Source organism: Flavonifractor sp. An82 (genome assembly GCF_002159265.1).
GTDB lineage: Bacteria > Bacillota > Clostridia > Oscillospirales > Oscillospiraceae > Flavonifractor.
In genome coordinates this window covers 1-106594 of record NZ_NFHG01000011.1, presented here as the reverse complement: position 1 = coordinate 106594, position 106594 = coordinate 1, and the positions used below count along the sequence as shown (strand labels likewise).

Here is a 106594-nt window from a genome sequence, read left to right as displayed (position 1 = left end):
TCAGGCCAAGACACTCTCATTCTAACAGCTTAGGCAACGATACGGAAAAGACACGGCTGGCTGCCGTGCCTTAAACCGTAAATATATTGTAATAGGAGGTTTTTAGGTGGCTGACGATAAAAAGAATATTCCCGACGCCGGGAAGGTAGACGAGCCCCCCAAGCCCGGAAAGGTCGAGCCTGTCAAAGCCGATTCCCCGGTGCAGGATCAGCCCGTCCCGGCCAAGGCGGAGGCTCCCGTGACAGAAGATGCGTCCAAGGTGGTAACGCCCCCCACGGCGGAAAAACCCGTTGAGGGAAAGACAGCTCCCGACCCTGCGGCGGAGCAACCGGCTCCGGGGGATAAGGAGGCTCCCAAAGACAAGGACGCTCCTGCTCCGTCTAAGGAGGGTGCGCCGCAGCCGGGCAAGGACGAGAAGCAGACCACGATCCCCGGCATGGGTGATCCTACTCCCGCTGGAAAGGTGGTGGATTTTACCGCTGCCCGGGATGGGGCGACGAAGGGCAAGCCCCCGGAAAAAGCTGTTGCCCCGGATAAGGGCAAGCAGGCGGATAAAGCGAAGGATGCGGCCAAGCCCCGCAGGGGCCGCCCGGCCAGGGCTGACAAGGCGGCCCCCGACAAGGCCAAGCCGCAACCTCGGGACAAAATGTCCCAAAGTAAACCGCCTGCCGGGAAAGGCGCTCCCGTTACGGCGGAGGCCCCGGCTGCAACCGAGCAGCCGTCCGCCCCTCGGGATGCCACCCGTGGCGTGAAAGAGGAGATTGTCTATCTCAATCTTTCCGATCTGCACCCGTTCAAAAATCACCCCTTTGGCGTCCGGGACGATGCGGAAATGCAAGGACTGGTGGAGTCGGTCAAAGCCGCTGGTGTCAATCAGCCTGCGCTGGTGCGGCCCCGTGAGGGGGGCGGATATGAGATCATAGCCGGACACCGCCGCCAGCGGGCCAGCGAACTGGCCGGGTTTGCCAATATGCCCTGTATCGTCCGCAACATGACCGATGACGAGGCTAGACCCGATGGGAGAATATGCCCCGCTGGTGCAGCGGCTGGGCGGGCAGGTCATTGAGATCGCCCCGGACAGCCCCCACCACATTTCGCCTATGGATTTGCAGATGAACGCCAACGACGATGAAAGTCCGCTTTCTATGAAGGCGGATTTTTTGTTGTCCCTGTGTGAGCTGATCGTGGGCGGACGGGAGGGCTTGCAGCCCATTGAGAAAACCGTCATTGACCGCTGTGTGCGGCTGGTGTACCGGGAAATGGCGCTGGGGCTGGAAACGGCCAAAACGCCGCTGTTGCAGGATTTATACGAGGAGCTTTTGAAGCAGCCGGAGCCGGAAGCCCGCCGTGTGGCAACGGCGCTGGAACTCTACTGCACCGGCTCCCTCAACCTGTTCAACCACCCCACCAATGTCAACCTCAATTCCCGGGTGGTGTGCATCGTCCTCAAAGGGCTGGGCGAAAACCTCCGCAAGATCGCCATGCACACCACCAATGAGTTTGTCACGGCGGCGGTGAACGCCAACCACAAGGCCGGGATCGCTACATGGTGCTACCCCGCCGTGGGACGAGGAGGACGAGGACGAAACGGAGGGCGACAAATGAAATTCACCAATAGTCCCTATGAAACGATGATGCAGCAGGTTCCCCGGTATGAGCGGCCCGAGCCTGTCAAGGCCCCGGAAGGCTCCCGCTGCCACGGCTGCCCCTACTGGCGGGGGATCGGGTGTGTGACCTGCTAGCCAGACGCCTCCACCTGGATACTGGCGGTGTCCAGCGTGAGAACGCCGGTATAGCCGTCCTCTGTGGCGGCCTCGCAGGTAACAGCCAGCAAAGGCATAATCTCCTCCATATCCTTGCTCTTGCTGTTCAGCGTCACAGTCTCGGTATGATACTTGCTGTCCGTCTCTGTCTGTTCCTCTCTGACCACATCAAGCAGCGTATAAACGCGGCCGGACCGTTCAAAATCCTGGGTCGGGATGAGGTCCGGGTCATCTGTGGGAGACAGCTCATAAGTCTTGCTGATGCGCGGTTCGTTCAGGTCCTCCGTCCTATACTCCTGCACCTCCACGGGGTAAAGGGCGGCGGGCGCTGCCTCGGCGGCCCAGGCCGAACAGGTCATGGCACAGGCAGTCAGCACCGCCAGGAACAGGGGCGCGGCTCGTTTCTTCATACGGGTCAACTCCTTTAATCAAAATGATCCGAAAACTCCCCTCAAATTGAGGGGACTTACCGATTATCGCTCCGGGGCGTCGTTTCTGCGCTCCGGGAGCTTGATGCGGAACATCCGGCAGTAGTCCTTCTGAGCCTCTAGTTCACACTCACAAATGAGCTTGACAAAGGCAACGTCGCTGGGCCGGGTATGCCGCTGGGCCTGCTGGAGCTCCGTGATATAGTCGTGGCGCAGGACGGGTGGGATGGAGGCCCTTGTTCACCAGGATGAGGTTCATCAACAGCCGTGCTGTGCGACCGTTCCCATCCTGGAAGGGGTGGATATCCACCAGCCGCCGGTGGGCGTAGGCGGCCAGGACCACCGGATGGAGCGTGTCCTTCTTCTGGTTCAGTTTCTCCACCAGCTCGGCCATCTGGCCGGGCACCTCTTCCGCTGTGGGCGGGACATACTCCGTGCCGGTGATGAACACCTGTCCCTCCCGGTAGTGTCCGGCGTGCTCTGGGTCAATGCCGCCGTAAAACAGCGCGTGCAGGCGGAGGATATCTTCCTCCCGGAATTGCAGCGGCCCACCTCTGGCGGTCTCCAGCATATAGTCATAGGCCCTGGCGTGGCCGGTGGCCTCATAGCAGTCCCGGATGGGCTTGCCGCCCACAGTGATACCATCCTCTAGCAGCACTTTGGTCTCAGATAAGGTGAGGGAATTGCCTTCCAGAGCGTTGGAGGTATAGGTCATATCGATGCGGAAATAGGCGTCCAGCTCCTTCACCTCGTCCGGGGTGAGGGGGCGGCGCTCTCGGATGGCCTGGGCGTATGCGTCAATACGGTCTAATAAATCGTTGCCGCTCATGCGGTCACTCGCCTTTCAGAGAAATTTCTTGAGAATGCTATATCATGGAGCGTAAAAACAGGCAACGGGAAACCAGGGGGACGAAATGCCCCTCAACTTGAGGGACATTTTACTCCGACGCCCGGATGGGCGGCGGTCAGGGCGTCGTGCCGTCCTCCCGGTCTTGCGGAGAGGTCCCGGCGTTCCGCACGTCTCCCTAGTCTGGCAAAAGCCGCCGTCAGGCGGCTTTTGGGGTGTCCCTCCCCTTGGAAACCAACCAATCTGTCAGACGGCCCCGGTCAAGGCCCGCCCAGTCCGCAGACTGGGCGGCTCGCGGGCGATTGTGCAAACAATCGCCCGGCCTTGACAGGGGACGGCGGACGGATTAGCCTCTGTCAAGGGGCGACACCCCCGGCGGCAGTTTATCGCGCGGGGCGGCGCTCGGCGGTGCGGTTCTTTCGCTTTTCCGCCTCAATATTCAAATCTATGGAGCGCCCGATCTGTCTGCTCATGTCCTGTACTTTGTCCAGCACACCCTTGCACTCATCCGAGGACATCCCCTCGAATCGCTCTGCCAGCCGTTCCAGATTGGGCTGCTTCGGCTCGATGCCGTACCGGCGGCAGAGGATGTAGGAGACGCTTTGTGCGTCCAGCTCATACCGGGCCCAGCTGTAATCCGGGTTGTAGCCCTTGTCGTGAAAGCGGGTCAGGGCTACTTCCGCGGCGATGGCGGCAAACGCCTCTGGATCGGAGTAGTCGGGGTTGACGGCAAGCTCCCGCTTGTCCTCGTCGAAAAAAGCGGGGGTGTCCAGGTCATGGTCCACGACCGGCTCCGCCTTGGAGTAATTCAGCAGGGTCTTGAGGGCGCTGGACATCTCTGCGCTGTCCTCCCGCAGGGTCCGCTGTTTCAGGTCCTTGCCCTGGGTCTGGCTCACATCGTAGGCGTCGGTCAGAGCGTATGACTTGGTACGGGCGTCACGGGCGAAGATCTTCACCCCGACTTCACCTTCTATAACGCTCCGGCCCAATGTCTGCCAGCGGTCACGGGTGCCGAACACGGTAGCCCCATCCATCCCCGCCAGGACGATGGCCACATTTCCGGCGCTGTATGCCGGGTTGTCCCCCTGCAAGGTCAGGTAGTGAAGGTACTGGGCCGGGTCGTTCACGATCAGTTCAATGCCGCAGTCCTGCATCTCTGTGGTGTTCTGACGGTCTGCCTGTTGCTGGTTTTTCCACTGGGAGTCGCTTTCCACTTTGGTTGCAATAATCTCTTCCAGATTTGCCATAAAAATTATCCTCCTTGTGATAAATTATCGGGCCTGGGTCTTGACGGGCCGGGTGCGCTGCGGTGCGGGACGGCTCCGTTTCTGTTCTGCTTTATCCCGGCAGATCTCCAGCTTTTCCTTCACGCTGGGGCGGCTTTCAGGCCCCTCAGTAGTCTCCGTACTCCTCGTCTGCCTGGCTGTCGAGCCACTCCCGCGCTGTGGTGAGGAGCGTTCTGGCCGAGCGCGGGGGGCGGCTTTTTTTGGCACCTCCGCCTCCTGTTCCACTCCAGGAGCTGGATAGCCGCGCTGTTCCAGATAGCGGTTGACCAGGGGAACATAGTCCTCATTGGTCACAAGGTCTACGATACCGTTGTTGGAACGGGTGTCCTTAATAACGGCAAACAGGATCTTTTTCTGAGCATAGACCCGAAAATCATCCAGGTCACTCTCTTTGATGTAAAAGTTTTTCAGCCCCCGGCCCGCCTGGAGCAGCTTCTTCATGTTGGTCTTGCCGTAGAGCTTTTTGTTGTCCCGTGCCAGCGCCAGCAGAAACGCCGTCATATTCTTTCCTCCTGCCGCCAGCAGTTTGATCGTGGCCTCTGTGATTTGGATACTCTCTTTTACCATCAGGTCAGCCACTTCGCCGCTGTTGTCCATCTTCTTCACCTCCCGGTTTTCAGATATTGGATGACTTCTAAAATAGAGCAATGCTGGACCTTTTGCAGATACCGCCTGACCAGCAGCTTCCAGTGCCGCTCACGCTGGAGGACAGGCAGTTGGGAATATTGCTCCACATCACGGGCCGTTTCCAAATAGTCCAGCAATGTCACAGTTCCCCATGGCCGCCCGTCCACAAACTTTTCCACGTGGAGAAACAGGGCAAGCACCGGCCATCCGGCCCGGTCCTGATAGGCCAGCCAGCACAGGTTCTCATAGCTGCCCGGCTCATAGACGCGGGGCGGGTCAAAGAGCCAGCATTTTTCCCGCCGGGCAAGGAATAGATAGTTGGCCTGTCCGCCTCTCTTGAGCTTTATCAGGTCCAGTTCCAGGTCACTTGCTTCAACGGGCTGATAGGCCGGGAGCAGGGACAGGATGGCGCTCAGGTCTGCCCGAATCAGCTTTCTCACAAAAATCCCCCCTTTCCTGGTCTGGACTTGGTTTGTCCACCGCTGCCCGGACCGTCTGGATATCGCCTTCGATACGGACACACAGCTTCCTTTCTCGCCGCAGCGTCCGCAGGTGCGCGGTGATCTGCCCGATCTCCGCCTGGACTTCCTCGTTCCCCTCGCCCCGCCGTCTCTGCCGGTACAGCTCCCCGCGCCGCTCTGTGAGGGCGTCTATCTCCGCCTGGATGGCGTCATACTGCATGGACAGCTGGGCCGCCGTCTCGATGCGGTTTTTACGGAGATACCGGAATTGCTCCTGATAGCGGTCCAGCTTCCGCAGCTCCTCCCGCATGGAAAACGCCGCCCGGTTTCCCGGACGGCGCTTGTGCCTGCTTCCCAGCAGATAGAGATATTTGAAATAGAGGGCCTGAAAGCCGGTGAGCTTTCGGGGGCGGTTTGGCATCCTGCCCCGCACCCGATACCGGCGGCCCGGCTCCAACAGGTGGAAACGCACCGCCGGGGGGCTGTCCGGCTGTGTCGGGGCCTCGCCGGAGCGGACGGCGATAAGCCGGGCCTGTATGTCCGCCTCCGTGTATCCCTGGCCCAGGCTGTCCAAACGGAGATAGCCATTTCCGCCTGGGGGCAGAACGGCGGTATGCTTGACCCTGGGGCCGATTTTTACCTGATACCCCATCCGTTTCAGTCGGTCGAGAAAGGAGTGATAGGTATAGGCTTGCCGGATGGCCTCGTCCACGTCCTGACGGACCAGGCCCCTCACGGTGGGTCTCCCGCGCCGGTCCGCCTCCCACTCGGCCCGGCTCACCGGGGCCCCTTTCAGCGGGGCGGCGGGCTCGATGATGGACAGGCCGTGCGCCCGGCAGATGGCGTCCGAGGTCCCCCGGATGCCCGTGCCGTCCCCGCCGTAGTAGTCCTTCAGCTGGTCCCGGTACATGGCCCCGTCTACAAAGGAGACGGAATTGAACACGATATGCGAATGGAGATGAGCCTTGTTCAGATGGGTGGAAACGATGGCCTCATAGCGGTCTCCTAAAAGGCGCTGGGCAAATTCCACACCCACGGCATGGGCTTGATCCGGCGTCACCTCGCCGGGGACAAAGGACTGGATGATATGGTAGCCTTTCCGCTTGCGCTCCTCCTTGCCCCAGCGCCGCTTGGTGTCCAGCATATCCTGATACACCCGGTCACGGGAACAGTTGATGGCGGTCTCATAACAGGTGCGCTCCGTTTTGGCCCGGTCCAGGGCGTAGTCGATGGCGGCCTCCAGGGAGGTCTTTTCCGGGTCCTGGGTATAGCCCACACACTTGTCCAGCCGGTTATGGATGACTAAGATCTTGGTGTAGGCCATTACAGGGTGTCCCGGACCAGCTGGACCGCCTGCCGGACCAGCCGCGCCGCCTCCCATATCTCGTCCTGGGTAGCCTCGCCTCTGGCATTGGCCTGATAAGCCAGCTGATTCACATTATTGCCGATGGCGTTCAGCTCCCGGAGCAGAGCGGCGTAGGTGTCGGGGGGCCGGGGACGAAGCTGAACACCCATAATGAGGTGACGAAGGAATGGATCTATACCAAGTCCGGATATATGTGATTGACCTTTTAAGTATTCATATTCCTCATCTGTCAGCCACACACTGACATGGCGGTTACGCATACGCACTTTTATCACCACATTTAGAATTAGAAATTGTGTATTGAATAAGATTTACGACACTTTTATTCTCATAAGTTCAATATGTCAATTTTGGTTGAAAAAACTAGAAGTGACTACTATAATTAAAATATATATTTAAATATATTGCACCTTGATATTAAAAAGGGGGCAACTTATATGAAGTATGGCGATGGAAATGATAAACTTTTTATTGCACCACTTATATCAGGACTATTAGCAATTTTATCAGTCTTGCAGCCTATGCTCGACCTTAAATTACCTATTGCTGAACCATATAGGTGGCCAATAACTATAGCATTGCTTTTAATCACAATTTTGCTTTCTATAATAATATTTTTTAGCAGACATAGAAAACTTCAAAAAGATACACTACCAAAGCCTTCCATACTACCAGCAGACTGCAATATCTCAAGTTATCTGCTTAAACGCCCATCAAAAAGATATAATCAAGGTCTTTATATACATGAAGGAAAATTCGTGCTCTCCCTTAAAGAATCTAATGAAAGATCCATCCTTAATAGACCCCTAGTAGATCAATCTATCCATTGGGTATTTGAAGGGCGAAACACTAATCAAGATTCCATAAAGAGTTTTACCATGGGTATTACTTTGAGCGCATTTACCTCGTGGAAAGATGGGTCAATACAGCTTGATGCAAAATTGAAGAAGGGGGATACAGAGTACTTTAATATTGAAAATATTCTAGAGGAGTCCTATGAAGATTTTCCAGATTTTCGTTGTATCCATTTCATCTTTCCCCAAAGTATTATGTATGCGCAATCTTTTACTTTGGAAGTTTCGATGATTTGGACTCGCGGATGTCATTTCCAAGATTTGGAGCGTTATTTCTCCGATCCAAGAAATTACGGTATGAGAATTGATAAATTAGCTATCGAGGTTCAAAGTGACATGAACGATATAATGGATCGAATGATTAGTCTGTATTCAGTTCAAAATCAGAACATGGATGGTTCTTTTCTTCTTATACCGCCCCCCAATTCGAAAAAAACATCTTCACCCGGAAAAATACAATGGAGTGTAAAGCCTTCTATAAATTCTGTATATGTTATTGAAATAAAGAATACTTGAGCTGACAAACACACGGTAGTAATATATTCAAAGAAATGTCCCTCATATTGAGGGGCATTTCTCTTAGGTGGGGTTTCAGGGGTTTTACCCCTGACCAGCGGCATTTGTACTACCAAATGCCATGCTGGCGCGGACAGCGGCGCAAGCGCCGCTGTCACCGTACCGGGGCCGTTTTGCGGTGAGGTGGTCTCTTGGGTCCTTTACGGGCAGTCTGTGGCGGCTCCTTCCTGGGGACGGCCGGCCCCTCTGCTGGAAATGGGTCCTCCTCCAGGAAGGAGAGCAGCTCGTCCACCCGTTCCTCCACCGGGGGCTCCACAGTGTAGCCTGGGAGCAGGACCCCGTTGACGCAAAAGCGGTCCTTCTGATCCTTGGGGATCGGAGGGGACAGTTCAGTAAACAGGTGGGCATAGGCATTGATCCGGCCTTGCAGGTAACGCTCCATCTCCTCTTTTGTTGCAAACCGCTTGTCGCTCTGCCCGGCGATCCGCCAGCCTTCTCCGGTGAAGTCTGGGTTCGGGTTGTGGATGGTATTGTAATGGAGATACCAGGACAGGCACCAGGCGTCAGTCACGGATTCCTGTCTGGCACGGTCATAATGGGTACGCTCGGAGACGCGGTAGGTCATCTTGTAGACCATGTTGCTGCGCTCATAGTTGTCATATCGGTCCTTTTTCCATTGGTTGGACGTATGATCGACGGGCAAGACCATCAGATATTGTTTGGCCTTGCGGATGGCCGCCGTCTCCGCCGCCTGCTTCAGCCACTCTTTTTCCAGCTCGGAGAATTTGGCAAAGATCTCTTTCTCGCGGGCCACACTGGCCTCTTCCAGTTCCGCCAGTTCCGTGCGCGGCAGCTTGACCAGCTCTGCCACATGGTCCTGGTCTTTGCTGGAATAGATGCGGGTGGAGACCTCAATCTCCCGTCCGGGGTCGATATGTGTGTATGCCATAGCCGCCCCCTATCGCACCACAGCCATGCTCCGCTTGCGGTGCCGGGCTTTCTTGGTCATGGGGCGTGTGGCTCTGGCCGGAGGCGGCTTTTGCTCCTGCCTGGTCTCCGGCTGGGTAGGAGCGGAGACAGGCTCTGGGGCCTGTTCGGTGGACATTTTTTCTTCCAGTGCCGCCTCCGGCCCGGCGGGACGCTCCTTTTTGGGCGGCTCCTTCATAAGATCGCTGTCCTCCAGGCAGTCCAGCAGGGCCTCCAGCGTGACCGGTTCTCTTTGTGGGGACGGCGGCATGAGGGAGTATCCTTGCAGCAGCTGACCGTTGACGCAGAACAATTCCTTTGCTTCCGTCGGGATGGGTGGGGACAGGCTCTCAAAACGGTCCGCATACAGGTCGAATCTGCTCTGGACATACTTCTGCGCCCCTTCTAGGGTCTTGTACTTTTTGCTGCCCTCATATTCGATACGCTCTCTGGGAGACCGGGTATAACTCCAGTACCCTTGTGCCAGGCCGGGAGCTGCGTAGGACAGCTCCCAGCTCAGTTTCCACTCGTTCCCGGCCTTTACGATTTGGAACGTCATTTTGTAGACCAGGTTGCTGATCTCCCAGGAGCCGTCCTTATGACGCTTCCACTCATTTCCGGTGTGCATCACCTCCGGCGTCCGCAGGTACTCTATCGCTTTTTGCAGGAGAAGAGTCTGAGCTCCATGCTGGTCCCAGGTGGTGATCGCCTTTTTCATTTCCTCAAAAACCTTTTTCTCTTCCGCCTGGCTGGCCTTCAACTGCTTTTCCAGGTCCTTCATGGGGACATTCAGAAATGGCCTGAAGTCGGCTCTTTCGCCGCGGTAGTTAATCTGCCGCCTGACCTCCAGATAGGACCCCTCCCGCAGATAGCCTTCACTTGGGCTGATTTCATAAAATAACTTCTTTCCCATGGGATAGGTTCAGCTCCTTTTATCTGGCCGGACTGCCTGGGGGCTGCCGGTTTCGGTTGGGCTGCCATCCTTTCTGATACCGATGCTCCATCAGAATGGTACGATTCAGCTCCGCTTCATTTTTCGGGAGATAGCGCAGCCGCCGCACCGTCCCATACTCGGTAAAAAACCGCTCCCTGTTCCGGTGGTATTCCTCCACCGGCAGTACGAGGCACTCTCCAGAACGAAAGGTCAGTTCCAATGCGGAGATATCCAGCACGGCCTTTGGCAAGCGGTGGAGCTGGGCCGCGTAATCGAAGGTCCGTACTGACCCAATCGGGTTCCTCGGGCGCCCACCAGTCAGTGTGATGTGATATGCCCGTTGCTGTGTGGCTCCCTGCTCCAGCGTGGTCCAGATCCGGTAGTCGTCGGAACCCCGCAGGAATACGTTGCGCTCCTTGACACATACGCCGCCGCAGGGCCTGGGCATCCAATAAAAGATCCGGTCCTCCATATTGGGCTCCGTCACAGCCGCTTTTATGATTTCCAGGTCCAGACGGAATCCGTACAGGGGCGGCCCCTCATCTTGGGATTGGGTGTGTTTCATCAAAAAGGGCAGCAGTTCGATCCTAGTATCCTTCATCGTTCTTTACCGCACCATAGCCACGGGGCGCTTGCTCTTGTGGCACATCCGGTCGCGAGTCCTGCGCGGCTGGTAGTTTGGGTCAAGATACTTGGCCTCAAACTCCGCCGCCGTCAGCCGTTCCATGCCCTGGCGCTGGTCAAAGTCGCTGGGTGCCAGGTCCACATAGCCGCTGGGCGGCAGGGGGAGGGGGCTGGCCGTGAGGACTGTCCCAAAATGCTCCACCGTGATATGCCGCCCCAGCAGACAGGGGCGGCTCCAGTCCTCCGGGTCTGTCTGCATCTCATAGAGGTACATCCACTTGGGAAGGGTGGACCGATCCACCCGCAGGGTAGTGAACAGGCCGGGGACTGTCAGTATTTCGACCGCTTCAAATGTTTCTGTGCTGGCATTGGTTGGGTACATAATGCTCCTCCTATCTCCCCTCGATTTGAGGGGACTTTTTGGGCCGGGGTCCCCGGCGGGAAACAAAGGGAATATCCTCAGCTAGCCGATACCGTTTGGCCAGTTCCTCCGGCGTCACACGGTCTCCGCAGATATACGTGCCGATACCGACACACCGGGTCAGCCTCCGGTCCGTGTGGATGCCGTTTCGGTCCTCCCACCGACCGACTACCTGAGCCTGCTCCCGCATGGTCTGACGTACATCCGGGTTGTCCCGCGATGGCCGCAGTTCATATTGGTACAGCTCGTCCGGGGTCAGCGGGGCGCGATACATCACCTCGCCCCAGGCCCGGAACGCGCCATGCTCCACCGCGATGCGTTCATCGTAGTTCAGAAAGCCCACCAGAGGATTGTCCGGCTCCCTGGGGTAAGTTCCCACGTCTACAGGTCGCTGTGTGGAGTAGTAGCGGTAAAGCTCCTGTTGTTCTATGGCAGTTCCCTCCTTTTACTTATCATAGTCCCGCATATCTCCCCTCAAATTGAGGGGACTTTTGCGGTACGGGTCTGTTTCTTCCGGTTGGGAGCACGCTTCTTCTGCCGCTGCGGCACGGGTTTCGGTGGCGGGCGGTCCAGGCAGCGGCTCTCGATGCCGTCGATCAGCTCGACGGCGGTATCCCGGATGCACTCCAGGGAGGATCGCAATTCCTTTTGCTCTTTGCCGCTGCTCCATCCGGTAATGTAGCTGAAGGAGTATTCTCCGGTATCCAGGCCCAGGTACTGGCAGACGGTGTAGGCTACGCTTTCCGCCTCTACCTCGCGGGTGCGCCGGTTCTTTTCGTGGGTCCCCAGAACGATCCCGCCTTCCGCCGGAAGTGCGTGCAGCTTGGCATGGGCCATCTCATGAATCAGCGTCTTGATGGTCTGGGCCTCGCTCATGCCAGAGCGGAGGGTAATCTTCTTTTCCGCGTGGTGGTAGGCGCCATGCACGCCTGGGGGCAGGTCCCCCTCGACAACAGGGACAGGGGATAGGGACTTTAGGGCGGACAGCAGCTTTTCATAGCCCTCCACGGTGCCCGTCAGGGACTCCACACCCAGTTTTGGGATCTCCCGCCCCTCCGTCTGACTGACATCGAACACAGTAGCCGTGGTGAAGCCGGTTTTTTTCATCCACTTTTGCTCCCTGGTAGTCTGTCCGTCCGGGCCGGTCTCCTCCACCTCCTCCCGCGCCCAGTAGGGACAGGGGGCCAGGATGGTGATGCCGGTCTCACCCTTTTTGACATGACGGCCAAATTTTCGTTTCCAGTCTCCATACCCCGCCACCATGGAGGCGTGCGGACACTGGAGCTTGATAAGACAAACATTGCCGCAGCTGTATTGGTGCAGCTTGGAGAGGGAACGAAGATAGGCAGAATATTGGTCGCTCTGGAACAGGTCTGTGATACCAGCCTCCAATTTGTCCGTGAGCTCCCGCACACGCTCCATGCGCTCTTGATACTCGATTTTTTACACCTCCCGGAAAGTAACCTCAAATTAAGGGCACTTTTGAATATGAAAAAAGCCCTGGACATGGTACATCATCGTTCCATGCCAGGGTCTTTTTTGTGACGCCGGGGCCTCCAGTCCGGGTGGCCGGGCGGAAGGTCCTTCCGTAGGTCCGCTACCCGCTGTTTCATATTCTTCCGGGCGGCCTGCTCGTCTCCAAAATAGCGGCCAAAGTTATACCCCTGGAAATTGTCGTGGGCGTAGCACTTCCAGGTGACATAGGGGGATACCTCCGTGGGGCTGTATCCCAGGACCACCTCCGTATCGCCCACCCGGCAGCTGTCAATGATCTCATAGCTCTGGCACATCCGCTTCTCCGGCATCCTGTCACCTCGTTGGAGCGTCCGTCTTTTTGACGCCCTTATCAGCCTCGGCCTTTGCCTTTTGGCGCTCAATGGCCCGCTTCCGAAGGTCCAGCGCCTCAAAGACGCCCCGCTTTACATCTGGGATAGTCGTGCGTTTATCCGGGAAGTAGGGCCGCAGGTCCTCTTCCGTCAGCGTGATTTTCAGCAGCGGAGGCTCCTCCCGCTTCTGAGGGGCAACAGCCTGCTCGATCTTCTCCGCAGTCAGTCTCCCGGCCTTACTCTCTTCCTTCAGTTCTTTGGCCTTGGTACCGGAGGGCACTTTATCCTCTTTCTGGATCGCATCTACCAACAACTTCTGTTCAGCAGGCTTCATTTGCGCTATATCCGCGCCGGTGTTGACGGGCATCTTTCCTTCGTCTACCATATCTTGAAGTTCTGGAACCAGTTTGTTCAGGGTCTTATACCGCTGAATCGTGGCTGCACTTTCGCCCATCTGTTTCGCCAGCTCTTCATCTGCCGTCATGGGCTTCTGACCGCTGGCTTCCATCTGGGCCTTTTCTTCCTTGGTGCGGCGGCCCATCTTCCGCTTCATGGCGTCGGTTTTCATCTGATAGGCGCGGGCCTTCTCCATGGGGCTGATCTCCTCCCGCTTGAGGTTGGAGTCCACCATGGAAATGATGGCCTCGTCCCGGTCCAGATTACGGACAATAACAGGAATATCCTCAATTTCGGCCAACTGACAGGCACGCATACGGCGGTGGCCGGAGACCATTTCGTAGCCGCCGTCTTTATGGGGGATGACCATGACCGGCTCCAGCACACCGAATTTCTTGATGCTGTCCACCAGGTCCCACATATCCTTGTTATCACGGACCGCGAAGGGGTGCCCCTCAAAAGGCCGGATATTCGCCACTTTCATGGTTGTGACCGTCTCCGGCTGGCCCTCCTTGGTCAGGGGAATTTTCAGGTTTTTGGGCAGTTCCTCATCCTCCGGCTCCTCCATAATGGGAGCCTCTGGGGCCTTCTCCGCATCAGTAGGTTTGGCAGGGGCATCTGCGGGAGTGCTGGAGTCCTCCGGCCCTTTCTTCCCGTCAGCGAGCTTGGCAGTAGTGCCTGTGGGGGTCTTGGGGTTCTCCGGTTTCTTCTCATCAGTGGGCTTGGCAGGGGTGTCCGCAGGGGCCTTGGCGGTCTCTGGCTTCTTCCCATCAGCGGACTTGGCAGGGGTGTCCGCAGGGACCTTGGGGGCCTCCGGCTCTTTCTTCCCATCGGCGGGCTTGGCAGGGGTGTCCGCAGGGGCCTTGGGGGCCTCCGGCTCTTTCTTCCCATCGGCGGGCTTGGCAGGGGTGTCCGCGGGGGTCTTGAGGGCCTCCGGCCCCTTCTTTCCATCAGCGGGCTTGGCAGAGGTGTCCGCGGAGGCCTTGGTGACCTCCCGTTCTTTCTTCTTATCGATAGGTGTGGCAGCTCCAGCGGCAGGCGGCTTTCCCGCCTTGGGAGGTGCGGGTGTGTCCGGCGGCGTGCCGGGGAGCGGGGTGCGGAACGCTCCGATCAAAGGGTTTTTCTTGGGGTCTGCCATAGGTATTTTCCTCCTTCATGTTGTGGCATTTGATTGCTAACTGCCCTCAAATTGGGGGAAGTTTTCTCATTGAGGACTGCTCGGAAAAAGGCATCCTCCGGGAGTCGGCAGTCAGATCAGCCAATGCAGTCGGCAGGCCGTCAAAATCCTGGTCAGTCCCCAGGATTGAAGCCAGCAACACCACATCGACCCTGTCCACGCCGTACCTCTCCGCCAGCCAGTCCAGGTATTCCCGGCGGTTGGAGTAGTCTTTTGTTTCATAACGGCTCATAGGGAACGCTCCTCCTGTTCATTCCCGCTGGGGGTAGGAAAAATCGTGCTGTACCGCCGCCTGGTAGTAATTGTTGATGGTGACAGGGGCGTTATAAAGGGCCGTCAGCAGATAGGCCCGGATGTTGCGAACTTGGGTGGTATTGCGCTGGAGGCAGTCAAAGACATACTCCATGTGGCCGCAGTCCAGCCGCTGGAAACGGTCCCTGGCCTGCTCCGTGGGAATGTCCTCACCCCCGATGCGGACGGTCGGCCGGGTGGTGCAGAGCACATCTGTGATGAGCTCCACCATCTCGTCCACATCCTCCCGGTTGAACTGGGTGCAGAGGTGGTCGTATTCAATGCACTCTCTCACCTCTCTCTCGCAATTCCATCTATCCATCAATCCAGCCCTCTCCGGCGGGGTGGAAACCGATGGATGGATAGATGGATTAAGCTGACTGAGATCAGTCTGATTAGATTCAATATAACTTGCGTCCGATTTTCGGAAGTCTGCACTTCCGATAACCGGAAGTCTTGACTTCTGTTTTTCGGAACTCTTGACTTCTGATTTTCCGAAGTCTTGACTTCCGAAAATCGGAAGTCTGGGAATGTCTTGCGGCACAGCGGGTTGAGGCGGTATGGCGCGGGTAGTGAAGCGTTTGACATAGATTTTGGTGGGGCGGCCCTGTCCCTGCTTGACACGCTCAATGAGGCCGAAACCTTTCTTGCTAGTGTCCAGTTCCGCCAAGAGCCGGACCGCTTTCTCATGGCCGCAGTTCAGGTCCTCCTGTATCTCGTCCAGAGTGTAGTAGATGAACACGCGCCCCATATCGTCATACCAGCCGTTTTTGGCGGACAGGCCCATGCGGTCCAGCAAGAGGCCGTACAATAATTTGGCGTCTGTGGATAACTTTTTGAAATCCTCCCCGGTAATGAGCTGCCGGGGAATACGGTAGAAAGCAAATTGATTGCTCTCATCGCCGTAATAATAATCGAAGTTCATGTTCTGCCTCCTGTCGTTTGGGCATAAAAAAAGGGCGTTCCTTTCGGAACGCCCATAGGGGTAGGGGAGTGCTGAATGGCAGTTAGCGGACATATCAATCTGCGGAAAGAAAACGAAAAAGCTCGTCTTAACTTTCGTTAAAACGAGCTTTTTCCGTTTCCTTTTGGTGGAGATAAGCGGGATCGAACCGCTGACCTCTTGAATGCCATTCAAGCGCTCTCCCAGCTGAGCTATACCCCCGTATAACTCTCCCCAAAATTTCTTTCGGGGAGAAAATTGTTCTTGTCGAACAAACAAGGAAACGATGTTAAGTTGTCAGTTTGGGTCTTGTGCTGTCGCTCATTTGGGGGTAGGCGCTTGCGCGTTTACGGCTCCCAGCTGAGCTATACCCCCAGATGTGGGAAAGAACATTTATTTAGTTTTGTTGAGGGGTGTGTAACCGCTTCAACCGGGCTCCCAGCTGAGCTATACCCCCATATTAAGAGGGTGCGCTGGATATTTCTTATTCAATTTTTAGAGGGGTGCGTAACCGCTTCAACTGGGCTCCCAGCTGAGCTATACCCCCAAATGCGTTCTGTTCTCTTGACCGAACGCATTTCATTTTATCAGATGTTTTTATAGTTGTCAAGGACTTTTTTCAAAATCCTCAGGATTTTTCTGAAAACACATCAGGCACAGTGCCATGAGGAGGGGCACGCATCCCACAGCGGCCGTATACAGGCCCAGCAGCCCGCTGCACCAGGCGCCCAGTGCCGCTCCGGCAATGAAGAACAGGATGATACCGCCGTACCGCGCCGCCCGCACAAGATGCTCCCGCCGGGCGGTACGAAGGAATTGATAAAACTGCTCCGTGCCGCTGCGCAGATTGCCCGTACACATGGTGGTGGCAAAGGCACTGCCCCGCACCTTCCGAAAGCTCTCCACCTGCACCGCACACACAAAAGAGACTGCCACATTGGCCACACCGTTCAGCGCCTGGGGCAGAAAGGAGACCAGAACCAGCACCGCCAGCTCCAGCCCCACGGTCACCTGACGCCAGTGTACCTCATGGAGACGCCGACAGCGCTCCCTGATGAACTCCGCCGCAATCACCCCCGCCACAAAGGCCACAATGGGAAGAAAACTGTGGGCCATACCGCTCCAGTCCCCCTCCATCATCCGCACACCCAGCAGCACGATATTACCGGTCTGGGCATTGGCAAAAACGCCGCCCCGCATCACATACGTATAGGCGTCCAGCAGTCCACCGGTCAGCGCCAGCAGAGCGCCGATCCGGAACCGCTCGGACATCTGAATGAATTCTTCCGTCTCCATTCTCTCACCCTTTCCGATTCTCCCCATACCGCAGCACAGGGACTGGCCGCATATGCTGCCAGTCCCTGTCAGTTACTTGCTCAGAAGGGCAGGTTCAGCCCGCCGGTCAGCTGCTGCATGGAGGAGGCGGAGTCACTCTCCGCGGCACGCAGAGCCTCGTTCACAGCCGCCACGATCATATCCTGCAGCATCTCCACGTCCTCGGGGTCCACAGCGTCGGGGTCGATGGTGACGCTCTCCAGTACCCGCTTGCCGGTGACGGTGGCGCTCACCGCACCGCCGCCGGCGGCAGCAGTATAGGTCTTGTTCTCCAGCTCCTGCTGCATCTTCATCATGTCCTGCTGCATCTTCTGGACCTGCTTCATCATATTCATGTTCATGCCGCCGCCCATGCCGCCAAATCCGCGGCTGTTGAATCCTTTTGCCATAGGTCGCAACTCCTTTTATTCCTGAATAATAATGTTGTCAAACTGCTGACCCATGGCCAGCAGATCGTCTAAATTGTCGTGCTCGGCAGGGACCTTTGTACCCTTCGCCGCCTTGGGCGGAGCCCCCACCTTGACCACGCAGCGCACCGGGCTGCCTGTCTGAGCGGCAGCCATCTGCTCCAAAGCCGACAGCAGCGCCGCCGTGCCCACCATGCTCTTGGTGAACTCCGTGTCCACCCACAGGGTCAGCGTACTCTCATCCAGCACGCCCTGCACTGCCGCGGGGTTGCTGAGGAAGGGGTACACCGCCGGGAACCGGCTGCGCAGTCCCGCCACCAGGCCGGGCCACAGATCGGCCGCCGGGGCTGCGGCAGGCGCGGGGGCAGGCGCTTCCCGTGCCGGAGACTTCCGCTCGGGCGCAGGCTCCATTTCATAGCCCACCGGCTCTCCCGGCTCCTCCGGTAACGGAGGCCGTTCCTCCTCCCAGGGCGGCGTGTCCGCCGTCTGCTGCTTCTGCTGCGCCGGTACCGGCTCCTGGGCCCGCTTCTGGGGCACGGGCGGTACGGCACAGGCGGTGGGGATACCGCCGGCCAGCAATTCCTCCACCCGGGCCAGTCTGGCATTGAGCCCGGCCAGACTCTCATCCAGCACCGGGTCGCACAGCCGGATCAGGCAGAGCTCCGCGTCGGTACGGCGGTTGCCGCTGCGGGAGAGATCCGCAATGGTGGTCTGAAGCACACCCAGCATCTGGGCCAGCCGGGGTGTCTGGAACAGATTGGACAGCTTGCGCATGGTGTTCTCGTCATAGCCGCCGGTCAGCAGGGCCGCACCACCCTTGGGCGCGGTCTTCCTCACCAGCAGGTCCCGGGCCAGGGCGGACAGCTCGCCCAGCAGACTGCCCACTTCCTTGCCCGCGCTGTACAGACGGGCCAGGGTCTCCAGAGCGGCGGCGGTATCCCCCGCCCCGATCTGCTCCATCAGCCGGGCGGTCTCCAGGTTGCCCGCCAAGCCCAGGGCGTCCAGCACCTCCTGGGCGCCGATGGGGCCGTCCGGAATGGCGCACTGATCCAGCAGGGACAGGGCATCCCGCAGGCCGCCGTCGGCCAGCCGGGCCAGCAGCTCGGCCCCCTCCCCTCTCAGCTCCAGGCCCTCCTGGCGGGCCACATAGGCCAGCCGGGCGGCAATATCCCCCGGCAGAATCCGCTTGAAGGCAAACTGCTGGCACCGGGACTTGATGGTGGCCGGCACCTTGTGGAGCTCGGTGGTGGCCAGAATGAACATCAGATGAGCGGGAGGCTCCTCCAAAATCTTCAGCAGGGCGTTGAAGGCCGCCGTGGAGAGCATGTGGACCTCGTCCACGATGTATACCCGCTTGCGCACCGCCGCCGGAGTATAGACCGCCTCATCCCGCAGAGCGCGGACCTGGTCCACACCGTTGTTGGAGGCGGCGTCCAGCTCCAGCACATCCAGAATGGAGCCGTTTTCGATCCCCAGACAGGAGGGGCATTGATTGCAGGGGTTGCCGTTCACCGGGTGCTCGCAGTTGACCGCCCGGGACAGGATCTTGGCGCAGGTGGTCTTGCCGGTCCCCCGGGTACCAGTAAATAAATACGCATGGGAGAGCCGTCCGGTCTCCACCTGCCGCTTCAATGTATCGGTGATATGGGCCTGCCCCACCACGTCATCAAAGGTACGGGGCCGCCATTTTCGGTACAGTGCCTGATACACACCGGTCACCTCGCCATAAAAATGAAAAAGGAGGGGCGGAGGATGCGGAAAGCCGCGTCGCTTCACCCCTCCCTTAATTGTCCGGCTCATGGCAAGACCGCACACCGGCCTTTGGAATCAGCGCTATGTCCGTTACCCCGGCAGCCGGCTCAGGAGCGGGACCCCCGCGGCACAGATCACGGTCCGCTTAGTGCTGCTCGGTTCCCCGCCTGACACGGTTCACGGTGCAACCTTGCGCGGGACCGATCCATCATCACTACTTACCAGGGTCAGACGACACAACGCAGATCCGGGGGCCGGGATTCATCCCTGCTGTAGCGGGTTGCAGGTACAGGGCACCGCTAACTCCCCGACTAGTGCGGCCTTGCCTCGGACCGGACGCGTCAGCGCCGTCCGCTGGAAGGCTGTATTTGATATCATACATCATTTCCGGCGATTTATCAATATCACTTTTCACTTTTTTTGAAAAACCTCTTTACAACCGTCCGAATTATGCTATAATACTTGAGTGTTGGGCGTTGCGCCTGCAAAATTTTTATATACGGGCCTATAGCTCAGCTGGGAGCGCAAAGGGTTCGGTTTTCTGCCACATCTACAATTTCATATTGCTTTATTCTTCTGTTCCGCTTTTGGAACTGTTGATTTGGGCCTATAGCTCAGCTGGGAGAGCCAGCGCAACATAACACGGGCCCGGTTAGAACAGCAAACTGCACAAACAAATCAAGCTAAAATATACAAAATAACTAAATATGGGCCTGTAGCGCAGTTGGGAGCGCACGCGGGCCAGTTATATGCCCCCTCTTTTGGGCCGGTGGCTCACATGGCTCCCATTCGGTTCGCATCCCCTTTTATTAAAACTTCATACCATCATATATTTGATCCGGTAGCTCGCTTGACAGTCAACCGTGGCAGATATATGGGCCCATAGCTCAGTTGGGAGAGCGTTCGGTTCGCATCCGAGAGGTCGAGGGTTCGAATCCCTTTGGGTCCACCAAAGACAGGCTTGTTCGTGCAAGCCTGTCTTTTTTATGCCGTGATATATACCAAAGGCTGCTCACTTGTTCCCTGATCCTGGCACTCTGTTGCCATTGTGCGGAACTCCTCAAAGGAGACATTAAATTCAATCTCCAGTGTGTAATCTCGATAGACATAAACAGATTTGATAAACTGGGAAATAATCATCTTCTTGGCAGCAAAGTTACAGTTGTCATAGAGGTCAGCCCAGGTCTTTATCTTCTCATACTCTTTCCGCTCTACATCAGCGTTCGCAAGATGAATGTCCAGTTCTTCCCTCGCTGCCTCCACCGCGGCCTCAAGCTCTGTTACCTCGGCCTTCGCCTTGCTGACAAGTTCGTTCAGAAACTCCATATCAAACTTGCTCTGCCCGCGAATGACCTTGATTCCTTCGTTTTGGTAATCAACCAGTTCTCTTTGCTTTTCTGCTAACTGCACCGTTGCCAGATGGTGTCTTGCTTTTGCCAATTCGATGGCTTTCTGGTTCTGTTTCGCAACAATATCTTCCCCGGACGCGGCACTGATTTTAGAAAGCTGATAGCGCACGATCCGGTCTATAATCCCATCCAATTTCTTTACTCCATAGCCTGACTGTCCATCACATTCTCCCGGATGACGGACATTATAGTGACACTGATACCTGGCGCGAACATCATGGTAAATACTTCCGTCCTTTCGCACCCGGTTTCTGCCTCCAGTGGTTAAAGTCAGCCGATTTTTACAATGGCCGCAAAAAATATTCCCTACCAGGAGAGATTGTCCTTTCAGGTTCAATGGGGTTTCTGCATGGTGTGTCGTTCTGTCAGACATGATTTTCTGTGCCCGGTCAAAGGTCTCCTGGTCTATAATCTGTAATTCTGGAATAAATGCCGACTGTGCATCCCCATTCCGTATTACTCCCGTATAGATAGGGTTCTTAATGATACGGTTGATGGAGGTATTCGGAAAGTTCTTTCCGTTAGGCTTGCGGATTTTCTTTTCTTCCAGATATCGGGAAAGACGCTGGGCACCATATCCCTCGTTCACATACTTGTGAAAAATCAGTTGAATGATTTTCGCGGCATCTTCGTCTACCGCCAAATCAAAGACTTCTTTGTTCCGCTTATTGGTACGGCCTCGCTTATCCAGGCGATAGCCATACGCAATAGAGCCGCCAGTATAAAAGCCGCTCTCTGTAAGCTGCTCCAGCCGGGTCTTGGTGCGTACAGAAGTCTTGATACTCTCACCCGACGCTTGCCAGTAGCGTATGTAGTTCAACAGCTTATCTACATGATTGTCAAACCGCTGCTGTCCCTCTGTTGCACTCCAAACTTCAATTCCATTTCGCACAAACCACTCAACAATGAACGGAGTTTCATCATCCTTGCGGCCCAGGCGGTCAAACATATAGACCAAAAGAATATCAAACTTTCCCTCTACCGCGTCACGCTGAAGCTCCTGGATGGCGTCTCTTTCTTTTGCAGATTTCTTAAAGCCGGAAACGCCTTTCTCGTATACTTCCTTTTCAAGTTTCCAATTAGGGTGTTCTGCAATAAAAGCCCGGCAAAACTCTCTCTGCATAGGAATGTCGTTTTTCTCAACCTGTCCTACCGTAGATACACGATAAAGGCAATCGACTCGCACTACATTTTCCATAACATACACCTCATTCGCTATGGGAACAGTGTATGTATCCTTGTTTTCTCTATTTCTCTATCTATTTGTCAAGGTACACTTCACACTATTATTATAGCATTTTTTAGTCGTTTTTGCAAGAAATAGAGTATTTTTTGTCAAGAAAGTTCTGATTTACAAGGGTGCCTTTCACCTTGTCCATTACACCGGGGACAGGCTTTTCTGCATACCGCATAATTACAGTGCAGCCATCAATCGTGATTACTTCACTCGGAAATTGTTTTGTCTCCAAAGGTTTCATATTCTTCTCCCATCTTTTGCGTCTCACGGTGAGACGCAAAAAGCCATATCATTCGGAGTGTCCATTGATAGGTGCAAGTAAGGATAGACAAGCCAGCGGCGGGTGGCAACCGCTCCATAGGCAATAAACCTCCCCCCATTCCCGTGGGCGGGGCGTCCTACGCTGTGACGCATAGCCGACGCAAGTAGCATGATCCCGTATTTGTGTCATGGCCTGCGGCTTTGCCAAACCGTGTTACGCTGCTGGTGTGGATCGCTCCTTTCTGCCGGAGCTGTCACCTCCTTTCCCGGCAGAAGATCCCGGCGCACCCAGCGTTTGGCTCAACAGAATACGGCAAGTAACTGGCTCGTCCTATTCAGTTGTCAGAAAGATCGAAGGAATAAAACTCGTCCTTCACTTACCGCCGTTTTTGGTTCCGTTCTGCACCCACCTTTCCAAAAATTTTTTTAGAATTTTTTTGGCTGCCAATATTCTCTTGGATATATTCTGGTGTTTGACCTTCTCTTGCGCCGCAATTTCCTTTATGGTCAGGCCCTCCACACAGTAGAGCCAAAGACGGCGGCGTTGAGGCGCAGTCAGGCAGGCATCCAGGCCCTCGGCCAACAGGCGGCATAGGCGGGCCCGCTCCTCCTGGTCGTATTGATCCATGACTTCCGTTTCGGCAGAGAGCACCGCAAAGGATAGTTCAGCCAGTCCTTCCAGTGAAATTGTCCGGTTACTGTGCCGGTGATCCGCTTTCTCAATCGCGTGGTAGTTTTCATCAGACCAGCGTTTCCATTTTTCAAACTCCTCCGCACTGGAGAAGTCGGCACGGGTCAGGCGGATATGTATTCCGGTGGCGCTTTTGCATACGATGGCGTCCGGGTCCTTCTTATTCAGAGCATAGTCACTATTGCGGTCAAACATATTGGCTCCTCCTTTAATTTTCGTTGATTCGTGGATGGTCAACGAAAATCGGGAGGAGAGCGGCAGGAATATCTTTTTCCGCCAAAATGCAAAAATTTTTCTAAGTTTTCAATGGTTTTTCCGGGCCGGGATAGGTCAGTGTAAAAATCATATCCATACCTCGACACTCCATCCCAATATCTTCCAGAATTTTCCGGGGGATACTCGGATAACTTGTCGAGAAATAAATGAGGCGCAGACAACCGGTTGGTTGTCTGCGCCTTTGTTACGGCATATATGTAATTAGGCGGCGATTTGCCTGTGTGATGAATTAGGTTAAAAGGGATTGCACTTCATTTCTATCCCTCAATTCCTTAGTTATCTAATATCCCTCTTTGCCAATTTGGCAGCAGTAGCAATTACACCAAAAAGGAAAAAGTACACGAACATTACCCGAGGATAGAACCATATATATTCCAGCATACCAATTCCTGAAATAGCGCAGAGCGCGCCTACACCAGCAGCCAAAATATTCCTAGCTTCTTTATTGGTGCTAGAGTAGAACGTCTTTACACCTATTTTGAGCTGATATATCACCGATGCAAGAAAAGTAATTACTCCCCCAAAACCTAGCTCAACCCATATTTGAAGATAATGATTATGAGTATGGATAGGGTAATTCCCATCAAACATAGGCGGATAATGTTGGAATACCTCCGTCATAACGTCAGTGCCAAGCCCTATACCTCGCATACCATAGTCGCGGATAAGATAGACAGTTTCTTCATAAATGCTAAAACGGTACTGAAGTGAGCTATCTTCAAAATTTCCAATCGTAAGAATACGATTCATTATACTTTCAGGCAGTAAAGGTAGCGCAAGCAATCCCACCAAAAAGAAAATAGGCAGAAATCTCCAATTCATCATTGCCAGAAATATCATTACCGCCATGCCAAGTCCAACCCAACCAGTACGAAAGTAAGTAAGGCCAATAGCGATAAAACAAATTGCCATAGAAATAAACACTAGAGTTCTGCCTATCCATGTCTTGGAATTAAGTAGCAATGCCAATGTAAAGGGCATAAGCATAACCAGTATTTCTCCAAAGGCATTTGGGTTATCAAAAAAGGAATATACTCGTCCAGGCATCCCAGGGTTGAGTGCCATATCTTGTTGTGAAGGATTGACCTCAACTCCCTGCCAGCCCTGATAACAACCATAAAGGGAGGCGATCACTAGCCCAATCAAAACGATAATTAGCATAAGCTGAAGCTGTTTTGTACTTTGGATTGTATTAACTAACATGATAGTAACAAGAAAAGCTATCACATAGAAAACTAAGAATCGTAATGAAAGGCTGTTTTTGAGCCCCTGCATAAAACCGTTAGTAAAATCTGTTCCTAAACTACTAAAAAAACCATATAAAACTAATCCCATAAATAACAAAAAATAGGGACCTAATGTAGCGAGTTCTAACCGACAATCTGGCCTTGCCATCGAACCTACAAGAAACAGTAGCAGAATTAAAATCATGATACATAGGGCATAGAGGTTATTCCAGTTTCTATGAGGAACAATGAGCATAACAAGCATGAAAATGCCCAGCAAAAGATAACTTGAGGCTCCTATTGCTGAAACCACACGGAAGGTAATACTATTGCGAAAATAATTGCTTCCAATCTTGTAAATTCTTTGAACAAACGTTATTGGCAAATTAACAATCAATATAAGGACATGATAGGTAATGCTGCTAGACAAGCGTTTTGGAAGAATCCCTTCACGCCATACTAATTGACAAAACCAGCTTCCAGTTATGTTACGGCTCAACGCAAGGCCAAATTGTACAAATATTTTCCTCAATACACTACCTTTCCAAATGCTACACAATAAACTCCAACAGGTAATAAAGAAGCAACCTATGACACTATTTTGTATGATTTTCATAATGAGACTCCACTTGGATCAGATCTTTAGACACAATCAAAATCAATTTTGGAGAAAAACCTTCCTGGCCGGAAATGACCACACTAATACTAGCCTTGTTGTTCTAAATCAGGCAAAGCATCCGCTTTTGCAATTATAATATTATTCTTTGTATCAGATTGAGCTGTTCAAAATATGCACGATGATAGCTTCGCCTTGGCTTCCTCATACCGCATTATCCTTTTTTTTGCGAACAATTCTAAATATTCCAATGAACATAAACAGCATACTACAAGCCCAGCAGACTCCAGCAAGTCCAACCCGTAAAGAACATTCTTCCGTCAACATTGGATGATTATCTGGAACAGTAATAAGCCCAAATAAATACTTAAATGTCAGGATTAAAAATATCAGTTGTACAACAAAAAATAATAGGTTCAGGTTATGAGAACGAATAAAGAGCACTAATAACGCAATAAAAGATAGTATTGCTACGACAGTAAAACCGACGAGGAGGAATAGTGGCACCTCGGCTTCAAATGCAATCATAAAAATACTCCTTTCGTTTTTTACCAAATCATATAATATTCATGCAGAATAAGTAATCTATTGTATATTTACTGCTTGTACCACTTTATCAAATAAATTAGGTTAACGAGCAGAAAAACAGACCAATGAGTAACTACAAGAAACGATATCGTCTCAACTGCGTAGTTTGCATCGTTCAGAACCATGAAAAAGGCTGTGGGAAACAACAGCAAAAGTACGATACCTGTTGCGATAAAACTCGTTGCTAAAATGCCGGTTTGATATTCATCATACTTCTTTTTCCGAATCAGCGACAACACAAGTATGCAGAGTGTGATAAGCAGATAAATATAGCCGATATACTTGAGATTGCCTTGTTTCAAAAATACAGTCCAGCCATTCCAAAATGCACTGCTCAATGTCTGTCCGTGATCAAGCATGCCTAGAAATTCAACGTGGCCGCTTGTAATGATGAATATTGCTGCATAGAAAACAGATATGATAGTGATGACGGCAGCGTTGATATACGGATTTTGCAGTAGCTTCATTTTCTTTTCCCCCCTTCAAAATCAAATAATTCTTCTATACTTAAATCAAAGAGTTTCGCAAGATCATACGCCAACCAAATAGAAGGATCAAATTTTCCTGTTTCAATGGCGTTGATTGCTTGTCGAGAAACCCCTACCTTTTCCCCTACTTCTTTTTGTGTCAGCCTTTTGGTCTCACGCATTTCTTTCAGTCTGTTTTTCAAAAAAGTGCCTCCTCGTATGTCAAGCCAACCTGACACAATAGTTATACAGTAAATTGTATGTCGTGTCAAGTAAACCTTACTTCAACCACATATAAATAGGTAAGTCTTGGTTATTTGCTACAAAGATTGAAATCCCCACACAGGCTTTCGGCGCATCCATGGAAACTATGTTTAAGATTGTGAAAGTGCTGGAATTCCGGTATTCAAATTATATGAAGATTAAAAAAACTCACGGTGAGACCTCATTCCGACAGGAATTGCGTCTCACCGTGAGATTTATTTTATTCCCCGTAATACAAGGGGCGCCCAATGGAGGTAAAGCCCTCCAGGCCGGTGATAACCACATTGTTGGCTCCACTTGCGCAGTGGACAATCAGCAGATTGCCGTTTTCGTCCCTGCCGCCCACAATACCGACATGAGTATCTTCTGGATAGAATACCAGATCGCCGGGCTGGGCCTCCTCCCAGGAGATAGAGGTACAGTAGGTGTGCTGCATACGAGCACCACCGCCATGGCCGATAACATATTCGCCGTTGCTGACATTATAGAAAGTCCAGTCCACAAAACCGGAACAGTCCAGCCCATAGGGCCGATAGGTACCGGTGGTGGAGTTGCCGTCCGCCCACACCTTGGAGAGCTGCCCCCAGCGGGAGTCCCAGCCGAGAACCAGGGATTTTCCGCCCCAAAAGTAGTTAACCTTGCCCACCAGCTTGCAGGCGGTCTCCACCACCGCACGGCGTTCCGGGGAAAGATCCTCCGGGAGATTTTGCAGAAGTTCCACTGCGTCGGCCTGGGTGATAGCAAGATCCCCCAGCAGTCCATTCAGGCTGTCCAGCTCCTCCAGCAGTTCGGTCAAAGTTTTGTTTTGGAACTCCGAGAAGGAATAGACTGTCCGCATATCATCGGCGGTTTTGGGAGTAATGGTGATATGAAGGATCGTTTCTGTGGAGTCCTCCCCTTCCACCGTCTCCGTCTCTGCGGTGATTTGACACATATCCCAAAAGACAGCACGCAGGCGCTCTATCCGATCTGGGGTCAGCGCGGCTACATCCACACCATCGTCCCCTCCGGCGGTTTTGACAGCAAAGACAGCCACCACCTCTTTCCAGGCCGGGGGTTGTCCCTGTATGTCAATGCTGTCATAGTCTCCCGTTTGCAGTGTTTCCAGCTCGTCCGCAAGTTCAACATTGATTTGCGCAATCCCTGCATTTAATGGAATGGCGTCTCTGGATGGCTCATTGGAAAAGAAGATCCCAAACGGAGAGGCCAGAAGTGCCGCAATCAAGGCCATGACTGCCAGCGCCGCTACCAAAACCACGCCGCCTACCAAAGATACCAACGCACTGACAAGTGCTGCCACCGCTTTTGTCACTGCAACAGCGGCCTTTCTGGAAAGTTCCGCGGCAGCCTTAGCCGTCTGCTTGGATTTTTGCAGCATACTCCGCTGGGCGGCGGTCTGTGCCTTCCGGCGAGCACGCTCCATTACTTGCTTGGCTGCGGGCGTCCCTGCGGTCTTTCGGGCAGTTGTTTTGACCGCATTCGTTGATACCTGGGCGGATTTGTCCATAGCTTTTCGTGTCTTGGGTGTAAACGCCCCACCGGGCGGCTTTTCTTTTGGCCCGGAGGAGCGCCGGGGGCGCTCCTTGATGGATGGATTGATGGATTGATTTCCGGGAGAGCGTTCCTTTTTTGTGGTGTATGTATTTTGGGGAGTACCGCCATAATGAGGGACTTCCCGGAATTGGCCGTTCTTTGGATGATCGGTTCTGACGGAGCGTTCCAACTTCTCCATGGTCTGTTGTTTCATCTGGGTCTCCGGGGTAAGCTGTGATCCATTGTGTAAGCTGTCCGGGGTATTGGGATGAATGGTTTTCCCATCTCTCAATGTATCATTGGCAGATGGGACCATATCTGTTCTCTCCTTGGGATGGCGGCCGCTTTCTTTGATTTGTTCCTTCCGGACCTTGGGACGGTGCGCCGGGTACAGCAGTCGATCAACTGCCTTTTCGGCTCGGTATCCCACTTCTTCCACAGCGTCCATCCCCGCCTGAACACTCTGTTCAGCCGCCTGGGTGTCAGGTGTTGCGGTGCTGCTATTGTCCCGTTGACGCTCCACCAGCCTACGGCGAAATTTGGCGGTTATTTGCCGCAGGGGGCCTTTTGGTTTCCACTCTTTGCCAGTGCGCTTGATTTTATTATCAGAACTACGTTCTTTTAACTTAGGCATGATCCACCCCTTTCTTTTGGACTATTCAATGTTGCTAGACGATATCTCGGATATTTTTCATTTTTGTTATGGTTGGTTGCTCCCTTTGAATAAAGAAAAGAGTGATTGTGGAAGTCACTCTTTTCCTGTTAGTTTATCTTGCCCTATCGCCTACAATTCTGGTCAAGTATTAAATGCTTTTGTATTATCCTTTGCATCATTTAACTGGATATGTTATAATTTGTAACCTAATAGTTAATCATTCAAAACCTAATCTACTGTATAGAAAGGATTATATTTAATGAAATTCGAGATGATAAATTCATTTGGTCACCCAGTTCAGTTTATGGATTATTTTCTTTTTTTTACATTTGTTTTAATGCTCTATAACTGCATCTGTATGCTTATGGTGTTTGGGAAACGACAAACAAAAACTGGTTGTCCAGTTCGTCTATTTGTGAATTCAACCATTGTTTTTTTACTTCATTTGCTTATTTGTGGTTATGCTTGGCAGTATTCCATGTGGATAGAGGCAGAACCATGTACTGATATTATTGCACAGATTGGAGTTATGACTTGGCTGTTTGTAACGCCAATTCTATACTTCATTATCATAGTCGCTTTTGCCGTTTTGTGTATTTATTTATTTATCGAATGGAGAAAACTCGATAAATTATAAATAAGTACATATTATTCCATATTAACTCGCAGTCAACAGGACGAGGTTCTTTTAGTCCTTTATTTCGTCTCACGATGATATCTGGCTTTATCTTTGTCCAGCACCTCCGCAATACCCGCCATGAGATAATCGGCACAGGGTAGCGCAATAGAGTTGCCTAGGGCACGATACCGTTGAGTGGAGCTGATGGGCTTGCCGTCTGCGCCGTACTCCGTCCAACCCTCCGGCAATCCCATCATGCGCTCGGTCTCCCGTTCCGTAGGGAAACGGATGCACCCCCCAAAAGGATCATCCTCAAACCAGAAGGCAAAGGGCGTGACCACCCCAGCTAAAACAGTGGGAAAAGGGTCAGTTGGAAACCCAAAGCTGTCTCGGAATTGGACGTGTTCCTGCTTTTTGGATGCCCCCCGCATACGGAACAGTTGAAAGGGTCGGAGGATGGGTACGCGCCCCCCTGTTTCAAGAAAAGGGCCTCGATTTCCGGCGGAGGCGGACAACCCGCCCGCTGGGCCAGTTTCAGAAAGTAGGAACATTGGGCGGGGCTTAAACAGTATTTCGTGAGCACGCTGCCCTCCAAAATCTGCCACGAGAAAGATACGCTGCCGTCGTGCCAGGCGGGGGCTTGCCCAATATTGGGCGTCCATAAGCCGCCAGGCCAGATCGGGACATCTCCCTCGCACCATTCCGGCATTTGCCCATCGACCAGAGGGAGGAACTGAAAACGGGGCGTCTTGGAAGGATCGGAGCACGGCCAGAAAATCCAGCCGGTCATTTGATGAAAGAGCTCCCATGACGTTTTCCCAAAGAGCGATAATTGGAAATTGACCTCCAGTGGCACACCTCATTTCTTTGATAATTCGGATTGCATGATGAAACAGACTTGATTTGGCTCCAGCCAAACCGGAACGGTCTCCGATTTGAGACAAGTTTTGGCACGGGGAGCCAAAGGTAAGAATGTGGACGGCGGGGATCTGCCCGCCGTCCATCTTTGTTATATCCCCCAGGTGCTCCATCTCCGGGAAATGCCGCCGGGTGATGGAGATGGGGGCTTTTTCAATTTCGCTGGCCCAGAGCGGCACGATCCCGTGACGGCTGGCCGCCAGTGGAAATACTCCAATCCCGTCAAACAAACTGCCCAGGGTCAGCGGCGGCTCGTTTTGCGTCTCACGGTGAGACGTGATTTCCAGCGCCATATCAGTTTTCTCCCGGTGTGGTGGACATGAGCCGATAGAGCTCGGTATCCTTGGGAATGGAGTTGTTGAATGGGACCAGGGAGCCGCCCATCTTCAAAAGGCCGTGTCCGGGCTCCGCATTGGTGATGTAGCCCATCTGTGTATCGGAGATATGAAGGAGCTTGCCCAGCTCCGCCCGGTCGGTGGCCGCCTGATTGAATAGCAGGAGAAATTCAGAGTTTGCCAGCATGAGCCGGGCCGTTTCGGACTTTAAGCACTCCTCCACATTCTGGGTCGCCGCCGTCATAATGCCTGCGTACTTTCTGAACCGTTTCCAGGCGCGGTACAGAAACTCGCCGGAATAATGGTACTTGAAATACAGATACACTTCGTCCAGGAACACCCAGGTGTACTTGCCGCGTTTTCGGTTTTCCATGACACGGTTCTGGATGGCCTCTAGCGTAACCACCAGGGCGGTAGGACGGAGCTGTTCTCCCATTTCATAGAGGTCCAGTGTGATGATCCGGCTATTCATATCAACATTTCCGGGATGGGCAAAGACATTCAAGCTGCCCTCGGTAATAAGCTCGGCGGCCAGCGCGATTTCGCGGGCCTCCGGGTCCACCTGTTTCAATACCTCGTTGCGCCAGTCGGTCAAGAGAGGCATAGGGGCCTTGCCCCGGCTATCGTCCAGCAGATAGCCCGGCTTGGCTCGGGTTTCCTTGATGACCAGCGTGGTCCCAGGTTCTACCCCTTCCACCAGGAAAGTGCCGGTGCTGTCTGTCACGAACTTGCCGTTGGCGTCGCCCACCACAGAGCCGTCCGATTTTGTCACCAGGAACTCCACATCGGAGAGCGGCGTGTTATCTGCCGCCGATACCTTCTTGACCAGAACAGCTCCCTTGGGGGCGTTAGAAAAGTAGAGAGTCACGATATCCTGGTCTTTCCCGGAAATGTAGAAGGACTGGGGCGCGGCGTCGATTACATGGCCGCTGTCGCTCTCCAGCTCCTCGCAGATGTAATAACCAGCCTTGAGCCCGGTAACGGTGAAGGACCCGTTTGCCGAGGTGGTGTAAGTGCCGATCACGGTGCCGCCGCTGCCGCTGGTCTCACCGCCTAAATAGCTCAACTGAAAACGGCAGCCGCTCAAGCCTTCCCCACTTACGCTGTCCTGCTTGTAAACGATCAGGGCGGACAAGGGGGTGTTCTCAAACAAGAAGGTATGCCCCTTTCCGGCAGGGATGAAAGCCTCCTGGGTATCGCTGTCCTTGATAGAGAACCCTGTGGGCGGCTCCAGCTCTTTCACCCGGAACCAGCCGTCGCGCAGGCCGTTGGCCGGGCCGGTCAGCTCAATGCGCCCGTTCTCGTCCGTGGTGAATACGCCCAGGTCGTTGTATTCGCCGGTCTCCGTATCGTTGCTGGCATACCACACCTGAAAGCGCACATTTGCCAGTCGTTCATGGGTGATGGAATTTTCCTTGATGATTTCGATAGTCGGGGCCTTGTGGTTTTCAAAATATACATCCCGGTCCCGGTTGGGGTAGAGGGTCACAAGCTGGGGGTCTGCGTCCAGCAGATAAGGTGACGGAACGGACTTCTCGATTACCTCATAGACCATGGGCAGGAGATTGGGGACCTTAGCAGAACCGTCCGGACCGGTGGTCACCTCCGCCACACTATGCCCGTCTGCACCTTTCACCAGAAAAATCGCACCCTCCACGGGGGCGCCGCTGTCTGCGTCTCGTTTCCAAATGGTAAGATTTGGGCGTCTGTTGTTTTCCAAAACAATGGTGCTGTCCTTACCGGGGAACAATTCCACATGATATTCCTTGGGGTCCAGAATATGGTCCGATACTGTATCGGTTTCCTTCAGGGAATATACTCCGGGCTGCAAGCCCTCCCAAATGATGGTGCCTGTGCTGGAAGTGGTCTGATCCATGTATCGGCTGCCATCTCCAATCCGGGTCAGGCTGTATGTCACTCCAGCCAGGGCGGAGCCATCCGAACTGATTTTCGTGAGATGGAGAGAAGGCAGTTTGCTGTTGGTAAAGACGAACTGGGCCGTCTCATTTCCGTCCAGATGGATGATCCGCTGGGGTTCATCGATCACAAAACCTGGGCACTCCAATTCAGTCACCACATAAGCGCCCACGGGGAGTTTGGAGAGGTCGATGGTCCCATCCTCCGAAGTCGTATACTCCTCCGGTCCCCAGGAGCCGTCCACCGCCTCAATGCGGAATTTGACATTGGCAATCGGTTTGCTGAGGTTCGCACTGTCTACCTTGATAAGATGGATACCGGGCAGGCGATCATTGTAAAATACCCGTTCCACAATGCCCATACCCGTGGTCAGCTCCACATATTGGGGGGTGGGGTCTACAATGTGTTCATCGTCTCCAGGGTTTCGTTCCTCGATCCGATAGCTGCCCTCGGGCTGGTTCACCAGGAGAATTTCGCCCTGTTCATTGGTACGGAAGATGCCCAGGGAAACATTATCCCGGAAGATCTCAAAGGCCACATCCGGCATAAGTTCCATCGTTTTTCGGTCATACTTGATGATCCGCAAGCCTGGGAGTTCTTCATTGATGATAGTCGCGGTAGATTCCTCGCCCGATACCACATTGACCGTCTGAACGGTATCGGTCACAGCCTTCCAGCCCTCGATTCCTGCCAGCTCACGCACTTCCCATGCGCCCGGCTCCAGCTGGTCGAAGGTGATGGACCCTCCGGTGGTGGTTTGTCCGCTCCGGGTCTGGCCGCTCTCCAGGTGCTTGATCTGGATGGTTACACCGGAAAGCAAATCGCCGGTATTACTCTTTTTTTCCACGCGCAAGGAGCCATAGGGTGCGTTCCAGAAGGTCAGGGTCGCTACTTTGTTGTACTCCACATCCGCGTGCTGGGTACGCTCGTCCGGGAGAAGATGATACCGGGGCGGAATCTCCTCTGTCACCGTATAGTGGCCCTCAAGAGTCAGGGGGATCACCACGGTCCCGTCCGGCCCAGTGGAGAAAGAACCAACCTTGCGGCCCTCGGGGTCATAGACGGAGAACACAGCCCCCTCCAGGGGGATTTCTGTGCCTTCCTCCAGCTTTACGATTTTCAGCGCGGTCTCGTCCGGGTCGGGGTCCTGGCCGTCGTAATAATTGCTGATAGCCGCCACATCCAGTTGCACATTGTTGTCCAAATCACAGATATAATTTTGCAGTTCACCATACTTGTCTTTCTCCTGGCAGACGGCATACATAGCAGCATATTGTGCCACCGATGCAGACAGTGCGAGCTGGACGCTGCCGCTTTGGTTCTGAATGGATTCCGCAGGGTACAACACCTTGAATTGAGCGCCATACCCATCACCAGTCCATTCTGCCGCAACAGCAGTCACATCCTTGTTGTCCATATTGACGATCCGGGTTCCGTTTGGAACGGAGGCGGGGTCCTGGAAGGAAACAGAAATGTCGTAATCGTAGACCCATGTCTCACTCCAAGCCGTAAATACCTGCTGATAGTAGTCCTTACCCTCGACGCTGACAGGATAGGCCACAGAATGGTCCGGGGTAGCTGTCATTTTGGGTGTGAGCATATAGTTGTAGGTGGTGCCGCGCTTATAAATGTCCTTGGCGGCGGCCAGGATGCGATTTCCTCTATCCAGCTCCTCTCCGGTGAGGCCGGGGGCGACCTTCAAATTATTGATGTTCCAGCTGGAGATCAGATAACACCACAAAGCCATCTTAGTGGCATAATACGCCTGATACTTGTTATCCAAATTCAGTTCGCCCAGGCTGCGGTGGGGGTAGCCGTTAGAGATGATGCCCACCACCTTGGGATCACTGGATTTTTCCTCGGCCAGATATTTTACGCTTTGGCCAGGCTCAACAACTTTAGGAACTCCAGTTGTCGTTGGGTTGACACAATATGCCGGAACTTCTCTCATTGTTCCGTCATTTCCCTGGTACTTAAAATAGGTGTAAGTCTGTTTTCTTATTGCACCGTTGATGGATAGATACCCCAACTCATATCCGCCGTTGTAAATGTCTACCTCGCCTAGGGCAGCTTCAACGGAATCAGATGCAGCGGCCAAGCCGGTACAAATGTTTAATAAAGTGACAATGCACAGCATAAGTGCAAGCAGTCTCCGTGTCATGGTATAACCTCCTTTTGGATACAGAAAGAGGGAGTACACAGAATGCGTACTCCCTCTAGTGTTTATTGTATATAGTATCAGTATTTGCGATGTTTCCACACCATAATGCCATTTAAGATAATGCTCACTGCCAAAAATAGTGCAACTACAAGCAACAGTGCAGAAATTGTATCCTCTATTGCGGACCAGTCATGTGCTTGGACATTACAATAGATATCAAAAAACTGTGTTCCAACCGACATGGCAGCCAAACCCATGCTAATCCAGACATAAACTGCTGCTCGGACTTCTCTTTTGCAGATTATCAGTCTGACGGGAATGAACCACGCTGCCAATCCCAGTAAAATGCTAGTAACGGAGATTAATACAATTCTTCCGTATTGCAGTAGCACCAGCAGTACAAATATGGCCGCACACAGAATAATTGCCAGGAAAATTCTCCCCACTACTTGCTCTATGTGATTGCTGGACGTACGAATTGTGATTGTATCAGCAATCATCTTTTCAGCCACCTGTGTACTGATGAACTCGCCTGTATTACGTTCTCCCTGTATTAATTCGACCAAGGATACGTCTAGTGCCTTTGCAAGCGGTTCAATATTTTTAATATCTGGAAATCCAGCTCCTCGTTCCCACTTGCTAATGGTTTTATCCGATACAAACAGTTTTGCAGCAAGCTCTGACTGTGTCATCCCCCTTTCTTTCCGAATGGATGCTATAAATAATCCTAATTTCTGTGCATCCATCGTATCACCTCCTCGTTGTTTATAAGTATAACAACCTCCAAATAAATTTCAATCAACGTATCGTGTATCTCACAAAAAACAGGCTCTACGTTTCGTCTACCTTATAGAGTGCCAATGGGCAGCATCCCTAGAGTGAGCATCAGGGCCAGGAGCAGGCAAAGTAGTTGCTTCATACATATTCTTTCTCTCAAATTTCCACAGCTTGAACCATCCAACGGTAGGCACGCTGATCCCGGACACAGGTATAAAGGGTGATCCGGTTGTCACTGGTAGCCGCCGTATCACTGGTATCCGTTTCCAATACCTTCTCAACGCTGACAACCTCATAAGTCCGCATGCCCAGCTTGGTAGTCCAGGTAACAGTATCGCCCGGCTCCAGGGTATGCAGGTCACCGAAGTCGTCCCGGACACCCCGGTTGTGACCAGCAATGCAAACATTTCCATCCCAAATGCTGGTGTCGGAGAAATGTCCCGCGCCTTTTGCAAGAGTGCTGCTGCCGGTTCCCTGGTAGACCTTAACGGTCAGGCCAATAGCAGGGATCTTCAGCGTACCCAAATGACCGCCGGAATAATAGAGGTCGTCCGTAACCTCCGTGTAGCCCGTAGAAATGCTGCCCCCGATGCTGGAACCGCCGGTATTGGGACTGAAATTAGGCGGCATGACGGTTACGCCGCCACCAGCCACCGTCCCGGTCGTGCTGTTCTGATTGACCAGATTGGGCGTCAACAGTTCACCGGCGTTCAATGTGTATGAAGTAGGGCTGCCAAAAGCAGGCGGGATACGCGCCGCGGATTTGCTGCGGTCCGTGTTTGCCGGTTCATCCGTGGTGACATAGATCGTATCATCAGAGGTGGGCCGTCCAAACAGGTAATCATCCGGCGCTCCGACTGTGTATTGCAGCGCGGATGCCGGTATAGTGAGAACTGCCGCCAAACAGAAGGCAGCACACATGGAATATAGCGTTTTCTTCATTTTACATACCCCCGTTTCTTGTCGCGCAGGTATTTCATCAGCCGCCAGCCGCCATATCCGGCCCCGCCCAGGAACACAGCACCCAGCGGGATCAGGACCAGCCGCGCGTCAAAACTGGCCTTGGATTCTGCCTCGGTTCCTGCCTCCGTGAGCTCTGTATTTTGCGTCTCACCGTGAGACGCAAATACGGCAGTGTAGATTACCGTATCACAGTTCGTCCGGGTGATCTCTCCTTTGTAGTCGGCGGTTACGGTGTAGCCGGTGGCATATTTGCTGGTAGCAGTGCCGGTATAAGTAGCAGTAGCATTATAACGGATTGCCAGGTCGTAACCATCCATCTGGTCGGTTGCCGCCTCCTGCCACTGCACGTCGGCCAGCGTTAATGTCCGTCCGCCGTCCTCCACCGTTTTGGGGATCAGCGATACATCGGCGTTGGATAAATTGGGATAGGTACGGGTGGCGGAGACGGTGCGGCTGCTGGTCTTGTACCCTGCCGCCTCCACCTGGATGCTGGTATAATCCGGGACCAGAACGCCGGTATAGCCGTCCTCGGTGGTGATTTCCAGCTCTGGCTCCAGAAGTTGGATAATCTCGGCCATATCCTTGGTGTCCATGTCCCGCGTGATAACCTCGATATGCTCCTTTGTATCTGTCTCCGTCTGATCGTTTTTCAGAATATCCAGAAGGGTATATGTCCGCCCTTCCCTGTCAAAGTCTCCGGTTGGAATGGTGGAAGGATCATCTTCTCTGGAAAGGTAATATACCTTTTCCAGATAGTAGGCTCCGTTTTCCTCATAGGCATTGACTTCCGCCGGATAGACCGCAGATGGGGCGGGGGGAACTGTTTCCACCACCGGCGGCGTCTGGGCCGGTTCTGTGCCTTCTTCCGGTTCAGCGGCCAGAGCGGCGGTGGGACAGGCGGCCAGCGTCAAGATCAAGATGGCAGATAAAAAGAGGCCCTGTTTCCGTTTCTTCATTGGCTTAAACCTCCAGTTTTGTATTGGGTAGTGGAATTGCGTCTCACGGTGAGACGCAATTCCACGGATGGGAGCGCACCAGCCCCCAGAATAGCAAAAGCCGTCCTTGGACGGCTTTTGGGGTGTGGTCCCCTTGGTAACTGAAAACGGCGCCGGGCGCCGTCTGTCAAGGCCCGTCCAGTTCGCAAACTGGGCGGCTCGCGGCGATTGCGCCAGCAATCGCCGGCCTTGACGGACGGGGAACGGCGGCGTACTCTCCCCCAGGGGGACACGCCCCCTTATCGTGCGCCCAAATGTCTGCGGCTCCGTTCCTGCTGTCTGGGCTGAATGGCCCGGTCAATGCCATCGCCCATATTGCGGGTCGTTTTGCGGAGCTGTTCCAGGGCCTCGCCCCGGTCAGACGGTTCATAGCCCTCATAGAGCTGGGCCAGCTCCGCGGCCTGGGGCGGCTTGCAGTCAACCCCAAAACGACGGCAAAGCATATAGCTGACGCTCTCGGCGTCTACCCGGTAGGTCTCCCGGTCGAAGTCGATGTTGCGGCCTTTGTCGTGGGCCTGGGCATAACCGATTTCGGTAGCCAGGGCCGAAAATACCTCCAGCTCCCCGTAGCTGGGATCAATGGCAAGGCAGAGATGTGTTTCATCATATCGGGCAGGCGTCGGCATACCTCCCTGCTCCACAATGGGAACCGGGGAATAATTCATCAGGGCCCCCAGGGCCGTCTCCATTCTGGCAGTGTTCTCTATCAAAGGGACCGGTTCCTTGATGGGTCTGCCGATAGTCTGGCTCACATCGTAGTAGTCTCCCATAAGATAGCCCCGGCGCTGCCCGTTCCGGGAAGGAACGAATACCTTGGCCCCGCTTTTCATGGCCTCGTCCTGGACATAGCGCCCCTGTTCGTGCCAAAAGCTGATGGTCCCGATTTTGGTGGCCCCTTTTAGCTGGAACAGGGTCAGCGCCACATTTCCGGCGCTGCAACTGATATTGTTTGCCTGCAAGTCCAGGTATTTCTGGTACATCTCCGGGTTGGTGGTGATTTCCTCAAGTGCCACATCTCGCATTTCTGACAGGTTGCCGCGTTCAGCCCGGCGTTCCTCCAGCCACGCCTGGTCACGGACGGATTTGTTTTTGATAAGGTCGCTGATATTCATTGGTGATTCCTCCTGTTATCTTGTTCTTTCCCGAACCTTTTCCGGCCCGGTGCGTGTCTGCTCCGATAGGGCTTTCAGCCGTTCCAGCCGCTTTTTGACGGAAGGTTTTTGCTGCTCAACATCCTCCGTCGGAGATGGTGTCGAGCCAATCCCGCGCTCTCTCAAGGACTTCTCTTGTGGAGCGCGGGGGTTCGCTTTTTTTGGCGTTTCCTCCTGGGTCCTTGCGGGAATGGGATAACCCAGAGCCTCCAGCGCGGCGTTCAGCTGGGCGGCGTAGTTCTGTGTGGACACCACATTTACATATTCCCCTTGGCTGCCCTTCTTCCTGGCAAAGAAGTAGAGGATACCCAGCTCCCTGGCAAGTTTCTGAAATTTCCCCATATCTTCTTGTTTGACCCGAACCACCTCGGCCGGAGATGGGTCCCTGGCAAGCCGCCGGGAGCTGGTTTTACCCACCACCTTGTAGTCCTCTTTGGAGAGGGCCAGCAGCAGAGCCGCTACATTCTTCAACCCTGTTCCGGCCAGCTTGACGGCGCTTTCGGTTGCCTGGATACTTTCTTTTACCACCAGATCAGCGGTTTCTCCGCTCACATCCATGTTGTTCACCTGCCTTTCTCAAATTTTCTATAAAGTCCAATGTACTGCCGATGGTCGTGTGAGTGTGGTAGTGCTTTGCGATCCGCCGGATATGGGCAGCTGCGTCCCCTGGGGTGCCTGCGGCAAACTGCTCCACATCCTGGGCTGAGGTGTTATAGTCCAGCACTGTGACGATACCAAAGGGGCGTCCTTTGATTACATGGGAAATATGAAGATACAGCGCGTCTACCTTGGGTTCAGAAAACAATCTGTATGCAGTCCAGCAGAGGTATGCGTAGCTTTCCGCCAGATAGACTTCCGATATAGGGAACAAGTAGCTTTTCTCCCGGCGGGCAAGAAATAAATAATCCCTGTCCTCCATCCGTCCCAATTTCCGAATATCCAGCGCAAGGCTGTCAGCGTCAAGTTGTGGACGGTAATCAGCGAACAGGGTCAAAATGCCGATCAGGTCGGCCCTTATCAGTTGCAGCATGGCTTTTTCTTTGATGGCGCTCCTCCTGTTCCCGCCGGATGTTGGTCTGGTATTCCTCCATTTGCGTTTGGATATGAGACATATCCACTTTGATTTGCTCACAAAGTTTGAGTTTGGACCTGACCCGGCGCAGTTCTTGATTGATGGACTGAATTTCTGCCGTGACCTCTCGCCCTTCCCGTTTCTCCTGGTATCGTTCTTTTCGTTGTTCGGTCAGACCGTCGATTTGGGCTTGCAGGGCGTCCGTCAGCATGGAAAACTGTGCGCTGTTATCAATGCGATATTCCTGCAACAATCTGAATTGCCGCTGATAACGCCGTAGTTTGGAAACCTCCGCCCGTATGGAAAAGGGGATTTGTTTCCTCTTAGGTCGTCGTATGTTCAAAAGATAGAGATAGGAAACATACAAGGCCCGGAACCCCCGCACTTTTTTTCGGGGCATTTGAGTAAGGTAGCCCCGGCGGATGGTATAGCGTTTCGGTGGCTCGATGATTTGCACAGGAAGATCCTCTCGGTCTCCGCGGCGAATGGCTGCCAGTCGTTCCCGGATAGCTGCCTCTGTATATCGTTCTCCCATGCCGGACAGCCGGAAAAATCTCTGGCCTCCTGGTGGACAAATGGCAGTATGCTTGACATTGGGGCCATATTTGATGGAATAGCCTTGCCTCCGTAAAGCAGCCAAAAAACTCTCAAAGGTAAAGCTCTCACGAATAGCAGCGTCGATGTCCCGGCGGATCAGCCCGCGGACCGTCTCCTTGCCGGTCCGCTCCGCCTCCCACTCCGCATAGTGCTTGCCCTGTCCTGTCGTTACCTCGATCACGGATAGTCCACGGTCCCGGCTGACGGCGTTGGAAGTTTCCCGCAGGGTCCCAAAATAACTCTGAAAATCGCTGCGGTATTTTCTGCCGTCCACAAAAGAGACGGAGTTGAATACGATGTGACAGTGCAGATGTTCCCGGTCAAGGTGGGTGGAGATCACCGCCTCATAGCTATTTCCCAACAGGCGGCGGGCAAATTCCACACCAGCGGCGTGGGCCTCCTCCGGTGTGACTTCGCCCGGAGCATAGGAGTGGATGATGTGATATCCCAGAATACCTCCCGTTTTGTCCCACCGGCGTTTAGTTACCTGCATTTCTGAATAAGCAGTGGCAGCCTGACAGTTAATGCCGGTCACAAGCTGGTGGGCCTTATCGGGGTTCTCCGCATAGGTTAGGGCATGGTCGAGACTATTCTTTTCTTCATTGAGCACATAGCCCAGGCAGTTGTCCATGCGCTGCCGTATGGGGATGATTTTGTCATAGGCCATTCAAAAATTCTCCTTCACCAAACGGGCTGCCTCATAGGCGAGTGCTGCCGCCCGGCGCAGGTCCTCCTCCTGGGTGCTCTTTTGCGCGTTGGCCCAATAAGCAATTTGATTGATATTGTTGCCGATGGCGTGGAGCTCCCGGATCAATGCGGCAATATTGTCAGGCGGACGAGGGCGGAGCTGGACACCGGATACCAGGAGCCGGATAAAGGGATCTATACCCAGTCCCGCTTTTTTAGCCTCCGCCTTCAAATGCAGGTATTCCGCCTCATTCATCCACACGCTCACATGGCGGTTTCGCTTTCGCATAATCACCTCCTTGAGATTTGCGTCTCACGGTGAGACGCGATTTCGTATGGGGTTTTAGGGGGTATCCCCCTAACAAGGGTCATTTGTGCTACCAAATGACATACTTGCTAATGCAGCGCCGCCACGGGCGGCGCTGTTGGGGGCGGGGCCTGCTATCTGACCGGATGGGAGCGGCCTGGATTGGGAGCTTTTTTGATTTTCCCCGTCTGGTGGCGGTGTTCCACCATAATAATGCGGGTAAGCTCTGCCTCATTATCCGGCTCATATTGTACCGTGCGGATTGTGCCGTGGCCGGGGCGGACCGTGTTGAGTGACGCTTGGTGTCCGTCATAGGGAACCACGATGGTAGCGGTTGATGAAGGTGACTTTCTTGTGATCCACGCGGTCGCTCTTGGGAAAGGTCTTGTCCCACTCCTGCGTTAAATTAAGTTCTGCTGGTCTCAACATGGATGAATTCCTCCTAATTGATTGACGAAACATTTGGCTTGTCACAATGGTTTGACGAGCAGTATTTTTTCTGGTATGATCCTATCATAAGACCTAAACCTGACTTTAGGTCAAGTATTTTTTGGGAGGATTTAGAATGTTTACGATCGGTCAGGTTTCTGAGATGTTCCATATCCCTATTTCCACCCTCCGCTATTACGATAAGGAGGGGCTGTTCCCCGGCCTGGAACGTACCTCCGGCATCCGCCGGTTCGGTGAAGCGGAACTGGAAGCCCTCCGGGTGATCGAGTGTCTGAAGCAGTCCGGTTTGGAGATCAAGGACATCAAGCGGTTCATGCAGTGGTGCTGTGAGGGCAGCAAAACCTACCCCCAGCGGAGGGCGCTGTTCCAACAGCAGCGCCAGGTGGTGGAAAATCAAATCCGCCAGCTGGAGAAAACGCTGGCCATGATCGACTTCAAGTGCTGGTACTATGAGCAGGCCATCCAAGATGGGAATGAGGGACGGATTCGCGCCATGATGCCGGATCATCTGCCACCTGAGATCCAGAAACTTTACGACGATGCCAGAAATCCCGGCCGGGAGCCGGACTCCCAGCCGACAAAGGCTGTTGAACCGGAGGACTGCCGCTGAGCGCAGGGATATGCATCGCTCAGCCTCCCAAAGAGAACGTGACCGACACATCACCGCTGCCCAGGGCCTCTGTCCAGCTGGTGAGGTCGTCGATCGTTCCAAGGCGGGTGTAGCTCCAGGAGTTGGAGCCGTAGAACATGACGATCTGGTTGCCCTGGTAGAGCACGATGTCCCCCGCCTGGGTGGTGGTCTGGCTGTTGCTGGTGGGCAGGCTGGTTCCCAGGGCACCCACCTTTTCAAAGCCGGCATAGTCGCTCATCTGGATCGTCACCGGCCCATGTTCCATCATCTCCACCAGCGCGTCCACAGCGGCGTTGTCCTCCAGGGTGGCGGTAAAGGTGCTCTCGCCGACCTGCACGGTCATCTTCATCTCTGTGCTCTCCTCCTCACTCCCGGTATTGTCCACTGCCGTATTTCCAGGCGCCGGTTCCGGCGGCTCTGAAGTCCCTCCGGGTGTTTCCGGTACCGGCAATTCCACATCTGGAGTTGTTGCCTCGCCTTCCGGCTGGACAGGTTCATCCGTTTGCACCGTAGAAGTGCCGGGCGACTGCGGCGCCGTTGGAACGGCACCTTCTCCGCCATCATCATCCGTTTCTGAATTGGGAACTTCCGGCTGTGCCAGATCTTCCTCTGGATGGACTTCTTCCACAGACTGTTCAGGGGAACTGAACTCTGAACCGTCGGTAGATTGTCCAGCAGCCTGCTGGCCACTGCCGCACCCGGACAGCATTGTCAGGGTCAACAGGTAGCACAGCAGAAGAAAGAATGGCGTTTTATGCAACTTCATTTCCGCCTCCCGCTCACGCGCAGACCGCCCTGTCTCCGGCTCTCACGATGACCTCCCCGCCAGCCTCTGGGATGTCCCGGATGATCTCTCCCATGGCGGGGACGGTGATGTGACTGCCGACCAGGGGGTTCTTGACGCTCACCACCGGGGTGGTAACAGTGGCCTGCACCTCGCTGCGCTCAAAGGCCAGGTCGCAGTCTACCATCTCGCAGTCGATGAGCTTTAGGCCCTTGCAGTAGCACAGGGGCTGAGTTCCGATGATCTTGCACCGCTCGAAGGTCACATTCTCGCAGTACCAGGCCAGATACTCCCCCTTCACCACACAGTCCCGTACCACAACATTCTTGGCGTGCCAGAAGGCGTCCTTGGTGTCAAAGGAACAGTTTTCAAAGACGGAGTTCTCGATGTACTGAAAAGAGTACTTGCCCTTAAAGCTCGCATTGCGGAAGTGCAGATCCGTCCCCCGCATCATAAAATACTCGCTCTGGGCAGTGCAGTCCTCCATAGTCACCTGGCGGGAGTTCCAACCAAATTCCGGGGAGAGAATATCACAGTTTTTCACCACCGCGTCGGCGCACTCCCGCAGGGCCTTGATGCCGTGGAGTTTGGTGTTCTCGATAGTGATATGTTCGGAGTACCACAGGGCCGCCCGGCACTTGTCCGTCAGCTCACAGTCCTTGATGGAAAGGCCGTGGTCGTGCCAGAAGGGGTAACGCAGGTTGAAAAAGCTGTGCTCCACCTGGATACCGCTGCACTCCTTAAAGGCGCTCTCCCCGTCGGCGGGGCCGTCAAAGGAACAGTCCCGCACCAGCAGTTCCTTCATGCCATACAGGGCCCGCTCCTGGTCAAAGGTCTGATTCTGAATGATCGTCATAGCAACTCCTCCAATATCTATGGGGTTCAGGATTCTCCGGCGCGGCGGCTTCTCCAACTGATAGACCAGATAGTCCAGGCAGTCAATCCTCCGCTCCTCCCGGTGTAGGCGGTCCAAGAGTTTCCGCCGATGGCCGGACAGCAGGCGCAGCTGCTCCCGGTATTGGCCGGACCGCTCCAGCGCCAGGAAACGCTCCGTAACTTCCGGACCGCAACCCGCGTCCTCTAAATTCTCCAGCAGGGCCTGGGCCGTCAGGGGCGTTGCTGATCTCTCCGGTTGTTTCATGGCCATTTTTACAGGAATGCGCCGTTGCACACCTGGATGACCTGGCCCCGGACGGCTCTCCCCATCTTGCTTGCCAGATACAGGCAGGCGTAGGCTTGGTCCATGGGGTCACACTCCGGGCCGGGGAAGTAGACGAAGTGGCCGCTGTATTTCAGCATCTCCGCGCCGCCAGGCTGTTCTCCTGCCTTGTTCGCCAGGTGAGCGGGGGTAACGGTAGCGCCGGGGGCCACGGCGTTACAGCGGATATTGGTGTCGATGAGCCGCATGGCCACATTCTTGGTCAGGGTATTCAGCGCCCCCTTTGTGGAGGTGTAGGTGGCCCCGCAGAAGGGCCGGGTGCCGTTCACAGAGGAGATGTTGATGATCACGCCGTCGTTCTTAGGCAGGAAGATCTTCAGCGCCTCCCGAATATAGCGCATGGGGCCGCCCAGGTTGGTGTTCATCACATACATCATCCAGTCGTCATCTGTCTCGTCGATCATCTTCTGCTCCCCGATGCCGGCGTTGTTGATGAGGATGTCCACGTCCCCGAACTCCTTCAGGGCGGTGTCAAAAACCTTCTTTGTGTCCTCGGTGGAGCACACGTCGGCCACCACGCCGACCGCTTTACCACCCTTGGCCCGGATACCGTCCACCACCTCGTCCAGCTTCTCCTGGTGCCGGGCGGTGATGACCACTGCGGCTCCCTCGTCGGCGAATAGTTCCGCCATCGTGCGGCCCATGCCGTAACTGGCCCCGGTGATAACGGCGACTTTATCCTTAAGCAACTGCTGTTCCATATTTCTGACCTCACTTCTGTATGTTTTTCCTTGTTCCTTCTGCTCATAGTTTAGGTTGGAGAGTCAGAAATGGCAAATACTTATATGCGATACAATTCCATAATTGACGGTTATGGAATGATGGGGTATACTGGCACCAAGGAGGGATGGCCTGTGGAACTGCGTACCCTGCACTACTTTTTGACTGTGGCCCGAGAACAGAGCATCTCCGCGGCGGCGGAGTCCCTGCATATCTCCCAGCCCGCCCTGTCCACCCAGCTGAAGGGGATGGAAGAGGAGCTGGGGAAGCAGCTGCTGATCCGGGGGACCAAAGGCTCCCGGAAGGTCGTCCTCACCGAGGAGGGCATGATCCTTCGCCGCCGGGCGGAGGAGATCCTCTCTCTGGTGCAAAAGGCGGAGGAAGAGATCACCCGTTCTGACGAAACCATCGTGGGCGACGTGGTGATCGGCGCCGGAGAGACCGACAGCGTGCGTTTGCTGGCCCAGGCCGCAAAGGACCTGCAAAAACAATATCCAGATATCCATTACCACATCTCCAGCGGCAACGCGGAGTATGTGTTGGAATATCTGGATAAGGGGTTGATCGATTTTGGCCTGCTGTTCCGGGAGCCCGACCTGAAAAAATATGAGTGGCTGGCCCTGCCTACAGGGGATGTCTGGGGCGTGCTCATGCGCCGGGACGCCCCGCTGGCCCAGAAGGCGGCCGTGTGCCCGGAGGATCTGTGGGAGCTGCCGCTGATCATTTCCCACCAGAAGGGGGATGACCGACAGCTGTCCCAGTGGATGGGGCGAGAGATCTCCGAACTGAATGTGGTGGCGACCTATAACCTGGTGTTCAACGCCTCTCTTCTGGTAGACGAGGGCCTGGGCTATGCTCTGTGCTTTGACAAGCTGATCCACACAGAGGGGACCGGCCTGTGCTTCCGTCCCTTCTCCCCACTCCTGGAGGCGCCGGGCTATATTGTTTGGAAGAAATATCAGATTTTTTCCAAGGCGGCGGGGCGGTTCCTTCAGACCGTGCGGGAGAGGATCTCGGATGGAGCGCATGGATCGTCATGAGGATGCTGGCGTGGAATCCATTCGGTCAGCGACTTGGGGGAAATGGCATCTTTTGTTTACTGCCCCGTAAATCCTGAGCTGTGGACAACGCAGAAATCACTTGCTTAATCCTGTCCTCTGAGTTACAATGCAGGCAGTCAGAGGCATGAAAAACGCTCCCTGTCCAAGCTGAGAAATCGTTTCCGGCAAAGGGCTGGGAGCGTTTTTGACCACAGGATCCACCACAGACAGCGGCGCACCACATGGAGATTTGAGTTCTAAAGAGTGGCGGAAAGAAAGCGAAACGGAGCGGAAACCGCTATAAATAGTTATAAATAATGTGAAAAATGTTCAGATGACTTTTCGCATCCGAGAGGTCGAGGGTTCGAATCCCTTCGAGTCCGCCACAAAAAGCCGTGAAATGTTGAATTTCACGGCTTTTTTGTAACTTTTTTGAGGGAGTTATGGGCCTGTAGCTCAGGCGTTTCTAAGCTGTTTTCCAAAATGTTCCCCAGTTCGTTCGCATCCCTCTTCATTTTTGCTTTGATGGTATCCTCCCTCGCCCTTTTTGGTCGGCAAGAAGCAGAACTTAACCACAGAAACGCGACATTCACATCCAAGCAATGTGTACAAAACGGTTCGCATCTCTTTTGTGAAAAATTCGTATAAACTTGTATTTATGCCAGGACTCTAATGGGAGCCTGGCTATTTTTGATTGGAGGTGTTCAATGTGAGAGAAAAATATTTTTTGGAGCTTTCTCGCCGCTTGCAAGAGCGAGGAATCGAATCATCTGTCATAGCGGACAAGCGGCTGGAGGTATTCCTCCACAGCCAGCCGGTTCTCTATGTGTCCCCGGCAAGCGACGTCTTCCTACTGCCAGCCGGTAGTCAAAACGAGGAGGCCAGTGAATTGTACCATCAGGTGGCCATGGATGCGGACGAGGTATACAGTTATGTGGAAACGATGCAAAACGCCCCCCTGCTCCATGCCTCTGGCCTGCATGCGGACTTCCGCCTGCTGGCAGACTTCGGCGGCGCGGTGCTGGCAGGCCAGGAGCGAGAAAATGGCCAGGGGTATCAATTTGTAACCTGGATCTGGGACTATGACCGAACTGGAGTCAGCCACGGTCACTACTATGAAGATAACTTCCAGAGCGCCAAGCAGGACTTTGCTGTCCGCTCCGGCCTGATCCCCAGAGCGCAGCTATTTAGTCCGGAGGAGCTCACGGAGCTGTACCGCGCTACAGATCACTTCTTAGAGGAAGGCCCGGAGCTGGACTACAAGCAGCAAAAAGCCATCCAGGAGGCCAGAACAAAGATCGAGTACACCGTCCCGGATCTCCAGAGCCGGTTGGAGCAGGTCCAGAGTCAGGAACCACAAATGAATTTATAGATCCTACGCTGAACAAGGCGGGGGCCGTATCATGTGCCATCAGGCAGATACGGCCCCCGCTTTTTTGTTTTCAGAGCAGAAAAAGCAAGTGGAGGAGGTGCTCCGTGTGGACCCCAAAAATCTGAACAGTTATGTCGGGGTGGTCAATCAACCGCCTCCTAAGTGGAGTAGTGTGAAGAAATGGCTGCTCCACATCAACTATGCGCCCGGCTATGCCCCGGAGCCGGAACAAAAACCAGTGTGCCGACAGTTCTCCCGCTGCGAGGGCTGCCCCTATCCCGCCCACGGTTTCCTCTGTTGGGGCGGCGAGGATGACTGTATGCGCACCAGAGTAAAAAAACTGAACGAAAAGGAGTTGGAGCATGAGGATCAAAGCGGCTTTGTATAACGCTGATCACTTGGAATATGGCCTGGTCACTATCCCCTTCCCCATCCCGCAGGATCAATACAACGACACGATCAAGATGCTGGAGGCGCTGGATATCGGAGACCCGCGGGCAAAGGATTGTATGGTGGAGGAGATCGAAGGCTGCGTTCCCAGTCTGAAATGCCTGGAGGGGCACAGAATCAATGTGGACGAGCTGGACTACTTGGTCAAGCGGCTGGACAGTTTTTCTGACGGGGAGCTGGTTCAGTTCCAAGGAATGGCAGCGAAAATGGGACTCTCCGATATGACCGACCTCATCAATTTGACCTTTTGTTGTCAGCAGGCCACGGTCATTACGGACTTTTCCGACTTGGAGCAGATTGGCCGGGATCACTACATGTACCTCCACGGCGGATGCGTCTCCATGGAGGAGCTGGAGGAACTGGATGGTATGGAGACCGCTCTGCTCCTGATCTCGGAAAATGAGGGTACCGTCACTCCCTACGGCGTCGTCTACGACAACGGGATGCAGCTCAGCCGGATCTATCAGGGAAGAAACTTCCCGGAGTATCTATATGAGGAGAGCCTGATGACTGTTTCACTGAGGTCCATCCACGACAGCGACGACAGCCGCGAGGCGGTTTGGCTGTACCTGCCCACATCAGAGCGCCAGATCGAGCGGATGCTCTGGCGGGATGGAATGGAGAGTGAGGATTTCGCAACATTGGAGATCCAAATCAACAACTTGCCTGCCGCTGTTGAAACGGCCTGTCCCTTGGAGCAGGAAAGCATCTTTGATCTCAATGCCATGTGCGCCGCCCTCTCAAAGCTGGCGCAGGCAGATCGAGCCAAATTGGAGGCTGTGGTGGCCTATGCAAATCCGGAGAGCGCCGCTGAGATTCGCCGCCTGGCGGAGAATCTGGACCTGTTCGATTTCGTCCCCAATGTCCATACGCCAGGTGAGTACGGCAGATATATGATCCAGGACTCCGGCCATTTCGACTACGACAGCAATCTGGACGCCTTTTATGACTATGAGAAGTACGGCCAGCAACGCATCCAGCAAGAACAGGGAATCTTCACAGAGCGGGGCTACATTGCCTATCAGGGAACTTTGTCACTGGATGAGCTGATGCGGAAGGAGCCCGCGGAACAATACCAGCGAGAGCAGGATGAGTCCATGGGGATGGGGGGACTCTCCTGATGCGGAAGGAAACCGATCTTCCCAAGGTGAAGATGATCGCCCATGTACTCCTTGATATGCCAATCGCAGAAACTTCATTTTCACCAGCTATCGTCAGCCACCCGTTTACAAGTACCGGGGTTACCGCTGCTCAAAATGAGGATGGCAATATCACTGTGGTCGACTTGCTCAACAACAAAGAAGACTATGCCAAATGGAAGGAGATGGTGGGCAAACAGATCGACAGTGCTAAAAACGCCTGTCAGGTATTTTTCCTCCTTAACAAGCCCTATTATCTGACTTTTCTCAAATTTTCTGCCCCAGTCCTCTCACAGGAGGATCTGGGCCAATTGCTGGCTCATGCGTGGATTTTGGAGGAGTGCCCAAACCAAGACCGCAATGTGAGCAAAAGAGAACTGCTGGCTCTATTCCATTCTGTCCCGCCGGAACTTCTGATGGACGAGGAGGAGTACGCAGTTTATCAGTCGCTGGAGGATCCTGTGACCGTCTACCGCGGTGTGACTTCCTATAATGCCAAAAACATCAAAGCACTGTCCTGGACGTTGGACCGGGATACGGCAGAGTGGTTTGCCCACCGCTTTGGTGAGGAGGGCACCGTCTATGAGGCTCAGATTTCAAAGGAACACATTCTTGCCTTTTTCAACGGCAGGAAAGAATCAGAAGTCGTAGTGGATCCCAAATACCTGGAGCAGATCATGGAGTCTCCGAAACCAGAGATGGAGATGCAGATGACCTGATTTTTCCCTGTAGTTTGCAGTAGACTTTCCCCGCGAGTTGTGGTATTGGTTGTGGTTACAAAACGAGAAGGAGGCAGACAAGATGAAGTATGAGATTACAAGCAAGAAGGAATTTCAAATAGAGGCAGCCAAGGCGCTGCTGGCAGATGGCCAGCCCCATTCCTATGCTGAGATCGTGCAGCATATCCGCAGCCAGGCGGAAGGGACGGTGCTGGAGGGGCGTATCGACTACGGCAATGTCTGGTATTCCCTCCGCAGCATGATGGAGGAACCGGGCTCTCACTATCAAAAGGCCGGGTGGGGTGCCTACCAGAAGGACCCGCCCCAGCGCATAACCGCCGAGCCATCGCAGGATGCCAAGGACGGCCAGAGTGAAATCTATCAAATCATGGATCAAGCCGTCGAGCTGCTGGAACGATTCGAATCTTACAGCAGCAGAGTACAGGGTGAGCTGAATTTGACAAGCGGGCAGGAAACATTCACAGCTATCCGGCAGCAGATCATGCAGAATCTGGATGGCACTGTGACCGGCCTGAGTTGCTGGGCCGCAGAGCTGGAGGATCTGCAGGAAACACCGGCGCAAAGGGAGACACAGCCGGAAGCTTCTGAGCAGACAAAGGCAGATTCCATCTCCCTGTCCATGTGAGCGCACCGCAGGCAGCAATCAGAAAAGTGAGGAAAGCAAATGAAAGATCAAAAGTTCCCTTTAAGGCCTGCATCCCGTGAGGAGGCGGGCCTTTTCTATTCCAACGATGAGCGGGACGAGGTACTGGGCACTGTGGGCCACCTCCGCATGGACTTCGGCTCCGGCGGGAAGGGATTCCACCACACTTGGTGGCCCCACAACGAAGACCGATTCAACACCCCAGAGTTCAAGGAAGCTCTGCAGGAATTTGTGGATGCTATGCGGCAAAGCGGTCCGCTGAAGAACTTGGCAGCCATGAACACCTATTGCTGGCACAACGGAGGTGAGATCTCAGAAAACGACCGCGTCTACGGGTTTGTTGCGGAGACAGAACGTTACCGATTTTGCCTGCGGTGTACCCCAAGACCAGGGGATTATCAAGGGTATCTGTATTGCTACGACCTACGCCAGCAGGAGATGGCCAGACAGGAGAAACTGGTGGGCCGAGTGACCTATGCCAGCGGCGAGCAGCAGGAATTTTGTGATCCCCAGCGGTATCTCCAGACTATTCGAGAAGAACTGCCCTACCGAAACACCACCGGCTTCCGGTACGAGACCCTGACAGACGATCCAGCGGTGAAAAAAGCGGTAGACGACATTCTTCTGGATGTTGCCGGCGAGGAGAACCCCCGCCGCACCTGCAACTATGGTCTCACTGAGGCCGGAAAGCAGGCCCTGCGGGATGCTGCGGACCCCAGCAAGCCTCACACCTATTCCTGGTTCGTGATGACTGACTGCAACACTTCGAAGGAGCAGAGCCACAGGGCTTTGACACTGGATGGGGCGATACAGCTCTACCAAGACAGCGACCGGCCTGAGAAAAGGCTGGGCGTCACCAAGGATAGCATCGCCACAGTGGATCTGGTTCGATTTTGTGATGGAGAACAGCAGTTCTTTGAGGACTACCGCAGGCTGGAGAGTTTCCGGGATGACCCGGCCATTTCCGATGCAGCGGAGACTATCCGGCAGGAGCTGAAACAGACAGCGCCCCAAGAGGACATAACGATGGGAGGAATGTGAAGTGCGAGAAGTACCGAGAGAGTGGCTGGAGTTCATGCGGGAGCAGTATCCCAAGGGCAGCCGGATTCGATTGATTGAAATGGCGGACGATCCCCATCCCCTCCCGGAAGGTTCCATGGGGACGTTGGATCATATCGATGATCTGGGCACCTTCCACGTGAAATGGGACAACGGCCGGGAGTTGGGGGTGGCCATCGGGGAGGATCGATTTTCCGTCCAGCCGCCGGAGCCAACTCTTCTCAAGTTGTATTTGCCCCTGACCGCCGACTTTTACCCGCGGGACGAGTGGGGCGATACGTCCGAGGAGGGCGAGGAGTGGGATGGCCGGACGCTGCTGGACTACGAGGACCATATCCGGGGCGCCCTGGTCAGAAACCGGATGCCGGAGGAGAAAGAACGGGGCGTTATGCGCTGGTACGATAAACAGGACAGCCTGAATGTCAAAGTGCGGTCCGCGGAGTTCAACGCAGAGGAACGCAACGGCCAACTCTGGGGCGTGGCGGAATGCCGGGTAGTTGGGGAACTCTCCCCGGAGGAACTTTCCTCCCTATGATAACATATTTTTCTCAATATGTAAATGTGTTATCAGGAAGGAGTGATTCAGCTTTATGGATAGTATTTTTCTGGAACACATGGGGCCGTCTACGGGGGACATGCGCCTATGAGCGTCGGCGTTGCTGCCGCGATCAAAGCGGCCATTCTTGCTCTGACAGACGAGAGAACTCGGAAGAAGATCGGCTGGGTACTGGTGGCCATCCTTTCCCCCATCATTGTGATCGTGGCCCTGATCTGTTCTATCTTCTCCGCCACCTCCCAGCAGAATGTTTCCACCGTGGAGCTGTGCTTCCGCGGCGGGACCATCTCCAGTGAAGTCGCCCCGGAGTACCGGCAGTATGTGCTGGAGATGCGGGAGAGTTTCAGCACGCTGGACAGCATGGTGGAGGAGATCAACAGCTTGCTGGAAGATGGGGAAAGCCTTGACGCAAATCGGGTCAAGGCCATTTTTTATGTTCTGTATTTCGGCGCCCAGCAGCCGGACGAGGTGGGACTGCAATCTTTTGTGGACTGCTTTGTGACCTACACAGAAGGGGTCCGGACGGTCATTGACACAGACCAAGAGGGCAACGAAGTGGAAGTCGAGGAGACCTATCAGATCCCGCACTTGGTGGATGACCTGTCCCAAATCTACGAGCGGATCGGCGAGGCGACGGGAGTCACGGCCACTCCAAGCCACCAGGCAAACGCTGACAACATCTACAACCTAATCGTCTACGGCTCCCCCAGCGGATCCAGCGGCGGCTGGTTTCCAGGAGCGGACGTGCCGTTTATTGGGGTGGACGGGTTCTGCTCCCCCATCGGGGCTGGCTGGGAGTCGGTGGTGACCTCGGAGTTCGGCTACCGCAGCGACCCGTTTACCGGCGAGACCAGAGGACACACCGGCATGGATCTGGCGGTGCCTACGGGCACGCCCATCCGGGCCGCATTGCCCGGCACCGTCACTGTGTCCCAGTACAGCAGCAGCTACGGCTACTATGTGATGATCGACCACGGGAATGGTCTCTCCACCTTGTATGGCCACAACTCACAACTGCTGGCCCAGGTGGGTCAGACGGTAGAGGCCGGAGACATCATTTCTCTCTCCGGTTCCACCGGGCGGTCCACAGGGCCCCACCTCCACTTTGAGGTGCGTGTCAACGGGGAGCGGACAAATCCAAGATATTATTTACCGACGTCAGGAGGATGACAAAATGAAAAAAGCAACGATCTCAGTGGCTGTTGAACAGGAAAAACTCAGAGCAATCCAGTTCTACATGGGCAAGAGCGGCACCTCTCTGGAGGCGGAGTTAGATGATTTTATGGCGCGGCTCTATAAAAAATATGTGCCTTCCCAGACCAGGGAGTACATCGAAAGCCGGGAGAGTTCCGAGGAGCCAGCCCGTCCCAAGTCTGGCAAACTCGCCCGCACGACTGAGCCGATTCAGGCAGAGGAGGTGGAGTGATGGGCAATTCCTATTCTGCCGAGGTGTGGCTGGACGAACGCCGCTGGGATGCACTGGAAGCGGCTCTGGAGGAGCAGGGCACCAACATCGAAAAGTATCTGCAGGACTACCTGGTAGATTTGTACCGGGAGATGGTGCCAGCAGACCAAGTTCGGGAGATCGAGTCCTGCATCAAACAGGAGCGGCAGGAGGAACTGCGAGAGGCCGAGGCACGGAAAGTTTTCTCTGTATTCCGCCTATGGGATGGAGGGAAAAGCCGCTGTCTGGCAACCGAATATCCGAAAGAGTTTCTGGATGTGGCCCGGCTCCTGCGTAAGTGCCTGCAGGAGGGAGATGGTGGCACCGACGCCTTTGCCCGAAAAATCTATGGAGGTTATGAAATTTCTCTGGAGCGGTTTAATGAGCTGACACAGGAGCGGCTGGAGAACACAGGGCGTATCGCCGGCGTATTCGAGCTGGACTTTGACAAAAAAGTGTTCTCAGCCGTCCACATTCTGGACGGCTGGAAAAGCTATCGGTTCCAGGATGTAAGCACCGCTGCCTACCAAGCGTTCCGCAAGGAGCACAGCTCTCAGGAGGAGCGTTGGCGGAAATTTGTGTCCCGGCTGGAGGGAAAAGAGCTGACTGACCGGGATCTCGGCGTCCCTCTGAAGGCTCTGCGGGACCTCCAGCCGGGAGACCTTCTGTTCACAGAGCCAGCCAACCGTATGGGGCGGCTGCTGGATTTTCAGGTGGACTGCTCCAGCGACACGGTGCAGATGGAGGTGTTCGGTCCAGAGGTAAAATGCGCCAAGACCGGCAGCTGGCTCGACATCTACGTCAGCTACGATGTGGCCCGGCAGGAGGTGCGGGATCACTTGGATCTCACGCTGCACCGAAAAGACGGCGCATGGGAGAAGTCTTTCACCTACGTTCTTTCTCCGTCGGAGCGGGAACTTTTGAGGACCGAGCTGGAGGAGCATTGCCAGAAACAGTACAGGAAAACGCTGAACGATCTCTATGCGGAACGGTATCGGCAGGAGGCCGGGACGCCGCCCAAGCTGGATGGCGGGAGCCAGCGGTTGGATCTGCGGCAGGTCTCCTTCGAAGGCGACATCTCCGAGTACGACGGAACGCTGTCCTTCTACATGCCGGTCACCTTCGACCCGGACGCAGTGTTTGGGACCAATGTGACCTCAGATTCCAATGGCGACTGGCTCAACGTCTACGCCAACTATGACCTGGAGACGGGCGGGCCGGAGCAGTCACTGACCGTCGTGCTTGTCTGCGGTGACGGGAACGAGTTCGAGTTTTCCTATCCCTTGACCGCCTCGGATCGGGAACAGCTCCGGGAGAAGATGGAGGGCTACTGCCAATCGCAGGCCGGGATGTCCCTGGATAACTACCGACAGGAGCTGTGCTCAGAGGAGTCGTCCATGGAACAGGGGCCTCAGATGTAGCTGGTGGGAGTCGCCCTCGATGGGCGGCTCCTGCGTTTCTCCCCGTTGTTGCCCCTGTGCCGCCCCGTGTCGCCCTTTTGATGGCGGGGTGGCATCCGTACCCCTCCCCGCCCTCTGCAGAGGCGTGTTGAGGCCGTGCGCCCGCTGTTTCGCAAAACCGCCCTCTGACCCAGCGAAGTGCTCAGGGGTGGAGAGACGGTGCGGCGGAAGGAACGAGCTTTGCCGCCTGCGGCGAAGTGAGAGATATGGAGCCTACAACAACGTGAACCGGGGGGACGAAAAAGGTGCTGGATAAAGCGGTGGCTCCACCGCCTTTCACACCGTCCCGCAATGCGGGCCGGGGATACGGTTTTCAAGCAAAGGCCACCACTTTTCAGCACGTTTTCAAAATATGCTGTGGCTCCACTTTTGGGGAGAAGGCTCCTGTTCCGGCTCCAATCCAGCCGGAATCCACCGTTGTTCCGGCGTTTTGGCTGGCTCAGATGTGGCTCCTTCACCTTGAAATCGAGATTTTTGGAGGTTTGACTATGACAGAAGAAAAGACACGAATCCACACCCGGATCTCACCGGAGACGGAGCAGAAAATTGCTGCGGCTATGCCCCTCTCCAACTGCAGAAGTCAAAATGAATTCGTGGAAAAAGCGCTCCAGTTCTACTGTGAACACCTGACCGCCCAGGATACCTTCTCCGCCCTGCCGCCGGTACTGCTCTCCGCCATTCGCGCTACCGTGCAGGCCAGCGAGGATCGGATCTGCCGCCTGCTGTTCAAACTGGCTGTGGAGATGGATATGATGATGAATATCCTGGCGGCGGGCATGGAGCTCACGGACGAGGATCTCCGGGAACTCCGGGGGAGGTGCGTCCGCGAGGTCAAGGAGACCCGAGGCAGGATCTCCTTCGAGGACGCCGTCGACTATCAAAAAGGTGCGAACTGAAATGCCGCCGTCCAAGCAGGACGGCGGCGTTTGTGTTTCAGCTATTCAGAAAATCAGAGGGTGTGACTGCTGGCACAATGGAGCCTGCGAAATCCTTCGTGTTCCGGGTCAGGATACAGTCGGCCTCATTCCGCTCTGCCACCGCGTCCACCACAGCATCCTCGAAGTCCTGCATCTCCCGTGACAGCGCGGTGTGGATGTCCATCCCGGTCACATCGGCAAAGGTGACCAGCGCGGCCAGCTGCTCCACACGCTCCTTCGCCTGCTGTGGAGACTGCAGCGCCTTCCGCAGCACATAGAAAATGTCGGTCACTGCGGAGGCGGAAAGCAGACACTCCGCCTCCGCCTCAATCGCCTTGCGCAGAGCTTGATAGGAATCCGAAAAAAACGGTTCACGCTTCTGGAGGATGTCCAAAAGCACATTGGTATCCACCATGATCCTCATTGCCGCGCCAGACGCTCCTTCCGGATCGTGTCCTCATCTGCATCCACTCGAGATGCGATACCCACCAACTCGTCCAGCACCGCCAGCTTATTGCTGGAGGGGCTGGTCAGGCGGGCGATGTTCTTCCCGTTCTTCGTGATATACACATCCTGCGTGGCGACCATGTCCAGATACTTTCCCAGATTGGATTTGAACTCCGTTGCTGTCACGATCATTTCAAACACCTCCAGCGGTTATAGTGTGGTTCCTGCTATTCTCATTATACGGAAACCGCACGATATTGTCAATAAAATCGTGCGGTTATTTTGTTCGATACAAGGCGGTGATATGCGTGCCTCGTCTGGTTTTCAAGTGTCCCTACATTCGGGGCGGCTCGAAAAAAGTTGCCGCCCATCTGAGCAACTATGTCCGATACATGGCGACTCGGGAGGGCGCTCAGCGAATCGCCGTTGACAAAGCCCAACTGCCCGCTACAAAAAAACAGCAGCAGATGGTGGAGCAGCTCCTCCGGGATTTTCCTCTCAGCCGTGGAACCTTCGAGTACGAGGACTACGCCGCCGCACCCACTCGGGGCAACGCCGCAGACTTCATCACACGGGCGCTGGAGGACAACTACGATGCGGCGGCGAAAAAAGAAAACTACATCAGTTACATCGCCAGCCGTCCCCGCGCCCAGCGCACGGGCTCCCATGCCCTTTTCACCGGCTCGGATGAGTCGCCGCCCCTGTCCAAGGTGGCGGAGGAGATCGCACACCACCCCGGCAATGTGTGGCTCCCAATCATCTCCCTGCGGCGAGAGGACGCCGCCCGGCTGGGCTACGACGACGCGGAGCGGTGGAAAAGCCTGCTCACTGGATACGCCATGGAGATTGCCCAGGCCATGAAGATCCCCTGGGATCAGTTCCGGTGGTATGCCGCCTTCCACGACGAGTCCCACCATCCTCACGTCCACATGGTCTGCTACAGCGCGGATGGAACGTCCGGCTACCTCACCAAGCAGGGGATCACGGACATCAAGTCCGGTCTGGCCAAAGAAATCTTCCAGAACGACCTGACCGAACTTTATCAGCAGCAGACCCAGCGACGGGATACGCTGAACCGGGATGCCCAAGAGGTGATGCGGGAGTTGCTCCTCCGCATGGAGGAGGGAACGGTTGACAATCCACGTATCGAGGAGCTTATGACCCATCTGGCGGATCGCCTGCAGTTCCTCTCCGGGAAAAAACAATACGGCTATCTGAAAGCGCCGCTGAAGGCCGTGGTGGACGAGATCGTGGACGAGCTGGCCAGGGATCCCCGTGTGGCCAAAGCCTACGACCTGTGGTATGAGATGCGGGAGGAGGTGCTGCGCACCTACAAAAACGATCTGCCGGAACGCCTGCCTCTCTCCCGGCAGAAGGAATTCAAGCGGATCAAAAACATGGTCATCCAGGAGGCAATACGGCTGGGAGAACTGCGGCAAGTGTTCCATCCGGAGGATCAGGCAGAGGACACACTACCAGAACAGAAAGGAGCAGACGGCCCCCAGCCGGGGCCAGAGTCCGTTTGGGATGAACGTTCTAATGACAGCGGAGAACCGCACAACTCATGGGAGCAGATATACCGGCGTGCGAGGGCCATCCTCGAAGATCCGAAAGCACCGCCGGAACAGACGGCCCAGGCGGTGGAGCTGCTGACCAAGGCGGCGGAGCATGGAAGTTGCTCCGCCGCTTTTACGTTGGGAAGGTTGTATCTCTCGGGGACAACACTGCCCCACGATCCCGTCGCCGCTGTCCGATGGCTGGAACGTGCGGCCCTGGGTGGAGATCAGCACGCTCAATATCGCCTTGGGAAATTGCTTCTCCAGGGAGATGCGGTTCCCAAGGATGCAGACGGGGCCGTCCGCTGGCTGACCGCGTCCGCGGAGCAGGGAAACCAATATGCCCAGTATGCCCTTGGCAAGCTCTTCCTGCTGGGAAAGGATGTTCCAGAGAATCGGAAGGCCGCTCGGCAGTGGTTCCAGAAAGCAGCGGAGCAGGGAGATCAGTACGCCCAGTATTTTGTGGAGCGTATGGATCACCGGGATCTTTTTCCCGTTGTGCAGTCAGCCGCCCGGCTGCTCCATCACCTGGCCGGCATCTTCCGGGAGCAGAGCCAGCCTCCCCACCCCAGAGGTTTGAGGCTGACCGTGGACAAAAAACTCTGGCGGAAGATCCGGGAAAAGAAGATCGCTATGGGGCATAAGCCCGACGATCATGAAGAACCGACCATCACGATGTAACGGAGGTTTTAATGTGAAGAAAAAATATAACAGTACAGATACAGCTCCCAGCAAAGCGGGCCGGTCTGCCCGCCGCCTTGAATCGTGGCGGAGATGCGCCACTGTGCGGCAGGTCCCCTATCACCGGAAGACCCGGCAGCGTCGAAGATGATCTCTCATTCGGGGGCCGCAGGACGCGGCCCCCCGGCTTTTTACCAGGAGGTGTGAAATGCCCTATATCCCTTTTACGGAGGAGCAAAAGCTCCGAGCCAACAATGTGAATCTGGTGGAGTTCCTGCGCCGACAGGGAGAGAAACTCATCCCATCCGGTCGGGACAAGCGCCTGTCCTCAGACCACAGCATCACTGTGAGGGGCAACGAGTGGTACGATCATGAATCGAAGGAGGGAGGCCACGCGATTTCCTTTGTCCAAACGTATTACGGCTTGACTTACCCAGAGGCGGTGAAACGTCTGCTGGACGGCGAGGGGGTCGGTTATCCCCAGACAGTACCGTCTGAGCCGGAGAAACCAAAGGAATTTGTCCTCCCTCCGGCCAGTCCAACTATGCGGCAGCTCTACGCCTATCTGCTCCAGCAGCGATTCATTGACCGAGATGTCCTCGACGCCTTTACAAAACGCGGAATGATCTACGAAAGCTGTGAGAAGTCAAGGGCAGGGACGAAGGAATATCATAATGCCGTATTCGTTGGGAGTGACGAATACGGCGCTGCCCGCCACGCCCATAAGCGGAGCCTCTACACCCAGGGAAACAGCTTCCGCAGGAATGTGGAGGGCGGCGATCCCCGTTGCAGTTTTCACTGGTTTGGAAACAGCGGCCGGCTCTATGTGTTCGAGGCGCCCATTGACCTGCTGGCCTTCCTGACCCTCTATCCGGAGGCTTGGCGGGAACACAGCTATGTAGCCCTCTGCGGCACTTCGGAGCAGGCCATGCTCTGGATGCTGGAGAAAGATCCCAGGATCCAGAGAGTCGTGCTCTGCCTGGATCACGATGCCGCGGGGATCGAGGCCACGGGCCGTCTCACGGATATCCTGCGGGAGCACGGACACACGCGGGTCTCTGTACTGCGGCCGGAATATAAGGACTGGGACGAAGATCTGAAAGCCCTCAACGGCCGGCCTGCCCAGCCTGCGGAGCAGCATCCTCAACTCCAGGCGGCGGAGCTTGTCTGCGCCCGCATCGCGGTAAAATGCATGGATTTGAAGCCGGACGGGGCGATGCAGCAGGTGCCGCACCTGTTTCAATGTTACAGCAAATGCCTGAAAGAAAAGAAACTGGAAACGGCCATGGACTGCATGGAGGAGATAGCCGCCCTGTCTTTGCTGGTGACCCTGCGGGAATGCCGCCAGCTGGGGACTGCCCTGACTCCAGCTCAGGGAAGTCAGCATCTGCAAAGCCACATCCTGCCCCATCAGAATCGGATGGCCATCCGGAACCGGACGGAGGAGATCTCTGCCCAGCTCCAAACCGCGCTGGCTAAGAGCGGTGCTCCGGGCGTGCGCGGTGAGGCGGAGAAACGGGAGATCGCCAGTGCGTGGCTGGAACTGGCCCTCTCCTGCGCCAAGGTCTCTGTTAAGAATGATGCGGATGAACTGAAAGCGATGGAAAAGCAGAAACAGGCGCTGGGAATGGAGATGGGGTGAGTGCGTGAATATGCAGACGATCCTCCTGCTGGCACTGGCAGGAGGCGCCCTTCTTCTCCTTGCCGCGGTGACCCACTTTTCCGGACAAGGCTCCCTGAACAACATCAAGTCCAAGACTGTAGGAGACGGCCAGCATGGAACCGCACGATGGGCCACCAAGAAAGAGATCCAGCAGACCTATGCTCACGTCCCCTTCCGACCGGAGGAGTGGCGAAAAGGTGAGCACCTCCCCAAAAAGCAGGGGCTGGTCTTGGGTTGTGAGGGGCGCAAGGACCATGTCATCGCCATCGTGGACACAGACGATATCCACGCCCTGGTCACCGCCGCCAGCGGCGCGGGCAAGACGGCCTATTTTCTTTATCCCAATATCGAATACGCTCTGGCCACTGGGATGTCCTTCCTCTGCACGGACACCAAGGGCGACCTGTTCCGCAACTATGCGGGGATCGCCAAGGAGTGCTATGGCTTTCAAATCGCCGTGCTGGATCTGCGCAACCCTACCCGCTCGGACGGCAATAATCTGCTCCACCTGATCAACAAGTATATGGACATCTACAAGGCTGACCCCAAAAATCTGCCGGCCAAGGCCAAGGCGGAGAAGTATGCCAAGATCCTCTCCAAGACCCTGATCAACACCACCGGGGACAGCTCCCAATACGGGCAGAACGCCTACTTCTACGACGCGGCCGAGGGCCTGCTGACCTCCATGCTCCTGCTGGTGGCGGAATACCTGCCCACCGAGGATGCGGAAGGCAAGCCTATCGAGGAGCGCCACATCGTCTCGGTCTTCAAGCTGGTGCAGGAGCTCCTGGCACCCAGCGGCGTGAAGGGCAAGAACCAGTTCCAGCTCCTGCTGACGAAACTTCCGCCAGACCATAAAGCCAAGTGGTTCGCCGGCGCCGCTTTGAATACCTCAGAGCAGGCCATGATGTCGGTGATCTCCACAGTGCTGTCCCGGCTGAACGCGTTCCTGGACAGCGAGATGGAGCAGATCCTGTGTTTCGACACCGCTATCGACGCGGAGACCTTCTGCAATAAGAAGTCCGCCATCTTTATCGTACTCCCGGAGGAGGACCAGACCAAGTATTTCATGGTCAGCCTGATCCTTCAGAACCTGTACCGGGAGATCCTCACCATAGCAGATGAACTCGGCGGACGGTTGAAAAACCGAGTAGTCTTTTTCGCGGATGAGCTGGGTACCTGCCCGCCCATCCAGTCCCTGGAGCTGATGTTTTCTGCCTCCCGCTCCCGTGGCCTGATGCTGGTGCCCATTGTACAGAGTATCACCGGGCAGCTTCAGAAGAACTATGGAAAGGAAGGCTCGGAGATCATTGTGGACAACTGCCAGGTGCTGATCTCCGGTGGATTCGCCCCGGCCAGCCAGACGGCGGTGGAGCTGTCTAAAGCCCTGGGGAGCCGCACAGTGATGAGCGGATCAATCTCCAGAGGGAAAAATGACCCGTCCCAGAGCCTGCAGATGATCGAGCGGCCCCTCATGACGCCCGACGAGCTGAAGTCCATGCCAAAGGGCAGCTTTATTGTGGCTAAGACCGGCGTCCACCCTATGCAGGTGCGGCTTCGCCTGTTCCTGGATTGGGGCATCAAGTTCGACAAGTCCTACGAGGTACCCGAGCGCGCCCAGCGGCCGGTGGCCTACGCCAGCAAGCAGGAATTGGAGGCAGCGATCCTCCGCAAGCACTACGCGCCTGCTGTTGAGGATGGAGAGATCCCCCAGGCGGAGCCGCCAGCATCAGGCGGCGAGGTTCAAGTCGTGCAGGCGGATGACTCGCCCAAAGATGGGCGCAGGCCCAGGATCCGGCGCTGAGGGGGTGATATCTGTGACAAACTTCCGTAACATCTACTCCTCCGACCTGAGCCACCGGGCCAGATCGGTCTATATGTACCTGAAAGACCGAGCAGACCGGGACGGGAAGTGTTGGCCGGCGATTAAGACGATTGCGAGAGAGCTGGGACTCTCCAGCTCCACCGTCAAGCGGGCACTGGACGATTTATGTCAGGCCGGACTGCTGACAAAGGAGACCAGATGGCGAGAAAACGGTGGGCGCACCTCGAATCTCTATCGGCTCTCCTGATGAAAAACAGACTCTCCCCCGCCAGGGGGAGAGTCTGCCCATTTGGTGAACCGAGGACTGGTTCATGGTGAGCCAACCAGAAGTGCCCACTCTAAGATTTTCTAAGACAGAGAAAAGAACAATTTCCGAGATTACTTCCTGATCCAGTCGAGGAAGGATGAGACTTTCTGTAAGTCCTCGTCGTTCAGCTCCATCAGTCTTCCACGTAATGCCGTGCGCAGGGAGTCTGGATCATCCAGACCATCGAAAAATTCGGAGGGGGACACTTCCAAATAGGCCATAATATTGAACAGCTCCCGTAAGGAGGGCAGAGCCGCCCCGCTGGTGATGCCCCGAATATAGGAGCCGCTTTTGCCCAGTTCCAGGCTCATGCGGTGCTCCGATACATCCTTTTGTGTCCGCAGATCTGTGATTCGCTCCCGCACATAGGTGATATACCGCTGAGTGTCGTCCATCTGATCACTCCTTCTGTTGGTTTTATTCTAATATGAACCAGCAGATAGAGTTCGTAGTCATACTTTCAATTTTGACTTCACATTAGCGATAATTAACGATATAATTATCAAATACGAGAGACAATTTATATTTTTACTACCAACGCAGGAAAGGTGGCAGCTGTATGCGGTTCTGTTTCATCACTGGGCATCGCCCAAACCGTTTTAAGTTCCCAGAGAACGATCCAAGGTGCGATAAGATCAAATCGGCCATTCGAAGCGAAATCATCCGTCTCTATGAACAAGATGGCATCCGGGGCGTCTGGGTTGGTGGAGCGGCCGGCGTGGATACCTGGGCTGCGGAGATCGTGCTGGAACTGCAACAGCAGAAGCAGTACCATGACCTGGAACTCCATGTTGCCATCCCTTTCACGGAGTTCGGGGATACTTTTGCTCCGCAACAAAAAGAACGCTATCAACGCATCCTAAAGGAATGCGCTGACAGTGTGGTGGTGTGTAAGTCTTATCGCCAGGATGCCTATAAGCGTCGGGACTACTACATGGTGGATCGCTCAGTGTGCGGGATCACCGTGTACGACCTGGACAAGTCCATCCGGAGCGGCACGGGAATGACCTATAACTATGCGGCACTGAAGAAAAAACTGCCGGTGACGGTAATCCACCCGGATACCGACTCCATCATCAAATGAAAAGCATAAAATTGTAATTAATTTATAGAGATACCACATCAGATCCTGCCTCGTAAATCGTCTTATACAATAGAGTGAAATTAAACAACTAAGTAAGGATGAAGGCTGTTATGAATTTGAAGAAGATCTATTGTGAAGTATTTTGTCAAGTTATTGACCAGAGTGATTCGCGCAAATCGATGGATAGACAGCGGAAAGAATTAATCGCAAAGTGTAAGTCAAAAGCCTCGGACGCTTTTTCTGGCAAAAGGCAATGAAATTTAGGATTTCCGTCATCTCTTTACAAAGGCAGAAATACTGATTCCGAAAGGGACTTGACCAATTATAGACTTTTTCCTATTATGATGCCAGCAAGCGAGGTGAAACCATGAGTTATGCGATTATGATTATAGATGATGAGCAGATGATTTTAGATATGCTTCGGGATCAGTTTGAAATGGAGCAATATCAGGTCATCACCGCAAAAAGCGGCGAGGAGGCCCTGCAAAAGCTGACCCAGCAGCCGGATATTATTCTGCTGGACATCAATATGCCGGGGATGGATGGCCTTGAATTGTGCCGGGCAATCCGCGACCATGTGACCTGCCCCATCCTATTCTTAACCGCCCGGATTGAGGAGGCGGATCGTGTCGCTGGTCTGCGGGCCGGTGGTGATGATTACATTTTGAAGCCGTTCAGCCTGGCCGAACTGACTGCCCGGGTGGAGGCTCACCTGCGCAGAGAGAGCCGTATCCAGCAAAAAATCAGCGTCCGTGGCTTTGGAGACATTGTGGTGGACTACGCCGCAAGGACCGTCTCTCGAAATGGTCGGCCCATAGAACTTTCCAAGGTAGAATTTGATATAGTGGAACTGCTTTCCCTCCACCCTGGACAAGTGTTCAGCCGGGAAACAATTTATGAACAGGTGCGGGGCTTTGACGGCACCGCTGACAATGCTGTGGTGAAGGAACACATCCGACGCATCCGAAACAAGCTGGGGGCGCAGTATATTGAAACAGTCTGGGGGTGCGGCTATAAATGGGTAAAATAAAGCACTGGCTTCGCTCCATGCCTCTCCGCCGAGCCTTTGTATCACTTGTCCTTGTTATGGCGGTGCTTGTAGCTGGTATTTCAGCAGTAACCATTTTTACCTGTGTCAACGTGCAAAATCAAATCTTGGAAAGTGTGACGGACTATCAGGTGCTGCCACCCCAAGAGACTGAGGATGAATATAACCTGGTGATTGCAGATGATGAACAGATCGTTCCGGGAGAAAATGGACAGCTTGTAATTTTATCCACGGAGTACCAAATCGCCAACCTGAGCGATACACAACGGGTCGCCTACTATGTGGCAAAAGCGGCCGTGATCCTGGTGCCGACCTTGCTTTTCGTGCTTGGTACGATTTTCTGTGCCTGGATGTTTTATTCCATCAAACTGAAACAGCCGCTGTCTTTACTCTTACAGAGCGCCGACCGCATATCGCAAAGCGACCTGGATTTTTGTTTGGACTATCCGGCTTCGGATGAAATGGGCGAGCTCTGTCGGGCTATGGACACCATGCGGGCCGCCCTCCTAAAAAATAATCAAGAGACTTGGGCTATGATGGAGGAGCGGCGCAAACTCAGCGCCTCCATCGCCCATGACCTCCGTACCCCCATCACCGTGATGAAGGGCTACACAGAATATCTCTCGCATAATGTCCCGCTTGGACGCATCAGCGAGGACAAACTGCTGGACACGATCCACAATCTTTCTTTGGCAACAGACCGACTGGAACAGTATGCAAACCAGGTGCGCGAGATACAGGCGATGGATGCCATCCCAGTGAAACCAACAGTCTGCCCTTTGCAGGATTTTTTCGAGGATCAAGAGGACGAATACACCATTTTGGCGTTGCAGCACCAACTTCAATTCTCTATGGATATTAGTGGGGTCCCGGATATTCAGGCCATGCTGGATGGGACATTAGTACATCGCATGATCGACAATGTGATTTCCAATGCGCTGCGTTTCGCCCGCCATGAGATCGCATTAAAGGCCGGGTGGCAAGAAGGTCTGCTTACAATTCAAGTACATGATGATGGGAAGGGCTTTTCAGAAGAATCCCTCCGCTCCGCCACAAGACCGTTTTACAAAGAGAATACGGAAAATGACCACTTCGGGCTTGGCCTCTCAATCTGCAACACCCTTTGCCAGAAACAAGGTGGAACGCTCTCTCTGTGCAATCGCAACGGGGCCTGCGTGGAAATGCAGATACAAGCAGAAAAAATTGATGCCGATTGACCAATCGTAGACCTTTTCCCATTATGCTCTCCTTATCCTACCGATAAGGAGAGTATTTTTTATGCACAGACTTCTTTTTTTCTCTTTGGCGCTTGTATGTTTGCTGGCTGGGTGCAGCGCACCGCAGGCCAGCGACCCGGCCCCGGACGCATCAAACGACTTGGACGCTTATTTTGAGGAGGAGCCGGCAGACAATGAGATGGGCTCTGCGGAATTTGGCCTGCAAGATCCGATGGACACGGTTTATACCTACGATGGTGAGTCCTTGGAAATTCCGTTCTCCATAACTGGCGCTTCTTCTGGAAAGACCACAGAGATCGGCGTCCTCCTATTTGTGGATGGGGTGGCCCAGCCCTATTCCGCAGTCTATGAGGATGGTACAGAGCTTGAGGAAAGCTATATGCAGGTCTTTAACCTGGACTATGAACAGCAGGAGAATTTCGACATGGTATTCCAGCCCGTGACAGGCAAAGCGGGAGAAACCGTCCCTGTTATGGCTGTCACCATTCTGGAACCCAGTTTTGTGGCAGAGGGACCGGATAATCCGCGTTATGGCTTCCACCACCAGGAGTCTGCAACCACATCCCGCCAGATTTCTTTTGCAGCAGACGCCCTCGCACAGACATTGGCGACAGCCGATACGGACTACAAGGTGGTGGATCTGCCGCAGGACATATTAGATACCCTGGCCGCATGGGGCGCGACCGATAGCCTGGACACGACGGCAACCCTGTCCCTGGGTGTAGAAGATGGAAATTACATTCAGGCAGATGGGAAAACAGCGACAATCACTGTGCAGCTCTACGGCGGGCCGGAGGCGGATTTCAATATCACTCTGTTTATCAACCACCAGCCTGTCCAACTCAATGGAGCGGACTATCTCTCTGTTCGGACGGTGAAAAACCAGATGGTGGAAGCCACATTCCAGATTGATACCTCTGCACTTGGTACGCTGAACACGGTCTATGCCATTGCCGTTACCCCGGAAGATGGGGAACTTGAAATCAACAATCCAGTTAAGACAGCATCTGTACTTTTGGTCAACGGGGAGGTTTGACGAACATGAAAAGAATCAGCATTTTGCTTGTGCTTGCACTCAGTCTTTCTCTGCTTTCCGCCTGCGGAGGCAACGAACCGGCGGCAAGCACCGGAAATCCGTCCAGCGATCCCTCAGCGAACACCCAACAGGTTCCTGACGAATCGGCGGAACAGACAGCCGGCAGCGGAGCCAATTTTCTCTCGCCGGAGTACGATTATACCACCAATGAGCTGAAACTGACCGATTTATCTACCAGCGAAGTAACAGCCACCTATGTTTTTGACGCCGCCCAAACGCCCCTGCTGACAGACAAGACCAGCCAGGGAGCCATCGTCATGCTGTCCAGTCAGGCAGCGGCGGATGTGCAGGATACCGGCGGGGTCACGGTGATCTCCGGCGACAGTTCTGCGGAGACACTGTATTACTGGCTGTTCGATCAAAGCCTTAATCTGGTGGATAGCTATGAATTGACGGACGAGACATTGGTAAATGGGCTTTGGGGCTCTGTCTTTGCTGCTGCGCCGGATGGGAAAAACCTTGTATATGCGGAAGGGCCCAGCCTCTATCAATATACCTTTGATACACAGGAACTGACGGAAATCACTCCGGCCATGAGCGAAACCGTTTATTTTGAGGCAGTCGGGTACAGCGGCAGCGGAGACTATTTGGCCTTTTTCGGAAGCCTGGACGGGCAGGAAAATACCACGGCCTATGGCTCGATTGATCTGAGCAGCAACACCGCCGCTGTTTTTTCTGCTGAGGGCTTTTCCGGTTCCATGCTCTCTGTAAACGGAGAATATGCCGCTGTTTCCGATACGATTCTGCCCGCCAGCATGGGAGGCGCAAAGCAGACCGGCTCCGTTCTCTTTTTGGACTTAGCCCAGCAGCAGGGAAAAGTAATCAGTGTGGAGAGCGGAGATGAAAGCGGGATCGCCGCCGTATCCGCAGACGGCCAGTATATTGTGACCTGTGCGGGTGGGGACAGCCCAAGCGGTACTCTGCGGGCTTATCAGGTCAGCGATGGCACGAAAGTTGCGGATGAAACCTATACGATGGATGCAAACTGCAAGCCCTATGAGATTTGGGTCATCGGCCATTCCGCCTATGCAGCTTTGGGCACGGATGACGGCTATGCCCTCTCACAAGCGGTTGACCTTCCATGAGGAATACATGATGAAACTGGAACTTGAAAGCATCACAAAATTTTATGGAAAATATCCCGCGCTCCAAAATGTATCCGCTACTCTGACAGAAGGCGTTTACGGTCTGCTGGGGCCAAATGGGGCTGGAAAAACGACACTGATCAACATTTTGATTGGAATACTGCCTGCCAGCAGCGGCGTGATCCATCTGGACGGTGAAAACACCGTCCAGATGGGCGGGCGCTACTTCGACCGGATTGGTTATATGCCCCAGTACCCTCAGTTCTATGCAAATTTTACCGTACAGGAATTTTTGGACTATATGTGTCAAGTAAAAGGGGTAGCGAACGCAAAAGAGAGCATCGACGCGGCCCTGGTTTTCGTCAACCTGGAGGAAAACCGCAGCAAGCGGATCGGGGCGCTGTCCGGTGGGATGCGGCAGCGGCTGGGGATCGCCCAGGCTATTCTGAACGACCCCAAACTGCTGGTGCTGGACGAGCCAACGGCGGGCCTTGACCCTGGTGAGCGAATCCGTTTCCGCAATCTCATTTCCCGTCTGGCCAAGGGGCGCATCATCCTTTTAGCTACCCATATTGTTTCCGATGTGGAATATATCGCCAAAGAAATCCTCCTGCTTCGGAGGGGTACATTGGTCATGCAGGGTACGCCCAGGGAACTGGAGCAGAGCATCCAGGGAAAGGTGTGGGAGGTGTCGGTCAACGAGGCGGATATGGCTCTGATGGTGGACACCTACTGCGTGAGCAATATCAAGCAGCAGGATGGCTCCTATCTGCTGCGCATTGTGGATGATGGGAAACCGCTCCGAGGCGCAAAGACTGTATCCCCAAATCTGGACGACGTGTTCCTGCACACCTTTTTCCAGCCAAGTGAGGGACAGATATGAGCTTTCTCTATTTGGAGGCCAGAAAAGGCATCCTGCGGCGCTATACGCTGATTGCGCTGGCGCTATTCTTGTGTCTGAATACGGTCAAAATCATTGCAGACTATCACGCCGGAGAGATACGGCCCGTTGCGGCCAATACAAGCGGAATGCAGGCAGGCTACGACACCATCTATGAGCGGATCAAAGGCCCCATTACAGAGGAAATCGTACGCTTCCTCACGTCAGAGTACCAGCGGCTGGACGCTTTGACGGCAGATGGAACATATAGCCGGGAGCCGCAGGAGGGGACTTACAGCGGCTATATCTTTGGCGACTACTATCTGCTCCACAGTTACTTCTATCCCCACATGGAGTACAGTGTCAAGTATTCCTCTGATATGGAGGAGATTCTGGCCCAGGCGAAAGAAAATATGACTTTCTATCAAGAGAGCGGTAACACAGCGGGAGCGGCAGAAAATGCCTATATTCTCCATCACTATGCAGGCCGAACGATTCCTGCGTTTTATCTGTATGACGGCTGGGAGGCTCTGCTGTCCTATGATTTTTCCGATCTGTTGATTCTGCTTTTACTTATTTTAGCGGTAGCGCCCACATTCACACGGGAGAAAGAAAACGGGATGACCCTCATTCTGTCCTCCTGCAAACGAGGTAGATGGCCTCTGCTTATTTCCAAATGCGGCGCTGGAGTGATATTTGCATGGATACTGACAATCCTGTTCGCCCTGTTAAACCTCCTGGTATTTGGGCTTTTGTGCGGTTTTGAGGGCTGGGGCAGCCCGCTCTATGCCATTGAGAGCTATCAATATACGCCATTCTCCGGCTCCATTTTGCTGTTCTATGGGTTGATAAGCGGGTTGAAGGCCATCGGTTTCAGCGTGACAGCACTTTTGCTGATTTTCCTGTCCGCCTGTTTCCAAAAATCACTCTACCCCTGCCTGATGGGATTGGGGCTTGGCGTGGTATTAAACTACTGCACTGGTTGGGCGCTCTCCCCCGTGTGGTGGAAACAGGCCCTCTCCTGCATCAGCCCATTCACCTTGACCAGCGGCAGTAAACTGCTGGAAAGCCTGTCAGGAGTGAGCATCGGCGGGGTATATCTGCTCCGGCTTTTTGTAGTTCTGGGCGTACAGGCTGTAATCGCGTGTCTGCTGGTCATAGCAATCAGGAGGAAATCATGCTGCAAGTAGAATTAAAGAAGATATTATTTCATCATAAAGGGCTTTTGCTTCTTCTGATTGCTCTGGCGGCTTATGCAGTCTTTTGCGTCGGCAGCGGCTACGACAGCAGTTATGTGATTGATCGGAACGAAGATACCTACCTGACCTACATGGAACGCTGGCAAGGCGAGATCACAGAGGAAAAGGCACAGGAGATGGAGGCGGAGTACGCAGAAGCCACCCGATCCGATGACGGCAGAAAAGCCGCCTTTTTGACCATCTATAACCAGTATTACTACGCAAAAGAGGACCCCGCCCATCGTTTCCTGATGGATGAGCGAGGATGGGACACATTGCTGACCCGCGATGGGGTGAATGTAATCCTGCTGTTGTTCCTTCTGGCGCTCTGTGTTCCGGTATTCTGCGGGGAATACCAGTGTGGGATGGCGCAGATCCTCCGCTCTTGCAGAAACGGCCGGGGGCGGTTGGCTGGGATCAAATTGGGCGCAATGGCGGCTCTGGCAATTCTGGCAACGGCTTTGTTCCAGTTGGTACAGTTTGTCGTTGTCGCCTTGTCGGTCGGCCTGGATGGAGCATCCTATCCGCTGCAAAGCCTGTCCTTTTTTGAACACTCTCCCTACCTTATTTCCGTTGGGCAGGCGTATGGGATCGTAGTTTTGTCCAGATGCTTGGGCGCTGCTTGGTTTGCTATCCTGATTGCCCTTCTCTCCATCCTGTTCCGGCAGACGGTACTGACTACATTTTCCGGCATCGCGGTTTCTATTCTGCCACATTTGATCGGCGGCAGCTTTCTCAAATATGTCCTTCCGCTCCCGGCGGGTCTGCTGGCCGGAACCGGCTATGTGTGGGGGACACTGACAGAGGTTGGATATGACGAGGACTGGAACTTGATTGATATAGTAACCTTTCCGGGCATCACACCGGAGCAGTTCGGCTTTTTGATAGTCCTGTTCTTGGCTATCGTATGTCTGCTGGTGTGGCTTTGTTTCAGATTTTATGTCGGCAGGCAGAAGGCCATTTCTGCCCGCCCGGTCCTGACAGCGGTGCTCATACTCTGCATGACCGTTTCATTGACTGGCTGCGGGCACAGCAATTCCAGTGAGATTACGCATGATTTTCTGGCCGATGCGTCCAAGGGAGAAAACAGCGCCTACACGGTAGAGCTTGATATGGTGGAGAACACCATCACCGCGACCAGCAAGGCCACAGGCGAGGCCATCCTGCTGACCCGTGATCCCTTTGGACAATCCGGGGCGATCTCCAGCATCTACGTTGATGAGGACGCCTGTTATTACGCCTCCAGCGGCGAGGTGGGCGATGGTTTTCAGATTTACCGAATCGACTTGAAGAATTTTTCCACACGGCTTTACTTCAGCACCGGCTCTGATAACACGGCGACTTTTTGGGGCTTGTTTGACCATGAACCGACGGTGGACGAACTGCTGGCAGATGTGGGTTCCATTACATCCTTTGTCGTAGATGGGAATTACATCTACTATCTGCAAGGCGGACGGCTCTATAAGGTGTTCCGTTGGACGGGATGGGAAACGGTGGAGGTCACAAATACAGCACAAATTCAAAGCATAAAATTTTTAGATGGTAAGCTCGTCTGTGAGAACTGATTTATAAGTATTTGGATATTTTTTGAAGCTTATGAGCAGTCTCTCACTGCTTCCTCTTACACTTATACCGATAGATTCGAGGTGAGACGATGCCTCACAGAGCTTTGATTATCACAAGCGACCCAAAACTCCGCCAAGATATTGAGAATAGTCTGCTGGAACTTTCCTTGGATCTTCACCATGCAGATGGTCATTTGCGAACTATGAATCTGATGGCAAGATACCATTATGTTTTTGTAGTTATGGATTTGGCATTTTCTGAGATTAACAGTGTGGAACTAATTCGCAGGATGCGAGAATTGGAGCAGACTCCAATCCTTGTTCTGTCAGCCCACGCCACCAGATCAGAGGAAGTAGAGACGCTAAATGCTGGCGCAGATCGGTATCTCGCCTTCGACTATCCTTTGGACACAGAAAGATGCCTTGCCAATGCCACGGCAATCATGCGGCGGTATCTAACTTCTGATACACAGAGATATGCTTCCATTCAAATTTCAGGGAGTGGCTTGAAGATCAATCTGAATCTTCGGAAGGTGTTTTTAAATGGACAGGATTTGAAACTCACACCCAAGGAATTTGCCGTTCTAAGCAACTTGGCAAAGCACATGGGTGCGGTTGTAACAAAGGAGCAGCTCTACCAAGACATCTGGGAGAATGATTATGACACCAGCCCGGATGCTACATTGAAGTTCCATGTGAAGGAATTACGGAAAAAATTGAGCCGCTCCGGAGCTGGCAACTTGATTGAGACAGCCTGGGGGATTGGGTATATCCTTCGTTCTGATTCTGATATTAGTCCATAAAATGTCGATTTATGCGATAATCTTTAGAAAAATCTCATATCCTTCTTTTGCGTTCATTCTGACTTTCTGCCATTTATTTTCTATCCTATTGTCATGGCAGCAAAGCAGATGGAAGGTGATCAAAATGTCCTCGGCCATGTCTGATGAACCGATAACAGGAGGCAGCCGTTCCAGTGTTCGGGGCGGCGGCCTTCTGCTGTTTTTTGACGAGCCATGATCTGACCAAGCGGCAGCTCTGAGCTGCCATACCGCCGAGGAGAGGGGGAGAGGATCGCCGCTTGTGTGCCACCGCAGACGCGGGGAAGGGACGCTGTGATGCACTTGGGTACATGACAGCGTTAAGAAGAACCTGCGCCTACCGGCGCTCCGCACAAGCACAGAACATAAGACAAAGAGGGGCCGCGCCCGATGGAGGGCGTTGGAGCATAGTGCCACGCAGTTTCAGCATGACCACCTTGGCATCCCCCTCTGCGGACTTCTTAATGCTGTAAATGGTGCCGCCGGTTCCACACATTTTTGTGGGGTCGGCGGCTTTTGTTTTGCCCGCCGGCACACGGTAGGGTGCCGGGGACCTCCGGCTTCTGAAATTTTGACTTCTCAAAATTTCAGAAGATTCGGAGGTTGCGGCGTATGCCGAAATATGATAAATATCACCCCGATTATGGGAGACTCTATCCAGAAATCCAAATGCGGCCTGACGTCCTCTCGGTTCTGAAGAAAAGCGACCGCAAGATGGAGTACATGGAAGTAGACATCAAACAAGAACGATTTTCCTACGACCCAGAGGGTAAAGTCGCTAATCTTTTGCCCGGCCGGGAGGATTCCTACGACCGGCTGATGGAGGAGGAACACCGCCAATTCTCCATAGATGAGCCAACACCAGAGACGGTAATGCTTCATGAGGAGGAATTGTGGCTGCTCCGCACGGCTCTGCTGCAGTTGACCGCCGAGGAGAAAGCCCTGATTGACGCGCTGTTCTACCAGGAGCTGACTGAACGGGAGTATGCCCAGCAGCTTGGGATCTCTCAGAAAGGGGTCAATAAGCGCCGCCATAAAGTCCTGGCAAAACTCAGAAAAATCATAAAAACATAAAATTCTGGTTCTCAGCCCCCTCACTCAACGGGTAATAGAGTGAGGGGGTTTCCTCTCGTGTTCTTTGAAAATCAAATATCCAATCATCTGGATACCTTCCTGACGGGGCCCCTTGACCGGGGCAAGCGACGCTGGAGGATGCGCCAAGACCACCTGTGCAGATAAACCCTGCATCAAAGACGGCCAAATAAGGTGCCAAGCGGATCCATCCGTCCACAAAACAGCCTGTGGCGGGCTGTTTCGCAATGACTCCGCCAGGGATAATGATACTTCTGCCCAGTCCCAGCCGCAAGCAAGGAGGGCAGCCGGGAGAGATCCTCGCGGGGGTGAGACGCCCATGACGCAGTGAAGCCAGCTGCGGTCCAGATCGGTTGCCCTGCCGCCTGGGGAAGTAGTGTCGAATACAGGCGCATATGAGATAACACAACTGTGAAGTCTTAATATCAGAAGCCATGGGGATCGCCTTTGTCCCTGTTTCATCCTCCAACTGATGAGGATGCTTTTATTGCATAAATCCTGAAAAATCGCTGGAGAGGGTGAAATGCCAAAAACGGGGCGATCCCTATGTTTGTGGTATTAACCGCAGATTTTAAGGAACACCAAGAAGAGTGAGGCGAAAACTATTGAAAATAATGTGTGACTGTGAACCGGGAAAGCACCAGATGATTCCGGGCCACAATCATCTGATGATGGATTCTCTATATACAACTACTATTGACAAATCATGATGAGTGCCGGCCACCGTTCTCGGACGCCGGCACTTTATCTTTTAGGGAGGATGGTGTGTTTGAAAATCCGTGAAGTGTTCTTGCAGGTAAGCGAAAACGGGGATCTCCACATCCCACCTGAACTAATCCAGGAGATGGGGCTATCCCCTGCCGATCCCGTCTGCCTCGCCTATCTGACAAGGGACGGCGTAAAAAATGATTATCAAGAGTTTCTGCTCTCCCCCGAGTCCATCGAGGCCGGGGAGGACGAGGAAAAACTTTTGATCCCATCTCCGCTTTTGGAGCAAGCAAATCTGTCCCCTGGTGAGGATATTCAAATCCTCTGCCTCGACCGGGCCATTGTGCTCTGCGGGACATCGACACTTGACCGAGATGACCTGGAAGCTGTCCTTCAGCAGCTCCAGGCCGCACAGGAACTGGCTTTCTCTTTGCCGGAGGAAGCCAGTTCTTTGATTCATCAACTGGAGCAAATCATTCAGGAAGGAGCTATCGGCCATGAGACAGCAGAATGATACAAAAAGGCAAGGCGTACAAGAGTTGATCGTCCAAGGTCTGGTCGTTAGGCTCATCTTTAGCGAACAGACCAACCAAGCTGTTCCCAGTCTGGTGCGGGAGATTCTGAAGGAATCCTACCTCCAGCGGAGTGCAGGTTAAGGAGGGGTGCCCATGGGAAAGCGGGTCTACTGTCTTTATCGCGTTTCTACAAAAGGACAGGTAGAAAAAGACGATATCCCCATGCAAAAACAACGGTGTCACGAATTTGCCGCTGAAAAGGGCTGGGACATCATTGCGGAGTTTTCTGAAAAAGGTGTCTCCGGTTTTAAGGTCTCTGCCAAAGACCGGGATGCAGTCCAAGAGATCCAGCGGGATGCGGCCTTGGGGAAATTTGATATTCTGTTGGTCTTTATGTTTGACCGACTTGGCCGCAAAGAGGATGAGACACCCTTTGTAGTAGAGTGGTTCGTCAATAACGGGATCGAGGTATGGAGCGCCGAGGAAGGACAGCAGCGGTTTGATAATCATGTGGACAAGCTCATGAATTACATCCGATACTGGCAGGCGTCCGGGGAAAGCCTGAAGACCTCCATCCGCACCAAGACCAGGCTTGGTCAAATCGTTCAAGAGGGCCGCTTCCGCGGCGGTGTTCCCGCCTATGGATTTCAGCTGGTCAAAAAGGGCCGGACCGGAAAGAAAAATCGGGAACTATATGATATTGAGATCAATCCGGATGAGGCGCCAGCGGTCAAACGGATGTTTGACCTGACTGATCGATACGGTTACGGAGGCCGGAAAATCTCCACGATCCTGAAAAATGAGGGAATCATCAATCTGAGAACCGGAGAACCGTTTCACTATTCCACGATCCAGCACATCTTGGCCAACATCATGAACGCCGGCATCCTGCGAAGCGGGGAAACGCAGTCTGAAGTGTTCCCGGAGCTGCAGATCATCCCGTTGGAGCAGTTTCAACGGGTGACAAAGGCCAGGGAGCAGAGATCCATCAACTACGCCATCAAATGTGGTTGGGAAACGGAAAAAGTCGCCTTGGAGGATGGAAGTGAAGCCACAGTGGTCCGCTCTTCCGGCTCCTATCCGCGAAAAATTGTCGGGAAAGCCCTGCTCTCAGGGAATGTTTACTGCGGTCATTGCGGCGGCCGTGTTTTTGCAACTACCGCACGGAAGGCCCACCACCCCTCAGACCACCCGGAGCGCATCGCAATCTATAAGTGCTACAACCGAACCCAGCACAAGGAACAATGTGACGGTCCCACTACATACCGTGCGGAGAAAGTGGACAGCGTCGTTGAATCCATTCTTCGGGGCATTTTTGAGCGAGCCAAACGGGTAGATGAAAAGGAATTTTTGAAAGCACAAGTGCAGATTTCCAATAAGGAATATCAGCAAAAGTTGAAATTGGCGAAGGCGGAATATTCCAAAGCTGCCAAGGAGCTCTCTAAATGGGAAGAACTAATGCTTGCTTCTATTGAGGGTACTTGTGTATTTACGCCAGAACAAGTAAAAAAGCGGATGGATATGGTGCAGGGAAAGGTAGATGAACTCTCCAAGGAAATTGAGGCGCTTCAGATGGACATGAGTGAGGCCAAGACGATCTCATCAGAAATCTTGGCACAGCACCAGCAGCTCCTCTCCTGGGCGGAACTTTTCGACTCTGCCAGTATTGACGAGAAAAAAGTGATCACCTCACAGATGATCAAGGCCGTTACCCTGACCCGTAATTATGGTATCCAGATCGAGTTCAACATTTCCGAGGCCCAATTCCTCAACGGCATGGAGATGGGTTGATCTGAAGAAATATCAATAGCCGCTCTCCTCCCTACTGTGCTATAATCATGGCAGCAAGGTAGAGGTGGGAATATCATGGCCATCGAGAACGGCGAGTGGATCATGCGGGGACTGGACTGGTATGATCCCGCCCGCATTCAGAGCTGGGATGAGCTGATCGAGTGGATTGACGAAATTGGCTTTCTGCCCCTGTTCAAAAATGAGGTGGACGGATTCTCTGTGGAGGAGAACACCGCTGACCTCTACTGGTGGTCTGGGGATGAAGCCCAGGACCCCTGGGAGTGGCGGTGCCTGATGGCCCGCAGCGGCAAGGTGGCCTACGGGAAGTTCTTTGGGAAGAAGGCCGGCTTCATCTCCAAAGCCTGGTTTCCCCATTTTGCCAACTGGCGGCGGGACGGGTACGACTTCGACAGCCGCTGGGAGGACGAGCTGGCTCCCATGCGCCAGAAGCGGATCATGGACTGCTTTGCCGGGCAGGACGAGTGGTTCTCCTTTGCCCTGAAACAGCGGGCCGGCTTCGGCAAGGGCGGGGAAAAGAACTTCGAGGGTACCGTCACCGACCTGCAGATGGGCGGCTATCTGCTCATCCGGGACTTCCAGCAACGGATCAACAAGAAGGGTATCCCCTATGGCTGGCCCATCTCCGTCTATACCACGCCAGAGGCTCTGTGGGGGTATGAGTATATCACGTCATGCTACTCCGTCTCCCCAGCTGAGTCAAAATTTCTTAGTTACAAGCAAATTCTGAAAAACTTTCCTGATGCGACGCAAGAGAAATTGGATACTGTGTTGAGAAGAAATCAATAGCTGTGTAGTGCTAACAATATAGTATACAGGTTGCTTTCTGCTGTCGAATCAATTATAATACAGTCAGCTTAGAGGCGCAAATTTCTTCTGGGAGGATAACAAATGCCGACCAATAATCAAATTCTTTTATCAGAAATTGTAACGAGAAATTTTGCAGATAACCCCCAATATTCAACTGAGGATTCTTACTTTGAGTTTTTTTCGGCGCAGCAAGTATTAAAAAAATATGATTTGAGCGATGAGGAGATTGAACAGCATCTGACTGGTAGTGGAAGCGATGGCGGTTGCGATGGAATCTTCTTTTTTGCAGATGGCGAACTTATTCATGAAGATGACGATGACACAAAATTTAAACAGGATGTCAAATTGACTTTATGCATCATACAGGCAAAAAACACCTACTCATTTAAAGAGCAGGTGTTTGATAAATGGAAAACCGTATCGGCAAATTTGTTGTCACTTGAAAAATCGTGTGATGAGTATAAGGACCGCTATACGGAAGCCGTTCGTCAAGCGTTCGCTTTTTTTAAAGATACATATATTCATCTTATTCATAAACGCGCGAAATTACAGATTGAATATAAATATGTATCTAAAGGTGCTGATATCCATCAGAATGTTAATGCCCAAGCCGATGAACTAAAGGCCTTAGTAAAGGGTATGTTTCCAAATCCTTCTGTCACAGTGGATGTATCTTTTATTGGTGCAGACCAATTGATGGAGATGATAGAATCACCGCCAAAGGAAGAGTTCTATCTGAAACTGGCGGAATCCCCGATTAACCCAGCCCCACAGCAAGTATATGTATCTCTTGTTAAGCTTCCAGAATATTATAAATTTATCACGGATGAATCTGGCGAGTTAATTAAGCATATATTTGAGTCCAATGTCCGAGATTACCAAGGTCATATTACCGTAAACAAGGAGATACAGGACTCATTAGAGCATTATGGGGGCGAAGACTTTTGGTGGCTCAATAATGGGATTACTATTTTGGCAGAAAGCGCACAATTCGTGACTGTAAAAGAATTGCGAATCTCCCATCCAGAAATAGTAAACGGATTGCAGACCTCAAATGAAATATATAACTATTTTGTTTCACACCCAAATATGTTAGAGTCCGAAAATAGATGTCTACTTGTGAGAGTTATTGTGCCTGAAACCGATGACTCGCGTGATAAAATTATCTTTGCAACGAATAGCCAGACTGCCATTCCAAAAGCTTCTCTCCGGGCGACAGACAGCATACATCGTCAAATTGAACTCTTTTTTAGGCCACGTGATCTATATTACGATAGACGTAAGAACTATTATCGGAATCAAGGTAAAAAGTCTACGCAAATTGTAAGTGTTTCATTTCTTGCCCAGTGTCTTATGTCAATTATTCTACAGCGTCCGGATTTCGCACGAGCGAGGCCGTCTACATTGCTGACTGATGATGATGCTTATAATACTCTCTATAATCCCAAGCAGAATCTTGCCACATTCTACGCCGCAGCATTTATTGGGAAAAAAGTAGATTCTTTTTTACGCTCCTGCGGTCAATATACTACAACGGACAAGTCTGATATATTATTCTATGTCGTTTATGTCCTTTGCGCCCGCATACTCGGAAAAGAAGAAATAATGAGCGAAGATTTAGCGAGTATAAATTTGAACGAAATTAGCACAGAGCAAATAGCGAATAGTTCCCAATGGGTATTTTCAATTTATAAAGAAATGGGCGGGACTGATAAAATTGCCAAAGGCCCTCTCTTAATTGCAAAGATCAAAGAACTTATGCACGCCCCATCAACCCCGGAATGAATAGCCATAATTAGCTCTGCTAAAGTTGCGACAGTTTTCGGGGTGCGAATTATTTGCGGCATACCATCGAATAATTCGCACCCCAGTTGTACCTCGAGTCACACGCATCCCTATGTTGAGTCTATTCTGTAGCTAAATCAGATTAAATACTTGGGGCCCGTGTTGTGTCGCGTTCGGGAGAGCGTACGGTTCGCATCCGTAAGGTCGTCGGTTCGATCCCGATTAGGTCCACCACACTCGGGAGATCTCGTTTTGAGATCTCCCGAGTTTTTTCATGCTTTCAGGATGCACGATAGTACACACTCTTGTCCCCTTCCGGATGCAGGAAGTCGAAGAACTGTGTGACACTGATTTTGAATTCCACTTCGATTTCAAAGTTCCTCCCGATATTTACCCGCTCAATGAGCTGCCGCAGGATCATCTTCTTTCCCTCGATACTACTCCCCGCATACAGGTCGGCCCAGGACATAATCTTGTCATACTCCTTTTGGACGGCAACAGCAGAGTTCTTCAGATCAGCCGCTTTCTCCCTGGCCTGTTCCAACTCCTGGGCCAACGCCGCCAGTTTGCTTCGGGTGTCCTCTATCATCTCGCCAAGGATATCCGCTCCAAAACTGCCAGTCCCATTGATGGTTTTGATGATCTCTTTCTTGTAGCTCTCCAGCTCCCGTTCTGCGGTGGCATGGAGTTTCTCCAGATTCGCCACCGAACTGTTTGCCAGTTGGAGTTCTTTTTCCCGCTGCTTTTGAATGAGCTGGCTCCTGGGTGCAGTCTTCATCCGCTCAAAGAGTTGGATGACGATCTTATCAATAATGCCGTCCAGTTTCTCACCGGAGTATCCGGTCTGACCATCACAGTCCTGAGGATGGCGGATCTTGTAGTGGCAGGCATATCGGATATGGGTTTCCCGTTTGGGCTCACCCTTGGCGCGTCTACCGCTGCTGGTGGTCAGCACCAGTTTGGAACCACAGTGGGCGCAGTAGACCATCCCGGAGAGCAGCGCCTTCCCCTTGGAGTTAAAGGGCACTTCATTGTGGTGCATTGTCCTGGCCTCCATCAACTCCTGTGCTCGCTCATACAGATCCAGCGGAACAATTTGCAGCTCCGGAAAGATTTCTGAGCGTGTTTCCCCACTGCGCAGGATTCCCACATACATGATGTTCTTCAGCATTTTGATGATGGTGGTATTGGCGAAGTTGGTTCCCTTTCGATTGAGATAGCCGTTGTTATATAACCACCGGGACAACCGCTGTGCGCCGAACCCCTCATAGACATATTTTTCAAAGATGATGCGCACCACCGCAGCTTCATCCGGGTCAACCAGAATCTCGTTGACTTCGTGATTCTTTTTATTGAAGCGCCCCTGCTTTTCCAGGCGGTATCCATAGGGAACGATCCCGCCGCGGAACCTCCCCTCCTGCACGATTTGTGACAGACGTGTCTTTGTTCGTGCGGAGGTTTTGAGGCTCTCACCGGAGGCCTGCCAGTAACGGATATAGTTCAGCAGTTTGTCGATATGATCATCCATCTTCTGCTGCCCTTCCATTGCGCTCCACACTTCGATTCCGTTGCGGATGAACCACTCCACCACGAAGGGCGTCTCATCATCTCTCCGTCCCAGGCGGTCGAACATGAACACCAGCAGGATGTCAAACTTCCGTTCCTCAGCGTCCTGGCGGATCTCTTGAATCGCGTCGCGGTCAGCGGCAGCCACCTTGAAACCCGAGACACCTTTTTCCGCAAATTCTTTGATGATCGTCCATCCCTGGCTTTCCGCAAATTCACGGCAGTATTGTTTCTGCATCGGGATATCATCTTTTTCTACCTGTCCTTTGGTAGAGACTCGATAGAGGCAATATACTCTCTTGTTTTTTTCCATGATTGCACCTTGTCCTTTCTGGTGTAGGACTGCGGTGCATATGGTTTGCTGTTCATTCAGTTGTCAAGGTTCATATGCACACACAGTATCCCACACCACTGGTAAAAAGTCTACTGAATCAAGCGGGCTTGTTCAGATTTTCAAAGTCCTGCGCCATCAACAGCGTCTGCTCAATTGCAGATACTGTGTCAGGCTGTGTAACGGCGTTTTTGAAGCGTAGGGCAACAATCAGTCCGTCCACTTCCATCGTGATATATTCTGTCGGCTCAGAGTATCGGGGATGCTCCCGATCATACATTGCCTGCTGATAACTCATGTGATCATCCTCCTTTACATGGTCTGCTGCCAAGTTTGTTCTTCTTCGTGGTCGTCCTCGGCGTGGCCTTGGGCGATTTTCTTTTGCCGTTCCTTTCGAAGTGCCTTGCTGTCTGCGTGGTAGTGCGTGGTGGTGGCGTCCCTCACGGGAGCAGGCCCCTCGCCACGCTCCAGAGCGTGGCCAAGCTGGACCACACCACCCACAGCACCAGCCCAGTCAGCGCCAGGGCTGCCAGACCCAACAGCAGACTGGCCCATGGAATGTACGGCAGACTCGGTCTGGGCAGCCTGATGCTGGGCAGAGAAAAACGCTTCTCGCTCTGTTTCCCAGCCTGTTCGCTCATCTTCTCCAGATGCTTCACCGCTTTCAGCAGTTCGTCCATCTGCGTCCGGGTCGGAAGCTGCGCCAGCAGTTCGTTGACCTTCTTCAGATAACCAGTCTGTCTCTCGGTGTGGTACCCCAGCATGCAGAGGCTGCTCAGCAGTTCCTCCAACTCCGCTTTTGTGGGATGCACTTCGGGAGGCGTTGTCAGCTCCTGTGCCGGGAGCTGCGGCGTGGTCTGTACCATCTGCGCAGGTCGGTTCTTCTCCAGCAGTTCGTCCATAGATAATTTCTTCTCTGATCCTGAACTCATATTCCATATTCTCCTTTAAATACTTGTCTCCGAATAGCAGGCGGTCACGGCACTGCCAGCCGCTGGGTGTGGTGTAGGTGATATTCCGCCGGGAGGTTTCCCAGCGTACCTTGTAGCCCTCGCTCTCCATCAGCGCAATGAATTCCTCACGGCTGGAGGCGTGGCGCATACAGTCGTTGATGATATTCATGAGCTGCAGTTTTTTGCTCTGGCCACGGGCAGCCGTGTGATACTCGCCGATGGACATCGTCTTGGTCTTTTCTTTCCTGTCCGTTGGCTTAAACACAGGGAGAGAAAACTCCATACAGACCTGATCGTTGCGCTGCCGCAGTTCCTGGAGCTGCTCTTTTGCGATGTGCAGCTTCTTTCCTGTATCGAAGTTAACGGAGTTGATGAGGAAGTGGGAATGGATGTGTTCCCGGTCTGTGTGGGTGCAGACCAGAACTTCATACCCCTCATAGTACTCAGCCAGCTTCAGCGCCGCCGCATGAGCGGTGACTGGGTCGACTGCCTCGCCTTTTGGAAAGCTCTGCACCATGTGGTAGAACAGCACACCGTCGGTTTTGTGATGCAGGCGCTTGGTGGTCATGAAGTCCGCGTAGACAGATTCCGGCTGGCAGTTGATGCCTGTGACCAACTGTTGACCGTCACACTCGGTTTTCTTGTTCTGCATGGTGTACCGCATCACGGCTCCCATGCATCCGGTGGTCTGTCCTCGCTTGTAGTTAGTGAAGCTGATGATCGCCATTTTTCACCACCGCTTTCGTTCCAGAATCAACCGGACAGCAGCACAGAGTTCAGAGAACGCCTGGCGTACGCTGTCCAGATTGATCACTGTGACGCGCCCCATGTGCGCCAGGGTGACAAGCTGATTCAGATTTCTGCCGATAGACTTCAGCTCCTTGAGCACTTCTTTCAGTCCATCGATGACCACTACCTGCTTTCCCAGACAGCAAGCTGTCACATAATCGCTCATAGACATCCCGGAGCGTTTCGCCAATTCCTTGATGGCCTCCCGGTCTTCGGATGCCATCCGGGTGCTGAATTTGATATCTTTTTTCATATCGTTTCCTCCAAATTGCAGAAAAAGTGGGTCCGGGCTTCTGCCCGGAAATTATGCGGAAGGCGGGCGGCGGCTTTGCCGGTGACCAGACAAACGCGATGCTGGCCGTCGTCCAAGCGGACGACGAATCCCTCGCTTCGCCGCCAGCGGCAAAGCTCGCTCTCTCTGTCGCTTGTCCTCCTCCCACCGAACCCGCTGGCGCTGGGCTTCGGCGGGAACCCTGTTTGGAGGTGATTCTCCCGCGCCGAACACCCGCACTCCTCCTTCGGCCACAAGCGGCCCAACACGGCGTTTTTTTTGCCTTGCGGGAGTTACTCGCCGCACCCGGAAACTGCCCGCAAATCGCCGCACAGCGCCTCGACAGGGTCGATAGGGACGATTTCTCCGTCACCCTCCAAATCGACACTATCGGCACGACGCAGCTCAATTACTCGCTTCCCGTTGCTGCGGCGAACCGTTGCCTGAATCCCATTTTTTCTTAGGGCCTCAATGCTTTGCAGGATCAGCCTTGAAATCTTTTTGGGCGTTACCCCTTCGATTCTGTCAGGGTCGATCTTTTCGGAGAGTTCCGTGGGAGTGCCGATAAATATTGTTCTGGTGCTCATAAATGCAGAGAGGAGAACGACGATCCGATCCTCACGCAGCACGGGTTCTTCTCTGCTATCCGAAACCAACTCCCACACATTTTCCTCGCTGCGTCGAAGCTCCAGCTCCCGGTATTCGATGTCCCGGCCCACGCAGGTCAGTCTGGCCCTGCCGCTGCCCCGCTTTTCTTCCACCAGTGTGAAGCTGGAATCCACTGCACCGCTGATAGCGGTGGTGCCAGAGATCCGATGGAACACATCTTCCGCCTTTTCTTTCCGCAGATGGTGGATGAGCAGGATGGCAATGCCGTGCTTGTCCGCCAGCCGCTTGAGCACAGACAGATCCCGGTAGTCATTGGCGTAGGTGGCGTCGTGTACCGGTCGGACCATCTGCAGGGTGTCGATAATGACCAGCACGGTGTCGGGGTGTGCGGCGACGAATGCGTCCACCTGTTCCTCCAACCCTTGGCCGATGAGGGCGCACTCGGTACAGAAGTGGACGCTGTCTGGTGCATCCTCCGTGATCTCGAAAAGCCGGTTTTGGATGCGGAGGACAGAATCCTCCAGGCAGAGATAGAGGGTGGTACCCTGCCTGGTGGTCATGTTCCAGACAGGTTCTCCCTTAGCCACCGTCACCGCCAGCCACAGAGCAAGCCAGGACTTGCCCACTTTCGGGGAGCCTGCCAGGATGTGCAGGCCCTGAGAGATCAGGGTGTCCACCACAAAATTGGGCGGTTCCAGCGGACGATCCATCAGGGTTCTGCCGTCAACTGTGATCAGGGGATGGTTCATTTTGTTGTTCATGTTTAGTACCTCCATTTCAAGAATTTGAATACAAAAAGCTCCCACCTCAAAAGAAGTGGGAGTAGTATTCGTTTTGATTTTGAAATGGTTTGTGGTAGAATAGAGCAAACGGAGGTGAGCCAATGACGACCTATCAGATCTACGAACTCTCTGCCCGGGCGGTGATGAGTTATGCCGCGGAGCAAGACGGCGTTTACACCTTTGCTCTGAACCGCAGTGCCACCGAGCACTGCAAGGTACCGGGTGCCAAGCACGAGCAGGACAGCTGCGCCATGTTCCATCAACTGATGTACCAACTCCACGGGGAGGGTTGGCGGGAGCGTAGCGATGAGAAAGTCACATCGCTTTCCGATGTGCTGTTCTATATGGACTTCGCCGGGATCTTTGACCGGCGTGGAACCGGAAAGACGCAGCAGGCCCGCCGGGAGAAGGCCAGAGACATGTTCCGTCCCGAGGGGATCGTTCTGGACTTCGGCAGCGGCCCACACCGCTATGTGGCTTTCGAGCGCTCCGCCAGCATGAGCCGCCAGTCCCGCCTCTCCTTCATCCGGGCGGATCTGTATGAGCCAATGCGCCAGCGGATCATGCTGAACATGGAGCTGGACCGCTGCCAGCTCAGTAAACTCTACGCCTACAACGGCCTCATGTTCTCCAGCGGAACCCGGGTGGACGGCATCCGCATTGACAAACCTCACCGGGTCATTGTCATAGACAATTCATCCAAGAGAGTGGAGCGAGCCCCCGTCATCACCCTGCGGGAAGGCAGAGAGCCGGGAACCTTCTACAGGGCAGATACACTGGAAACTCTGGACATCACCTGCTTTGACGGCGTGGGCCTCATCTCCAAAGAGTACGCCGATGTGGTGGACAAGGCCTGCTGCGGCAGCCACATCCACACCTCCTTCCAGATTCGGATGCCCTACATCAAAGGGATGCTCCATCAGGTGGACTTCAAGGACTTTTTGAAGAGAAGCGGTACCCAGAGCATCGTAGATGTTTGGGGCAAGGCGCACCCCGTCCGCAGTGTGGACATCATCCTCACTTGCAGTCAGTTCAAAGCCTACGGCTGGCTGCGGGAGAACGGTATGACCTGGGAGGACTACTGGGACGCCTTTCGGGACTACAACCACGCCCTGTACATCACCAACCTGAGCAAGACGGAGCCGGAAAAGCTGGTGGAGCTCAACTACCAATTTCTCTCCACCCTCTCCATCCAGCCGGAGGAGTTCCGCCCTGCCGACCTGCCGGAGGGCTGGGACCACAGCCCGGAGGACGATCCCCGGCAGTGGCTGACCAAGGCCACCGAGACGGCCTACTATAACTTCCGTGCCGATGAAACATATCAGCAGGAATACTTTCGCCGGGGCCTGAGCCAGCCCAGGGGAAGCCGGGCGAACATCATGGCCCGGGTGCTGGAGAAGAACCCGAAGTTTATCCGTGAGCCTATCTACACGGAACAGCTGGATGGGCAGGCCCGGAAGATCCTCCGAGGCTACGCCGTTGGGCGGTTGCTGGTGCCAGGGGACAACCGATTCCTCTCCGGTGATCTGTTGGAACTGCTGCGGCAGTTAATTGCGCCCCGTGTGTTCCAGTTGCCCGGTGAGCGGGACTTCTGCAATCAGGTGATGGGAGATTTCTTTGCGGAGGACAGCTTCTTTGCTCCTGGTGCAGTCTATGACCACGAGGACAGCTGTACTCTGCTCCGCAATCCCCACATTGCCCGGAACGAGGAATTACAGCTGTCGGTGTATCCGGGGGGAGACGCACTGCGCCAGCATTACCTGGGCCATCTCACCGATGTGGTCATGGTGTCTGCAGACAGTTTGGCAGCGGAGCGGCTGGGCGGTGCCGACTACGACGGCGACCTCATCAAGACCATTGCCGATCCCATCCTGAACCGCTGTGTGAAGCGGAACTATGATTACGATGTCCATCAGCAGCTCTCCAACAACGCCAACTTGCCCCTGCTGAAGATCCCCGCTCTCTCCGCACCCAAGTCCGACGCCAACGACTGGCAGGCTCGGTTTCAGACGGTGGAGAACACCTTTGCTGCCCGCATCGGACAGATCTGCAACGCCGCCCTGGATCGCAGCGTCATCGCCTACAACGACCATGCCGACCCGGAGGAGCGCAAGCGGTGCCGCCGGGATCTGGAGGCCCTGGCCATCTACAGCGGGCTGGAGATCGACGCGGCCAAGACCGGTGTGCGCCCCAATCTGGATGAATTTCTCAGCAGGAAAAGCGTGAAACGCACCCCCTTCCTCCAATACAAGTACCTGGTGGAGCGTGCGGAGGAGCGTAACCGCGCCTGGTATGAGCCCACCCACCGGGAGCGGCTGGAGACCTTCTTTGCCGGGATCGACTGGGACACGGTGGACTCCCCGGTGGAGCGATTGCCCTGGCTGGCCCGCCAGCTGGAGCGCAATACGCCCAAGATACAAAAGAAACCGGCAAAGGACAGCGAGTTGTTCGCTTTCGCCCGGGAGCGAAGTTGGAAGAAGCAGTTGGACGAAAACATTCTTTCTTCTGTCTCTGCCTTGCTGTGGGACTACGAGCACTGTCTCTCCCGCATCCGGGCCTGCCGTGCCCCCGCCAGGGGACAGCAGCGGAAAACGGACATTGACCGCATTCTCTACGCCAGGGGACAGGAAGAAGTCTACGACAGCGACGAACTGTATGCCTTCTTCCAGCAGCTCTCCCCGGAGCGTATCGCCGCTCTGCGAAAGGAGATTGTGGAACAGCAGTGGCACCTGATGACAGAAGCACAGAGAGAAACATTCCTGCGGGAGTGGCTGCCGGAGGGAGCCGACTACTACGACCTCCTGACCGACTTCCGCCATGGCGGGTTCCGTCTGCTGGGTGATCTGGTCTGCGATATCGACGATCTGGAGGCAGCACGGGAACGGAAGCAGCTCCGCCGCCCGGCGGACTCCCCGGCCTTCCAGAAGATGATGGAGGCCTATCTGTCTGCTCCCTTCAGCGGCAACGAGGGGGCTGTGGTGTCCAAGGTCTGCCGCAAGCTGCTGAATAAGACCGTCCGGCCCAGCCTGGCGGTACCCTATGTGGTGGCTCTGGGTAAGCGGAACCTGCTGTGGGATCTGCTGCCGGACCACATCGAGGAACATGTGCTGGAGGTGGATCATGCTGAATGAGTGGAAGGAGTTTCAGGACTACACCGGTGCAGTAAACTACACCGCCCGGAACAAGCAGGACACCACCTACCTGGGCCGGTTCACCTTCGACACCATTCTGGACTTTGAGGGGCTCAACCGGGTATTGACCATCCTGGCGAGAGGGTTTCTGTTTCATAACGAGGATGGCAGCCCCGCCGAAGCACCCCGGGAACGCATCGACTATGCCAAGCGGGGCCTGTGCGCCTGGTGCAGTGTGCCAAGCAACAAAAACGCCACGCCCCGGGAGGCGTGGCAGTTTGGTAGTGATTTTGGGGACCTTCATTCTGAATTCCCCAGCCTTGTGGATGAAAACGGCAGCGGATGGTTTCACAGGCATGTACATCGAGTGGAAACCTTTGTGAGGGAAAATCCGGAGCGGGTATCCAGCAGCGCCCAGAAGAAGTGCGTCGCCACGGAAAAGGGCTTTGACCATGCCTGGCGGGACAAGGTGATCCAGATGCAGATCCCCCTGTTCGCCCCCACCACCAAGGGGCAGTGGGGCCTGCGGTTTGACAGTTTTCTGGCCCAGGCTCTGGAGCTGGGGCCGCTCCGGACAGAGGAACCGATACTTCCACCCGCATTGGTGGTGCAACTTCGCAGCCTCACGCCTAAGGGCGTTCCCGTGGAGATGGTGGAGACGCTGGCGGCCTACTACCTTGCCAATAAGCCGGAGGACTCCGACTGGGTGGTGCTGCCGGTGGCCAACTTTGACGCATATTTCGGCACCACCAGCTTTGGGCGGAAGTATCTGAAACAAATCCCGGAGACCGTTTTAGAGCGATCTGAAACAGGCTTTGGACTGTGCCGGTATCGGCTGGGCGGCACCCTTGTCATTAAGTAGGGATACAATCAGGCATCCATCTCCGCTTCTTCCTCTGGAGATGGATGCCTGTTCGTTTCAAAATGATTCAGTTCGTTTGCCATTTCCCACGCCAGACGGAATCCGCAGATAAAGCTGTCCACGGAGCGTTGCTCTATCATCAGGTTCTGGGCGTCGATGATCCGCAGCACCAGTTTACGCTCCGGCTTGTCCAGCCACTCAATAAGCTGCCGGTGGCAGGTTTCCACTTCCTGTTCGGATCCTACCATGGGCAGAGGTGTATAGAATCTGTCGTACAGCAATTTCAGAGTTTCGTTCATGTGCCCCGCCTCCTTGTAGCAAGACACAATAGCACACATCAGAGGAAATAGCCACTACAAAATTTGTAACAATCAAAACCGGCTGTACCGCATACCAGGCCTAAGGACATTACCTTGCAGTGAAGGCCATATCACTTTGAAAAGATTCTTTCTTCATTCACAACTTGAAGATCATCTTACCCTAAATAACAGCCAGAAGAAGATAAAATCTCTTACCAGAAAAAGTGGAGGAATGATAATCGAAAGAGTGCCGCAGAACCATTCATTGGAGATGGTCTGCGGCACTCTTTTATTAACTGTTTTGCGCCTTGTAGTTCTCGCCCCAATTCCACATGGCGTCCAGAATGGGCTTCAAGCTGTATCCCAAATCCGTCAGCGTATATTCCACTCTCGGAGGAACTTCCGCATAGACGGTTCGGGTAAGAAGTCCGCTGCTCTCCATCTCACGCAGCTGAGCGGTTAAGACTTTTTGAGATACATGGCCTATGGATTTTTTTAATTCACCGAAGCGTTTCGTGCCGGGGAGTAAATCCCGCAAGATCAACACTTTCCATTTGTCACTAATCAACATCAGCGTGGTTTCCACCGGACACGCTGGCAATTCTTTTGCGGCAGTTCCCATATTGATGCCTCCTGTTCCATTGGTTTCTGTTTCGCTCTTATATCTATATATTACTCTTGGTTTCCAAATTGCGTCAAGAAATTTCTATAAATTTTTTTGTGAATTGGAAAGGCTCAAAAGCCTTGAATTTATCAAAAAGTCACCTTTTGGTAACCGCTTAATTGTTACCGCAAGGTGCCTATCCCACAATATTGTGCGTACTTTTCAACCTGCTTTTCCTACGCTATGATGAATTTGCAAGGACGGGGAACCCCCCGATCCCAAGAAGAATCAGGAGGTATTCCCCATGAGCATCTTTGAAAAGTTGTTCCACACGAACAAGGAAAACACAAGCGACAAGGAGGACAAAAACATGAAAATCGCTGTTATTTGTGCCAATGGCAAAGCCGGTAAACTGATCGTGAAGGAGGCCCTGGACCGCAAGCTGGATGTGACTGCTGTGGTTCGCGGCGAGAACAAGACGGAGGCCAGCCAGGTCATCACCAAAGACCTGTTTGATCTAACCGCCGCTGACCTGAATGGCTTTGATGTGGTCATCGACGCCTTCGGTGCCTGGACCGAGGACACACTTCCCCTGCACAGCACTTCCCTCAAGCACCTGTGTGACATCCTCAGCGGTACGGACACCCGCCTGCTGGTGGTGGGCGGCGCCGGGAGTCTGTATACCAACAAGGAGCACACCGCCGTGGTGTCCGACGGCCCCGACTTCCCGCCTCAGTTCCTGCCCCTGGCCAAGGCTCAGGGCAAGGCGCTGGAGGAGCTGCGGGGGCGCAGCGATGTGAAGTGGACTTTCATCAGCCCCGCCGGCGATTTCCAGGCCGAGGGGGAGCGCACCGGCAAATACATCCTGGCCGGGGAGGAGCTGACCCTGAACAGCCGGGGCGAGAGCATCATCAGCTACGCCGACTACGCCAGCGCCATGGTGGACGAGATCACCGGCGGCGATCATATCCGGCAGCGCATCTCCGTGGTGCGGGCCTGAGTGCCAGCATGGTTTCCTTGCGGTAACTATGCCACAATATTGTGCGTACTTTACGCAGCTAAAGAACGCTGTTACAATCAAATCAGAAACAGAAAGCAAACACTTTCTCAATAACAACAGCAACAGTTTGGAGGTTATCTATTATGAACGAAGTTGTGAAATTTCTGAACGAAAACCCTGTGCAGTACCTCGCCACCGTGGGCCGGGACGGGAAGGCCAAGTGCCGCCCCTTCATGTTCGCCGGTGAGAAAGACGGCAAGCTGTGGTTCTGCACCAACAACCAGAAAGATGTCTACAAGGATATGCAGGCTAACCCTAACATCGAGGTTTCTGTTTCCAGCCCGGCGTATGCCTGGATTCGTCTGAACGGCAAGGCGGTCTTTGAGAACAATATGCCGGTCAAGGAGATGTGCATCCAGAACCCCATCGTCAAGGGCCAGTACCAGACCGCCGACAACCCGATCTTTGAGGTGTTCTACCTGGCCGACGCCCACGCCGTGATTGCCGACTTCTCCGGCAATCCTCCCAAGGAGTACGATCTGTAATCCTAAAAATCCATACCGATCTTCGGGGCGGGGTGAAAGTCCCCACCGGCGGTAGAGTCCGCGAGCTGAACAGCATGAGCTGGTGTAATTCCGGCACCGACAGTTACAGTCTGGATGATAGAAGATATCCGAAACTGACGCCGGTTCTCCGTGGAACGAACAAGGGGAGGTAAACTATGACAACGCAAGAGATTTTGAATATTCTCCAGTCAGACATCCATTCCGTGGTGTTTGCCACTTTGGACGAACACGGCCTGCCCCAGACCTGTGTGATCGACCTGATGCTGGCAGATGATGACGGCCTTTATTTCCTGACCGCAAAGGGCAAAGCATTTTACCGCCGTTTGATGGCAAAGCCCTTTGTCTCTATTTCGGGGATGAAGGGCGGAGATACCCTGTCTACCACGGCAATCTCGGTGAGAGGGGCAGTACGCAGCATTGGGACAAAGCGGCTAGCTGAAATCTTTGAAAAGAACCCCTATATGGCGAAAATCTATCCCACCGAAAAAAGCCGGGAGGCTCTGGAAGTGTTTCAGCTCTACAAAGGTCAGGGCGAATATTTCGACCTTGCCCAGCTTCCGCCCTATCGCCAGAGCTTTTCCTTCGGCGGTGAGCGTGTTCAGGAAAACGGCTATCGCATTATTCCTGAAAAATGTATCGGCTGCCAGGGCTGCCGGAGCGTTTGCCCGGTGAATTGTATCAGCAGTACGATCCCACGAAACATTGACACCGCCCACTGCCTGCATTGCGGAAACTGCCTTTCCATCTGCCCGGTAGGCGCTGTGGAACGGATCGGGGCAGCAAGCCAAGCCACAAAATAACAGCATTTCTGAGGGAGGACCCTTTATGAACCGTACCCAACAAATTCAATATTTAATCCATGTGCTTCTCAATGAGATGCCCTCCTACCAGGAGCAGGCAATGGCCTTCCCCCAGGATGAACTGTCCCAGCGGAGATTGCTCCGCAGTCTGATGAATGTGCGCCCGCCTATGCCTCTGGACCCGTCGTTCCTTGCGGTGCAGGACGGCTTGCTCTCAGCGGAACGGGAGGAAAAGGGCGTGGTGGAGGCCGACTCGATCCCGGATCGTCCCGGTCATCCCGGTATCGCCGTCTGGCAGGGGGACATCACCAGGCTGAAAGCAGACGCCATCGTGGACGCAGACAATGACCGGCTGCTGGGCTGTTTCGTTCCCTGCCACGGCTGCATCGACAACGCCATCCACTCGGCGGCAGGGCTTCAGCTCCGGGACGAGTGCAGCCGTCTCATGGAGCAGCAGGGCCGCCCGGAACCCACCGGGCAAGCGAAGCTGACCGGCGGCTACAATCTGCCCGCCCGATATGTGCTGCACACAGTAGGTCCCATCATCCACGGGCGCGTTACCCCGCGGGACCGGGAGCAGCTGGCCTCCTGCTATCGCTCCTGCTTGAAACTTGCATCGGAGCATGAGCTGCAAAGCGTGGCGTTTTGCTGTATCTCTACCGGAGAGTTTCACTTTCCCAATCAAGAAGCCGCCCGGATCGCCGTTCAGACGGTCAAAGAGTTTCTGCAAACACCGACGACGGTGAGAAAGGTGATTTTCAATGTTTTCAAGGATATTGACGCAAAAATCTATACTGACCTACTCTGAGCAAATCGGGAAGGTAAGGCAGGCGCTGCACGAGGCAGATGCCGTTGTGATCGGGGCAGGTGCCGGTTTATCGACCTCTGCGGGATTGACTTATTCCGGCCCCCGGTTCCAGGAACACTTCGGAGACTTCATTCAGAAATATAAAATCCAGGATATGTACTCCGGGGGATTTTATCCTTTTGAAACTCTGGAAGAACATTGGGCATGGTGGAGCCGCCAGATCATGATAAACCGATACGAGAAAGCCCCCAAGCCCGTTTATGACGAACTGCTGAAGCTGGTCCATGATAAGGATTACTTTGTCCTTACCACCAATGTAGACCATCAATTCCAGCTGGCCGGCTTTGATAAGGAGCGGCTGTTCTATACCCAGGGAGACTACGGCCTGTGGCAATGCTCAGAGCCATGCTGTCAAAAGACCTGGGACAACGAGGAAACCGTCCGGCGCATGGTGGCAGAGCAGCGAGATATGCGTGTCCCCACAGAACTTGTCCCTCATTGCCCGGTCTGCGGCAAGCCCATGACCATGAACCTGCGGTGCGACAACACCTTCGTACAGGACAAAGGATGGTATGCCGCTTGTTCCCGCTACGAGGATTTCCTTCGGCGGCATGAGGGCACAAATGTGGTTTATCTGGAATTGGGCGTGGGCGGCAACACGCCGGTCATCATCAAGTACCCGTTCTGGAAGATGACATACCAAAACCCAAATGCATTTTATGTCTGCATCAATCTGTCTGAATCCTGCTGTCCAAAAGAAATCCAGACGAGGGCTGTCTGCATCAACAGGGATATTGGCGCCGTATTGCATGAGCTACATTTAGATGAATAATCGGGGGGCGGCAGATGCTTGCCGCCCCCGATCCATATCCAGAAACACTTGTATTCCCATAGTGGAAACAGAGCACAAAAAGCGCTTGGATTTATGATACAAATTATTTCTCTGCCATTTTGATGACCACATTCCCCGCATGGTCAACATCGGCGGCCGTGCGGATCGCTTTTTCAAGATCGCACAGCGAAAACTCATGAGTGATGATGGATTCCAGGTCCCATCTCCCGCAGCGCATGATTTCCTGCACATCCCGGACATCCTCCGGCAGATAGCCGCCGGAGCCAATGATGCTCTGCTGGGCATAGGTCATGTGGAGCATGTCGATGGTGCGGGGCGCATTGTTGACCGCAACGGAAACGAACCGGCTCTCTATTTTCCCAAAGCGGAGGAAATCCGCGAGAATCGTTTCCGCGCCGGCGGCATCCAGCCAGCAGTCGATATTGGCTGTATTTCCAGTGATTGAATGTGCGTTACCGAAGTATGCTGCCGCGTGGGATGAAAAATCTTCCTTTGCGGAATTGCAGGTTTCAAAACCAAGTCCTTGTGCCAATTTCAGGCGGAAGTCCGAATGATCGCACACCATCACCTTTTCCATTCCAAAATGCTTAAACGCAACCGCGGCGGCGATCCCGATGGTTCCGCATCCAAACACCACGGCGTTTTGGCCGGAAACATATCGGCGCTCTCCCGCCGGGATCATTCCCCGCCTTGCCGCCCGGCAGCCAACCGTAAAAGGCTCGATCAGGCTGGCAAGACGGTCGGAAATCGCATCATCCACAGCATACAGGGAGTGATCCCGCTTGGCCTGCGGGATCAGAATGTATTCCGAAAAGCGGCCGATCGTCCCTGCGCGCCTGGTATCGTTTTTCGCATAGCGGGGATAGGGATAGACCCGCTCTCCGGGCAGGAACTCCGTGACATTTCTTCCTGTCTTTACGACGCGGGAGACGGTTTCGTGTCCGAATTCTCCCCCCACATCGATCTTGTGGCCGGTGTTGGGGCCATGGGTGAACACAGCCACATCGGTTCCGCAGATGCTGGAGTAGAGGTTCTGCACCAGAACATCATCATCCCCCACTTCGGGCAGCTCCAGTTTCCGGATCTCAACCGCTTCTTTTCCTAAATAAATGCCAGCTTTCATTTGGCTTCCTCCTGTTTTCCGCGCCCGCCCATAACGCACTGCTCCATTACAGCGCATACATGAGGGATAGAATCGGCGCAGTCATGTTTCAGCCATTCCGAGAGAATGGCCATAAGGCCGTGAATATAAAAGGCCACCATGTAGGGACGATCTGGTTCCGCAATCTGAAAACGCTCCAGGATCGGGGTGAAAACATGACGCATCATCCGGCTGTATATCCTGTCCAGCCCGAGAGAGCCGGAATTTTTTAATGCCGTTCGGAACAGGCGTTTATTTTGTGCGATATATTCAAGATACGGCGTCAGATACGCAGGCGTGACCAGATATAATTCGTCCAAGGGACAATCACGGATTTTGGAAACAAAGACCTCCCCACGCAGTTTCATGTGTTCCAGAAACTGTTCGTTCATATACTGTACGCTTTCTGCAAGCAGATCTCCGATGGTTTCGTAGTGCAGGTAGAATGTGGAGCGGTTGACGCCTGCGGCTTCACAGATTTCCTTGACCGTGATATACTCCATGTCCTTCTGCTCCAGCAGTTTCAGAAAAGCCTGGTCTATCCGAAGCGCAGTGTTAAAGTATCTGCTTTCGGATTTCTTCATTGCGCTCCACCTCCTTTTTGCTCTTTGACGATCGGACCACCATGACGGCCACCGTCACCATAACGATGAAAAATACGACGCCTCCGGTAATGGCGTTCATCATTTTCCTGTAGCCCTCTCCATTGTTGGAAAAGCGTGTGATCATCGCCGTCTGCAAACCGAGGACGGACATCATGGCGGATACAAAATTCAGGATTTTGGCCGCAGACAGAATGGGACTGTCCATTTTCCGGGACCTCACAAGGTTTATGACAGACAGTGTCATCATATACAGTGTATATAATGCGGACAGATAAATCAAATATCCCGGATAACTGAAACCGGAATTGGTCTGCACCATGAGGACGATCATGCCGCCCATGGGGATATTCAGTATGAAAAGCATACCGGCGGTCCTGCGATAACACCGAAGTTCATAGGCGGCCCCTTTGCTTTCTCTGCGGCGGTACCCGAATGCCAAATATGCTCGCATGATGCACAGCACCATGTAGTAGATCGCCATGGAAAAGAACCAGACAGAGGCATACCGGGCCGCGGTCATAAAGCGGAAAAGCATATACAGAAAATTGACGGTCATTCCCTGATAGATGCTGACGCCGCTTCGGAACAGCTGGTCATTCAAATACCGCCCGCCAAATGCCGTGGATGATATTGTCCGGACCAGTCTGCTGCGCTCCCAGAAACGGAGCTTTAACTGAGCCAACCGCCCTGCCAATGCTGGCAAGGCGGCAAGCAGGATCACCAGGGAATATGCTGACAGCAAAAAAATCGGGTACGCCGCAGCGCTTTCTTCCCTGTGAGAGGCAAAGATGAAAATGAGTGCCGCAAAAGAGGCCGGCGGGACAGTGCATACGATCCGCTTGGGCGGATGCAGAAACCTGTCCAGAAGCTCCCTTGCGCGCTTATTCTCCGCTGATCTCTTTTGCCAGTTCCATGATCTCAAAGGCATACTTCTGCTTACCCCTTGCCAGCATTTTCTTGTAGACGGGATAGTTGATGCCCATGCCCGCCAGACCGACAAGTCCGATGATGACGCCGAGCACAAACGAAACCGAACTGCCGTTTCCGATCACATTCATGGACAGGCACATACCGACCCCGGCGATCAGCGCGCTGATTATGCCGACAGAGTAGGTAAATACCGTTGCCGGCAGTTTCGCCCTGGCATCCAGTTTCCGGAGTGCGATGACCTTGGAGTCATCCTTCGGGGCGTATTCGTTTGCAAGGTGTTCGGCGTAAATTTTATCTGTGTTCATGGTTTGTACCTCCTCGATTTGATGGTTGTATCTTATCAGAATCAGGAGGATAGGAGAACAACACAGTGGGGGCTTTGTGTGGAGTTAAAAGCGGATAGAGTAAAAATTTCCACTGTATGATATCACAATCAAAGGGAAATCCCCCCTTGACAAATCACTGCCCTCTGTATGATCCTTTTTACTCGCCCCGGCATGGCTGGGGCGTCGCTGCGCCGAAGCGGCAAACTTTCGGCACGCTGTCACTATACAGAATGATACCCCCTTGCAGCAAGACACCACACCACAGGTCAGCGTGAAAAGCCACTGAAATATTTTTTACAAATGCGGTATAATTAATTTTCGCAAACCATACACCGCAGTCCATGGGCAGAAAACTTACCACCTTGCGAGCGCATCACATTCGCATTGTGGGGGTCGTCGGTTCGAATCCGATCAGGTCCACCATAAAATCAAAACGGTATAGATGCCACTGGCGAAAAGCCAGTGGCATCAACCGTTTCTGGGCTCTTTTAGCTTGGAAATTCACGGATGATTCCATAGATGCCAACCACTGTTTCCCCCTAACTGGTGGGATTCGAACCCCCTTTTTTCGGCGATTGGCAAATTCGAAACCATGTAGCGCCCTTTTTGAAGCAGTTATTTTCAAAAAGGGCGCTATTTTTCTATCAATAGAATACACAAAGTTTGAGGCGTCAATTTGTTGGTCATGACGGACCATCAGATTGGCGCCCTTTTTCATTTTCAGGCAATTTCAAAAAGGGCGCAGCCCAAGGAGGTAAGGATATTGAGAAGAGATCTGTATTTTAAGGAACTGGCTGTCGTTCTGGGGCGGGCTGGTTTCACTCCCCTGCCCCAGGAGAATGACTTCCTGCCAGTAGAGTATCACAGTCAGCGATTATGCCGGGTCAATGATCAGGGCAATGTTTTCTACCGTCAGGAGGAGGTGGACTCGCCTGAACGAGAACAAGCACGTGTCAAGGTTACGGATATGGCCGGAACGGTTCTGGAATATATGCGCCATCTGGAACATGCACCGACGATCCAAGCAATGGGGTTGTCGGAGCCGTATCAAGCACTTGCTGAGTTTAACGGCACTGTGCTGGCTGGGCGGCTTACTAGCTCGGGTGCAAAGTTTGTAACCTGGGACTGGGACTTCAATCACACCGGCCTGAACCATGGACATTATTACCAAGGGAACTATGTAGGAGCAAAACGGGACTTTGCAATCCGGTCCGGCCTGATACCTGATGAAGGGCAGTTTACAACTGAGCAGCTCGTCGAGATCTATCAACAGAGCGCCTATATCCGCTTTAGCTGTTCTCTCCCAGAGGAACAGGAGCGAACCATAGACGCAATTCAGCAGCGGATACAGGAACTGGTTCCAGACTGTGAAGAACGAGTGACTCAAAGTCTGGAATGCAATGCAGGGCCTAGCTTCGAGCAAACCATGTAACACCATTGAAATGAGGTGAAAATGTGAGAATGGTAGCAATTCTGAAAAACGATGACCACCCTGAATACGGAGAGGTTTCCATACCTCTCCCCATCAAAGCCAGTGAATATGGTCATTGCATGGATCTGCTTTCTTCCCTGGGCATTGGCGATGCTCTGAACAAAGACTGCCAGGTTGAAGAATTTACACGGGCATACCCGACCCTCCGGTGTCTGGAAGGCTGCAAGGTCAACATTGATGAGTTGGACTACCTTGCCAAGCGGCTGGACGGATTTGATGCTGTCGAGGTTTCCCAGTTTCAGGCTATGGCAGATAAACTGAAGCTCACGGATATGAAAGACCTGATCAACCTGACCTTCTCCTGCCAACAGGCAACAGTCATCGCAGATTTTTCCGATTTGGAAAGCGTCGGTCGGGCACACTACATGAATACCCACGACGGATGTGCCTCTGCGGAGGAGCTGGACAATTTGGATGGCGAGGAAACCGCCATACTGCTGATTGAGGACAATGAAGGGACCATTACCCGCTACGGCGTAGTCTACGACAACGGTATGCAGCTTTCACAGCTCTACGACGGAAAGAACCTGCCCTGCTACCACCATGAGAATGATTGCATCTCTGTAGGCTTGACCTCCCGACTGGAACCGAGAGATACCAAGAATATTACTTGGGTCTACGCCCAGCATCATATGGCAAAATATGGCCTGTCCACAACAGACCATGGCTATGCAGCCAGGAATGGGCAAGAGGTCATCTACGAATACAGCCAGCCAGAACATGAACCGGAGATGACCATGTAACAATCTCACACCAAATTAGGGGCCGTTTTTCCGAAAGGGACAAAACGGCCCCTTCTTTTTTTGCGCCCTTTTTCGGTAAAACGTGTCCGGAAAAGGAGGCATTTATGAGAGATGACAAGTTGTTGGACTATTTGAAAAGTTCCTGTCATGGCCGTGAAAACCGGAAAAGCGGCAGGGAGTTGGCTCGGACACTGGGGATCAATGTTAAGGATCTTCAAAAGTTGGTAAAACGACTGCGAAAGAAAAAGAACCCCATCGCCAGTGACCAGTACGGCTATTACTATGCCGCCACCGCTGCGGAACTCTGTGACAGCATGGATTTTCTCCAGGGGATGGCGGATGGCCTGATGGAAGATATCCGCAGTATGCGAGGGTGCCTTGATGGTTACTCGGAAAGGGACGGTGCTGCTAATGGCTAAGCCCTTCTTTCCGTGGATGGGGAACAAAGAGAAACTTGTTCCCTATATCCACCAGCTGATACCGCCCCATGTGAAACAGTTTACAGAGGTGTTCGGTGGAAGCGGTGCCGTCATCTTAGGTCTGCAGCCAAAGAAGGGCCGGTTGGACATTTATAATGACCTGAACGACGATTTGTTCAATGTGTTTTGCTGCGTCAAAGAAAAATCGTTCTCACTGGCCAAAGAACTGAAGTTTCTGCCGGTGCATGGCAGGACACCCTTCGCCTTCTACCGCGATATGGCCGCTCATGAGCCGGACTTCTATCGGCATATTGAGGAGGAGAAACGAGTTGTAGCGGAGTCCACTTGTTTCACCGAAAAAGAAATCTGTGAGCTTCTCGCCATCCTGGATGGGAACGCAGAACTCTTTGATGTGCGGCGAGCGGCGGCCTTTCTCTTCACAACCTATGGCAGTTTCAGTGGGACGGGAAACTCCGTAGGTATCAAAACAGTGGATCCGCAGGCAATTACGGATAAACTTCCCCAGGTTTCAAGACGACTGGACAGCATTTTCCTGGAACACCAGGATGCCCTTGTCCTGATTCCCAAAGAAGACCGTGTGGACGGAGTGATCTATGCAGACCCGCCCTATATGATGACAGAAAAGGTCTATGATGTGCGATTCCTTCCGGAACACCACATCATCCTTCACGACAGGGCACGTTCATGTAAAGGGTATGTGATCATCTCCTACGGCTATGATGACCGGATCATTGATCTGTACAAAGATGATTTTTTCATCATCTCCTTGAAACGAACCAATCCGCTGTCACAGACCGAAGGTTCCACCTTCAGGGAGTTGATCATCACCAACTACGATCCCAGCCCCTACCTGAATAAGCAACTTGATATCTTTGGGCAGGCAACTGAGGCCATGTGGGAACCTGTCATCCTGCACCGGCCTCGCAGAATCTTAAAAGCAGACTAGGAGGTAATTTGAAATGAAGTTTGTATTACATCGTAATCCCGAGAACAGAAACCAGAAAATTCCTTTCCCCGCCATGCAGATGGCTGAATTGGCTGACGCGGAGCAGCTGACTATCCAGGCAGATGCAGGCAGTATCCTGATCAGCCGGGAGGACATCACGGCGCGGCAGGCCATCACCACCATCACCCATCTCTACGAGGTGATCGACTCCTTGATTCTCCAGCTGGTGGATGCCAGCAATGAAATCGTCGATGTCCTGGATATCCCCGACCCTCTCGAGACCGTGGATGAGGAGCTGCTGGATGATCTTCTGGAGTGCGGAGCCAACCCGGACGGTCTGCGTCTGCTTCTGGCGGTGGAGGACGAAGCAGATGAGGAATGATACCTACCTCTACACAGACGGTCTGGACGCAGCCAGGCGCAGCGGGCAGATAGCCCTATGGCGGGCCAGCCATCAGGCCAACATCGCCTGTAAAAAAGCGATTGAGGATAGTATCCGCCAAGGCTTTGATGGCGTGCATCTCAAAGAGGACTGCGCCAAAGAGGTGTTGGAGGAGTTCGGTTTCAAGCGGGTGAACTGGGTGCTGGCAAACACCATCCAGGAAAAGAGTGGCGATGGCCGATTCCGCCCCGACAACAGAAGTTGGGCACAGCGCACCTTCATTCCGGAAGATATGGGCCACAAGGTGGAGTTTATTGTTAACTCACACTCCGAAGTTGTGAATGGTTTTGTGAACCAAGTACGGGAGGCCTATCAGAAGCTTAACCTCTTCGGCCCAGAACACTGCGAACCCAATTCATGGGAGGATTTAGATTACACAGGAAAGGTGCTGGTACTGAGTCCGGACACTCTGAGAGAATCCTGCTGGACACAGGAAAATCAGCTTTGGTATGCCCATGATGGATTTGGGTGCAGTCCCCATGCCATCGGTCGTTCTATCCGCTGTACCTGCCTGGGAGATGGAGAACATACCAGATGGAACCGATTAGACTTCATCGGAGTCCTGCAGGAGAATCTTCTGCCGGAGTGGGCTGAGGAAAACTGAACGAGCTGACAGGCCAGAATGTTGATCACAACATGGAAGGCATGAAGATGGAGTGAAGTGGAGGAATTACAGGAACGCATCAATGCCGAACATGCTGAGGCGGTAGCGGATCAAATGGCCAACACCACCTGGGCAGCGTACCATATCACAGGTCACGGGGAAGATCTTTATTTCAAAACGTCTAAAGCAGATACCCTGCTCACCGCTGCTAAGCGCTTGCGTACCTATCTCACTGCTGAGGATAATCCTCAGCCAGCTTCCTTTGCAGCTGTGCTCAAAGACCGCACTGAAATCACTCAGGCAGAATACGATCAACTCCTGGACCAACGGCTGCAGAATACCGGAAAGGTATCTGGAGTATTCGAAATGGACTTTGACAAAGATACATTTTCCGCAGCCAATGCTATGGACGGCTGGCACACCTACCGTATCCATGATGTGAGTGTGGCAGCCTATCATGCATTCCGAAAACAGAACATCTCTGCAGATCAGAGGTGGGAAAGACTGCTGGACAAACTCGATGGAAAGGAACTCACACCAAGCTCAGAGGCTATGGTGCTGACCGGATCCAGGCGGCTTTGTATGAACGAGATTTCTTTCCAGGATGACATGAGCGAGTGCGGAAGTCTGCTGAATTTCTATGTGCCAGTCACATTTGATCCTGACGCTGTGTTCGGAACCAATGTGGCCACTGATGTCAATGATGACTATCTCAATGTCTATGCAGATTTTGATTTGGATGTTGGCGAAGTGTGTGACGCTCTCACTGTGATCCAGGTCTTTGGAGATGGTTCTGAGGAAACCTACCGCTACCCCCTGACCGAAGAGGAGCGCTCAATCCTACTCTCCAAAATGAATGACTACTGTATGGAGCAGACTGGAATGAGTCTGGATGATTATCGTGCACAGTATCTTGACGAAGAGATGTGCTCTTCCTCATTCCCGGACGGCCAGACCATGTAATGGGATCTGGACCACCATCATGCGCCGGAAACAAGGCTGTGACAGCGATGCAGGTGAGCCAAACGCCGAACCACTCACAATCGCCCCGTGTGGGCCGCTGTGAGGCCCTGTGTGCCCTCCTATGGGTTGGGGTAGACCACCTACCCCAACCGAGGGGGTTGGCCCTCATTTGAGGGCTTTTTCCACCAGGAGACGGAGGACGAAAAAAAAGCAGGCAGAAAGACCCGACGCTTTATTGCGCCGTGTCCTCCACTTCTGCCCGCAGTGCGGGCAGTTTCAGGCAGTTCAGCTAGACGCTTTTTTGCCTGCCAAAAAGAAGAGATAACGCCTTTCTTGTGCTAAAACCGGGCAAACCCTAGTGCGGTAGGCGTTTCGGCAGACGCTTTTCAAAAAGTAAGGAGGATGATTTGATATGGGCAAAGATAAAAACCGCCACACAATATGGCTCGACGACGATATCTGGAAGATGGTCGGCCTGCACTACAAAGCGAACAACTGTACCACGCAAAACGAGTTTATCGAGCAGGCCATTCAATTTTACTGCGGCTATCTGGACACCGAACAGGAAGCTGCATTTCTACCAGTTACGTTGTCAACCGTGCTAGAAGGTTCGCTGGGTGCTCTGGGCGATCGGCTCGGCAAGCTGCTGTTCAAAATGTCGGTGGAGATGTCCATGATGATGCACCTCATGGCACACGACACAGATGCAACACTCAATGAGTTGGAACAGCTGCGTGGCCGGTGTGTCCAGGATGTGATGCGCACCCATGGCATGATCAGCTTCAAGGAGATCTTCCGGTTCCAAAAGAGGTTGTAAGTCATGCCAAAGCTGGTGCAGAAGTGTGGCTACATCCGCAATGGCAGTGCAGCAAAGTACATGCGGTACATTGCCACAAGAGAAGGTGTTGAGAAACTTCATGGCCGGGGTCCTGTCACACAGCCTCAGAAAAAACTCATCGAAAGGCTGCTCAAGGATTATCCAGATACCAAAGAACTATTCGAGTACAGTGACTACTGCGCCTCTCCCACCTTTGGCAACGCCTCTGAATTGATCACCATGGCACTGGATGCCAATGTCCATACCATGGAAGCTGGCGATGGCTACCTCAAGTACATAGCTACCCGTCCCCGTGTAGAAAAGCGCGGTGACCATGGCCTGTTCAGTGACACGCAGGATGTGTCGCTCCAGGATATGATGGCAGAGGTCGCGGAATACCATGGCCCTGTCTGGACGGTCATCCTTTCTCTGCGCCGAGAAGATGCGTCTGCTCTTGGATACGATAGTGCTGAAAACTGGCGCACCCTCCTCCTGCAGCACCGTACACGTTTGGCGCAGGCCATGAAGATCCCGGTGGATGACTTCCGGTGGTGTGCAGCCTTCCACGATGAAGGGTACCACCCACATGTACACATGATGGTGTGGTCTGCAGATGAGAAATATGGGTATCTGAACAAGACCGGGATCACAGCCATGCGCTCTGCGCTGACCAACACTATCTTCCAGGATGAGATGCACAACCTCTATGTCAAAAAGGATCTGGCTTATCAGGACCTGGTAAAACAGTCCCGCTCCGCTATGGCGGAACTGATTGCTCGCATGGAATCCACCTCTCTGGATAATGATTCGATTACCAGAAAGATGGTGGAACTGGCTAATGCCCTGGGCAGTGTCAAAGGGAAAAAGCAGTATGGATATCTGCCTAAAAAGTTGAAAGAACTAGTGGATGCTATCACCGATGAGCTGGCACTGCAGCCAGATGTGGCAGCGTGCTATCAGGTCTGGAATGATCTGCGTGATAAATTGGAGGGCTACTACAAGGACAAACCACGTGTCCATAACCCCCTCTCTAAGCAAAAGGAATTCAAGGCAATCAAGAACTCCATTATCCGCGAGGCTGATCGTCTACGTCTGGAATTGGAACAGGAAGAGATGGACTACACCAACCCAAATGCGAACGAAGAATCAGGAGAAATTGATTCGACCGAGACACCACCCAAAACGGATAGCGCCCAACAGCCAATTAAGTCACCTGCAGTGAACAACTACAACCCGGCAGTAATCGCTGCGGTAACTCGTCTCCTCTATCACATGGGCCAAATTTTCCGTGACAATGCAATGGCACCTACTAGTCCGCTGGGCCTTCGAATTGATTCCAAGCGCAGGAAAAAGCTGATGGCCAAGCGACTAGCCCTTGGGCATAAAGCGGATGATCATGAGGAGCAGGGATGGCAAAATGGGCCATCGATGTAAGGGAAAGGAGGTACTATGGCTCAGTATATTCATTTCACCGATGAGCAGAAACAGCGAGCAGCTGAAGTGGATCTGGAAGAATTTCTACGCCAGAGAGGAGAAAAACTCCTTCCTTCTGGACGGGATAAGAGGCTCGATAGAGATCATAGCGTGACCATCCGTGGTTGTGAATGGTTCGATCATGACAGCCGTCAGGGTGGAAATGCGATCAGCTTTGTCCGGTGGTTTTATAATTACAGTTACCCAGAAGCCGTCAAAGTACTTCTGGGTGGTGAGCAGGGTACAATATACCCATCTGCTGCTGAGCGGGAGAAACCACCACAGAAACCCTTTGAACTTCCTGAAGCGAATACCAATATGCGGCGCGTCTTTGCCTACCTGATGAAGCAGCGGCACATTGACCGTGATGTGATTGCCTATTTTGCGAAGGCAAAGACGCTCTTTGAGGACAGCAAATATCACAACTGCGTCTTTGTTGGGACGGATGAACAGGGCATTCCACGCCACGCTCACAAACGCAGTGCCAACAGTTTTGGAAAGTCCTTCCGGCAGAATGTGGAGGGCAGCGATCCCAGATATAGTTTTCATCACCTTGGCACTGACGGAAAGCTCTATGTGTTCGAGGCACCAATCGATATGCTCTCATTCATCACCCTGTATCCTGAAGATTGGAAATCTCACAACTATGTAGCCTGCTGTGGAACGTCTACGATCCCTGTAATGTCAATGCTTTCCCGTATGCCCCACGCACAGGAGGTATTCTTATGCCTGGACAATGACGCGGCAGGGCAGGCGGCAAGCCTCCGTATGGCTGAACAGATTGCCGAACAGTTTGGAATCGCCTCGGATCGCCTGACTCCCCAAAACAAAGACTGGAATGATGACCTGTGCGTTCTGGAGGACGCACAGGTCCCTTTTCTGGAAATGGGGTGACGCAATGACTGAACAAGCATGGGGGCTGATTGCATTGTGTGGCGGAATGCTGCTAGTGTTGATCATTGCCTCCATATTCACTCAGCGATATTCCCTAAATCGTATCAAATCCAAAACTGTTGGTGACGGTCAGCATGGTACCGCACGATGGGCTACCCCAAAGGAGATTCGGAAAACTTATGTGCTGGTTCCATTTCAAGTAGAGGAGTGGCGTCGAGGCGAGAATCGGCCAGAGGCACAGGGGATCGTCTTGGGGTGCATTGGACGCGCGTCTGTCAAAGCTAAGAAGCATTCCAAACACGGTGGGCTGAAAGCTCTTGTAGACTGCGACGATGTTCACTTCCTGATGATTGGTGCGTCCGGTGTTGGTAAGACTGCATTCTTCCTGTACCCCAATCTGGAATATGCCTGCGCCTGCGGTATGAGCTTCTTGGCGCTGGACACCAAGGGCGACCTGGCAAGGAACTACGGTGCTATTGCCAGCAAGTATTACGGTTATAAGATTTCCGTGATTGACCTTCGCAATCCGACCAGGTCAGATGGTAATAATCTTCTGACATTGATCAACCGCTATATGGATTTGGCTCAGGAAGATCCCAGCAATCTGGCTGCCAGAGCCAAGGCCGAAAAATATGCCAAGATTCTGGCCAAGACCATCGTCAATCCAAGTGGTGATGCATCCAGTTATGGACAAAATGCGTATTTCTATGATTCCGCAGAAGGCTTGCTCACTGCTGTGGTACTCCTGTTGGCCGAGTATCTCCCTCCGACAAAGGAGGATTCCAGTGAGAGACGACATATCGTTTCTGTATTCAAACTGGTTCAGGATCTGCTGGAGTCCCCTGGGCCGAGGCAAAAAAACTATTTTCAGCAGCTGATGGCAAAACTTCCAGAGAACCATAAATCGAAATGGTTTGCGGGAGCCGCACTCAACACCTCCGACCAGGCAATGGCTTCTGTTATGTCCACGGTCCTGTCTCGGCTGAATGCGTTCCTCGACAGTGAGTTGGAGCAGGTCATCTGCTTTGACAGCGCCATTGACGCGGAGACATTCGCCAGCGAGAAATGCGCCATCTTCCTGATCCTTCCAGAAGAGGACACAACCAAAAACTTCATGGCCGGACTGATGATACAGAATCTGAGCCGAGAACTATTTGCTGTTGCCGATGAGAACGGCGGAAAACTAAAAAACCGTGTGGTGTTGTTCTGTGATGAGCTTGGTACCATGCCGCCCTTTGATATATTGCCCCTCTTCTCCGCCGGGCGCTCCAGGCGGTTGACCCTGGTGCCGATCATCCAATCGCTGGCTCAGCTTGAAAAAAACTACGGCAAGGAGGGCAGCGAAATCATTCAGGATAACTGTCAGGATACGATCTTTGGCGGTTTTGCGCCTGGCAGCCAGACTGCCGAAGTGTTGTCCAAGAACCTTGGCACCCGCACGGTGCAGTCTGGCTCGGTGAGCCAGAGCAAGAATGATCCCAGCCAATCCCTGCAGATGGTGGAGCGTCCCCTGATGACGCCAGACGAGTTGAAATCAATTCCCAAGGGGCACTTTGTTGTGATGAAAACTGGCTGTCATCCGATGCAGACCCGACTCCGACTCTTCCTAGAATGGGGCATTACCTTCGAAAGACCTGCTAACAAAAGTCAAGTAGAAATTTTAGATTTGGGGGAGCGGCAAAAAGACAACACAAAATCAAGCCGCTGAGCATCTCAAAATCGAAACGGCGGCCAG

The 106594-nt window shown here is 53.6% G+C and carries 108 protein-coding genes, 3 tRNA genes, 1 other RNA gene, 2 pseudogenes and 1 riboswitch; of the genes and pseudogenes, 56 read left to right on the top strand and 58 right to left on the bottom strand.

Features of this window, described 5'->3' with window-relative positions:
- Positions 1-436 precede the first annotated feature (436 nt).
- Both B5G34_RS11975 and B5G34_RS11970 read left to right on the top strand, forming a co-directional pair.
- The gene (locus B5G34_RS11975; RefSeq protein ID WP_087337679.1) at positions 437-1066 is read left to right on the top strand and encodes a ParB N-terminal domain-containing protein; all 630 of its coding nucleotides are present in this window, start codon (positions 437-439) and stop codon (positions 1064-1066) included.
- Positions 1008-1556: pseudogene (locus tag B5G34_RS11970) on the top strand (conjugal transfer protein TraE); the annotation flags it as partial. The gene B5G34_RS11975 and the pseudogene B5G34_RS11970, both read left to right, overlap by 59 nt.
- A gap of 182 nt (positions 1557-1738) precedes the next feature.
- Here B5G34_RS11970 and B5G34_RS11965 read toward each other — a convergent pair.
- The 7 genes from B5G34_RS11965 to mobC (B5G34_RS19185) form a co-directional block, all read right to left on the bottom strand.
- Positions 1739-2173 carry a hypothetical protein gene (locus B5G34_RS11965; RefSeq protein ID WP_087337661.1) on the bottom strand — a complete coding sequence of 145 codons (435 nt, stop codon included), beginning with the start codon at positions 2171-2173 and terminating at the stop codon, positions 1739-1741.
- Positions 2174-2321: 148 nt separating this feature from the next.
- Positions 2322-3020, bottom strand: coding sequence for a Fic family protein (locus B5G34_RS11960; RefSeq protein WP_204245948.1), 699 nt, complete (start codon positions 3018-3020; stop codon positions 2322-2324).
- A gap of 401 nt (positions 3021-3421) precedes the next feature.
- Entirely contained in the window at positions 3422-4285 is an 864-nt protein-coding gene (locus B5G34_RS11955) for a hypothetical protein (protein ID WP_087337658.1), read from the bottom strand.
- A 24-nt stretch (positions 4286-4309) separates the two neighbouring features.
- Complete coding sequence (locus B5G34_RS11950; RefSeq protein WP_087337655.1) at positions 4310-4921, bottom strand: DUF3801 domain-containing protein; 612 nt, start codon at positions 4919-4921, stop codon at positions 4310-4312.
- A gap of 5 nt (positions 4922-4926) precedes the next feature.
- A complete protein-coding gene (locus B5G34_RS11945) occupies positions 4927-5391 on the bottom strand; it encodes a hypothetical protein (RefSeq protein WP_087337652.1) in 465 nt (154 codons plus the stop codon).
- Positions 5324-6736, bottom strand: coding sequence for a relaxase/mobilization nuclease domain-containing protein (locus B5G34_RS11940; protein ID WP_087337648.1), 1413 nt, complete (start codon positions 6734-6736; stop codon positions 5324-5326). The genes B5G34_RS11945 and B5G34_RS11940 overlap by 68 nt, the downstream gene beginning before the upstream one ends.
- Positions 6736-6927, bottom strand: a complete 192-nt coding sequence (gene mobC, locus B5G34_RS19185) for a plasmid mobilization relaxosome protein MobC (RefSeq protein WP_242957013.1) — start codon at positions 6925-6927, stop codon at positions 6736-6738. Before mobC (B5G34_RS19185) ends, B5G34_RS11940 begins: the two co-directional genes overlap by 1 nt.
- A gap of 288 nt (positions 6928-7215) precedes the next feature.
- On the opposite strand from mobC (B5G34_RS19185), the gene B5G34_RS18500 reads away from it, so the two are divergent.
- Entirely contained in the window at positions 7216-8148 is a 933-nt protein-coding gene (locus tag B5G34_RS18500; protein WP_140397249.1) for a hypothetical protein, read from the top strand.
- A gap of 154 nt (positions 8149-8302) precedes the next feature.
- Here B5G34_RS18500 and B5G34_RS11925 read toward each other — a convergent pair whose 3' ends face one another.
- From B5G34_RS11925 to ffs, 15 genes are all read right to left on the bottom strand, one after another.
- The gene (locus tag B5G34_RS11925) at positions 8303-9097 is read right to left on the bottom strand and encodes a hypothetical protein (protein WP_087337639.1); all 795 of its coding nucleotides are present in this window, start codon (positions 9095-9097) and stop codon (positions 8303-8305) included.
- A 9-nt stretch (positions 9098-9106) separates the two neighbouring features.
- Positions 9107-10027, bottom strand: a complete 921-nt coding sequence (locus B5G34_RS11920; RefSeq protein ID WP_087337636.1) for a hypothetical protein — start codon at positions 10025-10027, stop codon at positions 9107-9109.
- A 19-nt stretch (positions 10028-10046) separates the two neighbouring features.
- On the bottom strand, positions 10047-10649 hold the full coding sequence (locus tag B5G34_RS11915) for a hypothetical protein (RefSeq protein WP_087337634.1): 603 nt from the start codon (positions 10647-10649) through the stop codon (positions 10047-10049).
- A gap of 6 nt (positions 10650-10655) precedes the next feature.
- Positions 10656-11054, bottom strand: coding sequence for an LPD28 domain-containing protein (locus B5G34_RS11910; protein WP_087337631.1), 399 nt, complete (start codon positions 11052-11054; stop codon positions 10656-10658).
- Positions 11055-11064: 10 nt separating this feature from the next.
- A complete protein-coding gene (locus B5G34_RS11905) occupies positions 11065-11523 on the bottom strand; it encodes a hypothetical protein (protein ID WP_275532297.1) in 459 nt (152 codons plus the stop codon).
- A gap of 44 nt (positions 11524-11567) precedes the next feature.
- Positions 11568-12515: an ArdC-like ssDNA-binding domain-containing protein gene (locus B5G34_RS11900; RefSeq protein ID WP_087337625.1), complete on the bottom strand. Its 948-nt coding sequence runs from the start codon at positions 12513-12515 to the stop codon at positions 11568-11570.
- 92 nt (positions 12516-12607) lie between these two features.
- Positions 12608-12898, bottom strand: coding sequence for a hypothetical protein (locus B5G34_RS11895; RefSeq protein ID WP_087337622.1), 291 nt, complete (start codon positions 12896-12898; stop codon positions 12608-12610).
- Positions 12899-12902: 4 nt separating this feature from the next.
- The gene (locus tag B5G34_RS11890) at positions 12903-14453 is read right to left on the bottom strand and encodes a ParB/RepB/Spo0J family partition protein (protein WP_087337618.1); all 1551 of its coding nucleotides are present in this window, start codon (positions 14451-14453) and stop codon (positions 12903-12905) included.
- A gap of 46 nt (positions 14454-14499) precedes the next feature.
- Entirely contained in the window at positions 14500-14724 is a 225-nt protein-coding gene (locus tag B5G34_RS11885) for a hypothetical protein (protein ID WP_087337615.1), read from the bottom strand.
- An 18-nt stretch (positions 14725-14742) separates the two neighbouring features.
- On the bottom strand, positions 14743-15708 hold the full coding sequence (locus B5G34_RS11880; protein ID WP_087337612.1) for a DUF6017 domain-containing protein: 966 nt from the start codon (positions 15706-15708) through the stop codon (positions 14743-14745).
- Between the two features lie 164 nt (positions 15709-15872).
- Positions 15873-15948, bottom strand: a tRNA-Ala gene (locus tag B5G34_RS11875).
- Between the two features lie 384 nt (positions 15949-16332).
- Positions 16333-17022, bottom strand: a complete 690-nt coding sequence (locus B5G34_RS11870) for a YoaK family protein (protein ID WP_242957011.1) — start codon at positions 17020-17022, stop codon at positions 16333-16335.
- 80 nt (positions 17023-17102) lie between these two features.
- A complete protein-coding gene (locus B5G34_RS11865) occupies positions 17103-17450 on the bottom strand; it encodes a YbaB/EbfC family nucleoid-associated protein (protein WP_087337609.1) in 348 nt (115 codons plus the stop codon).
- 15 nt (positions 17451-17465) lie between these two features.
- The gene (dnaX, locus tag B5G34_RS11860; protein WP_087337606.1) at positions 17466-19178 is read right to left on the bottom strand and encodes a DNA polymerase III subunit gamma/tau; all 1713 of its coding nucleotides are present in this window, start codon (positions 19176-19178) and stop codon (positions 17466-17468) included.
- Positions 19179-19275: 97 nt separating this feature from the next.
- An RNA gene (gene ffs, locus B5G34_RS11855) (signal recognition particle sRNA large type) lies at positions 19276-19540 on the bottom strand.
- Between the two features lie 556 nt (positions 19541-20096).
- Here ffs and B5G34_RS11850 point away from each other — a divergent pair.
- Positions 20097-20172, top strand: a tRNA-Ala gene (locus tag B5G34_RS11850).
- 32 nt (positions 20173-20204) lie between these two features.
- On the opposite strand, the gene B5G34_RS11845 is transcribed toward B5G34_RS11850, so the two are convergent.
- From B5G34_RS11845 to B5G34_RS19180, 7 genes are all read right to left on the bottom strand, one after another.
- Positions 20205-21827 carry a recombinase family protein gene (locus tag B5G34_RS11845; protein ID WP_087331019.1) on the bottom strand — a complete coding sequence of 541 codons (1623 nt, stop codon included), beginning with the start codon at positions 21825-21827 and terminating at the stop codon, positions 20205-20207.
- Positions 21828-22500: 673 nt separating this feature from the next.
- Positions 22501-23013, bottom strand: coding sequence for a sigma-70 family RNA polymerase sigma factor (locus B5G34_RS11840; protein WP_087187193.1), 513 nt, complete (start codon positions 23011-23013; stop codon positions 22501-22503).
- A gap of 357 nt (positions 23014-23370) precedes the next feature.
- Positions 23371-24936, bottom strand: a complete 1566-nt coding sequence (locus tag B5G34_RS11835; RefSeq protein ID WP_087337604.1) for an O-antigen ligase family protein — start codon at positions 24934-24936, stop codon at positions 23371-23373.
- 204 nt (positions 24937-25140) lie between these two features.
- Positions 25141-25464 carry a hypothetical protein gene (locus tag B5G34_RS11830; RefSeq protein WP_087331023.1) on the bottom strand — a complete coding sequence of 108 codons (324 nt, stop codon included), beginning with the start codon at positions 25462-25464 and terminating at the stop codon, positions 25141-25143.
- Positions 25465-25532: 68 nt separating this feature from the next.
- Positions 25533-25991, bottom strand: a complete 459-nt coding sequence (locus tag B5G34_RS11825) for a hypothetical protein (RefSeq protein WP_087337601.1) — start codon at positions 25989-25991, stop codon at positions 25533-25535.
- Positions 25988-26194, bottom strand: a complete 207-nt coding sequence (locus tag B5G34_RS11820) for a helix-turn-helix transcriptional regulator (protein WP_087331027.1) — start codon at positions 26192-26194, stop codon at positions 25988-25990. The genes B5G34_RS11825 and B5G34_RS11820 overlap by 4 nt, the downstream gene beginning before the upstream one ends.
- Positions 26195-26475: 281 nt before the next feature.
- Positions 26476-28422 carry an NlpC/P60 family protein gene (locus B5G34_RS19180; protein ID WP_242957009.1) on the bottom strand — a complete coding sequence of 649 codons (1947 nt, stop codon included), beginning with the start codon at positions 28420-28422 and terminating at the stop codon, positions 26476-26478.
- Positions 28423-28702: 280 nt separating this feature from the next.
- Here B5G34_RS19180 and B5G34_RS11810 point away from each other — a divergent pair, with 280 nt between their 5' ends.
- On the top strand, positions 28703-29080 hold the full coding sequence (locus B5G34_RS11810; RefSeq protein WP_087331030.1) for a hypothetical protein: 378 nt from the start codon (positions 28703-28705) through the stop codon (positions 29078-29080).
- A gap of 59 nt (positions 29081-29139) precedes the next feature.
- Here the strand turns inward: B5G34_RS11810 and B5G34_RS11805 are convergent, their stop codons facing one another.
- The 11 genes and pseudogenes from B5G34_RS11805 to B5G34_RS19175 form a co-directional block, all read right to left on the bottom strand.
- Positions 29140-30273, bottom strand: a complete 1134-nt coding sequence (locus B5G34_RS11805; RefSeq protein WP_087337598.1) for a DNA cytosine methyltransferase — start codon at positions 30271-30273, stop codon at positions 29140-29142.
- Between the two features lies 1 nt (position 30274).
- Entirely contained in the window at positions 30275-34393 is a 4119-nt protein-coding gene (locus B5G34_RS11800) for a SpaA isopeptide-forming pilin-related protein (RefSeq protein WP_087337595.1), read from the bottom strand.
- 77 nt (positions 34394-34470) lie between these two features.
- Positions 34471-35139 (bottom strand): helix-turn-helix transcriptional regulator, encoded by a 669-nt coding sequence (locus B5G34_RS11795; RefSeq protein WP_087337592.1) that lies wholly within the window; start codon positions 35137-35139, stop codon positions 34471-34473.
- A gap of 187 nt (positions 35140-35326) precedes the next feature.
- Positions 35327-36112 (bottom strand): class D sortase, encoded by a 786-nt coding sequence (locus tag B5G34_RS11790; protein ID WP_087337589.1) that lies wholly within the window; start codon positions 36110-36112, stop codon positions 35327-35329.
- Positions 36109-37089 carry a hypothetical protein gene (locus tag B5G34_RS11785; RefSeq protein WP_087337586.1) on the bottom strand — a complete coding sequence of 327 codons (981 nt, stop codon included), beginning with the start codon at positions 37087-37089 and terminating at the stop codon, positions 36109-36111. The genes B5G34_RS11790 and B5G34_RS11785 overlap by 4 nt, the downstream gene beginning before the upstream one ends.
- 278 nt (positions 37090-37367) lie before the next feature.
- Positions 37368-38240, bottom strand: a complete 873-nt coding sequence (locus B5G34_RS11780; protein ID WP_087337583.1) for a hypothetical protein — start codon at positions 38238-38240, stop codon at positions 37368-37370.
- A 15-nt stretch (positions 38241-38255) separates the two neighbouring features.
- On the bottom strand, positions 38256-38837 hold the full coding sequence (locus tag B5G34_RS11775) for a PcfB family protein (RefSeq protein ID WP_087337581.1): 582 nt from the start codon (positions 38835-38837) through the stop codon (positions 38256-38258).
- Positions 38812-39309 (bottom strand): hypothetical protein, encoded by a 498-nt coding sequence (locus B5G34_RS11770; protein WP_087337577.1) that lies wholly within the window; start codon positions 39307-39309, stop codon positions 38812-38814. The genes B5G34_RS11775 and B5G34_RS11770 overlap by 26 nt, the downstream gene beginning before the upstream one ends.
- Positions 39257-40615 carry a relaxase/mobilization nuclease domain-containing protein gene (locus B5G34_RS11765; protein ID WP_087337574.1) on the bottom strand — a complete coding sequence of 453 codons (1359 nt, stop codon included), beginning with the start codon at positions 40613-40615 and terminating at the stop codon, positions 39257-39259. The genes B5G34_RS11770 and B5G34_RS11765 overlap by 53 nt, the downstream gene beginning before the upstream one ends.
- Positions 40616-40924 (bottom strand): plasmid mobilization relaxosome protein MobC, encoded by a 309-nt coding sequence (mobC, locus tag B5G34_RS11760; RefSeq protein WP_087337571.1) that lies wholly within the window; start codon positions 40922-40924, stop codon positions 40616-40618.
- Between the two features lie 345 nt (positions 40925-41269).
- A pseudogene (locus B5G34_RS19175) lies at positions 41270-41368 on the bottom strand (alpha/beta hydrolase); the annotation flags it as partial.
- A 139-nt stretch (positions 41369-41507) separates the two neighbouring features.
- Here B5G34_RS19175 and B5G34_RS11750 point away from each other — a divergent pair.
- A complete protein-coding gene (locus B5G34_RS11750) occupies positions 41508-42002 on the top strand; it encodes a MerR family transcriptional regulator (protein WP_087337565.1) in 495 nt (164 codons plus the stop codon).
- A 19-nt stretch (positions 42003-42021) separates the two neighbouring features.
- On the opposite strand, the gene B5G34_RS11745 is transcribed toward B5G34_RS11750, so the two are convergent.
- The 3 genes from B5G34_RS11745 to B5G34_RS11735 all read right to left on the bottom strand — a co-directional run bounded on the left by B5G34_RS11745 (position 42022) and on the right by B5G34_RS11735 (position 44727).
- Complete coding sequence (locus B5G34_RS11745; RefSeq protein ID WP_162609477.1) at positions 42022-42372, bottom strand: cyclophilin-like fold protein; 351 nt, start codon at positions 42370-42372, stop codon at positions 42022-42024.
- Between the two features lie 430 nt (positions 42373-42802).
- Positions 42803-43948: a DUF3737 family protein gene (locus tag B5G34_RS11740; RefSeq protein ID WP_343286569.1), complete on the bottom strand. Its 1146-nt coding sequence runs from the start codon at positions 43946-43948 to the stop codon at positions 42803-42805.
- An 8-nt stretch (positions 43949-43956) separates the two neighbouring features.
- A complete protein-coding gene (locus B5G34_RS11735; protein WP_087337559.1) occupies positions 43957-44727 on the bottom strand; it encodes an SDR family NAD(P)-dependent oxidoreductase in 771 nt (256 codons plus the stop codon).
- 153 nt (positions 44728-44880) lie between these two features.
- On the opposite strand from B5G34_RS11735, the gene B5G34_RS11730 reads away from it, so the two are divergent.
- The 12 genes from B5G34_RS11730 to B5G34_RS11675 all read left to right on the top strand — a co-directional run bounded on the left by B5G34_RS11730 (position 44881) and on the right by B5G34_RS11675 (position 55545).
- Positions 44881-45786: a LysR family transcriptional regulator gene (locus B5G34_RS11730; protein WP_087337557.1), complete on the top strand. Its 906-nt coding sequence runs from the start codon at positions 44881-44883 to the stop codon at positions 45784-45786.
- 745 nt (positions 45787-46531) lie between these two features.
- On the top strand, positions 46532-47158 hold the full coding sequence (locus tag B5G34_RS11725) for a hypothetical protein (RefSeq protein WP_242957008.1): 627 nt from the start codon (positions 46532-46534) through the stop codon (positions 47156-47158).
- A 106-nt stretch (positions 47159-47264) separates the two neighbouring features.
- Complete coding sequence (locus B5G34_RS11720; RefSeq protein WP_140397245.1) at positions 47265-47546, top strand: hypothetical protein; 282 nt, start codon at positions 47265-47267, stop codon at positions 47544-47546.
- Positions 47521-48729 carry an antirestriction protein ArdA gene (locus B5G34_RS11715; RefSeq protein ID WP_087337548.1) on the top strand — a complete coding sequence of 403 codons (1209 nt, stop codon included), beginning with the start codon at positions 47521-47523 and terminating at the stop codon, positions 48727-48729. The genes B5G34_RS11720 and B5G34_RS11715 overlap by 26 nt, the downstream gene beginning before the upstream one ends.
- On the top strand, positions 48729-49466 hold the full coding sequence (locus tag B5G34_RS11710) for a hypothetical protein (protein ID WP_087337545.1): 738 nt from the start codon (positions 48729-48731) through the stop codon (positions 49464-49466). Before B5G34_RS11715 ends, B5G34_RS11710 begins: the two co-directional genes overlap by 1 nt.
- Before the next feature lie 82 nt (positions 49467-49548).
- Positions 49549-50112 carry a hypothetical protein gene (locus B5G34_RS11705; RefSeq protein ID WP_087337542.1) on the top strand — a complete coding sequence of 188 codons (564 nt, stop codon included), beginning with the start codon at positions 49549-49551 and terminating at the stop codon, positions 50110-50112.
- Positions 50113-50151: 39 nt separating this feature from the next.
- Positions 50152-51171 carry a hypothetical protein gene (locus B5G34_RS11700; protein ID WP_087337539.1) on the top strand — a complete coding sequence of 340 codons (1020 nt, stop codon included), beginning with the start codon at positions 50152-50154 and terminating at the stop codon, positions 51169-51171.
- Position 51172: 1 nt separating this feature from the next.
- Positions 51173-51724, top strand: coding sequence for a DUF4314 domain-containing protein (locus B5G34_RS11695; protein WP_087337536.1), 552 nt, complete (start codon positions 51173-51175; stop codon positions 51722-51724).
- Positions 51725-51832: 108 nt separating this feature from the next.
- On the top strand, positions 51833-52915 hold the full coding sequence (locus B5G34_RS11690; protein WP_087337533.1) for a M23 family metallopeptidase: 1083 nt from the start codon (positions 51833-51835) through the stop codon (positions 52913-52915).
- 4 nt (positions 52916-52919) lie between these two features.
- Positions 52920-53171, top strand: coding sequence for a DUF6103 family protein (locus B5G34_RS11685; protein WP_087289501.1), 252 nt, complete (start codon positions 52920-52922; stop codon positions 53169-53171).
- Positions 53171-54610, top strand: a complete 1440-nt coding sequence (locus B5G34_RS11680) for a hypothetical protein (protein ID WP_087337530.1) — start codon at positions 53171-53173, stop codon at positions 54608-54610. Before B5G34_RS11685 ends, B5G34_RS11680 begins: the two co-directional genes overlap by 1 nt.
- A 527-nt stretch (positions 54611-55137) precedes the next feature.
- Positions 55138-55545, top strand: a complete 408-nt coding sequence (locus B5G34_RS11675; RefSeq protein WP_087337527.1) for a hypothetical protein — start codon at positions 55138-55140, stop codon at positions 55543-55545.
- 37 nt (positions 55546-55582) lie between these two features.
- Here B5G34_RS11675 and B5G34_RS11670 read toward each other — a convergent pair whose 3' ends face one another.
- Both B5G34_RS11670 and B5G34_RS11665 read right to left on the bottom strand, forming a co-directional pair.
- A complete protein-coding gene (locus B5G34_RS11670; protein ID WP_087289504.1) occupies positions 55583-55990 on the bottom strand; it encodes a PIN domain-containing protein in 408 nt (135 codons plus the stop codon).
- Positions 55987-56205, bottom strand: a complete 219-nt coding sequence (locus B5G34_RS11665; RefSeq protein ID WP_087289505.1) for a type II toxin-antitoxin system prevent-host-death family antitoxin — start codon at positions 56203-56205, stop codon at positions 55987-55989. Before B5G34_RS11665 ends, B5G34_RS11670 begins: the two co-directional genes overlap by 4 nt.
- A 116-nt stretch (positions 56206-56321) precedes the next feature.
- Here B5G34_RS11665 and mobP3 (B5G34_RS11660) point away from each other — a divergent pair, with 116 nt between their 5' ends.
- The 4 genes from mobP3 (B5G34_RS11660) to B5G34_RS11645 all read left to right on the top strand — a co-directional run bounded on the left by mobP3 (B5G34_RS11660) (position 56322) and on the right by B5G34_RS11645 (position 61985).
- Positions 56322-58250 (top strand): MobP3 family relaxase, encoded by a 1929-nt coding sequence (gene mobP3, locus B5G34_RS11660; RefSeq protein ID WP_087337524.1) that lies wholly within the window; start codon positions 56322-56324, stop codon positions 58248-58250.
- 208 nt (positions 58251-58458) lie between these two features.
- Positions 58459-59892: a toprim domain-containing protein gene (locus B5G34_RS11655; protein WP_087289507.1), complete on the top strand. Its 1434-nt coding sequence runs from the start codon at positions 58459-58461 to the stop codon at positions 59890-59892.
- A 10-nt stretch (positions 59893-59902) separates the two neighbouring features.
- Entirely contained in the window at positions 59903-61717 is a 1815-nt protein-coding gene (locus tag B5G34_RS11650) for a type IV secretory system conjugative DNA transfer family protein (RefSeq protein WP_087337521.1), read from the top strand.
- A gap of 13 nt (positions 61718-61730) precedes the next feature.
- Positions 61731-61985: a helix-turn-helix domain-containing protein gene (locus B5G34_RS11645; RefSeq protein ID WP_087289536.1), complete on the top strand. Its 255-nt coding sequence runs from the start codon at positions 61731-61733 to the stop codon at positions 61983-61985.
- A 131-nt stretch (positions 61986-62116) separates the two neighbouring features.
- On the opposite strand, the gene B5G34_RS11640 is transcribed toward B5G34_RS11645, so the two are convergent.
- On the bottom strand, positions 62117-62440 hold the full coding sequence (locus B5G34_RS11640) for a helix-turn-helix transcriptional regulator (protein ID WP_087337518.1): 324 nt from the start codon (positions 62438-62440) through the stop codon (positions 62117-62119).
- Between the two features lie 164 nt (positions 62441-62604).
- Between B5G34_RS11640 and B5G34_RS11635 the strand changes: the two genes are divergently transcribed.
- The 16 genes from B5G34_RS11635 (at position 62605) to B5G34_RS18785 (ending at position 79053) form a co-directional block, all read left to right on the top strand.
- Positions 62605-63129, top strand: coding sequence for an SLOG family protein (locus B5G34_RS11635; RefSeq protein ID WP_087337515.1), 525 nt, complete (start codon positions 62605-62607; stop codon positions 63127-63129).
- A gap of 367 nt (positions 63130-63496) precedes the next feature.
- Complete coding sequence (locus B5G34_RS11630; RefSeq protein WP_087289511.1) at positions 63497-64159, top strand: response regulator transcription factor; 663 nt, start codon at positions 63497-63499, stop codon at positions 64157-64159.
- Complete coding sequence (locus B5G34_RS11625) at positions 64147-65394, top strand: HAMP domain-containing sensor histidine kinase (RefSeq protein WP_087337512.1); 1248 nt, start codon at positions 64147-64149, stop codon at positions 65392-65394. Before B5G34_RS11630 ends, B5G34_RS11625 begins: the two co-directional genes overlap by 13 nt.
- Before the next feature lie 61 nt (positions 65395-65455).
- Entirely contained in the window at positions 65456-66451 is a 996-nt protein-coding gene (locus B5G34_RS11620) for a hypothetical protein (protein WP_087337508.1), read from the top strand.
- 5 nt (positions 66452-66456) lie between these two features.
- Positions 66457-67596 (top strand): hypothetical protein, encoded by a 1140-nt coding sequence (locus tag B5G34_RS11615; protein ID WP_087337505.1) that lies wholly within the window; start codon positions 66457-66459, stop codon positions 67594-67596.
- A 10-nt stretch (positions 67597-67606) separates the two neighbouring features.
- Entirely contained in the window at positions 67607-68479 is an 873-nt protein-coding gene (locus tag B5G34_RS11610) for an ABC transporter ATP-binding protein (RefSeq protein WP_087337503.1), read from the top strand.
- Entirely contained in the window at positions 68476-69666 is a 1191-nt protein-coding gene (locus B5G34_RS11605; RefSeq protein ID WP_087337499.1) for a hypothetical protein, read from the top strand. The genes B5G34_RS11610 and B5G34_RS11605 overlap by 4 nt, the downstream gene beginning before the upstream one ends.
- The gene (locus B5G34_RS11600; RefSeq protein ID WP_087337497.1) at positions 69654-71279 is read left to right on the top strand and encodes a hypothetical protein; all 1626 of its coding nucleotides are present in this window, start codon (positions 69654-69656) and stop codon (positions 71277-71279) included. Before B5G34_RS11605 ends, B5G34_RS11600 begins: the two co-directional genes overlap by 13 nt.
- 89 nt (positions 71280-71368) lie before the next feature.
- Positions 71369-72082 (top strand): response regulator transcription factor, encoded by a 714-nt coding sequence (locus B5G34_RS11595; RefSeq protein WP_087337494.1) that lies wholly within the window; start codon positions 71369-71371, stop codon positions 72080-72082.
- Between the two features lie 630 nt (positions 72083-72712).
- A complete protein-coding gene (locus B5G34_RS11590; RefSeq protein WP_087289519.1) occupies positions 72713-73174 on the top strand; it encodes a sigma-70 family RNA polymerase sigma factor in 462 nt (153 codons plus the stop codon).
- A 787-nt stretch (positions 73175-73961) separates the two neighbouring features.
- Positions 73962-74414: a hypothetical protein gene (locus B5G34_RS11585; protein WP_087289520.1), complete on the top strand. Its 453-nt coding sequence runs from the start codon at positions 73962-73964 to the stop codon at positions 74412-74414.
- Positions 74398-74556 (top strand): hypothetical protein, encoded by a 159-nt coding sequence (locus tag B5G34_RS18790; protein ID WP_162609476.1) that lies wholly within the window; start codon positions 74398-74400, stop codon positions 74554-74556. The genes B5G34_RS11585 and B5G34_RS18790 overlap by 17 nt, the downstream gene beginning before the upstream one ends.
- Before the next feature lie 12 nt (positions 74557-74568).
- Complete coding sequence (locus B5G34_RS11580) at positions 74569-76206, top strand: recombinase family protein (RefSeq protein WP_087337491.1); 1638 nt, start codon at positions 74569-74571, stop codon at positions 76204-76206.
- Positions 76207-76281: 75 nt separating this feature from the next.
- Positions 76282-77013, top strand: coding sequence for a hypothetical protein (locus tag B5G34_RS11575; protein ID WP_087337488.1), 732 nt, complete (start codon positions 76282-76284; stop codon positions 77011-77013).
- Between the two features lie 102 nt (positions 77014-77115).
- A complete protein-coding gene (locus B5G34_RS11570; RefSeq protein ID WP_087337485.1) occupies positions 77116-78819 on the top strand; it encodes an AIPR family protein in 1704 nt (567 codons plus the stop codon).
- 153 nt (positions 78820-78972) lie between these two features.
- Positions 78973-79053, top strand: a tRNA-Ala gene (locus tag B5G34_RS18785).
- 46 nt (positions 79054-79099) lie between these two features.
- Here B5G34_RS18785 and B5G34_RS11565 read toward each other — a convergent pair.
- From B5G34_RS11565 to B5G34_RS11545, 5 genes are all read right to left on the bottom strand, one after another.
- Positions 79100-80698 (bottom strand): recombinase family protein, encoded by a 1599-nt coding sequence (locus B5G34_RS11565; protein WP_087337483.1) that lies wholly within the window; start codon positions 80696-80698, stop codon positions 79100-79102.
- Between the two features lie 118 nt (positions 80699-80816).
- Positions 80817-81014: a hypothetical protein gene (locus B5G34_RS11560; protein ID WP_006572265.1), complete on the bottom strand. Its 198-nt coding sequence runs from the start codon at positions 81012-81014 to the stop codon at positions 80817-80819.
- Between the two features lie 14 nt (positions 81015-81028).
- Positions 81029-82396 (bottom strand): relaxase/mobilization nuclease domain-containing protein, encoded by a 1368-nt coding sequence (locus B5G34_RS11555; RefSeq protein WP_087337480.1) that lies wholly within the window; start codon positions 82394-82396, stop codon positions 81029-81031.
- Between the two features lie 3 nt (positions 82397-82399).
- Complete coding sequence (gene mobC, locus B5G34_RS11550) at positions 82400-82711, bottom strand: plasmid mobilization relaxosome protein MobC (RefSeq protein ID WP_087337477.1); 312 nt, start codon at positions 82709-82711, stop codon at positions 82400-82402.
- Positions 82712-83022: 311 nt separating this feature from the next.
- Entirely contained in the window at positions 83023-84099 is a 1077-nt protein-coding gene (locus B5G34_RS11545) for an AAA family ATPase (RefSeq protein WP_087337474.1), read from the bottom strand.
- Positions 84100-84221: 122 nt separating this feature from the next.
- Here B5G34_RS11545 and B5G34_RS11540 point away from each other — a divergent pair, with 122 nt between their 5' ends.
- Positions 84222-87251, top strand: coding sequence for an RNA dependent RNA polymerase (locus B5G34_RS11540; protein WP_242957005.1), 3030 nt, complete (start codon positions 84222-84224; stop codon positions 87249-87251).
- A complete protein-coding gene (locus tag B5G34_RS11535; RefSeq protein WP_087337472.1) occupies positions 87241-88113 on the top strand; it encodes a hypothetical protein in 873 nt (290 codons plus the stop codon). Before B5G34_RS11540 ends, B5G34_RS11535 begins: the two co-directional genes overlap by 11 nt.
- A gap of 8 nt (positions 88114-88121) precedes the next feature.
- On the opposite strand, the gene B5G34_RS11530 is transcribed toward B5G34_RS11535, so the two are convergent.
- Together B5G34_RS11530 and B5G34_RS11525 are read right to left on the bottom strand one after the other, a co-directional pair.
- On the bottom strand, positions 88122-88412 hold the full coding sequence (locus tag B5G34_RS11530; protein WP_204245947.1) for a DUF6809 family protein: 291 nt from the start codon (positions 88410-88412) through the stop codon (positions 88122-88124).
- A 292-nt stretch (positions 88413-88704) separates the two neighbouring features.
- Positions 88705-89034, bottom strand: coding sequence for a helix-turn-helix domain-containing protein (locus tag B5G34_RS11525; protein WP_006571335.1), 330 nt, complete (start codon positions 89032-89034; stop codon positions 88705-88707).
- Positions 89035-89386: 352 nt separating this feature from the next.
- Here B5G34_RS11525 and B5G34_RS11520 point away from each other — a divergent pair, with 352 nt between their 5' ends.
- The 5 genes from B5G34_RS11520 (at position 89387) to B5G34_RS11500 (ending at position 93022) form a co-directional block, all read left to right on the top strand.
- The gene (locus B5G34_RS11520; protein ID WP_087337664.1) at positions 89387-90016 is read left to right on the top strand and encodes an NAD(P)-dependent oxidoreductase; all 630 of its coding nucleotides are present in this window, start codon (positions 89387-89389) and stop codon (positions 90014-90016) included.
- A gap of 143 nt (positions 90017-90159) precedes the next feature.
- Positions 90160-90561 (top strand): pyridoxamine 5'-phosphate oxidase family protein, encoded by a 402-nt coding sequence (locus tag B5G34_RS11515; RefSeq protein WP_006571338.1) that lies wholly within the window; start codon positions 90160-90162, stop codon positions 90559-90561.
- A 14-nt stretch (positions 90562-90575) separates the two neighbouring features.
- Positions 90576-90691, top strand: a riboswitch (FMN riboswitch).
- Positions 90692-90737: 46 nt separating this feature from the next.
- Positions 90738-91382: a 4Fe-4S binding protein gene (locus tag B5G34_RS11510; protein ID WP_087337466.1), complete on the top strand. Its 645-nt coding sequence runs from the start codon at positions 90738-90740 to the stop codon at positions 91380-91382.
- A gap of 25 nt (positions 91383-91407) precedes the next feature.
- Entirely contained in the window at positions 91408-92190 is a 783-nt protein-coding gene (locus tag B5G34_RS11505) for a protein-ADP-ribose hydrolase (RefSeq protein ID WP_087337463.1), read from the top strand.
- Positions 92144-93022 carry a Sir2 family NAD-dependent protein deacetylase gene (locus tag B5G34_RS11500; protein WP_087337460.1) on the top strand — a complete coding sequence of 293 codons (879 nt, stop codon included), beginning with the start codon at positions 92144-92146 and terminating at the stop codon, positions 93020-93022. Before B5G34_RS11505 ends, B5G34_RS11500 begins: the two co-directional genes overlap by 47 nt.
- Positions 93023-93125: 103 nt before the next feature.
- Here the strand turns inward: B5G34_RS11500 and B5G34_RS11495 are convergent, their stop codons facing one another.
- The 5 genes from B5G34_RS11495 to B5G34_RS18490 form a co-directional block, all read right to left on the bottom strand.
- The gene (locus tag B5G34_RS11495) at positions 93126-94166 is read right to left on the bottom strand and encodes a zinc-binding dehydrogenase (protein ID WP_087337457.1); all 1041 of its coding nucleotides are present in this window, start codon (positions 94164-94166) and stop codon (positions 93126-93128) included.
- Complete coding sequence (locus B5G34_RS11490; protein ID WP_087337455.1) at positions 94163-94768, bottom strand: TetR/AcrR family transcriptional regulator; 606 nt, start codon at positions 94766-94768, stop codon at positions 94163-94165. Before B5G34_RS11490 ends, B5G34_RS11495 begins: the two co-directional genes overlap by 4 nt.
- The gene (locus B5G34_RS11485) at positions 94740-95711 is read right to left on the bottom strand and encodes a hypothetical protein (RefSeq protein ID WP_162609475.1); all 972 of its coding nucleotides are present in this window, start codon (positions 95709-95711) and stop codon (positions 94740-94742) included. Before B5G34_RS11485 ends, B5G34_RS11490 begins: the two co-directional genes overlap by 29 nt.
- Positions 95671-96024, bottom strand: coding sequence for a dihydropteridine reductase (locus tag B5G34_RS11480; protein ID WP_087337450.1), 354 nt, complete (start codon positions 96022-96024; stop codon positions 95671-95673). Before B5G34_RS11480 ends, B5G34_RS11485 begins: the two co-directional genes overlap by 41 nt.
- Before the next feature lie 394 nt (positions 96025-96418).
- Complete coding sequence (locus tag B5G34_RS18490) at positions 96419-96742, bottom strand: hypothetical protein (protein ID WP_162609474.1); 324 nt, start codon at positions 96740-96742, stop codon at positions 96419-96421.
- 66 nt (positions 96743-96808) lie between these two features.
- Here B5G34_RS18490 and B5G34_RS11475 point away from each other — a divergent pair, with 66 nt between their 5' ends.
- From B5G34_RS11475 to B5G34_RS11425, 11 genes are all read left to right on the top strand, one after another.
- The gene (locus B5G34_RS11475) at positions 96809-97477 is read left to right on the top strand and encodes a hypothetical protein (RefSeq protein WP_140397243.1); all 669 of its coding nucleotides are present in this window, start codon (positions 96809-96811) and stop codon (positions 97475-97477) included.
- Between the two features lie 23 nt (positions 97478-97500).
- On the top strand, positions 97501-98280 hold the full coding sequence (locus B5G34_RS11470) for a hypothetical protein (protein ID WP_140397242.1): 780 nt from the start codon (positions 97501-97503) through the stop codon (positions 98278-98280).
- Positions 98281-98384: 104 nt separating this feature from the next.
- On the top strand, positions 98385-98699 hold the full coding sequence (locus tag B5G34_RS11465) for a hypothetical protein (RefSeq protein ID WP_087337441.1): 315 nt from the start codon (positions 98385-98387) through the stop codon (positions 98697-98699).
- Complete coding sequence (locus tag B5G34_RS11460) at positions 98692-99666, top strand: DNA adenine methylase (RefSeq protein ID WP_162609473.1); 975 nt, start codon at positions 98692-98694, stop codon at positions 99664-99666. The genes B5G34_RS11465 and B5G34_RS11460 overlap by 8 nt, the downstream gene beginning before the upstream one ends.
- 13 nt (positions 99667-99679) lie before the next feature.
- Positions 99680-100048: a hypothetical protein gene (locus tag B5G34_RS11455; RefSeq protein WP_087337436.1), complete on the top strand. Its 369-nt coding sequence runs from the start codon at positions 99680-99682 to the stop codon at positions 100046-100048.
- Positions 100038-100712, top strand: a complete 675-nt coding sequence (locus B5G34_RS11450) for a DUF3849 domain-containing protein (RefSeq protein ID WP_242957004.1) — start codon at positions 100038-100040, stop codon at positions 100710-100712. Before B5G34_RS11455 ends, B5G34_RS11450 begins: the two co-directional genes overlap by 11 nt.
- A 57-nt stretch (positions 100713-100769) precedes the next feature.
- A complete protein-coding gene (locus B5G34_RS11445) occupies positions 100770-101675 on the top strand; it encodes a hypothetical protein (RefSeq protein WP_087337434.1) in 906 nt (301 codons plus the stop codon).
- Between the two features lie 412 nt (positions 101676-102087).
- Positions 102088-102492, top strand: coding sequence for a hypothetical protein (locus B5G34_RS11440; protein WP_087337431.1), 405 nt, complete (start codon positions 102088-102090; stop codon positions 102490-102492).
- Between the two features lie 3 nt (positions 102493-102495).
- The gene (gene mobP3, locus B5G34_RS11435; protein WP_087337428.1) at positions 102496-103926 is read left to right on the top strand and encodes a MobP3 family relaxase; all 1431 of its coding nucleotides are present in this window, start codon (positions 102496-102498) and stop codon (positions 103924-103926) included.
- Positions 103927-103941: 15 nt separating this feature from the next.
- On the top strand, positions 103942-104859 hold the full coding sequence (locus B5G34_RS11430; RefSeq protein ID WP_087337425.1) for a DUF3991 and toprim domain-containing protein: 918 nt from the start codon (positions 103942-103944) through the stop codon (positions 104857-104859).
- Positions 104860-104905: 46 nt separating this feature from the next.
- Positions 104906-106567, top strand: a complete 1662-nt coding sequence (locus tag B5G34_RS11425) for a type IV secretory system conjugative DNA transfer family protein (protein ID WP_242957015.1) — start codon at positions 104906-104908, stop codon at positions 106565-106567.
- The last annotated feature ends 27 nt before the right edge of the window (positions 106568-106594 follow it).

Excerpts from the sequence above, each read along its gene's own strand:
- B5G34_RS11915 (WP_087337634.1), bottom strand. The coding sequence starts at position 10,649 with ATGAAGGATACTAGGATCGAACTGCTGCCCTTTTTGATGAAACACACC.
- B5G34_RS11680 (WP_087337530.1), top strand. The coding sequence starts at position 53,171 with ATGGGCAATTCCTATTCTGCCGAGGTGTGGCTGGACGAACGCCGCTGG.
- B5G34_RS11455 (WP_087337436.1), top strand. The coding sequence starts at position 99,680 with ATGAAGTTTGTATTACATCGTAATCCCGAGAACAGAAACCAGAAAATT.
- B5G34_RS11940 (WP_087337648.1), bottom strand. The coding sequence starts at position 6,736 with ATGGCCTACACCAAGATCTTAGTCATCCATAACCGGCTGGACAAGTGT.
- B5G34_RS11700 (WP_087337539.1), top strand. The coding sequence starts at position 50,152 with ATGAAAGATCAAAAGTTCCCTTTAAGGCCTGCATCCCGTGAGGAGGCG.
- B5G34_RS11630 (WP_087289511.1), top strand. The coding sequence starts at position 63,497 with ATGAGTTATGCGATTATGATTATAGATGATGAGCAGATGATTTTAGAT.
- B5G34_RS18790 (WP_162609476.1), top strand. The coding sequence starts at position 74,398 with ATGAGACAGCAGAATGATACAAAAAGGCAAGGCGTACAAGAGTTGATC.
- B5G34_RS11565 (WP_087337483.1), bottom strand. The coding sequence starts at position 80,698 with ATGGAAAAAAACAAGAGAGTATATTGCCTCTATCGAGTCTCTACCAAA.
- B5G34_RS11835 (WP_087337604.1), bottom strand. The coding sequence starts at position 24,936 with ATGAAAATCATACAAAATAGTGTCATAGGTTGCTTCTTTATTACCTGT.
- B5G34_RS11610 (WP_087337503.1), top strand. The coding sequence starts at position 67,607 with ATGAAACTGGAACTTGAAAGCATCACAAAATTTTATGGAAAATATCCC.
- B5G34_RS11925 (WP_087337639.1), bottom strand. The coding sequence starts at position 9,097 with ATGGCATACACACATATCGACCCCGGACGGGAGATTGAGGTCTCCACC.
- B5G34_RS11525 (WP_006571335.1), bottom strand. The coding sequence starts at position 89,034 with ATGGGAACTGCCGCAAAAGAATTGCCAGCGTGTCCGGTGGAAACCACG.
- B5G34_RS11715 (WP_087337548.1), top strand. The coding sequence starts at position 47,521 with ATGAGGATCAAAGCGGCTTTGTATAACGCTGATCACTTGGAATATGGC.
- B5G34_RS11520 (WP_087337664.1), top strand. The coding sequence starts at position 89,387 with ATGAAAATCGCTGTTATTTGTGCCAATGGCAAAGCCGGTAAACTGATC.
- B5G34_RS11505 (WP_087337463.1), top strand. The coding sequence starts at position 91,408 with ATGAACCGTACCCAACAAATTCAATATTTAATCCATGTGCTTCTCAAT.
- B5G34_RS11480 (WP_087337450.1), bottom strand. The coding sequence starts at position 96,024 with ATGAACACAGATAAAATTTACGCCGAACACCTTGCAAACGAATACGCC.
- mobC (WP_087337571.1), bottom strand. The coding sequence starts at position 40,924 with ATGCGAAAGCGAAACCGCCATGTGAGCGTGTGGATGAATGAGGCGGAA.
- B5G34_RS11895 (WP_087337622.1), bottom strand. The coding sequence starts at position 12,898 with ATGCCGGAGAAGCGGATGTGCCAGAGCTATGAGATCATTGACAGCTGC.
- B5G34_RS11590 (WP_087289519.1), top strand. The coding sequence starts at position 72,713 with ATGCCGAAATATGATAAATATCACCCCGATTATGGGAGACTCTATCCA.
- B5G34_RS11540 (WP_242957005.1), top strand. The coding sequence starts at position 84,222 with ATGACGACCTATCAGATCTACGAACTCTCTGCCCGGGCGGTGATGAGT.
- B5G34_RS11465 (WP_087337441.1), top strand. The coding sequence starts at position 98,385 with ATGAGAGATGACAAGTTGTTGGACTATTTGAAAAGTTCCTGTCATGGC.
- B5G34_RS11735 (WP_087337559.1), bottom strand. The coding sequence starts at position 44,727 with ATGGAACAGCAGTTGCTTAAGGATAAAGTCGCCGTTATCACCGGGGCC.
- B5G34_RS11600 (WP_087337497.1), top strand. The coding sequence starts at position 69,654 with ATGCTGCAAGTAGAATTAAAGAAGATATTATTTCATCATAAAGGGCTT.
- B5G34_RS11560 (WP_006572265.1), bottom strand. The coding sequence starts at position 81,014 with ATGAGTTATCAGCAGGCAATGTATGATCGGGAGCATCCCCGATACTCT.
- B5G34_RS11745 (WP_162609477.1), bottom strand. The coding sequence starts at position 42,372 with ATGAAGATGACCGTGCAGGTCGGCGAGAGCACCTTTACCGCCACCCTG.
- B5G34_RS11865 (WP_087337609.1), bottom strand. The coding sequence starts at position 17,450 with ATGGCAAAAGGATTCAACAGCCGCGGATTTGGCGGCATGGGCGGCGGC.
- B5G34_RS11770 (WP_087337577.1), bottom strand. The coding sequence starts at position 39,309 with ATGCTGCAACTGATAAGGGCCGACCTGATCGGCATTTTGACCCTGTTC.
- B5G34_RS11625 (WP_087337512.1), top strand. The coding sequence starts at position 64,147 with ATGGGTAAAATAAAGCACTGGCTTCGCTCCATGCCTCTCCGCCGAGCC.
- B5G34_RS11790 (WP_087337589.1), bottom strand. The coding sequence starts at position 36,112 with ATGAAGAAAACGCTATATTCCATGTGTGCTGCCTTCTGTTTGGCGGCA.
- B5G34_RS11910 (WP_087337631.1), bottom strand. The coding sequence starts at position 11,054 with ATGTACCCAACCAATGCCAGCACAGAAACATTTGAAGCGGTCGAAATA.
- B5G34_RS11965 (WP_087337661.1), bottom strand. The coding sequence starts at position 2,173 with ATGAAGAAACGAGCCGCGCCCCTGTTCCTGGCGGTGCTGACTGCCTGT.
- B5G34_RS11975 (WP_087337679.1), top strand. The coding sequence starts at position 437 with ATGGGTGATCCTACTCCCGCTGGAAAGGTGGTGGATTTTACCGCTGCC.
- B5G34_RS11900 (WP_087337625.1), bottom strand. The coding sequence starts at position 12,515 with ATGGAGCGTGTGCGGGAGCTCACGGACAAATTGGAGGCTGGTATCACA.
- B5G34_RS11690 (WP_087337533.1), top strand. The coding sequence starts at position 51,833 with ATGAGCGTCGGCGTTGCTGCCGCGATCAAAGCGGCCATTCTTGCTCTG.
- B5G34_RS11430 (WP_087337425.1), top strand. The coding sequence starts at position 103,942 with ATGGCTCAGTATATTCATTTCACCGATGAGCAGAAACAGCGAGCAGCT.
- B5G34_RS11495 (WP_087337457.1), bottom strand. The coding sequence starts at position 94,166 with ATGAAAGCTGGCATTTATTTAGGAAAAGAAGCGGTTGAGATCCGGAAA.
- mobP3 (WP_087337428.1), top strand. The coding sequence starts at position 102,496 with ATGCCAAAGCTGGTGCAGAAGTGTGGCTACATCCGCAATGGCAGTGCA.
- B5G34_RS11840 (WP_087187193.1), bottom strand. The coding sequence starts at position 23,013 with ATGTTTGACCGCAATAGTGACTATGCTCTGAATAAGAAGGACCCGGAC.
- B5G34_RS11830 (WP_087331023.1), bottom strand. The coding sequence starts at position 25,464 with ATGATTGCATTTGAAGCCGAGGTGCCACTATTCCTCCTCGTCGGTTTT.
- B5G34_RS11490 (WP_087337455.1), bottom strand. The coding sequence starts at position 94,768 with ATGAAGAAATCCGAAAGCAGATACTTTAACACTGCGCTTCGGATAGAC.
- B5G34_RS11535 (WP_087337472.1), top strand. The coding sequence starts at position 87,241 with ATGCTGAATGAGTGGAAGGAGTTTCAGGACTACACCGGTGCAGTAAAC.
- B5G34_RS11555 (WP_087337480.1), bottom strand. The coding sequence starts at position 82,396 with ATGGCGATCATCAGCTTCACTAACTACAAGCGAGGACAGACCACCGGA.
- B5G34_RS11960 (WP_204245948.1), bottom strand. The coding sequence starts at position 3,020 with ATGAGCGGCAACGATTTATTAGACCGTATTGACGCATACGCCCAGGCC.
- B5G34_RS11805 (WP_087337598.1), bottom strand. The coding sequence starts at position 30,273 with ATGGCGCTGGAAATCACGTCTCACCGTGAGACGCAAAACGAGCCGCCG.
- B5G34_RS11810 (WP_087331030.1), top strand. The coding sequence starts at position 28,703 with ATGAAATTCGAGATGATAAATTCATTTGGTCACCCAGTTCAGTTTATG.
- B5G34_RS11545 (WP_087337474.1), bottom strand. The coding sequence starts at position 84,099 with ATGAACAACAAAATGAACCATCCCCTGATCACAGTTGACGGCAGAACC.
- B5G34_RS11870 (WP_242957011.1), bottom strand. The coding sequence starts at position 17,022 with ATGGAGACGGAAGAATTCATTCAGATGTCCGAGCGGTTCCGGATCGGC.
- B5G34_RS11800 (WP_087337595.1), bottom strand. The coding sequence starts at position 34,393 with ATGACACGGAGACTGCTTGCACTTATGCTGTGCATTGTCACTTTATTA.
- B5G34_RS11655 (WP_087289507.1), top strand. The coding sequence starts at position 58,459 with ATGCCCTATATCCCTTTTACGGAGGAGCAAAAGCTCCGAGCCAACAAT.
- mobC (WP_242957013.1), bottom strand. The coding sequence starts at position 6,927 with ATGGGTGTTCAGCTTCGTCCCCGGCCCCCCGACACCTACGCCGCTCTG.
- B5G34_RS11920 (WP_087337636.1), bottom strand. The coding sequence starts at position 10,027 with ATGGGAAAGAAGTTATTTTATGAAATCAGCCCAAGTGAAGGCTATCTG.
- B5G34_RS11440 (WP_087337431.1), top strand. The coding sequence starts at position 102,088 with ATGGGCAAAGATAAAAACCGCCACACAATATGGCTCGACGACGATATC.
- B5G34_RS11845 (WP_087331019.1), bottom strand. The coding sequence starts at position 21,827 with ATGGAAAATGTAGTGCGAGTCGATTGCCTTTATCGTGTATCTACGGTA.
- B5G34_RS11605 (WP_087337499.1), top strand. The coding sequence starts at position 68,476 with ATGAGCTTTCTCTATTTGGAGGCCAGAAAAGGCATCCTGCGGCGCTAT.
- B5G34_RS11425 (WP_242957015.1), top strand. The coding sequence starts at position 104,906 with ATGCTGCTAGTGTTGATCATTGCCTCCATATTCACTCAGCGATATTCC.
- B5G34_RS11595 (WP_087337494.1), top strand. The coding sequence starts at position 71,369 with ATGCCTCACAGAGCTTTGATTATCACAAGCGACCCAAAACTCCGCCAA.
- B5G34_RS11880 (WP_087337612.1), bottom strand. The coding sequence starts at position 15,708 with ATGAACTTCGATTATTATTACGGCGATGAGAGCAATCAATTTGCTTTC.
- B5G34_RS19180 (WP_242957009.1), bottom strand. The coding sequence starts at position 28,422 with ATGCCTAAGTTAAAAGAACGTAGTTCTGATAATAAAATCAAGCGCACT.
- B5G34_RS11825 (WP_087337601.1), bottom strand. The coding sequence starts at position 25,991 with ATGAAGCTACTGCAAAATCCGTATATCAACGCTGCCGTCATCACTATC.
- B5G34_RS11500 (WP_087337460.1), top strand. The coding sequence starts at position 92,144 with ATGTTTTCAAGGATATTGACGCAAAAATCTATACTGACCTACTCTGAG.
- B5G34_RS11710 (WP_087337545.1), top strand. The coding sequence starts at position 48,729 with ATGCGGAAGGAAACCGATCTTCCCAAGGTGAAGATGATCGCCCATGTA.
- B5G34_RS11515 (WP_006571338.1), top strand. The coding sequence starts at position 90,160 with ATGAACGAAGTTGTGAAATTTCTGAACGAAAACCCTGTGCAGTACCTC.
- B5G34_RS18490 (WP_162609474.1), bottom strand. The coding sequence starts at position 96,742 with ATGGTCCGTCATGACCAACAAATTGACGCCTCAAACTTTGTGTATTCT.
- B5G34_RS11650 (WP_087337521.1), top strand. The coding sequence starts at position 59,903 with ATGCAGACGATCCTCCTGCTGGCACTGGCAGGAGGCGCCCTTCTTCTC.
- B5G34_RS11885 (WP_087337615.1), bottom strand. The coding sequence starts at position 14,724 with ATGAGCCGTTATGAAACAAAAGACTACTCCAACCGCCGGGAATACCTG.
- B5G34_RS11575 (WP_087337488.1), top strand. The coding sequence starts at position 76,282 with ATGGCCATCGAGAACGGCGAGTGGATCATGCGGGGACTGGACTGGTAT.
- B5G34_RS11615 (WP_087337505.1), top strand. The coding sequence starts at position 66,457 with ATGAAAAGAATCAGCATTTTGCTTGTGCTTGCACTCAGTCTTTCTCTG.
- B5G34_RS11795 (WP_087337592.1), bottom strand. The coding sequence starts at position 35,139 with ATGGATGCACAGAAATTAGGATTATTTATAGCATCCATTCGGAAAGAA.
- B5G34_RS11635 (WP_087337515.1), top strand. The coding sequence starts at position 62,605 with ATGCGGTTCTGTTTCATCACTGGGCATCGCCCAAACCGTTTTAAGTTC.
- B5G34_RS11670 (WP_087289504.1), bottom strand. The coding sequence starts at position 55,990 with ATGAGGATCATGGTGGATACCAATGTGCTTTTGGACATCCTCCAGAAG.
- B5G34_RS11890 (WP_087337618.1), bottom strand. The coding sequence starts at position 14,453 with ATGGCAGACCCCAAGAAAAACCCTTTGATCGGAGCGTTCCGCACCCCG.
- B5G34_RS11775 (WP_087337581.1), bottom strand. The coding sequence starts at position 38,837 with ATGGATGTGAGCGGAGAAACCGCTGATCTGGTGGTAAAAGAAAGTATC.
- B5G34_RS11955 (WP_087337658.1), bottom strand. The coding sequence starts at position 4,285 with ATGGCAAATCTGGAAGAGATTATTGCAACCAAAGTGGAAAGCGACTCC.
- B5G34_RS18500 (WP_140397249.1), top strand. The coding sequence starts at position 7,216 with ATGAAGTATGGCGATGGAAATGATAAACTTTTTATTGCACCACTTATA.
- B5G34_RS11620 (WP_087337508.1), top strand. The coding sequence starts at position 65,456 with ATGCACAGACTTCTTTTTTTCTCTTTGGCGCTTGTATGTTTGCTGGCT.
- B5G34_RS11640 (WP_087337518.1), bottom strand. The coding sequence starts at position 62,440 with ATGGACGACACTCAGCGGTATATCACCTATGTGCGGGAGCGAATCACA.
- B5G34_RS11740 (WP_343286569.1), bottom strand. The coding sequence starts at position 43,948 with ATGAAACAACCGGAGAGATCAGCAACGCCCCTGACGGCCCAGGCCCTG.
- B5G34_RS11785 (WP_087337586.1), bottom strand. The coding sequence starts at position 37,089 with ATGAAGAAACGGAAACAGGGCCTCTTTTTATCTGCCATCTTGATCTTG.
- mobC (WP_087337477.1), bottom strand. The coding sequence starts at position 82,711 with ATGAAAAAAGATATCAAATTCAGCACCCGGATGGCATCCGAAGACCGG.
- B5G34_RS11450 (WP_242957004.1), top strand. The coding sequence starts at position 100,038 with ATGAGGAATGATACCTACCTCTACACAGACGGTCTGGACGCAGCCAGG.
- B5G34_RS11685 (WP_087289501.1), top strand. The coding sequence starts at position 52,920 with ATGAAAAAAGCAACGATCTCAGTGGCTGTTGAACAGGAAAAACTCAGA.
- B5G34_RS11510 (WP_087337466.1), top strand. The coding sequence starts at position 90,738 with ATGACAACGCAAGAGATTTTGAATATTCTCCAGTCAGACATCCATTCC.
- B5G34_RS11750 (WP_087337565.1), top strand. The coding sequence starts at position 41,508 with ATGTTTACGATCGGTCAGGTTTCTGAGATGTTCCATATCCCTATTTCC.
- B5G34_RS11580 (WP_087337491.1), top strand. The coding sequence starts at position 74,569 with ATGGGAAAGCGGGTCTACTGTCTTTATCGCGTTTCTACAAAAGGACAG.
- B5G34_RS11570 (WP_087337485.1), top strand. The coding sequence starts at position 77,116 with ATGCCGACCAATAATCAAATTCTTTTATCAGAAATTGTAACGAGAAAT.
- B5G34_RS11530 (WP_204245947.1), bottom strand. The coding sequence starts at position 88,412 with ATGAACGAAACTCTGAAATTGCTGTACGACAGATTCTATACACCTCTG.
- B5G34_RS11765 (WP_087337574.1), bottom strand. The coding sequence starts at position 40,615 with ATGGCCTATGACAAAATCATCCCCATACGGCAGCGCATGGACAACTGC.
- B5G34_RS11705 (WP_087337542.1), top strand. The coding sequence starts at position 49,549 with ATGAAGTATGAGATTACAAGCAAGAAGGAATTTCAAATAGAGGCAGCC.
- B5G34_RS11950 (WP_087337655.1), bottom strand. The coding sequence starts at position 4,921 with ATGGACAACAGCGGCGAAGTGGCTGACCTGATGGTAAAAGAGAGTATC.
- B5G34_RS11780 (WP_087337583.1), bottom strand. The coding sequence starts at position 38,240 with ATGAATATCAGCGACCTTATCAAAAACAAATCCGTCCGTGACCAGGCG.
- B5G34_RS11665 (WP_087289505.1), bottom strand. The coding sequence starts at position 56,205 with ATGATCGTGACAGCAACGGAGTTCAAATCCAATCTGGGAAAGTATCTG.
- B5G34_RS11675 (WP_087337527.1), top strand. The coding sequence starts at position 55,138 with ATGACAGAAGAAAAGACACGAATCCACACCCGGATCTCACCGGAGACG.
- B5G34_RS11460 (WP_162609473.1), top strand. The coding sequence starts at position 98,692 with ATGGCTAAGCCCTTCTTTCCGTGGATGGGGAACAAAGAGAAACTTGTT.